Source organism: Mycolicibacterium phocaicum, from assembly GCF_010731115.1.
GTDB classification, from domain to species: Bacteria; Actinomycetota; Actinomycetes; order Mycobacteriales; family Mycobacteriaceae; genus Mycobacterium; species Mycobacterium phocaicum.
In genome coordinates, this window is the sequence record NZ_AP022616.1 from 171,762 (window position 1) to 286,042 (window position 114,281).

Consider the following 114,281-nt stretch of genomic DNA (forward strand, 5'->3'; position numbering starts at 1 on the left):
GCGCAATGCGCTGACCCGCCAGATGTGCCGGGAGATCGCCGCGGCGGCCGAAGAGCTGGGCCAGCGGTCCGACGTCACCGCCGTCATCGTGCACGGCGGTCACGAGGTGTTCTGCACCGGCGACGACGACCACGAGACCAGCACTCTCGACGCGGCGGAAGCGCGCGTCGCTGGTGCCGTCTGCCGCGCCGCCGTCGACGCCGTGGCGGCCATTCCGCGGCCCACCGTGGCGGCCGTGACGGGTTACGCGCTCGGTAGCGGCCTGACGCTGGCGCTGGCCGCCGACTGGCGGATCAGCGGCGACAACGTCAAGGTCGGGTCGACCGAGATCCTGTCGGGGCGGGCGCCGGCCGAGGGCGCGGCGGCGCGGTTGGCCGCGGCCGTCGGCGACAGCCGCGCCAAGGACCTGGTGTTCAGCGGCCGGTTCGCCGGCGCCGAGGAAGCGGTTTCCCTCGGTCTGATCGACCAACTCGTGGCGCCTGACCACGTCTACGACGAGGCGCAGAAATGGGCGCGCAGGTTTCTGGACTCGTCTCCCGAGGCGCTGGCCACAGCAAAGGCGGCGTTCGCGGTTCGCTGAACCGGTGCTCAGCGGGTGAACAGAAGTGTGGATGTGAACTCCCGGTGACCGGGCAGTTAGGCTGACCTGCATGACGAGTACCGACCAGACGTCCGAGGTCGCCGCAGCCGACGCTGCCGCCAAGGTATCCGACGTAGTTGAGCAGGCTGTTGATCAGGCGCCCAACCCGCACGCGACCGCCGAGCAGGTCGAGGCGGCCCGCCACGACACCAAGCTGGCGCAGGTCCTGTACCACGACTGGGAAGCCGAGAGCTACGACGACAAGTGGTCGATCTCGTACGACCAGCGGTGCATCGACTACGCCCGCGGTCGCTTCGACGCCATCGTCCCCGACGAGGTCCAGCGTGAGCTGCCGTATGACCGGGCGCTCGAGCTCGGCTGTGGCACCGGCTTCTTCCTGCTGAACCTGATCCAGGCCGGCGTCGCCCGCCGCGGCTCCGTCACCGACCTGTCCCCGGGCATGGTCAAGGTGGCCACCCGCAACGGCAAGGCCCTCGGTCTGGACATCGACGGCCGCGTCGCCGACGCCGAGGGAATCCCCTACGAGGACAACACCTTCGACCTGGTCGTCGGCCACGCGGTGCTGCACCACATTCCCGACGTGGAGCTGTCGCTGCGCGAGGTCGTCCGCGTACTCAAGCCGGGCGGCCGGTTCATCTTCGCCGGCGAGCCCACCACGGTCGGTAACTTCTACGCCCGTCGCCTCGCCGACCTGACCTGGAAGACCACCGTCGCGGCCATGAAGCTGCCCGGGCTGGAGTCCTGGCGCCGGCCGCAGGAGGAGCTCGACGAGAACTCCCGCGCCGCGGCGCTGGAGTGGATCGTCGACTTGCACACCTTCGATCCCGCCGACCTGGAGCGCATGGCCACCAACGCCGGTGCGGTCGAAGTCGCCACGGCCAGTGAGGAATTCACCGCAGCCATGCTGGGCTGGCCGGTGCGTACCTTCGAGTCGACGGTGCCCCCGGGCAAGCTCGGCTTCAAGTGGGCCAAGTTCGCCTTCGGTGGCTGGACCACGCTGAGCTGGTTCGACGCCAACGTGTGGCGCCGCGTCGTGCCCAAGGGCTGGTTCTACAACGTGATGATCACCGGGGTCAAGCCGTCCTGACGGTGTCCGCGATGGACCTGACGGACCAGACGCCCCTGACGCTCTGACGTGAGCGGCTATGCCTTCACGCTCGACGATGTCGCCTACCTGACCGGACCGGGTCAGGAGGCGCTCGCCGAGGTGGCCGCCCGGCCTCTGGCCGATGCCCATCGGGTGTCCGACATCGCTTGGGCGCGTTCGCGTTTCGGTGACCGCGCAGCGGTGCTGGTCGAGACTGTGCTGTTGCGTCGCCGGGCCGTCGCCAAACTGGCCGAGCTGGGCGATGTCACCGGCTGGCTGTTCACCGACGAGGCGCTGCAGCAGGCCACCGCCGGGGCCGTCGCCGTTCATCGGGCGCGGCGGTTGTCCGGCCGCGTCGTGCACGATGCGACGTGCTCTGTCGGGACAGAACTTGCCGCCCTGGGCAATTCGGGCGGCGGCGACTCGGCGCCCCTGCTCGTCGGCAGCGACCTCGACAGCGTCCGGCTGGCCATGGCGCGCCACAACGTGGGTGCCCGCGCGCTGCTGTGTCGCGCCGACGCGCTCCGCCCGATCACGCGGGACACGGTGGTGGTCGTCGACCCGGCCCGGCGCAGTTCGGGGCGCCGCAAGTTCGATCCCCGTGATTACGCCCCGCCATTGGACGAGCTGCTCGCGGTCTACCGGGACCGCGACCTGGTGGTGAAATGCGCTCCCGGCGTCGATTTCGGCCGGCTGTCGGAGCTCGGATTCCGCGGCGAGGTGCAGATCACATCGCTGGCCGGCAGCGTCCGGGAGGCCTGCCTGTGGTCACCGGGGCTGGCCCCGGCAGGGGTCACGCGCCGGGCCACGGTGCTCGACAAGACCGGCCGGGTGGCAGAGGAATTCACCGATGCCGACCCCGAGGACTGCCCCTCCGGGCCTGCGGGGCGGTGGATCGTCGACCCCGACGGTGCGGTGGTACGGGCCGGCCTGGTGCGGCACTATGCGGCGCGGTACGGCCTGTGGCAGCTGGACCCCGCGATCGCGTACCTGTCGGGTGACGAGTTGCCGAGCGGTACAAGGGGTTTCGAGGTCGTCGAGCAGATCGCCTACAACGAGAAGCGGCTCCGGCAGGCGTTGTCCGCGCACGGGGCGTCGGCCGTCGAAATTCTGGTGCGCGGGGTCGACGTCGACCCGGATGCGTTGCGCGCCAGGCTGAAGCTGCAACGCTCGGGGGCTCGGCTCTCCGTGGTGATCACGCGCATCGGCGCGGGGGCCGCCGCCCGGCCGACGGCCTTCATTTGCCGGCCGTCGCGCTGAGATCACCTGGTCGCAGTTCATGCTCGGGACCGGTAGGGCCGACAGGTACGCTGGAACCGGCGGCGATGTGCCGCCATTCATTCATCCCTGGAGGATTCACCAGATGCGCCTTCCCGCACTCGCCGCAGTGATCGCTGCAACAGGGGCGGTCGGCTGGCTCGGCATGCCTCTTGCGGCCGCGACCCCGGCGAAATGCCCCGAGCTGGGCGGTGTCGTCGACGGCTCGCGGATGTGTCAGATTCGCGACACCACCCGCGGCTACGCGCTCAACATCAGCTTCCCCATCGACTACCCGGATCAGCAGGCGGTGGTCGACTACATCACGCAGACCCGTGACGGGTACGTCAACGTCGCGAAGATGCCTGGGCCGCACGAGACCTCGTACGAGCTGGACACCAGCGCGACGCAGTACACAGCGGCGATCCCACCGCGCAACACCCAGTCGGTGGTCTTCAAGACGTTCCAGGACGTCGGTGGGGCGCATCCGCAGACCTTCTACAAGACGTTCACGTGGGACCTGGTCCAGCGCAGGCCGATCACCATCGAGAACCTGTTCGCACCTGGCGCACAACCATTTCCGGTGATCCTGCCGATGGTTCAGGGTGAACTGATCCGCCAGTCCGCGCAGCCGGTGCTGATGCCGCCCGCGGCCGGGCTGGACCCGGAGACCTACCAGAACTTCGCGATCACCAACGACTCGCTGATCTTCTTCTTCAGCCAGGGGCAGGTGCTACCGGAATCCGCCGGCGCGGTGCAGGTGACAGTGCCGCGAGCCCCGATCGAGGCGATGCTGGCCTAGCGATTCGTGCACGATTTTCCGCGCGGGCCGCGGAAAATCGTGCACAAATCCCTGATCAGGCTGGGGCGAACGCGTAGACCTGGCCGTCGCTCGTCGCGGTGACGACGCGTTTGTCGTGCCCGACGGAGACCCCGACAGGCCAGCCCGTGGCGCCCGGCAGCGGATAGCTGTTCACGGTGTGGCCGTCGGCGGGGGAGAACACCACCAATGCCTGACCGGCCTGACCGTCGCGAACCACGACGTACCCGACGTCGGTGCCGGCGCGTGTGGACGTCGTCAGCGGCTCGATGTCGGTGCGCGTCCACGCCACCTCGCCCTTGTCGCCCTTGTCATTGACCGCGGTGAGCTTGGTCTGCGGCCCACCGCCGGCGACCACCAGGCCGTCCGGCGTCACCGACGGCGGCGTCTGCGGCTGGAAGCCCAGGTTGACCGACCACTTGGCCTTGCCGTCGGCGGAGTTCACCGCCCAGAGGTGCTGGTCGCGGCCGTTGACGTAGACGGTCTTGCCGTCGGCGGACAGCACCGGGCTGGCGATGGGGCCGCCCCCGACCGCGGTGCTGCTCCATTCGCGGGTCAGCAGCGGCGTCTGGCCCTCGTGGTAGCGCAGCCCGACGAGGGTGGGGGCATCGGCGCCCGGCTGCCACAGGCCCAGCACCACCATGTTGGTGTCGGGGGAGTACGCGGGCGCCGCAGAGATGGGGCAGGCCGCCTTGGCGGGCTGGCAGTCGGCCAGGCCGCGCGCCGAGTCGGCGGGGTCGACGCCGCTGACGAGGTCCAGCGGGGCGCCGATGGTCTGGCCGCGGTGCGCGTCGAAAACCAGCACCTGGCCCAGATGCGTCACCACGAGGAGCTGACCGGGCGACAGGATGCGCGGCGTCGTCGGCATCCCGATGACGGGCTGACGCCAGCGGATCCACTGCGTCGGCGGGAACGACATGATCGCGCCGGGCTGGCCGACGTACATGTTGTCGAAGCCGTCGAACAGGGGACTGGACATGCCGCCGCCCTGCCACAGCCGGGTGCACCACCGCTGGCGGCCATGCTGGTCGCTTTCCCACACCATCAGCGAGCAACCATTGGCCGACTGCGCGTTGATGGCCAGAAAGCTGCCCGAGCCGAGGATCACCTGCGCGCCGATATTGCCCTTGGCCGAGCGGGCCCAGTCCTGCTTCAGGCTGCTCGCCCCGGCCAGCGCGGTGTAGCTGCTGTTGGCGGCGTCGCCATACTGCGCCGGCCAGCCGTCCGAGGGGTGTGCCTTGACCCAGGAGTCGGTGTTGCCGCACCCGGCGACGGTCAGGGTGACCGCGGCAACAGCAATGACGGCGAGGCGGCGGATTCGGTGTGCAGGCATCGAGTCCCGAGACTAGCCCGAGACCGGCGAATGTCCGATTTCGCCTCGCGTAGGCTTTCCGGCCATGACGACGATGTGGGGCGCACCGATTCACAAGCGATGGCGAGGTTCGCGGCTGCGCGATCCGCGGCAGGCGCGCTTCCTCACCCGTGAGTCGCTGAAGTGGGTGCTCGACAACAAGGCCTACACGCCCTGGTACCTGGTGCGGTACTTCCGGCTGCTCAAGTTCAAGCTGGCCAACCCGCACATCATCACGCGGGGCATGGTGTTCCTCGGTAAGGGCGTGGAGATCCAGTGCACGCCCGAGCTGGCGCAGATGGAGATCGGCCGCTGGGTGCACATCGGCGACAAGAACACCATCCGCTGCCACGAAGGCTCCCTGCGGTTCGGTGACAAGGTGGTGCTGGGACGCGACAACGTCATCAACACCTACCTGGACATCGAGATCGGTGAGTCGGCGCTCATGGCCGACTGGTGCTACGTCTGCGACTTCGACCACAAGATGGACAGCATGGAGCTGCCGATCAAGGACCAGGGCATCATCAAGGGCCCGGTGCGGATCGGCCCGGACACCTGGGTCGCCGCCAAGGTGACCATCCTGCGCAACACCAGCATCGGCCGCGGCTGCGTGCTCGGTGCCCACGCGGTGGTCAAGGGCGAGATTCCGGACTTCTCCATCGCGGTCGGCGCGCCGGCCAAGGTGGTCAAGAACCGCAAGCTGGACTGGGAGACCTCGGCCGCCGAGCGTGAGGAACTCGCCCGGGCGCTGGCCGACATCGAGCGGAAGAAGAGCTCCCGATAACTCAGCTCGTGTAGTCGAGCGTCGTCATCATGCCTGCCTCCTGGTGATAGGCGTTGTGGCAGTGCATCATCCAGTCGCCGGGGTTGTCGGCGACGAGAGCGACGGTCAGCTTCTGCTTGGGCAGCACGATCAGCGTGTCCTTGCGCGGGCCGCGCCGACCGTCGCTTTGCAGCACCTGGAATGTGTGCCCGTGCAGGTGCATGGGGTGCCACATGGTCGTCGAGTTCGTGAAGGTCACCGTGGCGCGCTGCCCCTCGCGCACCGTCAGGACCTGGCGGTTGTCGAACCCGCGTCCGTTGATGCCCCAGTCGTACTTCATCATCGAGCCCGTGAGTTCCGCGGCCAGCGTGACGTCCGGGGTGATGGGTCCGAGGTCGACGGCCGAGGCGGCCGTGAAGTCGGCGACGGTGCCGACGCGGCGCGTCAGTTCCGCGGGACGGAACGCGGCGTCGGGCGCGGTGCCGGCGCCGGTGGCGAGCAGGGCGCGGGCGGCGCTGTCCTTGCCTTCGGCGACCGCCACCAACGGGAAGACGCCGGCGCCCGCGGTGACGGTGACGTCATAGCGCTCGCCCATGCCCAGCAGCAGCGCGTCCACCTCCACCGGGTCGACGGGGAAGCCGTCGGTGTGCGTGACGGTCATCCGGTGCCCGGCCAGCGCCACCCGGAAGGCGGTGTCGGCGCCGGCGTTGATGATGCGCAGCCGGATGCGCTGGCCGGGTTTGGCGTCGAAAACCGTTGGTGCGGAGGAAATCCGGCCGTTGGCGAGGAAGTGGGGGTACTTGACGTCGCCGGCGTCGCCACCGAGCAGTGTGCTCGTCGCCATCCCTGACATACCGGGCATGTCGCCCATGCCGCTCATATCGTGGCCGCCGCCCATGTGCCCCATGCCGGCCATGGCGCGCAGGCCGTCGTAGATCTGCTGGGGTGACTTGCCCGCTCCCGAGGTCCAATCATCAAGGACCACAATCCATTCCGCGTCGTAGCGGCCGCGGTCCGCGGGGTCGTCGATGATGACCGGCAGGTACAGTCCGTAGTCCGCGTCGAGGCCGGTGTGCGGGTGTGCCCAGTAGGTGCCGGCGTGCGGGACGGAGAAGGCGTAGGTGAAGTCGTTGCCGGGCTTGATGTTCGGCGTCGCGGGTGCCGCGCCGTCCATGTCGTTGCGCAGGGCGATGCCGTGCCAGTGCACGGAGGTGTCGTGGTCGAGCCCATTGGACACACGGACCGACAGTTCGTCGCCCACCGAAGCGCGGATCAGCGGGCCCGGCACCTGGTCGCCGTACGCGAGCGTCTGCACGGCGACCCCGCCGAGGTCGACGGTGGCCGGCTGCGGGCGCAGCGCCACCGAGACGGTGCGCCCGCTGTGTGGACGGGCGGCCTCGGCCGCGGCGATGGCCTTCTGGTCGACGCCGCCGGCCGCGGCGGGTGGCGGCGTCTTGCCGCACGCGGCGACGCCGGCCAGCGCGGACGCGCCCGTGACGGCAGAGGCGATCAGGAAACTACGGCGAGTGAACACCCTGCCGTTTGTACCCCCGGGGGGTATCTACGTCAAGAGTCGAAAGTCTGCGAGCAGACAGAGAACTGTCCCTTTTCCAGGGAAAAGGGACAGTTCTATGGATTTTCGGTGAAGAGCCCTCAGCCGCGGTCGGGCAGCGGCCGTTCGACGATGGGACGGCGCGCGTGCGGCAGGCGCTCGCCCCGCTTGGCAGCCAGATACACGTCCGACGTCTCGGCCGCGACGGTCTGCCACGAGAAGTCGTGGTTCAACCGATCGCGCGCGGCCAGCGCGCGCTGCTGCGCGCCCGCGGGGTCGTCGAGTACCTTGCGGACCGCCGACGCCAGCGCGCCGACATTGCGCGGCGGGCAGGAGACACCCGTCTTGCCGTTGATCACCGCTTCGCCGAGCCCGCCGACATTGGAGGTCACCAGCGGCGTACCGGCCGCGGCGGCCTCCAGTGCCACGATGCCGAACGGCTCGTAGTGGCTCGGCAGGACCGCAGCATCGGCCCGGTGCAGCAGTTCCAGCAGCCCGGAATGGTCAACGCGGCCAACGAAATTCACGGCCTTGGTGACCTTGGCCTTGCGGGCCTCCTCGACCAGCCAGTCGTACTGGGTGCCGTCACCGGCGATGGTCAGCGTGGTCCCGGGGTGGGTCCGCCGGATTCGGGGCAGCGCGGCGATGACGTCGTGCACGCCCTTCTCGTACTCGAGCCGGCCGACGAACAGCAGCTCGGCCGGGCCGTCGTGCCTGCGCCGCATGGCAAACGGCCAGCCGGCGGTGTCGATGCCGTTGCAGATCACGCTCACGTCGGGCAGCTCGGGTCCGAACAGCTCGGTGATCTCCTCGCCCATGGATACCGAGCAGGTGATCAACGAGTCGGACTCGTGCACGAGCCACGATTCCAGCGAGTGGACCTGGCGGCTCACCGGGCCGGAGAGCCAGCCCGAATGCCGGCCGGCCTCGGTGGCGTGGATGGTGGAGACAAGTGGCACGTCGAAGAATTCGGCCAGGGTCACGGCGGGATGCGCGACCAGCCAGTCGTGCGCGTGCACGACGTCCGGGGTCCAGTCGCGCAGGCTCAGGCCGGCGCGAATCATCGCGTGCCCCATGGCCAGTGTCCAGGCCATCATGTCGGTGCCGAACTTGAACTCGTTCGGGTCGAGAGCCGCGGAGATCACCCACACGCCCTCGTGCACCTCGTTGGTGGTGGGGTGCGTGCTGGGATCGGTGTCGGCGGGGCGACGGCACAGCACCACGACCTCGTGGCCGAGGGCGGCCAGCTCGACGGCCAGATGGTGGACGTGGCGTCCGAGGCCACCGATCACCACGGGTGGGTACTCCCACGAGACCATGAGGATTTTCATCGGGGTAACCGCCTGGCGTCCAGGGCGCCGAACAGTCCGTCGGCGCGGTTCCAACCTTCCGCGAGCTTCTGTGCCTGATCGCGCCGTCCAGACGCGAGGGCACCGGCGATCTCCCGGGTGGCGTGCGCGTGCAGGTGCGCGCGATAGCGAGCATATTCCGCCGCGGTGTCTTTGCTCACCATGAAGGGCCAGTCGCTCGAGACGGTCAGCAGGGCTTCCCGCAGGATCTGGTCGGCCACCCGGTCGCGTGCCGGGTACGCCGAATCCTGCGCCAGGACCTTGTCCACCGTGGTCAGCGCGGTATCGACGACCTCGGCGTTGAGCGTCACGAAGTCGGCGACCTGCTCGCCGGACCAGACCTGCCAGTCCTTGCCCGAGCCCCAGGAACTTGGCGGCAATTCGACGGGCGAGCCGACGAAGCCGCCCGCGATCGCGTCCGACAGCGTGCCCACCTGGACACCGGCGGCCGGCAGCGCGCGCAGTACGCGTCCCAGCCACTCCGGTCCCTCGTGCCACCAGTGCCCGAACAGCTCGGTGTCGAATGCGGCGACGACGTGGGCCGGCCGCCCGGTGCGCTCGGACTCCGAGATCAGCCGGCGCCGAACCGTGTTCACGAAATCCGCGACGTGGGTGTCGATCGCGGCGGCGGCGCGCTCGGGCTCGTACGGGGCCTTGGACTCCGACGGGACGGTGCGGCCGGTGACCCGGGCCGGCTTGAGGCCGGTGAGGTGGTCGTAGGTGTGGAAGTCGCGGTAGGCCGGGTGCCCCGGGTAACCGGACTTGGGGGACCACACGCGGTAACTGACCTGCAGGTCGCGGCCGAAGGCCACGACGTCCGACTCGCCGACCGGACGGCCGAGCGCGGTGTCGCCGTGCAGCGACGGGCCGTCGACCATGAAGTGGGTGACGCCGGCGGCCGCGTAGCCGGTCTCCATGCCGGGGGCGTAGGCGCATTCGGGTGCCCAGATGCCGCCGGGGGTGTGCGCGAACCGGGCGCCGGCGTCGGCCAGGCCCTCGCGCAGCGCGAACTCGCGCAGCCGGGGGTTGAGCAGCGGCTGGAACGGATGCGCCAGCGGGCCGCCGAGCAATTCGATGGTGCCCGCGCCGATGAGCTGCCGCAGGACCGGGCTGCCGCCGTGCTGCCAGTGCTCGGCGAACTCAGCGAGCGCCGCGCCCGCCTGCTGGTGTTCGTGAATGCCGAAGGCGCGCAACGCTTCCGGTGAATTGAACGTTTCGGGTGCGCCCCCGCCGTCACGGACGGTCGTCGCCTCCAGCGCGCGCAACTGCCAGTTGGACAGCCACTGCTGCATGCCGGCCAGACAGTACGGATCGTCGAGCTGGGCGGTGACGACGGGCGTCATGCCCAGGGTCAGCAGGTGGCCGCGACCTTCCTCCGCCAGCTCGCGCAGGACGCGCGTCAGGGGCAGGTAGGCCGTCGCCCACGACTGGTAGAGCCACTCCTCGCCGACCGGCCAGCGGCCGTGGTGCGCCAGCCAGGGCAGGTGCGTATGCAGCACCAGGGTGAACATCCCCGGTACCGGCGTCGGCGAATCACTCACGGCCGCACCGCGATTGCCACCAGGTCGAGGCTGTCGTCGATATCGACACCGGCGGCACCGGCGTCCAGTAGATCGAAATCGTCGATGGTCACGGCGGCGACGTCGGCCAGCAGGTCCGCGGGCCAGGGCGCATCGGCCACCGCGCGGTCGATCTGCGCCTGGATGACGGAGCCGCCGTGCCGGGCGTCCAGCTCACGCAGCCCGGCGCCGTGATAGACGCCCAGCATGGCCTCCATGACGAAGCCCTGCTCGGTGAGCAGTTCGGTCATCTCGGCGGCGTTCAGTTCCCGGGTGTGGAACGGGTTGAGCGGGGTGTCGCTGCCGGGGGTGAAGGTGATGCGGTTGGGCGTCGACATCAGCAGCACGCCGCCGGGCCGCAGCACCCGCAGGCATTCGGCGACGAATTGTCCTTGATCCCAGAGGTGTTCGATGACCTGGAAGTTGACCACGACGTCGACGGACGCGTCGGGCAGCGGCAGCGCGGCCAGGTTGCCGTGCAGCATCTCGACCCTCGGGTAGCGGGCGCGGATGTGCGCCACGGAGGACTCGTCGTAGTCCAGCCCGATGACCCGGCGCGCGACATCGGCGATGAGGTCGGCGCCGTAGCCCTCGCCGGCACCGGCCTCCAGGACGTCACGGTCGCGGCAACGGTCGACCAGTCGCCGATACACCACCTCGTGACGGCGGAACCAGTAGTTCTCCTCCGCCAGGTCCGGGACCGTGCGCTCACCGGTCAGTGGCATGACTGGCACTGACCGGGCGTGGCCGTCCGGCTGGATTTCGGGAAAAGTGCTCATTAGATAGGCAGGCTAGCTCAGAGTGGTCCATGAATTCCCAGGCCCGATCGGTTGGGCCGTTCCACCTGCTGGTTCTGCCATGTTGCCGAACCCTCTCAAGTGTGGTCAAGAAAACAAAAGGCGGCATCCTCGGGCCGCGTTCGACCAGCTATGGTGTTCCTGCGCCATGCCACATAAGTTACCGAGTAGTAACATGTTGGTCGTTGCGTTAATCGTGAATGCCAGGCCGACCGCCGGCCTCATCGAGGAGGACGAACCACACCCATGACGAACATCGTGGTCCTGATCAAACAGGTCCCTGACTATGAGTCGGAGCGCAAGCTCAACGACGGCGACTTCACCCTCGACCGCGAGTCCGCGGACGCGGTGCTCGACGAGATCAACGAGCGCGCCGTCGAGGCCGCGCTGCAGATCAAGGAGAAGGAAGAGGCCGCCGGCGGCGCCGGCACCGTCACCGTGCTGACCGTCGGACCGGAGCGGGCCACCGAGGCCATCCGCAAGGCTCTGTCCATGGGCGCCGACAACGCGGTGCACGTGAAGGACGACCAGCTCAAGGGCTCGGACATCGTCCAGACCGGTTGGACCCTGGCGCGCGCGCTGGGCACCATCGAGGGCGCCGAGCTGGTCATCGGTGGCAACGAGTCCACCGACGGTGTCGGTGGCGCGGTTCCGGCCGTCATCGCCGAGCTGCTGGGCCTGCCGCAGCTGACCTCCCTGCGCAGCATCTCCGTCGAGGGCGGCAAGGTCACCGGTGAGCGTGAGACCGACGAGGGCGTCTTCGGCCTGGAGGCTTCGCTGCCCGCCGTCGTGAGCGTCAACGAGCGCATCGGCGAGGCCCGCTTCCCGTCGTTCAAGGGCATCATGGCCGCCAAGAAGAAGCCGGTCACCGTGCTGACGCTGGCCGAGATCGGTGTCGAGGCCGACGAGGTCGGTGTCGCCAACGCCAGCAGCAAGGTGCTGTCGTCGACGCCGAAGCCGGCCAAGGCCGCGGGCGAGAAGATCACCGACGAGGGCGAGGGCGGCAACAAGATCGCCGAGTACCTCGTCGGCCAGAAGCTGATCTAGCCCCCACCACACCGAAACTTCCAGAAAGACACAGAGGCAAATACGCATGGCTGAAGTACTTGTGCTCGTCGAGCACGCCGATGGTGCCCTCAAGAAGGTGAGCACCGAACTGATCACCGCTGCCCGTGTGCTCGGTGAGCCGTCGGCAGTTGTGGTGGGTGCCCCCGGCACCGCCGCGCCGCTGACCGACGCCCTCAAGGCCGCCGGTGCGGCCAAGATCTACGTCGCCGAGTCGGATGACGCGGCCAACTTCCTGGTCACCCCGACCGTCGACGTGCTGGAGGCTCTCGTCGAGTCCGCCGGTCCGGCCGCCGTTCTGACGGTCGCCAGCACCGAGGGCAAAGAGGTCGCCGGTCGTCTGGCCGCCCGCCTGGGTGCCGGTCTGCTGGTCGACGTCGTCGACGTCAAGGCCGGTGGCATCGGTGTGCACAGCATCTTCGGTGGCGCCTACACCGTCGAGGCGCAGGCCAACGACGTGCTCCCGGTGATCGCGGTCCGTCCGGGCGCTGTCGAGGCCGCCCCGGCCGACGGTGCCGGCGAGGTCGTCAACGTCGAGGTTCCGGCCCAGGCCGAGAACGCCACCAAGATCACCTCGCGCGAGCCGGCCGTCGCCGGTGACCGTCCGGAGCTCACCGAGGCCAGCGTCGTGGTCGCCGGTGGCCGTGGTGTCGGCAGCGCCGACAACTTCGCGGTCGTCGAGGCCCTGGCCGACTCGCTCGGCGGTGCCGTCGGTGCTTCGCGTGCCGCGGTCGACTCGGGCTACTACGGCGGTCAGTTCCAGGTCGGCCAGACCGGTAAGACCGTCGCCCCGCAGCTGTACATCGCCCTCGGTATCTCGGGCGCCATCCAGCACCGCGCCGGCATGCAGACGTCCAAGACCATCGTCGCGGTCAACAAGGACGAAGAGGCCCCGATCTTCGAGATCGCCGACCTCGGCATCGTGGGTGACCTGTTCCAGGTCGCTCCGCAGCTGACCGACGCCATCAAGGCTCGCAAGGGTTAGTTTCCGTTTGGCAGGAGCGCCCCGGAACTTCGGTTCCGGGGCACTTTTGCGTCCGGATGCGAGTACGGACAGCAAATGGATACGGTGATGCCGATGTCGAGCCAGGATCGTGGGCCGGTCTTGCGCGGCCGCGATAGAGAGATCACGACGCTGCGCGGCCTGTTGTCGGCCGCGCGGTCGGGCAGCAGTCAGGTGCTGGTCCTGCGCGGTGAGGCGGGGGTCGGCAAGACCGCGCTGCTGCGGCATGCGATGGACGTCGCCGACGGCTTTCGCTGTGTCCACGTGACGGGCGTCGAGTCAGACATGGAGCTGGCCTACGCCGGCCTGCAGCAACTGTGCGCGCCGCTGCTGCATCACCTCGACGAGTTGCCGACGCCGCAGCGTGAAGCACTGGACGTGGCCTTCGGTCGCGGCGCCGGGGCGGCGCCGGACCGCTTCCTGGTGGGGCTCGCGGTGCTGAGCCTGCTGGCGGCCGCCACCGACGATCAGCCGCTGTTGTGTGTGGTCGACGACGCGCAGTGGCTCGATCAGGTGTCGGTGCAGACTCTCGCCTTTGTCGCGCGGCGGTTCCTCGCCGAGCCCGTCGTGCTGCTGTTCGCGACCCGCGACGCCGGAGCGCAGGCGCTGGGGACCCTGCCGGAACTGGCGGTGACGGGTCTGTCGGATGCCGATGCCAGGGATCTACTGGACTCGGTGCTGCTGGGTCGCGTCGATCCGCGGGTGCGTGACCGTCTCGTCGCCGAGACGAGGGGCATCCCACTGGCCCTGCTGGAGGTTCCGCACAGCGTTCATGCCGCCGAACTCGCGGGCGGGTTCTGGAACATGGGCACCGGGCGCAGTGTGACGAGCCAGGTGGAGGACAGCTACCGGCGTCGTGTCGAGGCGCTGCCACCGGCCACCCGGCAATTGTTGTTCCTCGCCGCCGCCGACCCGGTGGGGGACGCCGCGCTGTTCCAGCGGGCCGCAACGATTTTGGGACTGTCCGTCAGCGCGCTGGCGCCGGCCGAGGCGGCGGGATTGATCGAGTTCGGCGCGCGGGTTCGGTTCAGCCACCCGCTGATGCGTTCGGCTGTCTACCGTGCGGCCGATGTGAACCAGCGCCGATCGGTCCACCGGGCGCTGGCCGAGGCCACGGATCCACGGCACGACCCCGACCGGCGCGTCTGGCATTTCGCCCACGCGGCAGCGGGGCCCGACGACACGGTGGCCGCGGATCTGGAGCGATCCGCCGGACGGGCCCAGCGCAAGGGCGGCGTCGCCGCGGCAGCGGCCTTCCTGGAACGCGCGACGGTGCTGACCGCGGACCCGGCCCTGCGTGCGGCCCGGGCGCTTGCGGCGGCACAGGCCAAACGCGACGCGGCGGCACCGGCGGCGGCGTACGAACTCCTGGCGATCGCCGAACTCGGTCCGCTGACGAAACTGCAACGGGCACAAGTGGATCGGTTGCGGGCCCAGATGCAGTTCGCCCGCAGTCGAGGCGGCGGGCCGGGCGTGCCTCCGCTGAGCGATGCCGTGCAGAAGCTGCTTGCCGCGGCCAGAGATCTCGAGACGCTCGATGACGGACTTGCCCGCGAGACATATCTCGAGGCGCTCGCCGCCGCCATGTACGCCGGGCGGCTGAGCCGGCCCGACACGCTGCCGGAGGTGGCCGCGGCCGCGGCCGCTGCCCTCGGCGATGCGGCGGAGTTGCACCGGCCGGTGGATCTGTTGCTGAGCGGCGTGGCGAGCCGGATCGTCACCGGTGGTGGTACCGAACAGATGCGCACCGCGCTGGAGCTCATCTGCCGGCACGCGCAGGACGCCGACGGGCAATTCCTGCGGTGGATGCCGTTGGGGCTGGCCATCGTTCAGGAATCGGCCGTCGGCGAGATTTGGGACGACGGCATCCACCGGCTGCTGGCCACCGCCGCGATCCGCCAGGCGCGCGACGCCGGTGCATTGGCCGTGCTTCCGTCCGCACTGGCCTTCGGTGCCGGAGTGCATCTGCTTGCCGGCGAATTCGACACGGCGGCAGCGCTTATCGCCGAGGCCGCCGTGATCTCGGCGGCGACCGACTACGCCCCGTTGCGGTACCACTCGCTGTCGCTGGCGGCGTTTCGTGGGGTCGCGGGTGACGCGGTGTCCATCATCGAGTCGGCAGCGGCCGACGCGGCGGCACGCGGCGAAGGCCGGGTGCTCGGCGTCACGGGGTTTCTTTCGGCTGTGCTCTACAACGGACTCGGGCGCTACGCGGAAGCCTTCGCCGCGGCCAGGAACTGTTGCGAGTACGACGATCTGGGCTTCTACAGCTGGGGTCTGGTTGAGCTCGCCGAAGCCGCATCACGCATCGGGGACAAGGAAACCGGGGGGTGGGCCGCGCAGCGGCTGGCTGCTCGTGCGGGTACCAGCGGCACCGACTGGGGGCTGGGTGCACTCGCCTACGTACGTGCCCTGGTTGCGGAGGACGAGGACGCAGATGCCCTGTACGCCGAGGCCATCGAACGGCTCGGGCGCACCGGTGTCGTCTTCCTCCTGGCCCGGGCTCATCTGTGTTACGGAGAATGGCTGCGCCGCTTGAATCGTCGCGTGGCAGCGCGGGAGCACCTCGGCACGGCATTCGAGATGTTCAACCGCATGGGGGCCGAGGCGTTCGCGGAGCGGACCCGCCGCGAGCTGATCGCGGCCGGCAAGAAGGTCCGCAAGGAGCCGGTCAGTTCCGGTGACGAGCTGACGACGCAGGAGGCCCAGATCGCCGAACTTGCCGCCGGCGGTCTGACCAACCAGGAGATCGGTGCGCAGCTGTTCATCAGCACGCACACCGTGGAATGGCATCTGCGCAAGGTCTTCGTCAAGCTCGGCATCACGTCGCGGCGACAGCTGCGCACGCTCTTCCCCTCAAGCTGAACTGGACCACGGACCACGAACTTCCAAGGGTCCGCCGCGGTGCGCGATCGGTCATGCTGAGCGCATTCCGCGAAAACCCTTGAAGGGAAAAGATTTCTGTGTCCCGCATCCTGTTGCAGACGACGATCACCGAGTGCGCCGACGATTGGGATGTCAGCCGGTTTTCGATGTTGGCGGACGAACTGAGGGCGTGTGGTCATCACGTGACCGCACGGAACCGGTCGTGCCTTGCCGACGACCCGGTGCTGAGCCGGCTGGACGCGCTCGATTTCGACCAGGTGTGGCTGCTGGCGGTCGACGTCGGTAACGGGCTGACGGCGGCCGACGCCGACGGCATCCGGCGGTTTCGCGAGCGCGGTGGTGGCGTACTCACCGCACGCGATCACCAGGACCTCGGGTGTTGCCTGAACCGCCTCGGATTCCTCGGTGTGGTCAACGAATTCCACGACCCGACCCTCGATCCCGGCGACCTGTGCGACGACCAGGACAACCCGGACATCTCCTGGCCCAACTACCACTCCGGAGCCAACGGCGATTATCAGCCGGTGCTGGTCGACGGCGAGCCGCACGAACTGCTGCGGACGAACCGCACAGCCAGCGGGCACATCGAATGGTTCCCCGCGCATCCGCACGAGGGCCTGGTGTCCGCGAAAGGTCCGCTCGTCCAGGCTATTGCGACGGGTCGCAGCACCGCGACCGGCCGGCATTTCAATCTTGCCGTCGTGATCGACGGTGAACGGTCGCCGGACGGCCGGCCGATGGGCCGCGCGATCGCCGAGTCGACCTTCCATCACTTTGCCGACTACAACTGGGATCTCGCCGCGGGTGCACCGTCGTTCGTGTCCGATGTTCCCGGCACACAGATCAAGGACGACCCGTCGCGACTGGCGGTCTTCAAGGACTACATCGCCAATATCGCTGCCTGGCTTCAGCCGCCGGCTGCAGGTACTGCGACGAAGAGTGTCAAACCGATGATCCGATCTGGATCAAGTGAGGAGCAACAATGACGGAACTGACCGGACTCACCGCGCTCGTGACCGGGGGAACCGCGGGCATCGGGTTCGAGACCGCGCGGCTGCTGGCCGTCGAAGGCGCTACGGTGATCATCACCGGACGCTCGGCCGCCCGCGGTGCCGCGGCGGCCGCCGAACTCGGGGTGCGGTTCATCGCCGCCGATCTCGCCGACCTGGAATCCGTGAAATCCCTTGCCCCGCAATGCGGTGACGTCGACATCGTCGTCAACAACGCCGCCAGCTTTCCGGGGGCGCTCACCGTGGAGCAGGACGTCGCGTCGTTCGAGTCGACGTTCGACACCAACGTGCGCGGCGCCTACTTCCTGGTGGCGGCACTGGTACCGGGCATGCTGCGCCGCGGACGCGGGAGCATCGTCAACGTCACCTCCATGGTGGCGTTCAAAGGGGTGCCGGGGGCGTCCAGTTACAGCGCCTCCAGGGCGGCGCTGGAATCGTTGACCCGCACGTGGGCAACTGAATTCGGGCCGAGCGGGGTTCGCGTCAACAGCGTCGCGCCGGGGCCGACGGCGACGCAGGGTGTGGTGGCCGAGTGGGGTGACACCAATGATGAACTCGGTCGTGCGCTGCCGCTGGGCCGCACCGCACAGCCGGCAGAGATCGCGCAGGCGGTGCTGTTCCTGGCGTCGCCGCGATCGAGTTTCATCACCGGCTCGACGTTGCACGCCGACGGCGGCGGCGCGGCGGCCTGAACGCACCGAAGCACGCCGAAAACGGCCCCCGGACAACATGTCCGGGGGCCGTTCTCGTGGTCAGCGGTCAGTAGTCCCAGGACGCAGGCACACACCGGAAGGTGTCGCCGGTCGCCGCCACGTGGCACACCGATGGGAACGGCAGGTGTGTGGCGACCAGGGCCGATCGGGTCGCCGCGACCTCCCGCAGCAGGCCGCCGCGGACGCGGGCCGCTTCCACCGGGTCGTGCTCGAAGCCGTTCTGCCACTCGGGGTTGTCGAACCCGGGAGCGAACACGGCATCGCCGGCGAACATCAGCTTCTCGCCGCGGGACTCCAGCCGGACCACACTGTGGCCGGGCGTGTGACCGCCGGTGCGGGAGATGAGCACGCCCGGTGCGATTTCGTAGTCCGCCTCGAAAGTCCGCAGTTGGCCACGGTATTCGTTCAGGAACTGCGTAGCAACCCGCTTCAGCACGTCCGGAATGGGCTGCGGCATGACCGTGCGCGAGAAGTCCGGTGCCTCCCAGAACTCGGCTTCGGCGGTGGCGGCGTGCACCCGCAGATCGGGCCGCAGCCGGTCCTTGACCCCGTCGGTGATCAGCCCACCGACATGATCCATGTGCATGTGGGTCAGCACGACGTCGGTCACGGACCCGAGGTCGACGCCGGCAGCCTCGAGGCGATGGATGGTCTGGCCGGCACGGGGGAAGTCCGGGAACTCCAGGCCCAGCCCCGCGTCGACCAGGATGGTCCGGTCCCCGCTCCGGACGACGACCACGTTCAGCGGCCAGTCGATGATCTCCGGCGGCAGGAAGTTGTCGTTCAACCAGCCCGCCAGGTCGGCCGGAGGGGTGGTGGTGGCCAGCGTCGATGCGGTGATCGGCAGGACGCCGTCGCTGATCACCAGTACCTCGATGTCGCCGACCTGCACCGCGTAGCGCGACGGCACCAATTCGTCGAGCCCTGTCTGACCGAGGTGGGAAATGTTGTCCACGCTCACGTTGTCTCCTTCTGGTCGTTCGGCAGTGGATTTGCCCCTGCGCAGGGTTGAACGCGCACCGATCAGCGAAGTCATCCATGCCGTCACACACCACGGATTCATGTTTTCGACTACGGACTTTCAAAGGTCTCCTGCGGCCGCCGTGCGACGAGGCTGGATGCGGCGGGACGAGATCACCGCCACCGGTTGAGCGAGGGGAGGCTTCGATCGTGACGGCAGCGCCGGTGCCGGACTCCGAACTTGCTGCCCGGTTCGTCATCGAGGCCGTCCCGCTGCTCGACGCTCTGGGCCGCGGTGCCCGCCGGCTGACGCGCTGTGAGGCTGACGCCGAAGATCTGTTGCAGGACACGCTGTTACACGCGTTTCAGGGCTTCGCGTCGTTCCGCCAGGGCACCAATCTGAACGCGTGGCTCTTCCGAATTCTGCACAACCGGTGGATCAGCAGGCATCGCTATCGGGAAGCTCGCCCGTCCGAGGTCTCACTCGAGATCATCACCGCCGGTGGCCATGAACCGTCGGCCGTCCGCCGTTCGGCCGAAGCGGAAGTGCTCGACTTCATGCCGGACGACGACGTCGAGGCAGCTCTCGCGGAGCTGTCGGAAGGCGCCCGGATGGCGATGTTCTACGTCGGGGTCCAGGGGTACACATTTGCCGAGACCGCCGCACTCATGGACGTGCCCATGGGCACCGTCATGTCACGGGTGTCGCGTGGGCGCAGGCAGTTGCGTGTCGCGTTGGCGCACTTGGACCATCAACCCGGTTCGGCGCGCTAGCCGGCCACCCGCAGGTGCGTGCGGGCGGCGAGTTCCGCGTCGTCGACAGGGGTGAGCATGTCCCAGATCGAGGGATACAGCTACGCCGAGACTGCCGCGATTCTGGGGATTCCGCACGGCACCGTCATGTCCCGGGTGTCCCGTGGCAGGCGACGGCTGCGCGTCGCCCTGGCTCACATCTCGTGACCCACCGACTACGGACTTCCAAGGGTCCGGCGAAGCAATGTGCAGGGCAGGCTGATTGACAGGCCGTCCGTCTGAATTCAACTGAGGAGCAACGATGTTCGCCACGTCCGACGACATAGCCAAAGCCATCACGACCATCCAGACCGTCACGCCGCCGTTCATTCCGGCCGACGCGCACGTGATGACGGTGATCATCGAATGGCCGCCGGGAGGGGTCGGAGCCCCGCCGCACAGGCACCCCGGCGGACCGGCGTTCGGCTATGTGCTGGAGGGGGAGATGCTCTTCGAGCTCGAAGGCGAGGCCCCACGAGTGGTCAAGGCCGGGGAGGCGTTCTGGGAGCCCGGGGGCGACGTCATCCACTATTCGGACGGCAACAATCGCGCGGACATCCCGGTGCGCTACCTCGTCACGATGGTCTGCAACCCGGACATGCCGATGCTCGTGGTCGTCGACGACGACGAGCTCGAAGCCCGCAAGAATCGTCGAGTCCGCTGATGGCCGAGTTCGGCGACGTCGTCCGGTCGCGGCGGTCGGCGCGGAAGTTCTTGCCGGACAAGGTCGTCCCGCATGAGCTGCTCGAGGAAGCTCTGACGCTGGCAGTACGAGCGCCGTCGAACTCCAACACCCAACCCTGGCACGTGTTCTTCGCTACGGGTGCGGCACGTGCCCGCCTGTCCGAAGCGCTGCTCGCCGCCGTCGAGTCGACGCCTCCGGCGATGGACGCCGCCGGCCTGCCGCAGAGGTTCGCGCACCTGCGCCGAGACAGTGGAGCGCTGGTCTACGGCGCGATGGGAATCACTCGTGATGATGCGGAGGGCCGCTGGGCCGCTCGGAGGCGAAACTGGGAGTTCTTCGGCGCCCCGGTTGCCGCAGTGGTGTGCATGCATCGCGATTTCGGGGACGTCGATGCACTCGGTGTGGGGATGTTCCTGCAGACCCTGCTGCTGGCGCTGGAAGAACGGGGCGTGGGCAGCTGCGTGCAGGTCTCGATTGCGTTGTACCCGGACGTGCTGCGCGCACAGTTGGACATCCCCGAGGAACTCACCATCCTGTGCGGGATATCGATCGGCTATGCCGATCCGGGATTCCCGGCGAACAACCTGGACATTCCGCGCAATCCACTCAACGAGAACTTCGTATTCCACGACCAATGACCCGCTGCGCAGCTGTCAGAGCTGCTGCAGCACAACAGAAATCAAAGATGAAAGGGCAGTCTCATGAAGATCACCGTGATAGGGGCCAGCGGCCAGATCGGCTCGAAGGTCGTCGCGCTGCTGGGCGCCGCCGGCCACGAGACCGTGGCCGCCTCCCGTGAGTCCGGTGCTGACGTGCTCACCGGAGCGGGCCTTGCCGACGCTCTTGCCGGCACCGATGTACTCGTCGACGTCGTCAACTCACCCGACTTCTCCGACGGCCCGGTGCTCGACTTCTTCACCAAGTCGGCGACGAACCTGACGACCGCCGCCAAGAACGCGGGCGTCGGCCACTACGTCGCCTTGTCCATCGTGAACTGCGACGGTCTGCCGGACAGCGGTTACATGCGGGCCAAGGTCGCCCAGGAACGCATCATCACCGGATCGGGGTTGCACTACACCATCGTGCGGGCCACGCAGTTCCATGAATTCGCCGAGGCGATCACGGCGTCGCTGGTCGTCGACGGCGTCGTGCGCGCGCCGGAAGGCCTCATCCAGCCGATGGCCGGCAAAGACGTTGCGGCCGAAGTCGCCCGCGCGGCGCAGGCCGCACCGATCGACGGGATCACCAATATCGGCGGACCCGAGAAGATGACCTTCGCCCGACTGGCCGAGCTGGCCCAGGCGCACAGTGGCAGCACCCTGCCGATCGTGGTCGACCCGGCGGCCGTCTACTTCGGCACGAAGGTCGGCGACACGGGCCTGGTCACCGGTGCTGACGCCACCATCGCCACGACCCGCCTGCAGGACTGGCTGGCGGAGCACTGATCGCTTGCCGCCGCCGCGGCGCGAAAGGTCCTTGCCAGAAACTGAAACGTGTTCCAATATGCATCGATGAGGCATGGCGGGAGTTCGGACAGCGACGGCACGACGTTCGACCCTGACGCGCTGCGGCAGCGGTACGCCGAGGAGCGCGCGCGACGGCTGCGGTCCGACGGCATCGGGCAGTACGTAGAGATCGCCGGCCGGTTCGCGGCGTTCGGTGAAGATCCTTGGGCCGAGCCGGGTTTCACCCGGGAGCCGCTCACAGACGAGGTCGACGTCGCGATCATCGGAGCCGGCTTCGGCGGGCTGCTCACCGGCGCCCGGCTGCGGGAACTGGGTGTGGCCGATATCCGGCTGATCGACAAGGCAGCCGACGTGGGCGGCACCTGGTACTGGAACCGGTATCCGGGGATCGCCTGCGACGTCGAGTCGTACGTGTACATGCCGCTGCTGGAAGAACTGGACTACGTTCCGACCGAGAAGTACGCCAAGGGTGCCGAGATTTTCGCGCACTGCCAGGCCATCGCCCGGCACTACGACCTGTACCGCAACGCCTGCCTGCAGACCGAGGTGCGGGAAATCCGTTGGGACCCGTCCGATTCGCGGTGGGTGATCGCCACCAACCACGGCGACGCCATCCGGGCCCGGTTCGTCTCGATGGCCAACGGTTACCTGCAGAAGCCCAAACTGCCCGGGATCGAGGGCATCACCGAGTTCGCAGGCCATGCGTTCCATACCAGCCGCTGGGACTACGCCTATACCGGCGCGGGCCTGGAAAATCTGGCCGACAAACGCGTCGGCATCATCGGCACCGGCGCGACGGCGATTCAGTGTGTGCCGCGGCTGGCACCGGCCGTCGGGGAGTTGTTCGTGTTCCAGCGGACACCGTCGACGGTCGACGTGCGGGCCAACGCACCGACCGACCGGCAGTGGGCGGCGGCGCTGGAACCCGGTTGGCAGCAGCGCCGCATCGAGAATTTCCAGATCCTCACCGCCGGTGGGCAGGCCGATGAGGATCTGGTCGCCGACGCCTGGACCAGCCTGGCGAAAGCCATGCCGATCGCCAGAGAGGGCACCGATCCGCAGGCGTCGACGGCGGAACTGGCCGACTTCGCCAAGATGGAGCAGATCCGGGCGCGCATCGACGCGCTGGTGACCGACCCGGCCACTGCCGAGGGCCTCAAGCCCTGGTACGGCTACTACTGCAAGCGGCCCTGTTTCCACGACGAGTATCTGCAGACCTTCAACCGGGACAACGTCACCCTGGTCGATACCCGGGGCCGCGGTGTCGAGCAGATCAGCGCACGCGGGGTCGTGGTGGACGGCACCGAATACCAATTGGACTGTCTGATTTTCGCCACCGGCTTCGAGGTCGGCACCGACTACACGCGGCGCACCGGGTTCGAGGTGATCGGCCGCGACGGAAAGACGTTGACCGACAAGTGGTCCGATGGGGTGCGCACGCTACATGGGTTGCACGTCAACGGTTTTCCGAACTGCTTCATCGCCAGCATCGCGCAGTCTGGCTTCACGGTGAACTTTCCGTACCTGATCGACACGCAGTCCCGGCACACCGCGTGGGTCATCGCGTGGTCGCTCAAGAATGACATCGCGGAAGTGGAGGCTTCGGCCGACGCCGAGGACAGCTGGGTTCGCGATGTGGTGGCGCGCTCCGTGGTGATCTCCGGCCGGCGCGAGGCCTGCACGCCCGGCTATTACAACCGTGAGGGACAGCCCAGCGACAGGCTGAACCAGGACAGCTTCTTCTTCGGCAGCCCCACCGAATATGCCGACATCCTCGCCGCCTGGCGGGAAGCGGAAACCCTTGAGGGGCTGGTGATCACATGAGCACGGCCCTGCTGATCGACGGGAAGCTGGTGCCGGGCCGGGGCGGCGAATTCGCGACGATCAACCCGGCCACCGAGGAGGTGCTTGGCCACGCCGCCCACGCGGACGGCGACGACATGGACCGGGCCATCGCCGCGGCCCGCACCGCATTCGACGACACCGACTGGTCGCGCGACACCGCATTCCGTGTGCACTGCCTGCGGCAGTTGCGCGATGCGCTGGGCGACGAGATCGAGCACCTGCGGACCATCACCGTCGCGGAGGTCGGGGCGCCGGTGTCGCTGACGTACGGCGGCCACCTGCAAGCGCCGATCGACGGTCTGGGCTATGTCGCCGATGTCGCCGAAAACTACCAGTGGACAACCGATCTCGGAGAGGCGACGCCGTTCGGTAAGCCGACGCGGCGCACCGTTGTCCGCGAGCCCTGCGGCGTCGTCGGTGCCGTCACGCCGTGGAATTTCCCGCACCAGATCAACTTCGCCAAGCTCGGCCCGGCGCTCGCCGCCGGCAACACCGTCGTGCTCAAGGCAGCGCCCGACACCCCGTGGTGCGCCGCCGAGGTCGGCCGGATCATCCACGAGCGCACCGACTTTCCCGCCGGCGTCGTCAATGTCGTCACTTCGGCCGATCATGCGCTCGGCGCGCAGCTCACCGAGGACCCCCGGGTCGATCTGGTGTCGTTCACCGGCTCGACGGCCACCGGCCGGGCCGTCATGGTGGCCGCCTCGCACACCATCAAGAAGGTGTTCCTGGAACTGGGCGGCAAGTCGGCCTACATCGTGCTCGACGACGCTGACCTGCCCGCGGCGTGTGTCGCCGCGGCCGCCGGTGTCGCGATGCACGCCGGGCAGGGCTGCGCCTTCACCACGCGGCTCCTGGTGCCCCGCGCACGATACGACGAGGCCGTCGCCGCGGCGGCAACAGCCTTGTCCGGCATCGGTTTTGGCGACCCGACCGATCCGAAGACCCTGTGCGGTCCGCTGATCTCCGCGCGCCAGCGCGACCGCGTCGAGGGCTACCTTCGGCTGGCGCTGGAGGAGGGTGGCCGGTTCGCGTGCGGCGGCGGCCGGCCGGCAGACCGAGCCAGTGGCTTTTTCATCGAGCCGACCGTCATCGCCGGACTCACCAACGATGCCCGCGTGGCCCGCGAGGAGATCTTCGGCCCGGTGCTCACCGTCATCGCCCACGACGGTGACGCCGACGCCGTGCGCATCGCCAACGACTCGCCGTACGGGCTGTCGGGCGCGGTGGTCGGCGCCGATCAGGACCGCGTCGACTGGGTGGCGTCACGGCTGCGGACCGGGACCATCAACGTCAACGGTGGGGTCTGGTACTCACCCGACGCGCCGTTCGGCGGCTACAAGCAGTCCGGGATCGGCCGGGAGATGGGCCTGGCAGGGTTCGAGGAGTACCTGGAGACCAAACTCATCGCCCGCGGTATCGCCGGAACCCGTTGACCCTGTAGCTACGGCGCATTTGTGCGAGTAGCGACCGCCCTGGTTTCAGGGTCAACGCGAGGTGGGGGCGCGAGCGCGTCGAGGCTGTACCTACGGCGAACTTTTGCGAGTGCGCCTACACGCCGTAATCGATCACCGCGCGAATCACCCGGCCGCCCAAGAGGTCATCGAACGCCTCGTTGATGTCGTCGAGTCGGTAGCGCCGGGTGATCATCTCGTCGAGCTTGAGCCGACCCTCTTGATAGAGCTGCGCCAGCGCCGGGATCTCGGTGGTCGGGTTGCACGAACCGAACAACGTTCCGCAGAGGTTCTTGTTCATCAGGATCAGGTCCTGCAGGTCGAGCTGCACGGCGCCAGCTGACCCAGCCGCCATCCCCGTCAGCACGCAGGTGCCGCCTTTTCGGGTCAGGGACAGGGCATCGGAGACGTCACCGTCACCGATGAGCGACGGCGATACGACCACGGCGTCGGCCATCACGCCGCGCGTCAGATCCCGTACCAGCTCAAGAGCTTCGGCGACGGTGGCCGCGGCGTGGGTGGCACCGAACCCGACTGCGGACTCCCGCTTGAACGCCACCGGGTCGACGGCCACAACATGAGCAGCCCCACCCAACGCGGCCCCCTGCAACGCCGCAGTACCGATCCCGCCGACCCCGATCACGACGACGGTGTCGCCGGCACGCACCCCGGCGCGCCGCACCGTCGACCCGTAGCCCGTGGGCACCGCGCAGGACAGCAGCGCGCTGGGCACCAGCGGCAATGCCGGGTCGATCTTCACCAGCGAATCCGCCGCCACCACAGTGTGTTCGGCGAACGCGCCGATCTTCGAGGTGTGTCGCAACTCTTCACCGGCGAGGCTGTGATGACGGAACGTGCCATCGGTGGGCATCCCGGGAATCAGTGTGCCGGCGCCGACGTCGCACAGGTACTCCATACCGCTTGTGCACCAACGACATTTCCCGCACACCGCGAGGAACGACGTCACCACATGGTCGCCGGGGGAGAACCGGGTGACGCCCGGACCGACTTCGAGCACCACCGCCGAGCCCTCGTGACCGCCGATGGTGGGCGGCATGCTCGGCACCGCAGCGCCTTTGGGCGCGGCCAGTTGGCCGGCGCGGATGTGATCGTCGGAGTGGCACAGCCCGGCCGCGGCCATCTGCAGCAGAACCTCACCGGCGCGCGGCGGGTCGAGCTCGAATTCCTCGACCGACCAGTCTCCGCCGACCTCACGGACAATCGCGGCGCGGCTTCTCATCGCGGCATCATAGGCCGGGTGGAGCCGCGGGTGATGAGGCGGCCGCACAGGTCGCCGTTCGGGATCGGGCGGTCCACGGCGTCAAGGCGATTGGCGAGCGTGGTGACCGCGACGCGGGCCAGGAGTTCGGGGCCCAGATCCACCGCGGTGATCGCGGGAACGGCCGAGCGGGTCTGCTCGGAATCCGAACCGGCGACGAGTTGCACATCGTCGGGCACCCGAAGGTCGTGACCGGTGAGGGCGCTAAGCATGCCGGCGGCGTGGCGGCCGGTGAGGCAGTAGACGGCGTCGGGAGTCGTTGCGGCACTGAAGAGTTCGTCAAAAGCCGCGGTTCCGCCGACCTGGCCCGCGGTCTCGGGTTGATGCACGACGAGCGGTTCCTGCCCGTGTTGCGCGGCCCAGTCGCGGTACGTCGACTCAGTGTCGAGGTTCCACGAGTTCCGATCCGTTCCTGTCACCAACGCGATACGCGTCGCGCCCGCGTCCTGAAGATGCTGCAGCACTTGCCGTGTCATCGACGCGGTGCCGGTATCGAGCCAGCTGTCATAACCGGCGTTCTCGGGATCCCGTCCGACGCTCAGGAACGGTATGTGCTCCTCGGAGAGCATGGCGACGAGCGGGTCGTTCGAAACCGGTTCGGTGATGAGGAAACCATCGCACGCCAAGGCAGCTGCGGGCGAGTCCTCCCGCGTCGGATCGGCGACGAGCATGAGCCCGTAGCCCAGCTCCATCGCGGCCAGGGCGGCTTGCCCGGCGAACCGGAGGAAATAGTCGACGCCCTCGGGAAGGAACGAATCCAGGGTCTCCAATGGCCGCAGGACGAGGGCCAGCACGCCGAGCCTGCTGTTGCGCAGGCCTTGCGCGACGACATCGGGCCGGTAGCCCAATTGCCGGGCGACCTCGCGGACATGCTGGCGGGTAGGGGCAGCGACCACGCCCTTGCCGCTGAACGTATGCGAGACGGTAGTCGCGGACACTCCGGCGCGGCGAGCCACGTCGTGGATGGTGGGACGGGTCCGTCGTTGTGTCACCACCACACGCTAGCAATGCAAAGACCTGCACCAAATCGATTTGAAGATAGTTCGTTCCACCCGTTGTCCAAATCGATTTGGTTCCGTACGGTGATCGCCATCACACGCCCTGCAAGTCCCCGGAGGAGTCATGTCTCTGATGACGCCCACAACTGACCAGCCGTCCGCCGATCGGTTGGGACAGGTCGAAACCCACGGCATCGACTACATCCCGGAAACCGAGCGGCACGGCCGGGCCCGCGAGCTGTTCGCGGTCTGGGCCGCGCCCAACGTCGGATACCTCGCACTGGTGGTCGGCGGCACGCTCATCCTGATGGGGCTGAGCCTCTGGCAGGCGCTGGCCGTCATCGTCGTCGGTAACCTGTTCTCCGTCCTCACCGGCATCGTCGCCGTCAGCGGCCCCGCGTCGGGCACCCCGAGCGAGGTCATCAGCCGGGCGATGTACGGCATCCGCGGCAACCGGGTCAACATCCTCGTGACCAGCTGGTTCATCAGCGTGTGTTACCTCGCGCTGAACTGGGCGGCCGCCTCCTACACCGCGTTCCGACTGGCCGAGCGATTCGGCGTCGAGGTGACCGTCCCCGTCAAGGTCGTGCTGATCCTGGCCGTTGCCGGAGTCACCCTCGTCATCGGTGTCTACGGGCACGCCACCATCGTCCGGCTGTACCAGCCGCTCGCACTCGTGCTCACCGCGGTCTTCGTCGTGATGGCGTTTTTCGTTCTGGGCAAGGCGGACTGGGCATATCACCCCGCCGAGCCTCTGCACGGCGTCGGGCTGTGGGCGGCCATCGCTGCCGGATTGACCATCGTCGCGTCGGCGCCGCTGTCGTACACCAACAGCGCCGACTTCGCCCGCTACCTGCCGTCGGACACGTCGCCGGTCGCCGTGGCCGGGTGGACCTCGCTCGGTGCGTTCGTCCCCAGCGTCTTGACCACCGGGCTCGGCGCCCTCGCCGGGACGGCGTTGAACATGGCCGATCCGGAGTCCGCGATCGAGGGCGTCCTGCCGTCGTGGTTCATTCCCGTCTTCCTCGTCGCGGTCATCGTGGGCACCATCGCCAATAACGCCATGACGGCCTACAGCTCCGGGCTGGCGCTGCAGTCGGTGGGCCTGAAGCTGCGCCGCTCGCGGAGCGTACTGCTGGACGGCAGCATCGGCACCGCAATGACGATGTATGCCCTGCTCGTATCGAATTTCCTTGACACCGTGAGCAATATGATGCAGCTCGTGGTCACCGTGATGGGGCCGGTGATGGCCGTGTATGTCGCCGATGTGCTGTGGCGCCGCAACACCTACGACGGGCCCGGCCTCAGCGACGAGACCAGTGCCAGCCCCTACTGGTACACCGCCGGGGTCAATTGGGCGGGCGTCGTCGCCGTGGTGGTCGGGATCGGCCTGAGCCTGATGTGCGTCGCCGCCCCGGTGTTCACCGGTCCGGTGGCCAAAGCGGTTGGTGGCGTCGATCTTTCGCTGCCGGTCGGGCTCCTGGTGCCCGCGGTGGTCTACGTCGTGCTGATGAGCCGCCGGCAGGTCACACGATGAGCACCCGGCTGATGGTCACCGTCGACGCCGCCTCGCCCGCCGAACGCGGGGTGGCCCGCGGACACGCATTGCGTGCCGAGCTACCCGCGGCCGTCGACCTGTATTTCGAGCTGTTCCACACCGTCGGAATCGCTGACGCGACAGCGCATTCCGACGCGGACCGCATCGCCGACATCATCACCGGGTGGGACGCCCGGTACACCGACGAGATCCTCGGCGTGGCCGACGGTGCGGGTCTGGAACCCTGGCGGGTCATCGCGGTCAACGCCCGCACCGAGATCCTGTCGCAGGCGCTCGGTAGCCGGCCCGGTGAATGTTCCACCATCGGGCACCTGCCGCGGGCGGGATCGCCGTTCGGCATCCAGACCTGGGACTGGCACCAGGAGATGGACCCGTTCTGGCATCTGCACACCGTGAGCGGCCCGACGTACTCGTATGTGGGCCTGACGGAGCACGGCATGCTCGGCAAGATCGGCGTCAACAGCGCGGGGCTCGGCTTGTTCTTCAACATCCTCGGCCACCGCGACGACGCTCCCACCGGGGTGCCGGTGCACGTGCTGGCCGCGGCGGTGCTCGGCAACGCGGGCAGCGTCGCCGAGGCACTGGAGTTGTTGCGTGGGGCGCCGATCAGCACCTCGGGCGCCTTCACCCTGCTCGATACCGAGACGGCCGTCTGCGCCGAGCTCAGCCCCCGCGGCGTCTGTGTACTGCCACCGTGTGACGGCTATCTGCCCCACACCAACCACTTTCTCGATGCGCGGAACACGCCGTTCGAAAAGCCAGGGCTGTACGACCCGGATTCGCAGGAACGGTTGCAGCTCATCATGTCTAAGCTCGGGAGCTACCCGACGCCGCGGCAGCCCGACGATCTCGTCCACTATCTGCGGTCCGATCCCGGTGAGCCGCAACTGTGTTGCGTACCCGCGCCGGACGCGGTGTTCGGGCAGCGTTGGGCGACCCTGGCGACCGTGCTGCTGGAACCCGAGCACCGCCGCGCCGGCATCCTGGCGGGCACACCTCTTCAGGCCCGGGACGGCGCCTGGACCACCCTGGAATGCACGGAGGTCGTCGCCCGATGACAACGCACTATCGCGGCGGACGGATCTTCACCGCTGCCGAACCGGAATGGGCCCAATCCCTCGTTGTGGACGGAACGGAACTGGTCTTCGTCGGCGACACGGCGTCCGCCGACGGATGGCCCGGCATCACGCGCACCGTCGAACTCGACGGCGCGCTGGTGTTGCCCGGCTTCATCGACGCGCACACGCATCTGGTGTCGATGGGACAGTCGCTGCAACAGGTGGACCTGTTCGACGCCGTCGACCTCGCCGACATCCAAAACCGTTTGGCTGCAGCGGCTTCCGACGATCCGTCTGCTGCGAGGATTCTGGGCCGCAGTTGGCTCTACGCGCCACTGGCCGGCCAGGCCCCCGACCGGCACATGCTCGACGCGGCCGTCGCCGACCGGCCGGTGTACCTGGCGTCCAACGACGTGCACTCGGCGTGGGTGAACACCGCGGCGCTGCGCGAGCTGGGCATCGACGCCGACACCCCGGATCCCATCGGTGGCACCATCGAGCGTGACGCCGAGGGCAATGCCACCGGGATGCTGTACGAAACGGCCGCACTGGGTTTGATGCGCACGTTCCTCGACGGCACCGTCACCGACGCCGAACGCGACACGGCGCTCGCCGCCGCCTTCACGCACTATCTGGCAGCCGGTGTGACGGGTGCCGTCGACATGGGTCTCGATGGCGCCGATCTGCCCGCCCTGGAACGTGCCCTCGCGGCAGGTGACGGCACGCTGCCATTGCGGATCGCCGGACACTGGATCATCAACCGCACGTCCTCGGCTGCCGAGAATCTGGCCCAGGTGCGCGAAGCCGTCGAGCTCAACCGGCGACTGTCCGGGCCGTGGCTGCGCATCACCGGCATCAAGATCCTGGTCGACGGCGTCATCGACAGCTGTACCGCCGCGATGAAAGAGCCGTACGCCGACGGCAGCCATCCCGGCCCCATCTGGGATCTGGAAGCACTCGCGCCGGTGGTGGCCGCCGCCGATGCCGCGGGACTGCAGGTGGCCATGCACGCCATCGGTGACGAAGCCTCTGACATCGCGCTGTCGGCGCTGGAGCACGCGATCGAGGTGAACGGGCCGCGGGACCGCAGGCATCGCATCGAGCATCTGGAGACCGTCACCGAGGCCAACGTCGCGCGGCTGGCCCGGCTCGGTGTCATCGCTTCCATGCAGCCCGTCCACGCCGACCCCGCCATCGCCGACAACTGGCGGGCCATGCTGGGTGACCACCGGGCCGATCGGGGGTTCCCGTGGCCTGAATTCACTTCTGCCGGTGCGACATTGGCGTTCGGCTCGGATGCGCCGACCGCGCCGTACCCGCCGCTGCCCAACATGTTCGTCGCGACCACGCGGCGGTCCGCGTCCGATCCGGCCCTGGCAGCGCACCTGCCGCAGTATGCGTTGCCGTTGGCCGAGGCGCTGGCACACGGAACGCGTGACGCCGCCTACTCATGCCGGTGGGAGGACGTGACGGGCCGGCTGGTCGCCGGGCATGCGGCCGATTTCGTTGTGCTGGATCGCGATCCGTTCACCGTCGGTGTCGATGCGTTATTGACGGCCCGCGTGCGGACGACGGTGATGGCGGGCCGCGAGCATCACGTGGGCTGAGGGCATTTCAGACCCCAGATCACGGTGAAAGCCAACCGTTTCGCAACCGGTCATCAACGCGTTACGTGATTGATGCCGCCGCGCTGATCGGCTCCGTCACCGTGCTGAGCATGAGCACTAGTTCTGTACTCATCGCCCCCGACGACACTGCTGCTTCGACCGACACCCCGAGGTACACCCTCCTGTTGTCGGCCGATCCCGAACACATCGACGCCGCGCAGCGGCTTCGTCACCACGTGTTCACCTCCGAGCCGGGTTACACCCTCACCGACGACAGCCCCGGATTCGAAAGCGGCCGCGACGCCGACCGATTCGACGAGTTCTGCGACCACCTGCTGGTCCGCGAGGACCACACCGGCGAGTACGTCGGCTGCTACCGCATGCTGCCGCCGCCCGGCGCCATCGCCGCCGGCGGACTGTATACCGCAACGGAATTCGACGTCACCGCGCTCGACCGCCTGCGCCCGTCGCTGGTGGAGATGGGCCGCGCCGTGGTCCGCGCCGACCACCGCAACGGCGCCGTCGTGCTGCTGATGTGGGGCGGCATCCTGGCCTACCTGGACCACAGCGGCTACGACTACGTCACCGGCTGCGTGTCGGTGCCCATCCAGGGCAGCCCCGACGAGCCACCGGCCACCCAGATTCGCGGCGTGCGCGACTTCGTCAACAAGCGGCACGCCTCCGAGTACAAGGTGCGGCCGTACCGCCCGGTGATCATCGACGGCAAGTTGCTCGACGACATCGAGCCGCCGGCCCGGGTGACCGTGCCGCCGTTGATGCGCGGCTACCTGCGCCTCGGCGCCAAGGTGTGCGGTGACCCGGCCTACGACCCGGACTTCGGTGTCGGCGACTTCCCGGCCCTGCTGGACAAGCGCGAAGCCGACGTTCGGTACCTGACCCGGCTGCGGTCGGCGGCCGCGGCGACCGACAAGGCCGCCCAGTGACAACGCCCGTGACACCGCAGGAGCACGCCTGGCTGCCGAAGGCGTCGTGCGACACCAGCTGCATCCGGGTCGATGCCGTGCACGTCAGCCGCCCGATCGTCGTGGTGCTGCGCACGACCGTCCGGCTGATCATGACGATGCTGCTGCTGCCCGCGCTGCCGCTGCTGGCGGTACCGCTGCCCGGCAAGTCCCGCATCCAGCGGATGTACTGCCGCCTGATGCTGCGGTGCCTGGGCGTGCGGATCACCGTCTCCGGTGGCCCCATCCGCAACCTGAGCGGCGTCCTGGTGGTCGCCGGGCACGTGTCGTGGGTGGACATCTTCGCCATCGGCGCGGTCATGCCCGGCTCGTTCGTGGCCCGCGCCGACCTCATCGAGTGGCCGGCCCTGGGCTTCGTGGCCCGGCTGCTGAAGGTCATCCCGATCGACCGGCACAGCCTGCGTCGCCTGCCCGACGTCGTCCGCACCGTCGGGGACCGGCTCACCGCAGGTCAGACGGTCGTCGCGTTCCCCGAGGGCACCACGTGGTGCGGGCTGGGGCACGGCACGTTCGCCCCGGCCATGTTCCAGGCCGCCATCGACACCGGTCGCCCCGTGCAGCCGCTGCAGCTGACCTACCGGCACCCGGGCGGCGCGCAGTCGACCATCCCGGCGTTCATCGGCGACGATTCGCTGCTGACGTCCATCAAGCGCGTCGTCACCGCCAAGCTGACGGTGTGCCACATGCAGGTGCAGTCGCTGCAGCTGCCCGGCACCGACCGCCGGGATCTGGCCGCCCGGTGCCAGGCTGCGGTGCACCAGGTGGGTCCGCTGCCCGTCGCCGCTGTTCACGGGCACGTGCTGGCAGCCTGACCGGTTTGGCCTGGCCGGTATCCTGGACAGGCCATGAGCCCCGCATACCTGGACCACGCCGCCACGACCCCGATGCACCCCGCTGCCATCGAGGCGATGACGGCGGTCCTGGCGGCAGGCGGCAACGCGTCCTCGTTGCACACCTCCGGCCGGGCAGCCCGGCGCCGGATGGAGGAGGCCCGCGAGTCCCTGGCCCAGCAGTTGGGTGCCCGGCCCTCCGAGGTGATCTTCACCGCGGGTGGCACCGAGAGCGACAACCTGGCCGTCAAGGGCATCTTCTGGGCCCGCCGGGGCAGCTGCCCGGGACACCGTCGGATTGTCGTGTCGCCCGTCGAACACCACGCGGTACTCGATGCCGTCGAGTGGTTGGTCGAGCACGAGGGTGCAGAGGTGACGTGGCTGCACGTGGACAGTTCGGGTGCCGCCTCCGCGGAAGCCCTGCGTGAGATTCTCGAAACCCATGACGACGTCGCGCTGATCAGCGTGATGTGGGCCAACAACGAGGTCGGCACCATCCAGCCGGTCGCCGAATTGGCAGCTGTCGCAGCTGAATTCGGTGTGCCCATCCACAGTGACGCGATCCAGGCGGTCGGTGCCGTGCCGGTCGATTTCGCGGCGAGTGGGCTGTCCGCCATGAGTGTGGCGGCACACAAGTTCGGCGGCCCGACCGGGGTCGGGGCGCTACTGCTGCGCCGGGATGTCGCCTGCGTGCCGCTGCTGCACGGTGGTGGTCAGGAACGTGACGTGCGTTCGGGCACGCCGGATGTCGCGGGGGCGGTGGCCATGGCTGCCGCAGCGCGCGTCGCGGTCGAGGGCCTGGACGCTTACCGCATCCGGATCGGCGCCCTGCGGGACCGCCTGGTCGACGGCGTGCTGTCCGGCATCGACGACGTGGTGCTCAACGGCGGCACCGGCGAGGATCGGCTCCCGGGCAACGCGCACTTCACTTTTCGCGGCTGCGAGGGCGATGCCCTGCTGATGCTGCTGGACGCCAAGGGCGTCGAGTGTTCGACGGGTTCGGCCTGCACCGCCGGCGTCGCACAGCCGTCACATGTGTTGATCGCGATGGGTGCCGATCCGGCGAGCGCCCGCGGATCACTCCGATTTTCATTGGGGCACACCAGTTCTGACGCCGACGTCGATGCCGCGCTGGCCGTGCTGCCGGCCGCGGTCGAGCGGGCCCGTCAGGCCGCACTGGCCAGTGCCGGGTTGGGAAGGTAGTCATGCGGGTTCTGGTAGCGATGAGCGGGGGAGTGGACTCCTCGGTGGCCGCGGCGCGCATGGTCGACGCGGGCCATGACGTGGTGGGCGTGCACCTGGCGCTGTCCACCGCGCCCGGCACCCTGCGCACCGGGTCACGCGGCTGCTGCTCCAAAGAGGACGCCGGGGATGCCCGCCGGGTCGCGGACATCCTCGAAATCCCTTTCTACGTATGGGATTTCGCGGACCGCTTCAAGGAAGACGTCATCGACGACTTCGTCGAGTCGTACGCCCGTGGCGAGACGCCGAACCCCTGCGTGCGCTGCAACGAGAAGATCAAGTTCTCGGCGCTGTCGGCCCGGGCGCTGGCGCTGGGATTCGACGCCGTGGCGACCGGGCACTACGCGCGACTGGAGGACGGCCGGCTGCGTCGTGCCGTCGACGCCGACAAGGACCAGTCGTATGTGCTCGGCGTGCTGACCGCCGAGCAGCTCAGCCACGCACTGTTCCCGATCGGCGACACCCCCAAGCCGCAGATTCGTCAGGAGGCCGCCGAGCGTGGGCTGGCGGTCGCCGACAAGCCGGACAGTCACGACATCTGCTTCATCCCGTCGGGTGACACCCGGGCCTTCCTCGGCGCGCGCATCGGCATCCGGCCGGGCGCGGTCGTCGATGCCGGCGGCACGAAGCTCGCCGAGCATGACGGCGTGCACGGGTTCACCATCGGTCAGCGCAAGGGGCTGGGCATCGCGGGTCCGGGGCCGGACGGCCTGCCGCGCTATGTCACGGGTATCGACGCCGAGACCGGGACCGTGCATGTCGGTGGGGTGGAGGATCTCGAGATTCACGCGCTGACGGGCGAGCGTCCGGTGTTCACCTCCGGTGTGGCGCCCGAGGGTCCGGTCGAGTGCCTGATTCAGGTGCGGGCGCACGGGGGTCTGGCGGATGCGGTCGCCGAGTTCCGGGACGGCGTGCTCGATGTGCAGCTGCGCACGCCGCTGCGCGGTGTCGCCCCAGGTCAGACCATGGTGCTGTATCGGCGTGACCCGGACGGTGACGAGGTCATCGGCAGCGCCACGATCGCGCGCTGACCCCTTCAAAAGCAACCAAAAGGTTGCGCTTGGCGCTGGTGCGTCGTAGCGTAAAAGGCAACCAGGAGGTTGCTTATGAATTCCGATCGCATCGAAAAAGAAGTCACCCTGCGTGCCCCGCTGGGCCGCGTGTGGCGCGCCATCTCCAACGCCGATGAGTTCGGTCGCTGGTTCGGCGTGCGCTTCGACGGCCCGTTCGTCGCGGGCCAGTCGGTGACCGGCGTGATCACCCCGACCGAGGTCGACGACGAGGTCGCCGCCGCGCAGGAACCGCACGCGGGGAAGTTGTCCGTCTGGCACATCGTCGCGGTGGAGCCGTCGCGCCGACTGGCATTCCGCTGGCATCCGTACGCCGTCGAACCCGGCGCCGACTACGACGCCGAGCCGACCACGCTGGTCGAGTTCACCCTGACCGAGACCGCAGACGGCGTGCTGCTGCAGATCGTCGAATCCGGGTTCGACAGCATCCCGGCCGACCGTCGCGCGGCGGCGTTCGAGGCCAACAGCGGCGGTTGGGAAGCCCAGACGAAACTGGTACGCAAGTACCTGGACGAGCTCGTGTGAGTACCGCCGTGGAGGCCCGGGCGCCGCTGTTCGACGCGCTCGGCGACGCCAACCGGCTGCGCATCGTCGTACGCCTCTGTGAGGCCGGTCCGTGCTCGACTTCGCAAGTGACACAGGTGATCCCGGTGACCCGGCAGGCGGCCACCAAACATCTGCTGTTGCTGGAGGCGGTGGGGTTGGTGACCAGCAGTCGGCACGGGCGTGAGCGCATCTGGCGGATCCAGCCGGACCCGCTCGCCGAGGCCAGCGAGTATCTGATTGCGCTGTCGAAGCGGTGGGACCGCGCCCTGGACCGGCTGCGGAGCTACGTGGAAGAGGGGTCCGGGGAAGCCATCGAATAGTGTTGGCGGCGTGACTGTTTTCGCTCAGGCAACCGGTATCGGCTCGTGGCCGGGGACGGTCGCCCGGGAAGCGGCGGCGGTCGTGGTCGGTGAGCTGCCCGCCCTGCCGCATCTGGTGGAGCTGCCGGCGCGTGGCATCGGCGCCGACATCATCGGACGGGCGGGCGCACTGCTCGTCGACATCGGCATCGATACCGTCCCCCGCGGTTACCGCATTGCACCCGGCCGCAGTGCCGTCGTGCGCCGCGCCACGGGCCTGCTCGACGAGGATGTCGACGCGCTCGAGGAGGCGTGGGAGAAGTCCGGCTTGCGCGGGACGGGACGGACCATCAAGGTGCAGGTCCCGGGTCCGCTGACGCTGGCGGCCGAACTCGAGTTGTCCGGCGGCCACCGGGCAATCACCGATCCGGGCGCCCTGCGGGACCTGACGGGTTCGCTCGCCGAGGGCGTCGCGCACCATCGCGCCGAGGTTGCGCGCCGCTGTGACGCCGAGGTGGTGGTGCAGTTCGACGAACCGGCGTTGCCCGCAGCCCTGGCCGGGCGGCTTACCGGGGTGACCCGGATGTCGCCGGTGGCGCCGGTTGACGCGCTACTGGCCGCGAGTCTGCTCGACGAGTGCATCGCGACGGTCGGCGGACCGGCGAGCATTCATGTCTGTGCCACTGAGGTGCCGTGGAAAACCCTGGCGCGCACCGCTTTCAGTGCCATTTCCGTCGACGTGACCAAGCTGATCGCGGCCGACCTGGATGGCATCGGTGAGTGGGTCGAGGCGGGCCGGACGATCATGCTGGGGGTCGTGCCGGGCGTGGCACCCGACCGCCCGGTGCCGGTCGAGACCGTGGCCGCCGCGGCCGCGAGCGTCACCGACCGGCTCGGGTTTCCCCGGACGGTGCTGCGCGAGCGCGTCGGCCTCACGCCCTCCTGCGGCCTGGCCGGCGCCACAGAGAAGTGGGCCCGTACGGCGCTGACCGTGCTCCGCAAGGCCGCCGACGGCATTGCTCAGGACCCGGATGCGGCGTGAGTTCTGCCGTGTCCAGCGAACCGCGGAAATCGTCAATCTCGGCGCGGTGACGTGCCATGATGAAGGTCCAGAGTGCGCTGCGGGGTGCCACTCAGCGGAAGTGATCGGGGGCGGACGTGCGCCGTGACGATGCGCTGCTGACGGTCGCCAGCCTTTCGGTCGCGGCGTTTCTGGCGCTGGCCGGTCCCTCGCCGGCCGTCGCGGCCGCGGACCCCGGCGGGTCTCACGGCAATGGCGGGAACGGTAAGTCGGGGAGTTCCCAAGGCGGCTCCTCCCGCGGCAATCCCGGCAACGGCAATTCCGGCAACGGCGGCTCCGCGACGCGCGGCAATCCCGCCGGCAATTCGTCGGTGTCTGGCCAGACCAACTCCGGCAGTTCGTCGAACGGCAAGGGCGGCGGCAATGGAAATGGCAATGGAAACGGCAACGGAAACGGCGCGAACGCCCAGTCGAACAGAGGTTCCGACGGCCCCGATGCCGCGCCCCTCACGCCACCCAACGCGATGGTGCCCGTCGTCGTAGCCGAACAGCACACCGGTACGACGGCAGGACGTTCGTGGTGGGCGGCGCCGGCGGCGGCCCCACTGGCCGTCGAGATGCATGCGCCGGCCGCGCCGCGCATGGAGGGCGACGCGGATCTGCTGGCGGCCGACCACACCGGTATCCCGGTATGGGCCGCCGCCGAGCCGGTCGGGTTGCGGGGCGACCTGTTCGGGCTGGCGGGCTTGGTGTTGATGCCGCTCATCGGGCTCGCGGTCGGCTATCGCCAGGCCCGGGCCGCGCGCGACATCGGCCAGACGCTGCCGGGCTAGACCTCGCGGATGTCGCGCAGTTCGCGGCGCAGAATCTTGCCCGCCGCGGACTTCGGGATCGCATCGATGAACGCGACCCGCCGGACCTTCTTGTACGGCGCCACCTGACCGGCGACGAAATCCATGATCTCGTCGCCCGTCAACGCCGACTCCGGTTGCAGCACCACGAACGCCTTGGGTACTTCCTCGCCCGATTCCGGATCGCGCACCCCGACCACTGCCGTATCGGCGATACCGGGGTGCGTCAGCAGCACGGCCTCGAGTTCGGCCGGCGGTACCTGGTAGCCCTTGTACTTGATGAGTTCCTTGAGCCGGTCGACGATGTAGATGCAGCCGCTGGCGTCGACCCGGGCCAGGTCACCGGTATGCAGGAAGCCGTCGGCGTCGATGGTCTCGCTCGTGGCGGCGTCGTTGTTGAGGTACCCGGCCATGACGTTGGGGCCCCGGAAACACAGTTCGCCGACCTCGCTGAGGCCGTGCTCGGGTCGGCCGATCTCGGCTCCCGTATCGGGGTCGACGATCTTGCTGACGGCGTTCGGCACGGTCCAGCCGCACGAGCTCAACGGTGCGACGGCGCCGACGAGTTCGCGGCCGCCGTCGAACGGCATGCAGTGGCTCACCGGGCTCAGCTCACTCATGCCGTAGCCCTGCACGATGGGACAGCCGAGGCGGTCGGAGACCGCCATCCCGAGGTCGTCATCGAGCGGCGCGGCGCCCGACATCAGGCCCTTCAGCGAATCGAGCCGGTAGGAGTCGACCATCGGATGCTTCGCCAGGGCCACCGCGACGGGCGGCGCGATGAACGCGAACGTGCACTTGTGGTCCTGGATGGTCTTGAGAAAGAGCGCCAGGTCGAAGCTCGGCATGATGACCAGCCGGGCCCGGGCGTGCAGCACCGAGTTGAGCAACACCGTCATGCCGTAGATGTGGAAGAACGGCAGCACCGCGAGCACGCGGTCCTCGGGGATCAGGCCCTGGATGGGCCGAATCTGCGCCACATTCGCCGCCAGATTCTGGTGGGTCAGCATGACGCCCTTGGGATTTCCCGTGGTACCCGAGCTGTAGGGCAGGGCCGCCAGGTGCGTGGCCGGGTCGAAGCTGACCTGCGGCGCGGGCGACGCCGCCTCCAGCAGTTCGGCGGCATTCGGATGGCCGTCGGCCGCCGTGCCGGGACCGTCGAGCACGACGACACGATCGGCGGGCAGCCCAACCTCGGCGGCGGCCTGCAGCGCCTGCGGCGCCAGCGACGTGACGGTGATCAGCATGGCCGCACGGGAGTCGGTCAGTTGTTTGGCGATGTCCTTGGCCGTGAACAGCGCGTTGATCGTGGTGGCGGTGGCGCCGGACCGCAGGATGCCGTGGAAGGCGATGGCAAACGCGGCACTGTTGGGTGCCAGCAGGCCGACCACGTCGCCGACGCCCAGACCACGGGCGGCCAGCGCGCCGGCGAAGGCCTCGATCCGGGTGATGAGCTCGCGGTAGGTGTACTCGGCACCGGTCGCGACCTCGGTGATCGCGATGCGATCGGCATCCTGTTCGGCCAGCGAACCGAAGATGTACTCGTAGACGGCCGACGTCGGGATCTGGACCTCGGGGAAAGGGCTCGCGATAGTCATGGCGTCTTAGATCGAACCATGCCGGGGTGACGTGCGTCATGCCGGTTGGTTGCCGTTGTCAGGCCGGTTGGCGGGCCGCGTTACATGTCGTCGGCCATGCGCAACGCACCCGTCGGGCACGCCGCCACGGCGCGTCCATTTCGCTGACCGGACGCCGGCCGGCGGCCAGTTCATGCTGTTCTGAACGGCCACCGCGAGAAAAACTTTGGTCACTTTGTTTGCGCTGGTCACAGTGGGTAACTGGTGTCACACGTGCCGCGGTTTCTTGTCGGTGCTTCGAACTATTGTTCGATTATGGGGTTGACCGATCCGGCTGTCATCGAGGAGGCGTACGCCGCGTACGAGGCTTCGCAGGCTCGGCTCGCGTCCCTGGATTACAGCGGGCTGCCCATCAAAACGTTGTTGGCGTTGCAGTCGCGCCGCGAAACCCTGAAGTGCGCGGCCGAGGCGGTCGATCAGCAGATTCTGGCCGCCGCCCAAACTCAGGCCACCGCTAAAGAGATCGGGGCCAAGAATTGGCCTGAGGTGTTGCATATCCGGCTCCGCGTCAGCCGCGAGGAGGCGCGTCGCCGGGTTCGGGACTGTGACCATCTGGGTCCGCGGTCGGCGATCACCGGGGAGGCGTTGGGCCCGGTGTGGGAGCTGGTGGCCGCCGCGCTGGCTGAGGGTGCGATCAACAGTGAGCACGTGCAGGTGATCACCTGGTTTTTCCAGAAGCTGCCGCTGTGGGCGGCCGACCCGATCACCGTCGCCCAGTGCGAGAAGGATTTGGTGGCCGGCGCCCGGGTCAAAACCCCTGAAGAGCTTCGGCGTGCGGCCGCGGATTTGTTGTACCGGCTGGATCAGGACGGTCCCGAACCCGATGACGCCGAACGTGACCGCAAACGGGGCATCGCCCACGGTAAGCAACGCGCCGATGGCACCAGCGAGGTGTCCGGCACGATGACCCCCGAGGCTCGGGCGTATTGGGATGCGATCTACGACAAGTACGCCGCGCCCGGGATGTGCAACCCGGCTGATGAGACGCCCTGCTACTCGGGGACACCGACGGCCGAGCAGATCGCGAACGACACCCGCACCCTGGCGCAGCGTCAGCATGATGCGCAGATGTGGGTGGCCCGCATGGCCCTGACCTCGGGCATGTTGGGCGAGCACAACGGGCTCCCCGTCGCGGTGGTTGCCACCTGCACCGTCGCCGACCTGGAAAAGCGCACCGGGATGGCTGTGACCCACACCGGGACGAAGCTGCCGGTGAAGGATTTGGTGCGGATGGCCGCACAGGGGTCGGACAACTACCTCGCGGTGTTTGATGACCACACCGGCCAGCCGCTGTATCTGGGTCGGGCGGCGCGCACCGCCAGCGCCGCGCAGCGGCTGGCCCTGTTCGCCCGGGACCTGGGTTGCACCAAACCCAACTGCACCGCCCCGGCCTCGCGCAGCCAGGCCCATCACATCACCAACTGGCGCGAGGACGGCCTGACCAATGTTGACGCCATGACCCTGGCCTGTGGCTGTGATAACCGGCTGGTCGACACCGGCGGCTGGAGCACCACCATGGGCCCCGACGGCCGCACCCACTGGACCCCACCACCACTGCTCGATGTCGGCCAACCAAGGACGAATCAGTACCACCGCCCGACGCTCTACCCGGCCGAGGGCGAAGGCGGCGGCGATGGCGAAACCGACAGTCCCGCAAGCTGATCCAGCGCCAACGGCGCCGGAACGCCACGCCGACCAACCGCGGCGGCGGTACCGCACGCCCCGCGGCACCACGCGCCGCGGGATCTGCACGCCTGGCCGTAGCCGACCGCGGATCGGCCCACTCCGCCGCCCCGAGCCGTTATCCGCAGAGCGATTGAGTGTCAGATGGTGGGAGTCGAACCGTCACCACGATCAGCAGGTCGCCGGAGAAGAACCTGAAAAGTTGACTAAGCCTCGCCGCGGTCCAGCAGCTCACTTGAGCCGAGGACACGCTCGACCCGGACCTCGATCACGACGCGACGGGGATTCACCCGCGGGGTGCGGTAGCGCTGGGCGTAGCGCAGCTCGGCGTCGCGGACGTCGTCGGCGTCGTTGCTGACGGTCGACTTGCCTTCCAGGGACAGCCAGCGGGCGCCGTCGACCTGGCTCAGCACGGCGACGCCACGCTGGGCCGCGTTGAGGGCCTTCTGGGAACCGCCGGTGGTGATGACACGCGCGATGTGGGTCTTCGGGTCGAAGGTGAATCCGACAGCCACGACGTGCGGGGAGTTGTCCGACCGCAGGGTGGTCAGCATGGCCAGATGACGCTCGGTGAGGAATGCCAGCGCGTCACTGGTGAGCCGTGTCGTTGCCTTCGCCATCGTGATCAAAAGTAGCGCAGGTGATAATCGCAGCCGTGAACGACACGGCGGAGACCAGTAGCGAGGTGGTCGTCATCTTCGGCGGCCGCAGCGAAATCGGCCTGGAACTGGCCGTCCGGCTCGCGCCGGGCAACACGGTGGTGCTCGCCGCGCGCCGGGCCGACCAGCTGACCGGCGAGGCGCAGGCTGTCCGCGCGGCAGGCGCCGCCGACGTGCGGACCTGCGAGTTCGACGCCGACGACCTGACGTCGCACGCCGCGCTGGTCAACGCGATCGAAGCCGAACACGGGCCCATCGGCACCGCGGTCCTGGCCTTCGGTGTCCTCGGGGACCAGGCGCGCGCCGAGGACGACGCGGCGCACGCGGTGGCCGTCGTACACACCGACTACGTGGCCCAGGTGAACTTGCTGACGCTGCTCGCACAGCACATGCGCGCCGCCGGCCGAGGTCGGCTGGTGGTGTTCTCGTCGATCGCCGGGGCGCGGGTCCGCCGCGCCAACTACGTGTACGGGTCGGCCAAGGCAGGGCTGGACGGCTTTGCCTGCGGGCTGGCCGACGCGCTGCACGGCACCGGCATCCAATTGCTCATCGTGCGACCCGGCTTCGTGATCGGGCGGATGACCGAGGGCATGGACCCGGCGCCGATGTCGAGCACGCCGGCGCAGGTCGCCGAGGCGGCCGGGGCAGCACTGCGAAAGGGCAAGTCCGCCGTCTGGGTGCCGTGGGGTATCCGCCCGCTGATCTTCACGACTCGTTTCGTGCCGAAGGCGATCTGGCGGAAGATGCCGCGATGAGCGCTTGCGTGAAGAGCCGAGGACGCGGATGAGCGAGAGCGAAGGGAAGATCACGGTCGTCGGTATCGGCGCCGACGGCATGGCCGGGCTCGGCCAGGCTGCTCGTGACGAACTACTCGGCGCCACAGTGATTTTCGGCGGTCCGCGGCAGCTGGACCTGCTGGACGCGGACGTCACCGCCGAGCGGAGGGCCTGGCCGTCGCCGATGCTGGCGGCCCTGCCCACGTTGTTCGACGGGTTGGGGGATGTCCACGCGGTGGCATCCGGCGACCCGATGCTGCACGGCATCGGCGCCACCCTGATCCGGCTGTTCGGTCGGGATCGCGTCACGGTGCTGCCGCACGTGTCCTCGGTGACCCTGGCGTGCGCGCGCCTGGGCTGGAGCGTCCAGGACACCGAGGTGATCAGCCTCGTCAATGCCGCACCCCACACCGCGATGCGACTGGGCGGACAAGCCATCGTGCTGTCGAAGGGAGCCGACACCCCGCGGGCGTTGGCCCGACTGCTCACCGAAACCCGACGCGGCTATTCGGCATTCACCGTCCTGGAACAACTCGGCGGGCCGGCCGAACGCGTCACCACGATGACAGCGCAGGAGTGGGACATCAGGGGCCCGCGTGTCGACGCACTCAATGTCATCGCCGTGCGGTACGCACCCGATCTCCGCATCGGGGCGGTGTTGGCAGACAACGCCTTCGACCACGACGGGCAGATCACCAAACAGCACATCCGCGCGGTGACCATGGCCACGCTGCAGCCGCGCCCAGATCAAATCCTCTGGGACGTCGGCTCGGGTTCGGGCAGTGTGGCCATCGAATGGTGCCGAGCCTCGGGCGGCCGGGCGGTCGCCTTCGAGAGCGACGACGTGCGCCGTCAGCGAATCACCACCAACGTCACCACGTTCGGCGTCCGCGTCGATGTCCGTGGCGCGGCGCCGGAGAGTTTCGCCGACGTGGCCGGCCCGGACACCATCTTCATCGGTGGCGGCCTGACCCGGCCCGGGCTGTTCGACGCCTGCTACGACGCCCTCGAACCCGGTGGCCGGCTGGTCGCCAATGCGGTGACGGCAGAGTCGGAAGCCTTTGTGGTGCAGCTTTATTCGAAGCTGGGTGGCGATCTGCGTCGGTTCCAGCACTATCACGGCGAACCGATCGGTGGCTTCACCGGTTGGCGCCCGGCATTGCCGATAACCCAGTGGACGGTGGTCAAAGAATGACGGTGTACTTCATCGGCGCGGGTCCCGGCGCCGCCGATCTCATCACGGTGCGCGGGCAGCGGCTGCTGCGGTCGTGCCAGGTCTGCCTGTACGCCGGCTCGATCATGCCCGACGATCTGCTGGCGGACTGCCCGCCGGACGCGCGGGTCGTCGACACCGGCCCGCTCAACCTGGAACAGATCATCGGTGAGTTGGTCGCCGCGCACGAGGCTGGACTCGACGTGGCGCGCCTGCACTCGGGCGATCCCTCGATCTACAGTGCGGTGGCAGAACAGTGCCGCCGGCTGGACGAGCTCGGTATCGCCTACGAAATCGTCCCTGGTGTACCGGCATTCGCCGCCGCGGCCGCGACACTCGGGCGCGAGCTGACGGTGCCCGGCGTGGCCCAGACCGTCACCTTGTCCCGGGTGGCGACGCTGTCGACCGCGATGCCCGACGGCGAGGACCTGGTGGCCCTCTCCAAGCCCGGCGCCACCCTGGTGCTGCACCTGGCGGCCGCCCAGATCGACAACATCGTCCCGCAGCTGCTCGAAGGCGGGTACCGTCCGGAAACCCCTTGTGCGGTGGTAGCTTTCGTGAGCTGGCCGACCGAGCAGGTCATCACGTGCCCCCTGGCCGAACTGGCCGAGCGGACCAAGGCAGCGGGCATCACCAAGACCGCGGTCATCTTTGTCGGAGATGCCTTGGGCGCTCAAGGGTTTGCCGAGAGCTACCTGTATTCCAGCGGCCGCCGCCGCGGGGCCACCCACTGATGAAGCTACTGCTCCTGGGCGGCACGTCCGAGGCACGGGCACTGGCCAAGCGGCTGCACCCCGGCATCGAGCTCATCAGTTCTCTGGCCGGCCGCGTCCCCGACCCGGCGCTGCCGGTCGGCCCGGTACGCATCGGCGGCTTCGGTGGCGTGGCCGGCCTGCGAACGTACCTGCAGGACAACGGCATCACCGCCGTCGTCGACGCCACGCACCCGTTCGCCGCCAACATCACCGCCAATGCCGCCCAGGCCTGCGCCGGCCTGCGCCTGCCGCACCTGGTGCTGGCCCGGCCGGCGTGGCCGTACGGTGACGCCATCGTGGTCGCCGATGACCGGCAGGCCGCACAAACCGTCAAAGACCGCGGCTCCCAACGGGTCTTCCTCACCACGGGGCGCTCGGGCACGACGGCCTTCCGCGGCTCCGACGCCTGGTTTCTGATCCGCGCCGTCACGCCGCCGGACGCCGAGACGCTGCCGCGGCATCATCACATCCTGCTGTCCCGTGGCCCGTACGACTACGACAACGAGCTGGCGCTGCTGCGTGACCATCGCATCGATGCCTTGGTCACCAAGAACAGCGGCGGCGGCATGACGCGCGCGAAAATCGATGCGGCACAAGCGCTCGGCGTTCCGGTGATCATGGTGGACCGGCCGGCGCTGCCCGACGGCGTGGCGACAGCCGCCACCGTCGACGAGGCGGAAGCGTGGGTCAGGGCGCGCCGATGAGCCGCTGGAGTTCGTCCCAGGCCGCCTGCCGGTGCGCTTCCGCGTCGTCGCGGAGCTGACGCACCTTCTGGCCCTGCTCAGTGCTGCGGTCCCGCAGCGCCTCGAGGTCCACGATGAGCCGACGCCGCAGCTCGCCTTCGGGCCCGTCGGTGCCGAGAACGTTGAGCTGCTCCGAGATTCGGCTCTGCGCCTCGTAGTCACCCGAACGCGCGGCCTCGACCTGCTCGGCGCCCGATTCCAGCCGCTCGGCGACCGCCCACTTGTCCAGGACATCGCCGAGCGCGGTGATGGTGGCCTCGTCGAGGGACCGGTCGGCGAGCCACTCCTCGAGCTGACCCGGCGCGAGGTGCTCGTAGTCGATCTCGCTCGACAGCGGCCAGCTTTCCAGCACCGTGGCTTCGACCGCCCCGTGGCCGGCCGCGGTGACGGTGATCCGGTGGTTGGTCCCGTCGTCGGCGATCGCGGTGACGTTGTCCCGCGGTTCGACGCGGTGCCCCTGCACACGGGGGACTTCGAAGATCACGTCGACCGGTTCGGCATGGTCATTCTCGACTCGCAAGGTGTGCAGCCTCTCGCGGCGCTGCTCGTGCACCAGCGCGGCACGGGCAAGGCGCACGCGGGCGGTGACGTCGCTGACGGTCGAGGTTTGCCGGCAGCGCACCGCAAGGTCTTTCGCGAACGGCAGGCGCACCTTTGCATCGCGGGCCGTGAAGGGCACCATCGCTTCACCGGCATAGGCGTCCTGCTCGTAAATCACGGCGGGACCTTCCTCGAGCACGATGCCCGCGGTATTGGTGAAGACGAGGACGATCACGGGGGAGCGGTCATGGCCGTTCCAGACCAACTCGCGCCGGACCTCGTCGACGGCCTGTACCGCCAGCGGAATCATCGACGCGCCGCCGCGCTTGAGCGACACCGGGGTACTCAGTCGGTACTCGAAATACTCACCGCGGTCGGCGGTTTCGACATCGTCGACGGCATCGGCATACGCGTCGAAGTACCCCGCTCCGGCAGGCGCGGGCATCGCCATCGCCACCGGGGCCGCAGCCGGAGATCGCGTCTTCGCCAGGGCTACCACGGGAGCCGCGCCGCGGCGGCTTTCCTCGACGACCTCCCGGCGCGCGTGCTTGCTCTCGTACAGGTCGATGTCGAAGGAGACCGGTTCACCGGTGGTCAGGGTCAGCGCGATGTCGGTGAGGTCTTCGTCGACCGGGTTGTGCACGATGCCCATCGCCGTCAAGACGAGCGTGTCACCGTCGCGGACCAGGCGGTACGACAGCCGCCACAACGGGGCCGGCACCACATACGACACTTGGACGGTCCCGCTGCCCTGCACCTGTACGCCCAGTTGGCAATGCTGGCCCGCGGTCAGCGCGCGGGACCGGTCCAGTAGGTACTCGAGGTTCTCGCGCGACGGCCCTTCCGTCAGCGTCACGGCGCCGACGTCGGCGAGCTCTATCAGGCTGACCGCCCCGGCGTCGGTGCGCAGGACCAGCACCTGCCGATACTTCGCGGATTCGTCGACACCGATGACCTCGCCCCGATGCCGGGTGTCGCCGCAGTCGACTTCGACCGTCCGGCCCCGCAACCCGTCGAACAGTCCGCGCAGCGCGTTGCCCGACTCGATCTGCACCCCGCGGCCACCCAGTTGGGTATGCGGATCGGTCGGGGTGTCGAACGAGACCGCCCCGACGGCCAGCTCGCCGCCGCCGACGCTGGTCACCGAAAGCGACTTCAGCACGTCCTTCATCTGGGCGTGGCGGAACGTCAGGGCGAAATCGCCGTCGACCGGGCCACTGCGTTCGACCAGCGCCATGCCGTGCTTGTACATGACCAGGCGCGTGACTCGAGGGCTTTCGCTCATTCCGGAAACCCTAGTGGCCCAAGCGAATCAGTGTGGGTAATACCGCGGGGTGAACACCCGGTCGCCCTCGGGGGTGGAGTGCCACACCGTCTGCGACGATCCGATGATCAGCAGGCAGCGCATGTCGATCTCGGTGGGCTTGAGGTCGGCCAGGCGCACCACGCGCACCGTTTCGTTCGGCCCTGCCACGTCGCGACCGATGATCACGGGGGTGTTCGGGTCCCGGTACTCCAGCAATAGGTCCTGCATCGCGGCCACCTGCCAGGTGCGGGTCTTCGATGCCGGGTTGTAGATCGCGAGCACGAAGTCGGCGCGGGCGGCGGCGGTGACGCGCTGGGCGATGATGTCCCACGGCTTGAGCCGGTCGGACAGCGAGATCACCGCATAGTCGTGGCCGAGGGGCGCACCGACCCGGCTGGCCACGGCCTGTGCGGCGGTCATCGCCGGGATCACCCGGACGTCGACACCCGGCCACTGCCGCGCCTCCTCGAGTACCGCGGTCGCCATCGCGAACACGCCGGGGTCACCCGAGGACACCACGGCGACGGTCCGGCCCTCCTGGGCCAGCTTGCAGGCCAGCTCGGCGCGGGCGCGTTCGTCGGTGTTGTCGCTCGGATGCCGCTGCTGACCGGGACGCTCGGGCACCCGGTCCAAGTACGGCCCGTAGCCGATCAGGTCGGTGGCGGCGGCAAGTTCCCGACGGGTCTGGGTCGTCGTCCACTCCGGATCGCCCGGCCCCAGCCCGACCACGACCACGCTGCCGGCTGTGGCCTGATCCTGCCGGCCGCCCGGCAGGATCGCGATCGAGAAGTACGGCACCGTCGTCTCGTCGACGTCGGCGGCCGGCAGCACCCGCTGCGCCTCGGTGCTCGCGCGCTCCACGTAGAACGCCTCGTCCAGCCGTCCGGCCGACGAGAGTGCCTGCCGCACAGCCGGGTACGAGCGGCCCAGCTTCATCACGACGGCGGCGTCGGTGTCGGCCAGACGGCGCTGCAGCTCGCCGGCCGGCAGCGTGCCGGGCAGGATGGTGAGTACCTGTTCGCCCTGCACCAACGGCGTCGAGATCGCCGCCGACGCGGCGCTCACGGACGTCACGCCCGGCACGATGACGGCGTGGAACCGCTCGGTGAGCCGGGTGTGCATGTGCATGTACGAGCTGTAGAACAGCGGGTCGCCCTCGGCCAGCAGCGCGACGTTGCGGCCCGCGGCCAGGTGGCTCGCGATGCGTTCGGCGGCCTCGGTGTAGAAGTCCTCGATCGCGCCGTCGTAGCCGCCGGGATGCGACGTGGTCTCGGTCGTGACGGGGTAGACGAGGTGCTCCTCGATCTGGCCGGCGCGCAGATACGGTTCGGCGATGCGGCGCGCGATGCTGTGGCCGTGGCGCGCACTGTGGTACGCCACCACGTCGGCCTCACCGATCACGCGCGCGGCCTTGACGGTCACCAGTTCCGGGTCACCCGGACCCAGGCCGACACCGAAGAGAGTTCCCGTTGTCATCGTCCACCTTCTGCTCGTTCGGCGAACCTCACTCGCGTTCACTCGCAATCGCGTTCACCGCGGCGGCAGCCATGGCGCTACCGCCACGCCGCCCCGTCACCACCAGATAGTCCATGCCGCGCGGTCGCGCGATCAGTTCGTCCTTCGACTGCGCCGAGCCGACGAAGCCCACGGGGCCGCCCAATACCGCGGCAGGCACCGGCGCGCCCTCGTCCAGTAGCTCCAGCAGCCGGAACAGTGCGGTCGGCGCGTTGCCGACGGCCAGCACGGCACCGCCGAGCCGGTCCGCCCACAGATCGACCGCGGCCGCCGACCGCGTGCTGCCCAGCTTGGCCGCCATCGCGGGTGCACCCGGGTCGGCGACCAGCGACACCACTTCGTTGTCCGCGGGCAGCCGTGAGCGCGTGATGCCCGCCGCCACCATCGACGAGTCGCACAAGATCGGGGCTCCGGCGGCCAGCGCGGCGTGCGTGCGGGTCACCACGTCGTCGGTGAACGCGACGTGCTCGGTGACATCGACCTGGCCGCAGGTGTGGATCAGACGGACGACGACGCGTGAGACGTCGTCGGGAAATCGCGCCAGATCCGCCTCGGCGCGGATCGTGGCGAACGACTGCCGGTAGATCTCCGCAGCGTCGCGGACGTAGTCGAGCACGCGATAACCCTACGGGTGGCGCGGTTCGTACCCCGAGTTGGTCGCCACCAGCACCTCGCCGACGGCCGGACTGCCGCATGCGCGCTCACAGCCGACGAAATGCCGGCGGCCGCCGGGCTCGCCCGACTCCGCGGCTGCGGCGGCGTCACTGCGCACGTCGGACAGTGACTTGGCGCACCCCGGGCTGCCGGTGCACGAACTGATCGACAGCCAGGGCGAGTGCTCGTCGAAGATGAGGCCCATGGGGGCCAGCACCCGCAGCGAGGTGTCGGCGATGCCCTCTTCGAGGTCACAGATCAGTAACGAGCGCCATGGTGTGACCACCACGGGAGCGGTGATCGCCGCCACAAACTCGGCGGTACGGGCCTGCAGCACACCCAGCGGGACAGCGGCGCCCAAGGTGATCCGGCCGTCGTCCTGGGGTATCCAGCCGACCGGTGGAACGTCGATTGGTGACCAGGTCGCGCCGGCGGGTTCGGTGGGATTCAGCCCGGCGCCGGCCAAGAGCTCACCGGTGCTGTCCAGTTCGCTTGTCCGCCAGCGGTTCCCGCGAATGGCCTGAAAGGCGCCGGCCAGGTTCAGCAGCGTGTCGGCGGCCTGCGCAGCGGGTATGTGGACCCCGGTATCGCGGCCTGCGATCAGCACGGCGGCGGTGTCGGAAGACACCAGGTGGGTGCTCACGTCGGGCGCGAGACCCGAGATGTCACCGCGGCCGTCGTCGACCCCGAACCAGAACCTGCCAGGTAATTCGGCCAGGTCAGGACGGTTTTGCAGGCCGGTGTCGAGGTCTCGCACGGCGGCCCGGACGTCGCCCAGTCCGCCGCTGCGGCCCGACAGCGGGGATGCCACGATGTTGCGGACGCGCTCATGGGTTGCCGAGGGCAGCAGACCCGCGGCCCGGACCGCCGCGGCCAGGCCCGCGGCATCGTGGATCCCACGCACCTGGATGTTGCCGCGCGAGGTCAGTTCCATTGCCGGCGAACCGAATTCGGGTGCGGCGTGGGCCAGCGCCTCAAGTTGCGCAGCGGTGATCATGCCGCCGGCCAGGCGGATGCGGGCCAGGTCCCCGTCGGCCGCCTGGTGCACCTGAAGGGCGCCGGGGCAGGCGTCGTCGTCACGGCTGCGAATCACCTTGTCCACGTTACGTTGTGCCACCGGAAGTGAAGTAGGTCACTGCCGTTTCCGGCCTGTTCCGTGCCTTACAAGTCCCTTGTTTTCGACCTGTCGACCCGTACCGTGGAACGCGAACTTCCGCTTGCTACACCGCATTCGGATGACATAAGGAGGGACGCAATGTCCGATTTCGCTCTGTACGTTGGTGGCGTCTTCGCCCTCATCGTCGCTGCGGGCCTGCCCTACCAGGGCAAGACGTGGTACCAGCGCTGGGAGACCAACCAGCGCTGATGTCAGCGACGTAGAAAAGACCGCCGGCGGGCGGGTTGCACAGCAACCCGCCCGCCGTTGCTTTTTGCGCCTCAGTGAAGGGCCGGGACCGCGCGACCCTGCCCGTGCGGTACGAATAGTCGGTGCCGACCGTACTGCTGCTCTCGACGTCCGACACCGATCTGATCACCGCCCGCGCCAGCGGCGCCGAGTACCGGTGGGCCAATCCGTCGCGGTTGATCGACGGCGAACTGGCGGACCTCCTGGCCGGTGTGGACCTGGCCGTGGTTCGAGTGTTGGGCGGTTATCGCACCTGGCAGGACGATATCGACGCCGTCGTCGCGACCGGTGTTCCGACCGTGGTGCTGTCGGGGGAGCAGACACCCGATGCCGACCTGATGAGTCACTCGACCGTCCCCGCCGGCGTCGCGCTGCAAGCGCACATCTACCTGGCGCAGGGCGGCGTGACCAACCTGCGTCATCTGCACGCCTTCCTCTCCGACACCGTCCTGATGACCGGCTTCGGCTTCGGTGAACCCGAATCGACCCCGAGCTGGGGGCTGCTCGAGCGCTCGTCGGACGCTGATGGTCCCACCGTCGCGGTGCTCTACTACCGCGCCCAGCAGCTGGCCGGCAACACCGCCTACATCGACGCGCTGTGCCGGGCCATCGAGGCGGCCGGCGGGCGTCCGCTGCCGATCTTCTGCGCCTCGCTCCGCACCGCCGAACCCGAGCTCATCGAACTGCTGGGGACCGCCGACGCCCTCATCACCACGGTGCTGGCGGCCGGCGGTGCGACGCCGGCCCTGGCCAGCGCCGGCGGCGACGACGACAACTGGAACGTCGCGCACCTGGCTGCCCTCGACATCCCGATCCTGCAGGGCCTGTGCCTCGCCAGCTCGCGTGCCCAATGGGACGACAACGACGACGGTCTGACGCCGCTGGATGTCGCGTCGCAGGTGGCGGTGCCGGAGTTCGACGGCCGCATCATCACCGTCCCGTTCTCGTTCAAGGAGATCGACAGCGAGGGCCTGATCTCGTACGTTGCCGACCCCGAGCGCTGCGAGCGCGTCGCGCGGCTGGCCGTCCGCCACGCTCGACTGAAGCACATCTCGCCGGCGGAAAAGCGCGTCGCGCTGGTGTTCTCGGCGTACCCGACCAAGCACGCCCGCATCGGCAACGCCGTCGGCCTCGACACCCCGGCCAGCGCCGTCGCGCTGCTGCGCGCCATGCGCGACGCCGGCTACCGCATCGGCGACATCCCCGGCGTCGACGCCGAAGATGGCGACGCGCTGATCCACGCCATGATCGAAAAGGGCGGCCAGGACCCCGACTGGCTCAGCACCGAGGCGCTCGAGGCCAACCCCGTCCGCGTGTCGGCCAAGGACTACCGGGCGTGGTTCGCGACCCTGCCCGCCGAACTCACCGACGCGGTCACCGAACATTGGGGCGAGGCGCCCGGTGAACTTTTCGTCGACCGCTCGCAGGACCCCGACGGCGAAATCGTCATCGCGGCAATGGTTTCCGACAACATCGTGCTCATCGTCCAGCCGCCCCGCGGCTTCGGCGAGAACCCCGTCGCGATCTACCACGACCCCGACCTGCCGCCGAGCCATCACTATCTGGCGGCCTACCACTGGATCAACAAGCACTTCGGCGCCGACGTGATGATCCACCTGGGCAAGCACGGCAACCTCGAATGGCTGCCCGGTAAGACGCTCGGCATGTCCGCGGCCTGCGGCACCGACGCCGCGCTCGGCGACCTGCCGCTGGTGTACCCGTTCCTCGTCAACGACCCCGGCGAGGGCACGCAGGCCAAGCGCCGCGCGCACGCCGTCCTGGTCGACCACCTGATCCCGCCGATGGCCCGCGCCGAGACCTACGGCGACATCGCCCGGCTGGAACAACTGCTCGACGAGCACTCGACCATCTCGGCGCTGGACCCCGGCAAGCTCCCGGCGATCCGGCAGCAGATCTGGACGCTGATGCGCGCCGCCAAGATGGACCACGATCTGGGGCTGGAGGACCGGCCCGACGAGGACGTCTTCGACGACATGCTGCTGCACGTCGACGGCTGGCTGTGCGAGATCAAGGACGTCCAGATCCGCGACGGGCTGCACATCCTGGGCCAGGCGCCGGACGGCGAGGCCGAACTGGACCTGGTGCTGGCCATCCTGCGGGCGCGGCAGCTGTTCGGTGGCGAGCAGTCGGTGCCGGGCCTGCGCGAGGCCCTGGGGCTGGCCGAAGACGGATCTGCCGAACGTGAGGCCGTCGACGCGGCCGAGGGCCAGGCCCGGGATCTGGTTGCGGCACTGCAGAAGTCCGGCTGGGACGCTGCCACCGTCGACAGCATCACCGACAACGCGGAGGTCGCCAAGGTGCTGCGGTTCGCCGCCACCGAGGTCGTGCCGCGGCTGCGCGCGACCAGCCGCGAGATCGACCAGATTCTGCACGCCCTCGGCGGCGGCTTCATCGCGGCCGGACCGTCGGGCTCACCGTTGCGTGGTCTCGTGAACGTGCTGCCCACCGGGCGCAACTTCTATTCCGTCGACCCCAAGGCCGTCCCGTCGAAGCTGGCGTGGGAAACCGGTGCGGCGATGGCGGATTCGCTGCTGGAGCGCTACCGCACCGACTACGGCCGCTGGCCCGAGTCGGTGGGGCTCTCGGTCTGGGGCACGTCGGCCATGCGCACCGCGGGCGACGACATCGCCGAAGTGCTTGCGCTGCTCGGTGTTCGGCCCATCTGGGATGACGCGTCGCGCCGCGTGGTCGGGCTGGAGCCCATCGCGCTGGCCGAGCTGGGCCGCCCGCGCGTCGACGTCACCGTCCGCATCTCCGGTTTCTTCCGCGACGCCTTCCCGCATGTGGTGACCATGCTCGACGACGCCGTCCAGCTGGTGGCCGGACTCGACGAATCGGCCGAGGACAACTACGTCCGCGCCCATTCGCAGGTCGACATCGCTGACCACGGCGACCAGCGGCGTGCCACCACAAGGATTTTCGGTTCCAAGCCGGGAACCTACGGCGCCGGTCTGCTGCAGCTCATCGACAGCCGCAACTGGCGTGACGACGCCGACCTGGCCGAGGTGTACACCGCGTGGGGTGGCTTCGCGTACGGCCGCGGCCTCGACGGCGCCCCGGCGACCGACGACATGAACCGGGCGTACCGGCGAATCTCGGTGGCGGCCAAGAACACCGACACCCGCGAGCACGACATCGCCGACTCCGACGACTACTTCCAGTACCACGGCGGCATGGTCGCGACGGTCCGGGCACTGACCGGCAAGGACCCCGCCGCGTACATCGGCGACAACACCCGGCCCGACGCCGTCCGCACCCGCACGCTTTCCGAAGAGACCACGCGGGTGTTCCGGGCGCGCGTCGTCAACCCGCGCTGGATGACCGCCATGCGCCGGCACGGCTACAAGGGCGCCTTCGAGATGGCGGCCACCGTCGACTACCTGTTCGGGTACGACGCCACCGCGGGCGTGATGGCCGACTGGATGTACGAGCAGCTGACGCAGAGCTACGTCCTGGACCCGGAGAACCGCAAGTTCATGAGCGAGTCCAATCCGTGGGCGCTGCACGGCATGGCCGAGCGGCTGCTGGAGGCCGCCGGCCGCGGTATGTGGGCCGAACCGGAATCCGCCACGCTCGACGGACTCAAGCAGGTGCTGCTGGAGACCGAAGGGGAGTTGGAGGGCTAGGCGGCGTTTCGTGGCCAGAACTCCTCGAGTCGACGTTCGATCACTGTCCCGGTCTCGAATGCTGCAGCCATGGCGAGGTTCTCGTCGGCGATCTCTTCAGCCCACTCGGGTGGCCATCCGCCGTCTGTGAGGCTGGTCCGCATTGCGAGCACCAGCTCTTGCCGGGTCATCTCCGCATCAATGACCTGAGCAGTGGTGGTGGCGCGATGCGATGCCAGACCGGCAAAACCCCGGCCGCATCCGCATCCGCCTTCGGGATCGAGACGGTCGCGGTCGCATGCATCCTGAACCCACACGAGTTCCCCCGGGACGCAGTAGTTGTAGTCGTTTCCGCGAGCACCCTGAGTAAGCGCCGTCGCCACAAGGATTTTCATCGTCTGTCCTCCTGATCGGTTTGTCCGGGACGCTACGACTGGCCACTGACAAGAGGGCCGGTTGACACTGCCGCGGTGACCGAACGCAACTGGGTGGCGGCAGAACCGCCGAACTACCGCCGTCCAGTTGCGTTCGGCGACGTCTACGACGCGGTGACGCGGTACGGTTTCGCGGCCGGCGAACCAGTTCGGAGCGCTGGCCTGACAGCGGCCGACTAACCTCATCGCCATGGCTCTCACCTTCGCCGATGTCGCCACCGCGAACTACGTCCTGCTGACCACGTTCACCAAGGACGGCCGGCCCAAGCCGACCGCCGTCTGGGCGGTCCCGGACGGTGACCGGCTGCTGGTCATCTCCGAGGCCAAGGCTTGGAAGGTCAAGCGGATCCGGAACACCCCGCGCGTGACGGTCGCCAAGTGCGACATGCGCGGCAACCCGAAGAGCGAGGCCGTCGAGGCGACGGCGGCGATCCTGGACAAGTCGCAGCTGGGCACGGTCTACGACGGCATCGGCAAGCGCTACGGATTGCTCGGCAAGGCCTTCAACTTCTTCTCCAAGCTGCGCGGCGGTATGGAGAACAACGTCGCGCTGGAGCTGCGGGCGGCGTGAGTCAATTCCCTGCCGGCGCGCCAAAGCTGCCGCGCCACAAGGACATCGGGCGGCTACTGCTGAACTGCCCGGATCGTCGTGGTGTCATCGCCGCGGTGTCGACGTTCCTGACCCGCTCCGGCGCCAACATCATCTCGCTGGACCAGCACTCGACGGCTCCGGAAGACGGTGTCTTCCTGCAGCGCACCGTCTTCCATCTGCCGGGGCTGGCCGCGGCGCAGCCCGACCTGGAGCGCGAATTCCAGGCCGTGGCAGACGAATTCGACATGGACTACCGGTTCGCCGACGCGTCCAAGCCGAAGCGGGTGGCGATCATGGCGTCGACCGCCGACCACTGCCTCCTCGACCTGCTGTGGCGCAACCGTCGCGGCGAACTCGACATGACCGTGGTGATGGTGATCTCCAACCACGCTGACCTCGCCGAGCAGGTCCGGGCGTTCGGGGTGCCGTTCGTGCACATCCCGGCCAGCCGCGACATCCGGGAGCAGGCCGAACAGCGCCAGCTCGAGCTGCTCAAGGGCAACGTCGATCTGGTCGTGCTGGCCCGCTACATGCAGATCATCACGCCCGAGTTCCTCGGGGCCATCGGGTGTCCGCTGATCAACATCCACCATTCGTTCCTGCCGGCGTTCGTCGGCGCCACGCCGTACCGGCGGGCCAAGGAGCGCGGCGTGAAACTGGTCGGTGCCACTGCGCACTACGTGACCGAGGACCTTGACGAGGGCCCGATCATCGAGCAGGACGTGGTCCGCGTCGACCACACCCACAGCGTCGAGGAACTCGTCCGCCTCGGCGCCGATGTGGAACGCGCCGTGCTGTCGCGGGCCGTGCTGTGGCACTGTCAGGACCGCATTCTGCGCCACGGCAACGAAACCGTGGTCTTCTAGAGCCATGGCTCCGACATTCGAAGACGTGTACCGCGAGAAGTACCTGTTGCTGACCACCTTCACGAAGGACGGCCGGCCCAAGCCGACGCCGGTGTGGGGCGTGCCGCACGAGGGCAAGCTGCTGATCAGCACCGACGACGGCTCGTGGAAGACCAAGCGGATCAAGAACACGCCGCGGGTCACCATCCAGAAATGCGGCGCGCTCGGAAAGGTCAAGGGTGAACCGGTCGAGGCCATCGCCCGCAATCTGCCGAAGTCCGAGACCAAGCGCGTTTTCGACATGGTGACCAGGCGCTACTGGTGGCACGCCTGGTGGTGGATTCCGCAGGCCATCATCCGCGGCGGTGTCGACAAGGTGCACGCCGCCATCGAGGTCGAGCCGCTTCCCGGCGGCTAGGAACCAATTCCGGCGTTTCCGCGTTGTCCAGTGCATGGCGATGCGACTATTTCTGGTTTATGCCCTGGTCGAGGTCGCGGTGCTGGCAGCCCTGGCCTCGACCATCGGTGTGGCTTGGACGTTGCTGGCGCTGCTGGCCACTTTTGCCGTCGGCCTGGCCATCGCGGGCACGCAGATCACCCGGCATTTCAGCAGGTTGTCCGACGCGCTGAGCGCTCGATCCGCCGACCCGACACTGGCCACCGACAGCCTGTTGGTGGCGCTCGGCACGGTCCTGGTCGTGGTGCCGGGGCTGGCCAGCTCCGTACTCGGCGCGCTCATGCTGGTGCCGTTCACCCGGCGCGCGGTGCGCCCGGCGGCCAACGCCCTGTTCGGCCGTCGGCTCACCCCGATGGACTTCCCGACCCAGGTGATCTACATCAATCACGACGAGCGCTACCGCGGCCGCGGCGAGTACATCGACGGCGAAGTGATCGAGGTCATCGACAGTTCACCGGTCGCCGTGCACCGGCACGCCGGCTGAACGGACTAACCTGTCACCTTCGTGACCACCTTTGCGACGACGCTGCTGCTGGGCGGTCGTATTCACAGCCCTGCGGCGCCCGACGCCACCGCGATCGCGATCCGCGACGGCGTGGTGGCCTGGCTCGGTTCCGATGACGTCGGCCGGGCGCTGCACCCCGACGCCACCGTCGTCGACCTCGAGGGCGCGTTCGTGGCGCCGGCGTTCGTCGACAGCCATGTGCATCTGACCGCCACCGGGCTCACCGTGGTCGGGCTCGACCTGCGTACCGCGACATCGCTGCCGCACCTGCTGACCTTGCTGGCCGAACACGCCGCACAGCATCCGGACGGCATCATCTGGGGCCACGGCTGGGACGAATCCGGCTGGCCAGAGCGCGTCGTTCCGACCACCGCCGACCTCGACGGTGTCCTCGGCGGCCGGCCTGCGTACCTGGCCCGGGTCGACGTGCACTCGGCCGTCGCCACGACCGGCCTGCGGCAGCTGGTGCCGGGGCTCGCCGACGCCGCGGGCTTCTCCGCACAGGGACCGCTGACCGCCGACGCCCACCACCGCGTGCGCGCCGCGGCCCGCAATCTGCTCAGCGCGGCGCAGCGCCGCGACGCCCAGCGCGCCGCGCTCGACCTGGCCGCCCGCAACGGCATCGTCGCGGTGCACGAGTGCGCCGGCCCCGAGATCGGCGGCCTCGACGACTGGGCCGACCTGCGCGCCACCGAACACGGCGTCGACATCGTCGGCTACTGGGGCGAGGCCGTCGACGACGCGGCCGCGGCCCGCGACCTGATGGCCCGGACCGGCGCCCAGGGCCTGGCCGGCGACCTCTTCATCGACGGTGCGCTGGGCTCCCGCACCGCCTGGCTGCAGCAGCCCTACACCGATGCGCCCGACTGCTGTGGCAACACCTACCTGGACACCGACGCCGTCACCGCACACCTGCTGGCCTGCACCGAGGCCGGCATCACCGCGGGCTTCCACGTCATCGGCGACGCCGCCGTCGCGACCGTCGTCGAAGCCCTGGACCGGACCGTGGCCGTGTTCGGGGCACCCGCGGTGGCGCGCTGTGGGCACCGGCTGGAGCACCTCGAGATGGTCGACGCGGAGCAGGCGCGCAAGCTCGGCGCGTGGGGCGTGGTCGCCAGCATGCAGCCGAATTTCGACGCGCTCTGGGGCGGTGCCGACGGCATGTACGCGCAGCGTCTCGGTGTCGATCGAGCGCGGGGTTTGAACCCGTTTGCGCTGTTAGCATCGCAAGGCGTGCCCCTCGCCTTCGGTTCGGACAGTCCTGTCACCAGCATCAATCCATGGGAATCGGTGCGCGCGGCCATCAGTCACCGCACGGCCGGCAGTGCCATCTCGGCGCGGTCGGCATTCCTGGCGGCCAGCCGCGGCGCCTGGCGGGCCGGCGGTGTCCGTGACGGCATGACGGGGACGCTGGTGCCCGGTGCCGTCGCGTCGTACGCCGTGTGGCAGGTTCCAGGCGGTGCCGAGGCATTGGACGTCACCGCACCGGCCGACGCCGTGCAGCGCTGGTCGACCGATCCGCGGTCGCGGGTACCGGCGCTGCCGCCCCTGGGGCCCGATGACGAGCTGCCGACCTGCCTGCAGACCGTGCACCGCGGTGAGCTGATCCATGGCTGAGGGCACCGAAGAGGTACAGGAAGAAGTACCGGAAGCGGCCCCGGCCGAGCCGCAGCCGGAAACTCCCGACGCACCCGAAGAGCCACTGGGGCCCGGCCGCGGTGCGCGCATCGTCGCCGGCCTGCGCCGGTTCTTCGAGCCCCGGTTGATCCGGCTGGCCGCCGCCGTCGTCGCCGGTCTGCTGCTGTGCGCGAGCTTCCCGCCGTTCGACCTCTGGTACCTGTCGTTCGTCGCGCTGGCGCTGCTGGCTTGGGTACTGATCGACGAACGCACCACGCCCGCAGGCGGTTTCGGCTACAGCATGCTGGCCGGGATGGTGTTCTACGCGCTGCTGCTGCCGTGGATCAGCAACTTCGTCGGCCCCGTGCCATGGCTGATGCTGGCGGCGTTGGAGGCGTTCTTCACCGGGGTGTTCGGCGTGACCGCGGTGCTGGTGCGGCGCCTGCCGGCTTGGCCGCTGTGGTTCGCCGCGCTGTGGGTATTTGCCGAATGGCTCAAGTCGACGGTGCCGTTCGGCGGCTTCCCGTGGGGCGTCGTCGCCTTCAGCCAGACCGACAGCCCACTGCTGCCGCTCGCGCAGCTCGGCGGCGCGCCGCTGGTGTCGTTCGCGGTGGCGCTCATCGGTTTCAGCGCAACGGCCATCGTGCTCGAGGCGGTCAGGCACTGGCGGCACGATCACCGCACGGGTGCCGCGGCTCCGCCGGAGGTGTTCATCCCGGGCATCTGCATCGCCGTGGTGCTGCTGCTCACCGTGCTGGCGTGGCCGCACGTCCGCAAGGCCGGTGCCGGTGCGGGTGACGACCCCGCGATCAACGTCGCCGCGGTCCAGGGCAACGTGCCGCGTCTCGGCTTGGACTTCAACGCCCAGCGGCGCGCAGTGCTCGACAACCACGTCCATGAAACCAAGCTGCTGGCCGAGGACGTCCGCGCCGGGCGCGCACCGCAACCGACGGTGGTGATCTGGCCGGAGAACTCGTCGGACATCGACCCGCTGGTCAATGCCGACGCCGCGGAACTGATCTCGGCCGCATCCTCCGCGATCCACGCGCCGATCCTGGTGGGCACCGTGCTGGCCGCACCGGAGTACACGCCGGAGCATCCGGTGACCACCAACTCGGTGATCGTCTGGAACGGGACGGACGGGCCGGGGGAGCGCCACGACAAGGCCATCGTCCAGCCGTTCGGGGAGTACCTGCCCTGGCGCAGCTTCTTCCGGATGTTGTCGCCGTACGCCGATCGGGCCGGCTACTTCGTACCGGGCAACGGCACCGGCGTCGTCACCGCCGCGGGGGTGCCGATCGGGGTGACGACCTGCTGGGAGGTCATCTTCGACCGCGCCGCCCGGCAGTCGGTACTCAATGGCGCGCAGCTGCTGGCGGTGCCCGCGAACAACGCGACGTTCGACGAACCGATGAGCGTGCAGCAGCTGGCGTTCGCCCGGTTGCGTGCCGTCGAACACGACCGGTACGTCGTCGTCGCGGGTACCACCGGCATCAGCGCCGTGGTCGCGCCGAACGGCCAGGTCCTCGAGCGCACCGAGTTCTTCCAGCCCGGTTATCTGGATCGCCAGGTGCGGTTGAAGACCGATCTGACCTTCGCCACGCGGTGGGGACCGGTCATCAACAGTGTGCTCATCGGGGTCGGCGTTTCGGCTCTTCTGGCAGCCATGTTGCACAATAGGAAGCTCGTGCGCCGCCGCCAGGCGGCTGCGGAGCGTCAGGACGGCAGTACAGCCGGGCCTGACACCGACACCGACACCGAGAACGAACAGGGGTAATGACCATGGGCGAGGACCGTCCGAGTCAGCGCACGCTGGTCATCATTCCGACCTACAACGAGCGCGAGAACCTGCCGTTGATCGTCGGCCGGGTGCACGCCGCCCGTCCGGACGTCCACGTGCTCGTCGTCGACGACGACAGCCCCGACGGCACCGGCCAGCTGGCCGACGAGCTGGCACTGGCCGATCCCGACCGCGTGCACGTCATGCACCGCGCCGGCAAGGGCGGTCTGGGCGCCGCGTACCTCGCCGGGTTCGCCTGGGGCCTGGGCCGCGGCTACAGCGTGCTGGTCGAGATGGACGCCGACGGCAGCCACGCGCCCGAGGAGCTGTACCGCCTGCTGGACGCCGTCGACGCCGGCGCCGACCTGGCCATCGGGTCGCGGTACGTCCCGGGCGGCGCCATCCGCAACTGGCCGCGTCGCCGGCTCGTCCTGTCGCGCACCGCGAACACCTACGCCCGCGTGCTGCTGGGCGTCAAGATTCACGACATCACGGCCGGCTACCGCGCCTACCGGCACGACGTGCTGGAGAAGATCGGCCTCGATGACGTCGATTCGAAGGGCTACTGCTTCCAGATCGACCTGACGTGGCGCGCCATCAACGCGGGCTTCACCGTCGTCGAGGTGCCCATCACGTTCACCGAGCGCGAACTGGGCGTCTCGAAGATGAGCGGGTCCAACATCCGCGAGGCCATGTCGCAGGTGGCGAAGTGGGGCATCCGCGGCCGGCTGGACCGGGCCCGCGGCGTCGTCCGCTAGCGACACCGGCCACAAGCACGAAAAAGCCCCGCCTCGCGGCGGGGCTTTTTGTTTGACCAGGCGATCAGCCGCGGCGGCGGGTCTTGATCAGCTCCAGGCGCTCCTTGAGCAGCTCTTCGAGCTCTTCGACGGAACGACGCTCGAGCAGCATGTCCCAGTGGGTACGCGGCGGCTTGACCTTCTTGGGCTCGGGCACGTCACCCTCGAGCAGGGTGCCTTCCATGCCGTTCTTGCACGCCCAGGTGCCGGGGATTTCCGCGTCGTCGGCGAAGGGAACTTCGAATTCCTCGCCGTTGTCGGTGCGGTAGCGGGCCACCTGCCGCGGTGCCAGGTCATGGTTGCGGTCGGTCTCGTAGCTCACAGCTCCGAGGCGACTACCTCGCAGAACACGATCAGCCATCGTCAATCACTCCCTTGGTATAGCGACAGGGAATCAACGCAGTCCAGCGCCGTGAAGTTCCCGACTCGATTGTCCATGATACCGGCGTTCGGCCGCCCGGCGGATACAGTCACGACCGTGAGGCGGACATGAAGCGCTCGAAGGCCCAGCCATGCCGGTGGTGTGGCCGGGAGGTGGCCGACGCGGGCATGGGCCGTCGGCGCCAGTACTGCCGCCAGTCGTGCCGCCAGCGGGCCTATGAACAGCGGGCCATGGTCAAGGGGACCAACCTGGCCGAGGATTCGGTGGTACTCAGCGCCGAGGAAGCGGCGGCGCTCTCGGACCGCGTTTATCAGGTACGGTGTGCGGCCGAGGACGTCGCGACGGCTGTTGCCGAAGGCGCCGGACCCACCGAATTGAAAGAACTGTGTGAGGTGCTGCTGCAGGCCGCCAAAGACGCCGACGGTTGGCGTTAGGGGCGAGCGCGGCGGCGGGAAAGAACTGGTGCATGACTGACGACCGTCGGCGGATACACAAGCCGACCAAGTTCCTGGGCCGCGGCTTCGAGGCGTTCCACGATGTCGAGGATCCCGTGCAGGACAGTCGCGTTGCCCACGAGACCGCGGCGGCGCTGCTGGAACGTGTGCGCAGCTATCCGGACCCCGACGTGGTCTCCCGGCTGGTGGCGTACACCGACGAGCACGGCATCGAGACCATCGCCGAGTTGTGGGCCGGGGCCGGGCCGCGCAGTCTGCCCGGTGCGCTGTGGCGCGTCTATCTGCTGCGGCTGTCGATCCGCACCGACCCCTATGCGGCGAGTCTGATGTTCGGCCGCGGCACGGAGGTGCTGCATTCGATCTACCCGGTGGTCGCCGGTGCGGAGACGCCCGTCGGGCCGACGGAGATCCGTGAGCTCGCCGACCGGATTCTGCGCGGCGTCTTCGAGGGCGATTTCGCCGTGGCGCTGGAACGCGCGGCGGCGTACTGCCGCGTGAGTGCGGCCGGCTGCACCAGCCTGGCCGAGGATGCGACGAACACGGCGCCCGAGCGCGCCGCGGAACTCACCGACCGTGCCGTGACGTTCACCCGCATCGCCAACGAACTGCACGCCGCGGCCGGGTTGTGGCGCAGCGATTCGCTGGATTGACGCTGTCACCGCCGATGTCGGCGGGAAACAGCTGAGAAGTTAAAGCCAGACCGCAGAACGCCTCTCGGCGGTAGGCCGCTCGTGGCGGCGAAATTTGGGGCCCGGGGTTACTGCGGCCTGGCGGTCTTCACTCTAGCCGAAGTTCCGGTGAGGTGAGCAATTCAGTGACGGGTGGCACTGGGCGTCGAGGCCGTCTGCGGGGCGCGCGCGACGACAGATCTTCGCGAGCATGAAGCAGGGTGCGCGATTCGGGCCCGGCGGGGCTTAGTGTGTCGACGTGGGAGACGTCAGTGGTGACCTGCAGCAGTGCCTACCAGAGGAACTGAAGGCACTGTTCCTGTTCGAGTCGCTGACGCCCGAGCAGCTGGCGCAGCTGTGTCACGCCGGTCACATCGAGGTCTTCGGCCCGGGTCCGGTCATCACCGAGGGTGATCCCGTGACGCCGCTCCGGGTTCTCATCGATGGCGAGTTGGTGCTCTCGAAGCGTGCCGGTGGCCGGGAACTCGAGATCGATCGAACGTCGCAGCCCGGTGTCTACTTCGGTGCCCGGTCGGCGTTCAGTCCCGTCGGGCATGACCGGAACCGGTTCTCGGTGCGGGCCACCCGGCCGAGCCGGTTTTTCGTCATGCCTGCCGACGAATTCGGTGCCTTCGTCAAGACCCAGTTCCCGATGGCGGTCCATCTCATCGACGGGCTGGCGGAGACCGCGGAGAAGCAGCACCGCGTCGCCGACGAACGGGACCGGATGCTGGCACTCGGACAGCTCTCGGCCGGATTGACACACGAACTCAACAACCCGGTGGCAGCCGTCGCCCGCGCCGCGACCGACCTGCGCGGCCGCTTGGATGCTCTGACGGTGCCGCTCATGGACGGCGAATTCGACAGCGCGGCGCTGACTTTCCTCGCCGCGGCGCAGGCCGACGTGGTCGCGAAGGTGGCCGCGACGTCCGGACGGCGACTGTCGGCGATGCGGGCGAGCGACCTCGAGGACGAGGTCTGTGAATGGTTGTCGAGCCAAGGTGTAGCCGACGCCTGGGACATGGCGCCGACGTTCGTCGAGGTCGGACTGGATTGTGACTGGCGCGAGCAGTTGCTGCCGGGTGACGACCGGCCGGACTGGCTGCCCCGCGCCATGACGTGGTTGCGGCACCGGGCCGAGGCCGAACTGCTGACGCATCAGCTCAATGATGCGGCGCACCGGATTTCGGGCCTGGTCGCCGACGTCAAGCAGTACACCCAGCTGAACAGCGCGCCGTTCCAGTTCGCGGAGGTCGGCGCCCTGCTGACCAGTACCCTGCGGATGTTCGCCGGACGGATCGGCGCGGGTACGCCCGTGGAAGTGATCACGGACTTCGATCCGTCGGTACCCGAATTACTCTGTTACCCAGCCGAACTCAATCAGGTGTGGACGCGCATCATCGAGAACGCGATCGCCGCGATGCGACCGTTCGGCTCGGGGACGCTCACGGTGCGGAGCCGATTCGAGGACGATGCGGTCCGGATCGAGATCAGTGACACCGGCAGCGGGATTCCCGCCGATGTCCGCGGGCGCATCTTCGACCCGTTCTTCACCACCAGACCGCTCGGCGAAGGTACCGGCCTGGGCCTGCATCTGGCCAGGCAGATCGTCGTCAACCGGCACGGCGGAGATTTGTTCGCGGTCTCACAACCGTGGCACACCACCTTCGTCGTCCGGCTTCCGTTACGGCCCGCGCCGGAGGGCGAAGGATCATGACGACGGCGTTCGTGCTGTCCGGCGGCGGCAGCCTGGGGTCCGTCCAGGTGGGCATGCTGCTGGGGCTGGCCGAGGCGGGAATCAAGCCGGACCTCATCGTCGGCACCTCTGTCGGGGCCCTCAACGGCGCGTGGATCGCCGGGCGGTCCGACCACGACGGGGCCCTGGCGCTCGCCGACCTGTGGCGGACCCTGTCGCGCCGGAAAGTGTTCCCCACCAGCCCGAGCATGGGGTTGCTCGGCGTTCTCGGGCGTCGGCCGCACCTGGTGTCCGACATCGGGATCCGCACGATCCTGAAGCAGCACCTGAGGTTCGGGCGCCTGCAGGACGCGCCCACGCCGCTGCACGTGGTGGCCACCGACGTGCTGTCCGGACAGGACGTCCTGCTGTCGTCGGGTGACGCCGTCGACGCCATCGTCGCCAGCGCGGCCATCCCGGCTGTCCTGCCGCCGGTCCGGATCGGCGGACGCGATCTGGTCGACGGCGGCGTGGTGAACAACACACCGCTGTCGCACGCGGTTGCGCTCGGCGCAACCGAGGTGTGGGTGTTGCCCACCGGCTACTCGTGCGCCATGCCCCAATCACCCACGGGCGCACTCGCGATGGCCATGCACGCCTTCACGCTGGCGATCAATCGGCGGCTGGCCACCGACGTCGAACGGTTCGAGGGGCTGGTCGAGCTGCACGTGGTGCCGCCGTTGTGCCCGGTGCGGGTGTCGCCGGTGGACTTCTCGCGGTCGGCCGAACTCATCGACCGGTCGCTCAACTCGACGCGACACTGGTTGCCGACCGACCGCACGGGAACGCGGCAGTCCGAGGTGCTCGAGTTCCACCGGGATTGACGCCTACTTCAGCACGTTGACGGCACGCGCGATGACCAGCGCGGTCGTCGAGATCGACACCAGCGACTGCAGCGTCATCATCATCTTCGCCCATCGGGACAGCGGCATGGTGTCGGTGGGGGAGAACGCCACGACGTTGGTGTAGCTGACGTACAGGTAGTCGACGAACGTTGGGCGCCAACCGGGTTCGGCGTTCTGCGGATCGCTCATCTGGGGGAACTGGAAGTCGGGGTACGGGTCGTCGCCGGCCCGGCGGGCGAACGGACCACCGCGGTCCAGTTCCCAGAACCAGATGCCGAACACGATGACGTTGGTGATGAAGATCGCTGCCCCGCTGCCGAGCAACAGCCCGGCGTTGTTGGAGACCTGACCGGACAGGATGTGGACGTCGAGGACGATCGCCGAGGTGGTGTTGTCGGCGGTGATGGCCGCGGTCAACACCCACATCGCCCACTTGCCGACGGTGGTCTCGCGGGACATCCGCACCGGGTTGATGATCAGCAGCACGACCACGAGCAGCAGCTCCAGGCCGATCAGCGGCCACCGGGGGACCACGGTGTACTGCTCGGGCACGGCCCATTGCAGTAGGACCGCGCCGAGGATGGCGGCGATCACCGGCAGCCGGTTCTCCGGTGCGCCGGGCCGCAGCCACGACGGCACGTGGTGTTCGGCGCTGCTCGTCAGGCGGTGCGTGCGCTCGACGAACGTCCTGACCGCCGGCGGCACCGGTTCTGGGGTGGGGTCCATGCGCTCAGTTTTGCACCGAGATGACACCATTAGACGGTGTCTGCCGAGCTGAGCCAGGGAACCCACAGGACGTCGCCGCTTGCCGCGGCCGACATCGATGCGGCTGCCCGGCGAATTTCCTCGGTCGTGACCCGCACCCCGCTGCAGTACAGCGACCGGCTGTCGGCGCTGACCGGTGCCCAGGTGTACCTCAAGCGCGAGGACCTGCAGGCGGTGCGCTCGTACAAGCTGCGCGGTGCCTACAACCTGCTGATGCAGCTCTCCGATGAGGAGAAGGCCGCCGGCGTGGTGTGCTCGTCGGCCGGTAACCACGCCCAGGGCTTCGCGCTGGCCTGCCGCTCGATGGGTGTGCACGGCCGCGTGTACGTGCCGGCCAAGACGCCGAAGCAGAAGCGCGACCGCATCCGCTATCACGGCGGCGACTTCATCGAGCTGATCGTCGGCGGCGCCACCTACGACCTGGCCGCGGAGGCGGCACTCGAGGACGTCGCCCGGACCGGTGCCACGTTGGTGCCGCCGTACGACGACCTGCGCACCATGGCCGGCCAGGGCACCATCGCCGTCGAGATCCTCGAGCAGCTGGACGGCGAACCCGACCTGGTGATCGTGCCGGTGGGTGGCGGCGGGTGCATCAGCGGCATCACCACCTACCTGACCGCGCACACCAAGGCGACCGCCGTGCTCGGGGCCGAGCCCGCCGGCGCGGCGTCGATGATCGCGGCGCTGGCCAAGGGCGAGCCCGTCACGCTGGAGCACGTCGACCAGTTCGTCGACGGCGCGGCGGTGGCCCGGGCCGGGGAGCTGACCTACGCGGCGCTCGCCGCCGCCGGTGACATGGTGTCGGTGACGACGGTCGACGAGGGCGCGGTGTGCACCGCGATGCTCGACCTGTACCAGAACGAGGGCATCATCGCCGAGCCCGCGGGCGCGCTGTCCGTTGCGGCGTTGATGGAGAACGGTGTCGAGGCCGGGTCGACGGTGGTCTGCCTGATCTCCGGCGGCAACAACGACGTCTCGCGCTACGGCGAGGTGCTCGAGCGGTCGCTGGTGCACCTGGGTCTCAAGCACTACTTCCTGGTGGACTTCCCGCAGGAGCCCGGCGCGCTGCGGCGATTCCTCGACGAGGTGCTCGGGCCGAACGACGACATCACCCTGTTCGAATACGTCAAGCGCAACAACCGAGAGACCGGCGCGGCGCTGGTCGGCATCGAACTCGGTTCGGCCGCGGGCTTCGACGGGCTGCTGGAGCGGATGCACGATTCGGGCATCCACGTGGAGCCCTTGGAGCCGGGGTCGCCGGCGTACCGGTACCTGACCTAGTCGTCTCGGCGCAGCACCGCGAAGCTGTGGCCGGGCAGTGTCGTGGCGCCGGCACCGCATTCGGGGGTCTGTGAGCTCAGCACCACCTCGCCGGTGACGGGTACGGCGACGGGCCGTTCGCCGAGGTTGCACGCCACGGCGAACGCGCCGCGGTGCATGACGATCCAGCGGTCGGCTTCGTCGAACTCGACGCGCAGGTGGTCCAGCCACGGGTCGGCGAAGTCGGGTTCGGTGCGCCGCAACGTGATCAGGTCGCGGTAGAGCTGCAGCAACCGGGCGTGCTCACCCGTGCCCATCTCGTCCCAGTCGAGTTTGGAGCGCCGGAACGTGGCGGGGTCCTGCGGATCGGGAATGTCGTCGGCGGCCCAGCCGTGATCGGCGAACTCGGCCTTGCGGCCCTCGGCCGTCGCGCGCGCGAGTTCTGGTTCGGGATGTGAACTGAAGAACTGGAACGGTGTCGACGCGCCCCACTCTTCGCCCATGAAAAGCATTGCCGTATACGGTGATCCGAGGACCAGCGCGGCCTTGACCGCCAGCTGCCCGAAGTCGAGGTACTGCGACGGGCGGTCACCGATCGCCCGGTTGCCCACCTGGTCGTGTGTGCAGGTGTAGGCCAGCAGCCGGGTCGCCGGAATCTGCGCGGTATCGAGCGCGCGGCCATGCCGGCGGCGCCGGAACGACGAGTAGGTGCCGGCGTGGAAGAAGCTGCGGGCGAGAGTGGTCGCAAGGGTCTGCATCGACCCGAAATCGGCGTAGTAGCCCTGTCGTTCGCCGGACACCGCGGTGTGGATGGCGTGGTGGATGTCGTCGTCCCATTGGGCGGCGAGGCCGTAGCCGCCGTGGTCGCGCGGGGTGACCAGCCGCGGGTCGTTGAGATCGCTCTCGGCGATCAGGGACAACGGGCGGCCCAATTCCCGTGCCAGCGCGTCGGTTTCGCCGGCCAGCTCCTCCAGCAGATGCACGGCCGTGGTGTCGACCAGAGCATGCACCGCGTCCAGTCGCAGGCCGTCGATACCGAAATCCCGCATCCAGCGCAGCGCGCAGTCGATGATGTACCGGCGCACCGGGTCGGAGTCGGCGGCGGCGATGTTGATCGCTTCACCCCACGGAGTCCGGCCCACCGTCAGGTACGGACCGAACTTGGGCAGGTAATTCCCGGACGGGCCAAGGTGATTGAACACCGCGTCGAGCAACACACCCAGACCGCGGCGGTGGCAGGCGTCGACGAAGCGCACCAGACCTGACGGGCCACCGTAGGGCTCGTGCACGGCGTACCACAGCACGCCGTCGTAGCCCCAGCCGTGGTTGCCGCTGAAGGCGTTGACCGGCATCAGTTCGACGAAGTCGACACCGAGGCCGATCAGGTGGTCCAGCCGCTCGATGGCGGCGTCGAACGTCCCGGCCTCGGTGAACGTGCCGACATGCAGTTCGTAGATCACCGCGCCGTCGATGGTGCGGCCGGGCCAGGGCGCGGGCGGCTCGGACGTCCACAGCTGCGAAAGTCCGTGCACGCCATCGGGTTGTCGCGGCGAACGGGGGTCGGGCAACGGATCGGAATCATCCAGGACGAATCCGTAGCGGGTATCGGCCGGCACGTCGACGGTGACGCGCCACCAGCCGTCGTCGGAGCGGGTCATCGGGTGTCGGGCCCCGTCGACGTCGAGTGCGACGTCGTCCGGCGCGGGCGCCCAGACCGAGAATTCGTGGTCAGGCACGGGATTGCTCCAGAAGTACGCCGGGCAGTTCGGCGAAGAGCGCGTCGACGGCGACGACGCCGGACCACACGCGCCCGGTCAGCCGGTCGGTCCACTCACCAGCCGGCAGCTCGACAGCCGTGTCGGCGCAAGCTGATTCGTCGAGCTTCAGCGTCCAGCGGGGCACGACCACCAGCACATCGGTGCCGCGCCGGAACGCGACGATGTGGTCGGCGGCAGGTCCCTCGGCGACGACGGGTGTGTAGTCACCCGACAGGTACGTGTCCGGCCGTTCCCGGCGTGACCGCAGCGCTGCCGCGACCACCCGGATCTTGGGGTGGCTCAAGGTGTTCAGTTCGGTCCGCCGGAGAGCGAAATCCACCGGGCGGCGATTGTCGGGGTCCACCAGGCTGTCGTCGAACAGCTCGGTGCCCTGATAGACGTCGGGGATCCCCGGCACGGTGAGCGCCAGCAGCTTCTGTGCGACGGCATCGCAACGTGCGGCCTCGTCGAGCTGCTGGACCAATGCGGTGACCTCTCCCGCGACCGGCCCGTCGATCAGCGCATCGATCCAGTCGCGGACCGCATCTTCGAACTCCCGGTTCGGCTGCTCCCAATTGGTGTGGAGCTCCGCTTCGCGGATCGCCTTCTCGGCATAGGCGTGCAGGCGCGCGCGGACGGCGTCGTCGACCTCGCCGGCGGCCGGCCATACGCCGATGATGTTCTGCCACAAGAACAATCCGGTGCCTTCGTCCGGCGGTACGCACACGGCGTTCCAGCGGCGGACGCGCTCGGCCCAGCGCTCGGCGCACTGGGACAGCACCGTGATGCGGGCGCGCACATCCTCGCCGCGCTTGGTGTCGTGGGTGGACAGCGTCACCATGGTGGCCGGCCAGTCGCGTGCGCGGGCCGCGGTGCGCTGGTGGAACTCGGCCGTGCTCATGCCGAAACGTTCGGGGGTGCCGCCGACCTCGTTCAGCGACACCAGCCGAGCATCGCGGTAGAACATGGTGTCCTCGATCGCCTTGGCCGTCATCGCACCGCACAACTGCTGCAACCGGGACGCCGGTTCGGGCTGCTCGAGGGCGGTGACGACCAGCTGCAGAGCCGATGCCAGTTCTGGTGCCGCGCCGAGGGTTTCGTTGATGGCTTCGGGCAGCACCGCGGACAGTACCGGGTAGTCGGTGCGATACATGCCGACCCGGCTGAGCAGTTGGGTGACGGCGGTCGGGAGGGCAGGATCGTCGCTCCCGGCGGCCCGCAAGATCACACGGCACAGCCGGGCCAGCTCGCTGGCCAGTGTCTCGGTGACGGTCCTGATCTTGAGTTCGCGGGCATCGCATCGGGTTTCGCGGGCCAGCTCCGTCAGCGCGTCGGCTCCCTCGGGGTCGACGAAGAGCCCGCCGATCTCGCGCAGCACGTCGTAACCGGTGGTGCCCGCAATGGGGAGGACGGGGTCCAGCGGCTCGTCGGCGGCCAGGATCTTCTCGGCGACGATCCAGGCGTCGGGCCCGGCCAACTCGCGCAGCCGGGTGACATAGCCTGCCGGATCGGTCAACCCGTCGATGTGGTCGACCCGCAATCCGTCCACCAAGCCCTCACGGAACCAGCGCCCGATCTCGGCGTGGCTGGCGTCGAACACGTAGGGATCCTCCTGGCGCACGGCCGCCAGTGACGTGATGGAGAAGAACCGCCGGTAGCCGCAGGAACCGGACTGCCAGCCCGTCAGGCGGTAGGCCTGCCGGGCGTAGACCTCGGCGGCCGTGCCCGTGCCGGTGCCGGGCCGGATCGGCCACGTTCGGTCGCCGAGCCGGAGCACGTCACCGTCGACGGTGAGGTCGTCGACGTCGGAGTCGGAACCCAGGACCGGCAACACGATTCGGCCGTCGGGGTCCAGGTCCCAGTCGATGTCGAAGTAGCTCGCGTACCGCGACGATCGGCCGTACGTCAGGAGGTCCCACCACCACGGATTCTGCTCGGGGTGTTCGACGCCGACGTGGTTCGGCACGATGTCGACGACGAGCCCCAGGCCGCGCGCCCGCGCCGCGGCGGACAGCCGGGAAAAGCCTTCCGGCCCGCCGAGCTCCGCCGAGACGGCCGTGGGGTCGGTGACGTCGTAGCCGTGCGTCGACCCGGAGGCCGCCGTCAGCACCGGCGACAGGTAGAGGTGCGAGACACCCAGCTCGTCGAGGTAGGGCAGCAGGGCCAGCGCGTCGTCGAAGGTCATTCCGTCGCTGCGCATCTGCAGTCTGTACGTGGAGACAACGGGCATGACCGGCATCGTGTTCACGCCGTCTTACGCAGCACCAGCAGGGAGCGGGCCTGTAGCGAGATCGTCGCGCCGGCCTCGGCCACGAGTTCGGTGTGACCGTGTGGGTCGGCGGTGTCCAGTGCCGCCGCCCAGCTCGCGCCGTAGTCCTCGCCGGGGATCACGAAATCGAGGGCCTCGTCGTGGGCGTTGAAGCACAACAGGAACGAGTCGTCGGTGACCCGCTCACCGCGGGCGTTGGGCTCGGGTATCGCATCGCCGTTGAGGAACACCGAGATGCTCTTGCCGAAACCGGAATCCCAGTCCTCGAGCGTCATCTCCTCGCCGGCCGGGGTCAGCCACGCGATGTCGCGGACCTGCCCGGTGCTGCGCACCGGTTGACCGGCCAGGAACCGGCGGCGCCGGAAGACGGGATGTTTGCGCCGGAACGCCACCACGGTGCGGGTGAATTCCAGGAGGGCGGCGTTGGTCTCGCACATGGTCCAGTCCATCCAGGACAGCGGGTTGTCCTGGCAGTAGACGTTGTTGTTGCCCTGCTGGGTGCGGCCGATCTCGTCACCGTGGCTGATCATCGGGGTGCCCTGCGACAGCATCAGTGTCGCGAAGATGTTGCGGCGCTGCCGTTCCCGGAGCTCGAGGATTTCGGGGTCGTCGGTGGGGCCTTCGACGCCGCAGTTCCACGACCGGTTGTGGCTCTCGCCGTCGCGGTTGTCCTCGCCGTTGGCCTCGTTGTGCTTCTCGTTGTAGGACACCAGATCGGTCAGCGTGAAGCCGTCGTGACACGTGACGAAGTTGATGCTCGCGCTCGGCCGCCGGCCCGTCGCCTCGTACAGATCCGAGGAACCGGTCAGCCGCGAGGCGAACTCGCCCAGGGTCGCGGGCTCGCCCCGCCAGTAGTCGCGCACAGTGTCGCGGTATTTCCCGTTCCACTCGGTCCACAAACCTGGGAAGTTGCCGACCTGGTAGCCGCCCTCGCCGACATCCCACGGCTCGGCGATGAGCTTCACCTGGCTGATCACCGGATCCTGTTGCACCAGATCGAAAAACGCCGACAGCCGGTCCACGTCGTAGAACTCCCGGGCCAGGGTAGAGGCGAGGTCGAAGCGGAAGCCGTCGACGTGCATCTCCAGCACCCAGTACCGCAGCGAATCCATGATCAGCTGCAGCGTGTGGGGATGGCGGGCGTTGAGGCTGTTGCCGGTCCCGGTGAAATCCTTGTAGAGCGACGGGTCGTCGTCGTCGAGCCGGTAGTACGCGGCGTTGTCGATACCGCGGAAGTTGAGCGTCGGGCCGAGGTGATTGCCCTCGGCGGTGTGGTTGTAGACCACGTCCAGGATGACCTCGATGCCCGCTTCGTGGAACGACTTCACCATGGTCTTGAACTCGGCGACCGCGCTGCCGGCATGCTGGTTCCACGAGTACTGGTAGTGCGGCGCGAAGAAGCCGAACGTGTTGTAGCCCCAGTAGTTTCGCAGGCCCAGGTCCAGCAGCCGGTGATCGTGCAGGAACTGGTGCACCGGCATCAGCTCGATCGCGGTGACGCCGAGGGACTTCAGGTGCTCGATGATCGCCGGGTGGGCGAGTCCGGCGTAGGTGCCGCGCAGTTCTTCGGGGATCGCCGGGTGCGTCTGCGTCATGCCCTTGACATGGGCCTCGTAGATCACCGTCTCGTGATACGGCGTCCGCGGTAGGCGGTCGTTGTCCCAGTTGAAGAACGGGTTGATGACCACGCTCGTCATGGTGTGCCCCAGCGAATCGATGCCGGGCGGCTCCCCGGTGGCCGACGGCGCGGCCATGTCGTAGGAGTACAGCGCCTGGGTGAAGTCGAAGTCGCCGTGGAACGACTTGCCGTAGGGGTCGAGCAGGAGCTTGCTCGGATCGCAGCGATGTCCGTTGGCCGGATCCCACGGCCCGTACACCCGGAATCCGTAGCGCTGCCCCGGCGTCACGGCCGGCAGATAGCAATGCCACACGTAACTGTCGACCTCATCGAGGTTGACGCGTTCCTCGCTGCCGTCCTTGGCGATCAGGCACAGCTCGACGCGCTCGGCGACCTCGGAGAACAGTGAGAAATTCGTGCCGGACCCGTCGTAGGTGGCACCGAGGGGATAGGCGCTACCCGGCCAGACGCCAACAACCATGAAGGCAGCTCACCACCAGCCGGTGGCAGCCCCGACCTGGCGGCCGAGTTCGGCGGTCATGGTGCGCATGTAGGTGGCGGACAGGTGATGAGAGTCGTGATACAGCAACACATTTCCCTCCACAGCGCGGCAGATGTCAGGGCGGCACACCGCGTCACTCATGTCGAGCGGTTTCAGCAGTGGGAACTGCGCGACGAAATCGAGGGTCGGGTTGTGGTCGGACAGTACCTCGGAGCGGGCGATACCGCATGACGTCGAATTGCCGCCGCTGGCAAGGCAGTCCGCCGGGAAGAACGGCTTACCGTCCCGCACCAGCCACGGGGTGTCGCGCATGGCCAGGATCGGGATGTTCGCATCCGACAAGCGCTGCCAGATGCCGATGTACGTGCCCGGCATGACGTCACCGGACTTGATGTTCCAGGGACGCGTGGAGGTGGTGAAGACGAAACTCGGATGGTCGGCCACCAGCTTCGGCATGACCAGCTCGTTCCACTCGTAGCACTTCGGGTACGGCCGGTTGTCGCCCATCACGAGCGGGTTCTGCTCGGTCGACAGTGGGCAACCCATCTTCAGATAGGTGACCACCTTGAAGTGGTAGCGCTTGCCGAGCAGGTCCAGCGCGGTGATCCAGTGCTCGGCGTGCGAGCCGCCGGCGAGCGCCACAGTACGGGTCGCGGCGATGTCACCGTAGGAGCAGTTGCGGATGGACAGGTCGTCGAAGTCCGCGATACAGCTGTCGGCCGTCGTGGCCGGTACGTCGTCCTTGGCTTCGAGCACCGTCGGGCGGAAGGGCAGCTTCGGCACCTTGAGGTGCCGCAACAGCGAGCGCGCGCCCGGGTAGTCGACCGGGTTGAGCGTGGCGAGCTCCTTGCCGTTGGCCCGCTCGATGTTCATGTGCTCGCGCCAGGTGAACGCGGTGGCGGTGAGCGACACGCCCAACACGGCGACGAGCGTCCCCAGCACGGCGGTGGGCCGCCGCAGCCCGGCCAGCCCGGCGGAACCCGTCGTCGACGGCCGGCGCAGCGGGTTCTCCACGTAGCGGGTGGTCAGCCAGGCCAGCACCCCGGAGACGAGCAGCACGATGGTGCCGTCGACGAAATGGGCCCGGCTGTGGCCGCTGTACGCCAGCCAGAAGATCAGCAGCGGCCAGTGCCAGAGGTACAGCGAGTAGGCCATGGTGCCGAGCGACAGGAACGGGCCGGTGGCCAGGAGCCGGTTCGGCGCGGGCAGTCGCTCGGTGTGATTTGCGGCACTGAGGATGAACAGCATGGTCGCGCCGACCGGGACCAGCGCCCAGGGGCCGGGGAATTCGCGGACACCGTCGAGCAGCGCGCCGCACGACAGGATGGCCGCCAGTGCGACCACCGACACCACGTTGCGCAGCCACATGGGCCACCGGACCGACGGCACCAGCGCGCCGACGAGCGCGCCCAGCAGCAACTCCCAGGTGCGGGCGAAGCTGTCGTAGTAGGCGCTGACCTGGTCGGCCTGGTGCGCGAAGATCGCGTAGACGAACGACGCGACGGTCAGCACGCTGAGCAGCGCGATGAACGCCGGGCGTAGTCGGTCGCCGAGCCGGCGCCGGAACAGATACGCGAAGCCGAAGATCAGCGCGAGGAACGCGACGTAGAACTGGCCCTGCACCGACATCGACCAGAGGTGCTGCAGGGGGCTGACGGATTCGCCGGCCCGCAGGTAGTTCGAGGCGGTCTCGGCCAGCTCCCAGTTCTGGTAGTAGCCGAGGCTGGCCAGGCTCTGGTCCGCGAACGTCTCCCAGCGCGTTTCCGGCTGGATCACGATGGTCAGCACGGCGCCGGCGGCCAGGACGACGATCAGGGCGGGCAGCAGGCGACGGACCAGCCGGCGCAGTTGCGGCCCGGGGGACAGCGGCGCGCCGGGCGTCAGCGCAATGCGCAACAGTTTGCCGCCGAAGAAGAATCCGGACAGCGCGAGGAAGACGTCGACACCACCGGAAACGCGGCCGAACCAGACGTGAAAGGCGGCGACCATGGCGATGGCGATGCCGCGCAGACCGTCCAGGTCGTGGCGGTAGAACCCGCTCGGCGCGTTGCCCGCAGCAGAGTCCGCACCGCTGTCGGTGACGTGCACGGCGTTGCCCGACCCGGGCTGCGACGCCGGCCGCGGTGCTGCAAGAGTCGTCATGGTCGGATGTCAATCTACCCAAGATCCAGGTCTGGTTCATGTAACGGCGAGTCGCCCGCCCGCTGAGTAGGCCGGTTTCGACGTGCCTGCGGGGCGATTAGGCTCGGTCCTCGTGCCAGCGCTGAACCCTGCCGAAATCTCGGCGATCGACACCGCCCACATCTGGCACCCGTACAGCACCATCGGCGACGAGGCTTTGCCGGCGGTGGTTGCCACCGAGGCGCACGGCATCATGCTGACCCTCATCCACGAGGGCCGCCCGGTGCAGGTCATCGACGCGATGAGCTCGTGGTGGACGGCGGTGCACGGACACGGGCACCCGGTGCTCGACGCCGCGATCACGCAGCAGCTGAGCCGGATGAACCACGTCATGTTCGGCGGCCTCACGCATGAGCCGGCGGCACGACTGGCGCAGCTGCTCGTCGAGATCACCCCGGCCGGTCTGGACACGGTGTTCTTCTCGGACTCGGGCTCGGTGTCCGTCGAGGTCGCCGCGAAGATGGCGCTGCAGTACCAGCGCAGCCTCGGCCGTCCCGGCCGGCACAAGCTGATGACGTGGCGCGGCGGGTACCACGGCGACACCTTCACCCCGATGAGCGTCTGCGACCCCGACGGTGGCATGCACTCCATCTGGACCGATGTCCTGATGCCCCAGATCTTCGCGCCGCGGGTACCCGCCGAATTCGACCTCGCCTACGTCGAGGCCTTCGAGGCCCAACTGGCCGCGCATGTCGATGAACTCGCCGCCGTCATCGTCGAGCCGGTGGTCCAGGGCGCCGGCGGCATGAGGTTCCACGACCCGCGGTACCTGACGGCGCTGCGCGACATCTGCACGCGGCACGGCGTGCTGCTGATCTTCGACGAGATCGCGACCGGTTTCGGGCGCACCGGGGAGTTGTTCGCCGCGGACCACGCCGGCGTCAGCCCCGACATCATGTGCGTCGGCAAGGCGCTGACCGGTGGCTATGTCACGCTGGCGGCGACGCTGTGCACCGGGGAGATCGCGCGGGTGATCAGCTCCGGCGAGCCGGGCGCACTGATGCACGGGCCGACGTTCATGGCCAACGCGCTGGCGTGCGCGGTATCGGTGGCAGCCGTCGAGCTGCTGCTGAGTCAGGACTGGAAGGCGCGGGTCGCGGAGATCGCGGAGGGGCTGCGGCGTGGTCTGGCGCCGGCCGCCGACCTGGCGTCGGTCGCCGATGTGCGCGTGCTGGGCGCCATCGGCGTCGTCGAGATGCGTGAACCGGTGAACATGGCGCTCGCCACGGTCACCGCGATCGAGCATGGGCTGTGGCTACGGCCCTTCGGCAAGCTGGTGTACGTGATGCCGCCCTTCATCTGCACGCCGGAGGAGATCGACCAGATCACCTCCGGTGTGGTCGCCGTTGCCCGTGCGTTAACCTGAACACCGTTCAATAGCCCTTGAGTCAGGAGCGCGCCGATGACCGAGCACTCGCCGCTGGCCTGGCTCGCTGATGTCGAACGCAAGCGCCGAGCCGCGGGCCTGCGCCGGTCGCTGCGGGTCCGGCCCGCGGTGGCCACCGAACTGGACCTGGCGTCCAACGACTATCTCGGCCTGACGCAGCATCCCGCCGTCATCGAGGGCGGCGTGACGGCGCTGCACACCTGGGGTGCGGGCTCCGGCGGATCGCGTCTGGTGACCGGCAACACCGAATTGCACGAGGACTTCGAGGCCGAGCTGGCCGCATTCATGGGCGCCGAGTCGGCGCTGGTGTTCTCGTCCGGCTATACCGCCAACATCGCCGCGGTGGCGGCGCTGTCGGGCCCCGGCTCTCTGGTCGTGTCCGACGCCTACAGCCACGCGTCGCTGGTGGACGCCTGTCGGCTGTCCCGGGCGCGGGTGGTGGTATCCCCGCACAACGATGTCGGCGCCGTCGAGACCGCGCTGGTCAGCCGGTCCGAGGAGCGCGCCGTCGTGATCACCGATTCGGTGTTCTCCACCGACGGTGCCCTGGCCCCGCTGCGCGCCCTGCACGAGGTGTGTCGCCGGCACGGCGCGCTGCTGATCGTCGACGAGGCCCACGGCCTCGGCGTGCGCGGCACCGGCGGCCGCGGACTGGTGCACGAGGTCGGTCTGGCCGGCGAGCCCGACATCGTGGTGACGACGACGCTGTCCAAGTCGCTCGGCAGCCAGGGCGGCGCGGTGCTCGGCCCGGCGGCGGTGCGGGCACACCTGATCGACGCCGCGCGCACGTTCATCTTCGACACCGGTCTGGCCCCGGCGGCTGTCGGCGCCGCGCAAGCCGCGCTGCAGGTCCTCATCGCCGAGCCGTGGCGGGCGCAGGCCGTGCTGACCCACGCCGCGACCCTGGCCCGGTTCGGCGGCGCCGTCCACACGCCTGATTCCGCCGTCGTCTCGGTGATCCTGGGCGACCCCGAGGTCGCGCTGGCCGCCGCCTCGGCGTGCCTGGACCGCGGGGTCCGGGTCGGCTGCTTCCGCCCGCCGTCGGTGCCGGCCGGCACCTCGCGGCTGCGCCTGACCGCGCGCGCGTCGCTCGATGATGCCGAGCTCGACCTGGCCGGGCGGGTGCTCGGCGAGGTGCTCGCGCTGGTGCAGTCGTGACGCTGCTGCTGGTCGCCGGGACCGATACCGGCGTCGGGAAGACCATTGCCACCGCGGCGCTGGCCAGTGCCGCCCGTCAAGCGGGTCTGGACGTCGCGGTCTGCAAGGCGGTGCAGACCGGAATCTCGCCGGCCGCCGGCCACGGTGACGACGATCTGGCCGAGGTGGGACGCCTCGCGGAGGTCACGTCGCTCGTGCCGGGTTGGCGGTACCCCGAACCGCTCGCGCCCGTCGCGGCGGCCCAACTGGCCGGGATGACGCTGCCGTCGCGCGACGAACTGGTCGCGCTGGTCCGGAACGTGGACCGGCCCCGGCAGCTGACCCTCGTCGAGGGCGCCGGGGGACTCCTCGTGCAACTCGGCGCCGACGGCACGACGCTGCGCGACCTGGCCGTCGAACTCGGGGCCGCGGTGCTGGTCGTCGTCGCACCGGGGCTGGGCACCCTCAACCACACCGGACTCACCGTGGAATCGCTGGCCGCGCACAGCATCGCGTGCGCCGGACTGGTGATCGGCAGTTGGCCGCAGGAGCCGGGGCTCGCGGAAGCATCCAACCGGGGTGCGCTCGCGGACATCGCTCCGGTGCGCGCGGTGCTGCCCGACGGCGCGGGCCGGTTGTCGCCCGGGGAGTTCGCCGCGGTGAGCGCGAAAGCGTTTGATCCACAATGGGTTTCGAGCCTGGTCGGCTGACATGGTGCACTCGGTCGAGCTGCTGTTCGACCTCGACACCGAGGCCGTGATCAGGCGCGCCTGGGACGACCTGCGCGCGGCGGGGATCGTCGCGCAGCCGCCCGCAGCTCGTCCGCACGCCACCCTGTGTGTCGCGCAGCAGATCGATGAGGCGGTCCTGCCGGCGCTGGCCGGCATCGGCGACAGGTTCCCGTTCCCGGTTCGCCTCGGTGCCACGTTGGTATTCGGTCGCTCCGCCGGAATCCTTGCGCGACTCGTGGTGCCCAGCGTCGAGCTACTCGCGTTGCACGCCGAGGTCTGCCGGCTCAGCGCACCGCACCTGCGGCCGGGCCCCATGCCGCATACCGAACCGGGCGACTGGACGCCGCACGTCACCCTGGCGCGCCGGGTCCCGCCGGACCGGCTTGCCCGCGCCCTCGGTATCGCCGGCCGGCCTGCCGAGATCAACGCCACTGCCGGCGGGCTGCGGCTGTGGAACGGCAACGAGCGCACGGAGATTCAGATCGGTGTGAGCTGAGGCTGGTCCGTCTCGGGCTGTGGTCCTGGCCGACCCACGCGCAGGAGTCGCCGCAATACCTGGCTTCATTTGCGAGGCTGTCGAACCGCTCGTGATTGCAGCCAGGTACTTCTCGAGACCACCGGACGTCCCTCAGTGCAATAACCGCAGGCAAATCCCAACGTGATTGCACGCATGGACATTTCGATTCCCGGTGACGATTTCTACTGGTACTCGAATCCTGACTGCGCCGGGTGGCCTTGACGGTTTACCGCGCACGCAGGGCGTCAACCGACGGCGTCCGGTCATCACTGTGCGCCGCGAGGCCGTCGACAAGCAGGTCCAGGCCGAAAGTGAAACGGCCACCGGCATTTTCGGACCACACCGCGTCGCTGTCGGCCACGGTGGCGCCGGCGGCGTCCCATTGGATGCGGGACTGCTCGTCGGCGGTGAAGCCAAGCACGTAGTAGACGATGGTGCGGGCCGCGAGGTCGGCGTCATGGGCCGTCAGCCCCGATTCGGCACATGCGTCGGTGAGGGCCGCCACGATGCGGCTCAGCTCGGCGGATCGGCCGGCGGAGAAACTGGCCGAGACCAGCTCGGCGCCGTCGGTCGCGGACAACAGCGCGTCGCGCAGCGCCGAGCACAGCGTCACGATGCGCTCAGGCCACTCGCCGGCCACCGCCACCGCGGCAGCCGATGCCAGCAGGCGGTCGGCCACCGCGCCGAGGAGCTCCTGTTTGTCGGCGAAATGCCAGTACAGAGCGCCGGGGCTGACGCTCAGTTCCCGCGCCAGCCTGCGCATGGTCAGGTCGGCGATCCCGTAGTTGTCCAGGATTTCGGCGGCCTTGGCCACCACGTCGCTTCGGTGCAGTTGCACGTCTGTATCCTAAACACCGTTCAAGTTGTAGGCCGCAGTCGGCCTGAAGTAAGGAGTGCCGATGACTCAGGCCGCGACCGATGTACTGGGTGTAGCCCGCGAGCAGGTGCTCGAGCGTGGCGAAGGCCTGAGCCAAGAGCAGGTGCTCGAGGTTCTGCAGCTGCCCGACGACCGGCTGGAGGACCTGCTGGCCCTCGCGCACGAGGTGCGCATGAAGTGGTGCGGTCCCGAGGTCGAGGTCGAGGGCATCATCAGCCTCAAGACCGGCGGTTGCCCCGAGGACTGCCACTTCTGTTCGCAGTCGGGTCTGTTCGCGTCTCCGGTGCGCAGCGCGTGGCTGGACGTTCCGAGCCTCGTCGAGGCCGCGAAGCAGACCGCCAAGACCGGTGCCACCGAGTTCTGCATCGTCGCCGCCGTGCGCGGGCCCGACGAGCGCCTGCTGGCCCAGGTGGCCGCCGGTATCGAGGCCATCCGCAACGAGGTCGACATCCAGATCGCGTGCTCGCTGGGCATGCTCGATCAGGAGCAGGTCGACCGGCTCAAGGCCATGGGTGTGCACCGCTACAACCACAACCTGGAGACCTCGAAGTCGTACTTCCCGAACGTCGTGACGACCCACACCTGGGAAGAGCGCTGGAAGACGCTGGAGATGGTCCGCGAGGCCGGCATGGAGGTCTGCTGCGGCGGCATCCTCGGCATGGGCGAGACCCTGGAGCAGCGTGCGGAGTTCGCCGCCAACCTCGCCGAGCTCAACCCGCACGAGGTTCCGCTGAACTTCCTCAACCCGCGCCCGGGCACCCCGTTCGGTGACCTCGAGGTGTTGCCGGCCGCCGACGCGCTGCGCGCCGTCGCCGCGTTCCGCCTGGCCATGCCGCGCACCATGCTGCGTTTCGCCGGTGGCCGCGAGATCACCCTCGGCGACCTGGGCGCCAAGCAGGGCATCCTGGGCGGCATCAACGCCGTCATCGTCGGCAACTACCTGACGACGCTGGGTCGCCCGGCCGAATCCGACCTGGAGCTGCTGGACGATCTGCAGATGCCGATCAAGGCTCTGAACGCCACCCTGTAGAACTAGACGTGATGACCAGAGAATTGCCCGCACCCGTCAGTGCCGGCAAGTTCAACGTGTACACCGGTGTCGCGGCGGATGCCGTCGACGGCGCCGTCATGCCGACCACGGCCCAGCTCGGGCTGGAGGCGCCCCGATGGTGTGCCGAATGCGGCCGCCGGATGGTGGTGCAGGTGCGCCCCGACGGTTGGTGGGCCAAGTGCTCGCGGCACGGGGTGGTGGACTCGAAGGACCTGGAAACCCAACGGTGACTCAGCCTGCTGAAACCGCTGCGGCGCCGAAGCTTTCGCATCGCGCCGCAGCGCTGCGGGTCGTCGTCGGTCTGACGCTGACCGGCGCGCTCGGTGGCGTGCTGTGGGCGTTTCTCGCCCCGCCGGTCGACGCCGTCGTCGCGCTGACCAAGAAGGGCCAGCGCATTCACGGGTACTTCGGTGACGAATCGGACCGGGTGTTTCTCGGCGGCGCGCTGGCCGTCGGTTTCCTGACGGTGATAGCCGTCGTGGCGGCGACGCTGGTGTGGCAGTGGCGCGCGCATCGCGGGCCGCTCCTGGCCGGCGCGCTGGCGCTCGGCAATGTGGCGGCCGCGGGCGCACTCACCGGTGTCGGTGCCGTCGTCGCGCATTTTCGTTACGGGACACCGGATCTCGCGGGCGCTCCGTTGTCTCCCGAGCATCGGGTGGGCTACCTCGTCGAGGCGCCGCCGGTGTTCTTCGGCCACTCGCCGTGGGTCATTGCGACGACGCTGATCTTCCCGGCCGGCATTGCCGCGTTGGTCTATCTGTTCTGCACGCTGGCGACCAAGCGCGACGATCTGGGCGGCTGGCCGCCGGTCGAGCCGGTCCGGCTACCGGCTGCCGCCGCTCCCGCGGCTACCGACGCCCAATCGGAAGTCCCAGCAGAACCTTCGTGCTGACGACGCCGAGCTTGAGCAGGCCGAGGTAGGTCGCCGGGTTCAGCAGGGCCGGCCACGAGGTTCGCACCGTGGGGCCCAGCGGCTTGCCGTCGAATCGTTCGGCCAGCCAATTCAGCGTCATCGGCGCGGCCAGCGGGTGCAGGGCGATGTGCTCGCTGAGGATGTCGCGGTGGTAGGTCACGTGCGAGCCGCCCATGACGTAGGTGTCGGTCAGCTCGTCGATGTTGCCGACGGAGATGACCTGGTCGTACACGGCCTGCATGATGAGCAGCGGCGGCGTCGGCGCCGTCTTGCCGAGCTTGATGCTCTCGAAGACGTGCTGGACCTCGGGAGTGTCGAGCACCTCCTGCAGCGGCGACTTCAGCAGGCTGTCGAAGTCGAGTCCGGCGTGCCGGAGAACCGCCTCTGCGGTGGTCATGCCCTCGATGTTGCGCAGCATGGCCTTGCCGGCTTCGGTCGCGTGCTCGTGGATGATGCGGTTGAGGCCGGGGTAGATGTGCATCAGGGCCGCGATCACCGTGGCGGGCAGGCCGGCTTTCGAGGTGCCGTTGAGCCGGCGGAACACCTCAGCCAGGTCGCCGACCGGCGAGCCGAGGGCGGCGCCGACGACGTTGAGTTCGGGTGCGTAGTTGGCGTACTCCTCCGCGGCCCAGGCACTGGCGAGGCCGCCACCCGAGTAGCCCCACAGGCCGATGGGCGCGTCGGCGTACAGGCCGAGCGATTCGGTGTTGATGGCGGCGCGCAGGCCGTCGAGGATGTGGTACCCGGGCTCGTGCGGGGCGCCCCAGATGCCGTCGGTGCCCTCGTGATCAGGGATGGACACCGCCCAGCCCTGCGCGAGGACCGCGGCAACGAGCATGTATTCGAGCTGCGCGACCGAGCCCAGGGCCCGCGAGCCGCGGCGCAGGGCGTAGGACGGGAAGCAGGCGTCGGAGACGGCGTCGATGGCGCACTGGTAGGACACGATGGGGCAGCGGGTGTCCGGGTTGTGGCCGACGGGCAGCAGGACGGTGGTCACCGCGGCCTGTGCGCTGCCGCCCAGATCGGTGCTGCGGTACAGCAGCTGCGTGGCGGTGACGCCTTGCGGGATGAGGCCCATGAAGCCGAGTTCGACGTCGCGGGACCGCAGGACGGTGCCGGGGACGGTGAGCTCGAAGCCGACGGGCGGCACGTAGAACGTGTCCTCGCTGGGCCGCAGTGGGCGGATGCCGGGTCGAAGTTCCTCGTGGTACGGCTGGCCGATCCACTCGGCGTCGAACGCCCTGGCTGCGTTGCCCATGGTCATCGGGAAATCATGTCTTAAGGAACCCTTAAAAACCAATTCTGGCGCGCAAAATGTGGCCTGAAAGTGACCTACGTCACGGTACGTAGGTTAACTAGGTGGGCGTAGCGCGGCGAACTCGTCCGTAACCCGGTATGTCGAGTCGGTGAACCGGTACAGCGCGGCGGGTCGGCCGCCGCTGCGGCCGGAGCGCGCCGTCGTGCCGGTCGGGGTGATGACGCCGCGCCGTGCCAGCACGCGCTGCAGATTGGTCGGGTCCACTGGGTGGCCCAGCGTGGCGGCGTAGATGTCCCGCAGCGTACTGAGGGTGAATTCCTTTGGCGCCAAAGCGAATCCGATGTTGGTGTAGGACATCTTGGCCACCAGCCGGGCGTGGGCGTGGGTGATCATCGGACCGTGGTCGAAGGCCATGCCCGGTAGCGCCGACACCGGATGCCAGCGCGTGTCGCTCGGCAGCTCGGGTGTTGCGGGGGAGGGCACCAGGCCCAGGAAGGTCGAGGCGATGGTGCGCGGCCCGGGCACCCGCTTGGGTTCGGAGAAGACGGCGAGCTGCTCGAGGTGGGTCAACTGGCGCAGGTCGACCTTCTCGGCGAGTTGACGCCGGACCGAACTGACCATGTCTTCGTCGTGCCGCAACTGACCGCCGGGCAGGGACCACGCGCCGCGTTGCGGCTCCATGGCGCGCTCCCACAGCAGCACGCTGAGCTGGGGCCTCTTGCTGTCGAGGTGGCGCACCTGGAACACGACGGCGAGCACTTCATGCGCAGTACCCACATCCGTCACGTTTTCGATTTTAAGTCGAAAACGTGAGATAGCAAAAGTTGACGTCGGCGACCGCGGTCATCGACGGTGCGCGTTGCTGTCAGTCGAACGGATGAAACTGCAGCAAACTATCGCAAGTGTCAACGACGCGAAAACAATACTGTTATATTGCCGAGGATTACCTGAAACACCTGATGGATAGGCGTATGTCGTCGTTGCGGAGCAGTGTTGCGGCGATTGCCGTCTCTTTCGGTTGATGGGTAGCAACGCAAATATATTTTCGGGGGTAAGAACTGGAATGGCGCTCAAGTATAGAAAGACGCCGGCTTGGCTGGTGCCCGCTCGCCGCTGGATGATTGACATGATTCCGAAGCGTCTGATGCGCCGCGTGTTGTATCGGACGGTGATGGGGGCTACCGGCAACTTCGCTGATCCGCAGACCTTCAACGAGAAGGTGAACTGGCGCATCCTGCACGACAGGCGGGATCGAATCGTCAAGGCCTGCGACAAGATGTGGATGAAGGAGATGGCACGGGAGGCGTACCCGGGCGCGGATTTACGCATCGCGAAAACCTTGTGGTCGGGCACCGAGCTTCGGCACGCCCCCGATCTGGCGACGCTGCCGCCGTGGGTCCTCAAACCCAACCACAGCAGCGGGCATGCGATTTTCGGTCCGGATTCGGCCGTGAATCTGCCTGAGCTCCTTAGGAACACGGAAACTTGGCTGCACGACACGCCGATGGAGCTGGGGGAGTGGGGCTACAGCCAAGCCCGTCCATTGCTGCTCATTGAGGAGCGCATTCCGACACCGGACGGCAAGCCGCCGACCGACTACAAGTTTTTCGTCTTCGACGGCCGGATTGAGCTGATTCAGGTCAATCGAGGCCGATTCGGCAAGAATCTCACCGCCACCTTCCTGGACGCAGAGTGGCGACAGTTTCCGGTGCGCCAAGGTGACCGACTGGTCGTCGATGAGCCGCGACCCCAGGAGCTGGACAAGATGTCCGATATCGCCCGTGTCCTGGGCGCGGGCTGGGATTTCATTCGCATTGACCTCTACGCGGTCGATGGCGATGTGTGGTTCGGGGAATACACGCCGTATCCCGGCAGTGGACTGTTGCCCTACAAGCCCATGAGTTTCGATCTTGAGCAGGGCATGCTCTGGAAATTGCCGACGCTGGACGAAGTTCGGCCCGGTCGCCCGTAGGCGTCGACAGGAAGAATGTCCGCCGCGCCGTTAGACTCATGCGCGAATACAGCAAATTTTCGTATTCGTCCCGCGGGGGAAAGGCCGGTGGGGGCCGTGCGCAATATCGGCATTCAGCCAACGGATCCGCTCGGGTGGATGTTCACCTTCGCGGAGCTGGGCACACTCGGTCCACGCCTGCTCGTGCGAAACCGCAGGTCTGTTGACCCGATCGTCGGCACCGGTGCCGCCAACGTGTCGTTGACGAGTTATGGCAAGCGGATTTCCACCGTGTGGCAAACGATCGAGACCATCGGTGCCGGCACCGTCAAGCCGCACCGACTGATCCTGTGGCTGGATGACCGCGACGCGTACCTCGATCCGCCGGCAACGCTGAAGCGATTGCAGGCACGTGGGCTGGAAATTCGCCATTGCCGCGACTACGGGCCGCACAAGAAGTACTTCCCGTATCTCAACGAGATACTGCCGGCCGAACCCGACTGCACGCTCGTCACCGCGGACGACGACGTCTACTACCCGCCCGGCTGGCTCGCGGAGCTGCTGGCCGCGCATCGGCCCGGCGAGGTCACCGCTTTCCGTGCGCGTATCCGCAGTGACGGCCCCTACCGCACCTGGCCGATGTGCACCACGACCGAAGCCTCCGAATCGGTCTTCGCGACAGGCGTATCCGGTGTCGCCTACCCGCCGGAACTGCTTGGGGCACTGCGGGATCGGGGCGAAGCGTTCGCCGAGGTGTGCCCCCGCGCGGACGATTACTGGTTGCACTACGCCGCCGTGTCCACGGGAATTCCGATCCGCCAGGTGCGTGATGTCGCGGCGTACTTCTGGCCCATCGTGCTGGTGGCCAGTCGGGGACTGTGGGACGGCAGCGGAACCGCCAACGACGCCATCGCCGCCCGGACGCGGCAGACCTGGCAGAACTTCCGGAACCGTCCCGGCGCCGAGTGAGGTTCGGCGGGCCGGCCGTGGCCGTCTTTGCTGTTCAAGCTGGGTGAGGTTCAGGCCGGCTGTCGTCGCACGCGGTACACGAAGGTGAACATTTCGTGTGCAGTGCTAGTATGTGGCATGTTTTCGATCATAAGTCGAAAACCTGGCCAGGTTCAAAGGAGACGGCCATGACGGTTCTGGACCGTGCGGCGGAGTTCGAAGGTTTCGGTGACGTGGTCGCCGACGGGCAGTGGGCGGACGAGGTGCGTCGCCTCGCCAAGGAGCGCAACGCCACAATCCTCGCGCACAATTACCAGCTGCCCGAGATTCAGGACATTGCCGACCACGTGGGTGACTCGCTGGCGCTGTCCCGCATCGCCGCGGACGCCGCCGAGGACACCATCGTGTTCTGCGGGGTGCACTTCATGGCCGAGACCGCCAAAATCCTCTCGCCCGCCAAGACTGTGCTGATCCCGGACCAGCGGGCGGGCTGCTCGCTGGCCGATTCGATCACCGCTGACGACCTGCGGGCCTGGAAGGCCGACTACCCGGACGCCGTTGTGGTGTCCTACGTGAACACCACCGCGGCCGTCAAGGCCCTCACCGACATCTGCTGCACGTCGTCGAACGCCGTCGAGGTCGTCGCCTCGATTCCCGCGGACAAGACCGTGCTGTTCTGCCCGGACCAGTTCCTCGGCGCGCACGTGCGCCGGATGACCGGGCGCGACAACCTGCACATCTGGGCCGGGGAATGCCACGTGCACGCCGGCATCAACGGTGACGAACTCGCCGACCAGGCCCGCTCGCACCCCGATGCCGAACTCTTCGTGCACCCCGAATGTGGTTGTGCCACCTCGGCTCTGTACCTCGCGGGCGAGGGCGCCGTGCCCGACGACCGGGTCAAGATCCTGTCGACCGGCGGCATGCTCGATGCCGCGCGCGAGACGCACGCCAAGCAGGTCCTCGTCGCCACCGAGATCGGCATGCTGCACCAGTTGCGCCGTGCCGCACCGGAAACCGAGTTCCTCGCCGTCAACGATCGGGCGTCCTGCCCGTACATGAAGATGATCACGCCGGCCGCGCTGCTGCGCTGCCTGCGCGACGGCGCCGACGAAGTTCACGTCGATGAAGATGTCGCAGCCGCAGCTCGGTTGAGCGTGCAGCGCATGATCGCGATCGGGCAGCCCGGCGGCGGGGAATAGCGTGAGCGCCCACGTGGGCCGTCGGCCGGCTGCTTGCGGCGGACGTGGCTACTGGCGTCAGCGGGCCGACGTCATCGTCGTCGGCACCGGGGTGGCCGGCCTGGCGGCGGCGCGCGCCGCGCAGCTGGCCGGTAGCCGGGTCGTGGTCGTCGGCAAGTCCGGCGAGACGGCGACCGCCTACGCCCAGGGCGGTATCGCGGTCGTCATCCCCGACACCGATGACTCGGTGCAGGCGCACGTCGCCGACACCGTCGCCGCCGGGGCCGGCTTGTGCGACGTCGACGCCGTCACCTCGATCGTCGCCGACGGCTATGCCGCCGTGCGGGAATTGGTCGGTGCCGGCGCGATTTTCGACGAAGTCCGGCCGGGGGACTGGTCCCTGACCCGCGAGGGTGGGCACAGCCGGCGCCGCATCATCCACGCCGGCGGTGACGCCACCGGCGCCGAGGTCCAGCGTGCCCTGGCCGCCGCGACCCGGACGCTCGACATCCGACCCAATCATGTTGCGCTGCAGGTGCTGCACCACGACGGAGCAGTCAGCGGCCTGCTGGTCCTGAGTCCCGAAGGACCCGGCGTGCTGACGGCGCCTTCGGTCATCCTGGCGACCGGTGGACTGGGGCAGCTGTACACCGCGACGACCAACCCGGACGGTTCGACGGGCGATGGCATCGCCCTGGCGCTGCGGGCCGGATTGCCGGTGCGTGACATCGAATTCATCCAGTTCCACCCGACCATGCTGTACACCGGCGCCGCCGGGGGCCGGTGCCCGCTGATCACCGAAGCGCTGCGCGGAGAAGGCGCCATCCTGCGTGACCGCCGCGGCGATTCGGTGACCGACGGCGTGCACTCGATGGGTGACCTGGCCCCGCGCGACGTCGTGGCCGCCGCCATCGACGCCCGCCTCGCGGCAACCGGCGACGACCACGTCTACCTCGACGCCCGCGGCGTCCCCGACGTCGCCGCCCGGTTCCCGACGGTCACGGCCGCGTGCCTGGCCGCGGGTATCGACCCTGCGCGCCAACCGATTCCGGTGGTGCCCGGTGCGCATTACAGCTGCGGTGGGGTGGTCACCGACGTGTACGGCCGCACCGAGATGGCTGGCCTGTACGCCGCCGGTGAGGTCGGGCGCACCGGTATGCACGGCGGTAACCGGCTGGCCTCCAACAGCCTGCTGGAAGGGCTGGTGGTCGGTGCCCGGGCCGGTCGTGCGGCGGCCGAGCAGGCCCGCGAGGCCGGCGGAAACCGGGTGCCGGAGCCGGATCTGGGCAAGCGGCCCGCGTTGGATCGCGATGCGTTGCAACGTGACATGACGAAGTACGCATCGGTGGTGCGCGACGCCGCCGGACTGGGGCAGTTGAGCGAGTTGCTCGCCGGCGCCCGCGGTGCGGCCATGTCGGACCGGGCTGCCGTCGAGGATGCGGCCCTGACCGTGACGGCGTCGGCGGTGGCCGCAGCTGCGGCCGCGCGCGCGGAATCCCGTGGCTGCCACCACCGCAGTGACCATCCGGATCGCGATCCGGCGTTCGGGATGTCGATCGATGTGCGGCTGGACGCCGCCGGGCGTGCGGTGGCCGCCCTGCCGATAGGAGCGTGTAACTGATGGCATTGACCGCAGCGGAATTGGCAGACGCGCACGCGATCATCGATCGAGCGCTCGATGAGGATCTGCGCTACGGACCGGACGTCACGTCGGCGGCGACGGTGCCTGCCGACGCCACCACGGTCGCGTCCATGGTGTCGCGGCAGCAGGGCGTCATCGCGGGCCTGGACATCGCGGTTCTGGTGCTGGACAAGGTGATCGGCGAGGGTGCCTACCGGATCCTGGACCGCGCCGAGGACGGTGCCGAGGTCAAACCCGGCGACGCCGTGCTGACCGTCGAAGCCCCGACGCGGGATCTCCTCACGGCCGAACGCACCATGCTCAACATCGTGTGTCACCTGTCGGGGATCGCCTCGGAGACGGCCCGCTGGGTGCAGGAGGTGGCGGGGACCGAAGCCGCGATCCGCGACACCCGAAAGACCTTGCCAGGATTGCGGTTACTGCAGAAATACGCGGTGCGCGTCGGCGGCGGGGTCAACCACCGGCTGGGGCTCGGCGATGCCGCGCTGATCAAGGACAACCACGTCGCAGCCGCCGGGTCGGTGCTCGCGGCACTGCAGGCGGTCCGTGCGGCGGCGCCCGGGCTGCCGTGCGAGGTCGAGGTGGATTCGCTCGAGCAGCTCGACGAAATCCTCGGTGAGAATGTCGAATTGGTGCTGCTCGACAACTTCCCGGTCTGGCAGACGCAGATCGCGGTGCAGCGCCGTGACGCCCGCGCGCCCGGCACCAAGCTGGAATCGTCGGGCGGGCTGAGCCTGGACTCTGCCGCGGCCTACGCCGCGACCGGCGTGGATTTCCTCGCCATCGGCGCTTTGACGCATTCGGTGCGGGTGCTCGACGTCGGCCTCGATACCTGACTCGGCCGCTACTATCACGAGCATGGCGGAAGACGAGAAGACCGAAGACAAGACCACCACGCTGAGCAAAGCCGCAAAAGACACCGATGAGACGCCGGGTTCGACGTCGGTCACGCAGATCATCGCGATCGCGGCCGTGGTCATCGGCCTGATCGCCATCGCCGTCGGCGGCTACGCGCTGTACGCGGTGAAGAACCAAGACAAGAAGTACACCGAGGCCGAGCAGGACACGGCCAAGATCGCGCTCTGTGACGCCATGAAGACCGTCAGCAAGGGCATCGCGATCAACACCAACCTGGCGGTCCCCGGCGGCCCGGACGACACGACGGGCGCGCTGGCCGTGGCGGCCAACGCTCGCCTGGCGCTGATCACCGGTGGCCAGTACCTGTTGAACCGGATCGATCCGGCCGCCCCCGCCGACCTGGCGACGGCGGCGCGCAAGTACGCCAACACCCTGTTGGACATCGGGGCCGCCGCGACGGCCGGCTCACAGACCGACGACCCGCAGCAGAAGGTGCGCCTGGACGACGCCGGCGCCGACAGCAAGCAGATCAGCGACATCTGCAAGTAGCCGCTGAACCATCCGGGGGCCACGCTGAGATTCAGCGTGGCCCCCGGTGTGTCAGTGGGCGATGTCGGCGACGAAAACGCCGCTGCGCTTGGCGACCAGCTGCGCGATCCGCGGCAGTGACGGGTCGACGGTGCCGGCAGGCAAGACGCGAGGGTTGACGACATGCAGATCGGTGCCCGAGACGCACATGTCCGCTTCACCTGCGGCCAGCACGTTCTTGACCCAGTTGGTCTTGCCGTGGAGCAGCCCGATCGCCAGCACGTCACCCTTGCGGAACGAGTTGACCGTGGTCTCGAACTGCTTGCCCGACTTGCGGCCGCGGTGCTTGACCACGGTGAAGCCCGGCAGCTTCTTGGCCAGCGGCGACATCACCGGGTTGATGTACTTGATCTGGAAGTTCTCCAGCCATACCGGGAAGATCATCGGCACGCCGGCGGCGTTGTTGGGGTGGTCCTGACGGCTTGACATTGACGCCTCCGTATTCGATTTGGCTTGCTCTGGGAGAATAGTGGGGTGAACACTGCAGTGAAGCTCGCGCGTATCGATTTGCGAGGTCAGCAGCTGTCCGCGGCGCAGTTGCGAGCGGTGCTGCCCCGAGGCGGTGTCGACGTGGATTCGGTGCTGCCCAAGGTACGCCCGATCGTCGACGCCGTGGTCGAGCGCGGTGCCGTGGCGGCACTGGAGTACGGCGAGTCGTTCGACGGGGTGCGGCCGGCGGCCGTGCGCGTCCCCAAGGCGGAGCTGGACGCCGCGCTGACCCGACTGCCCGCCGACGTGCGGGTGGCGCTCGAGGTCGCTATCGAGCGGACCCGCGCCGTGCACGCCGACCAGCGCCGCACCGACACCACCACGACCCTGGCGCCGGGCGCGACCGTCACCGAACGCTGGGTACCCGTAGAGCGGGTCGGGCTGTACGTGCCGGGCGGCAACGCCGTCTACCCGTCGAGCGTCGTGATGAACGTCGTGCCGGCCCAGACCGCCGGCGTCGACTCGCTGGTGATCGCCAGCCCGCCGCAGAAGGACCACGGCGGTCTGCCGCACCCGACCATTCTGGCCGCGGCCGCTCTGCTCGGGGTCGACGAGGTGTGGGCCGTCGGCGGTGCCCAGGGCATCGCGCTGCTGGCCTACGGCGGCGTGGACACCACCGGCGAAGAGCTGGCGCCGGTCGACATGATCACCGGCCCGGGCAACATCTTCGTCACGGCCGCCAAGCGCATCTGTCGCTCGCAGGTCGGCATCGACGCCGAGGCCGGGCCGACGGAGATCGCCATCCTGGCCGACCACTCGGCCGACGCGGTGCACATCGCCGCCGACCTGATCAGCCAGGCCGAGCACGACGAGATGGCGGCCAGCGTGCTGGTGACCACCAGCGAGAAGCTGGCCGACGCCACCGATGTCGAGGTGGCCGCGCAGGTCGCCACGACGCTGCACCGCGAGCGGGTGACGGTTGCGCTGAACGGCAAGCAGTCCGCCATCGTGCTGGTCGACGATCTCGACACCGGGGTACGGGTGGTGAACGCCTACGCCGCCGAGCACCTGGAGATCCAGACCGTCGACGCGGCCGAGGTCGCGGGCCGAATCCGTTCTGCGGGTGCGATTTTCGTCGGCGCCTGGTCGCCGGTGAGCCTCGGTGACTACTGCGCCGGGTCCAACCACGTGCTGCCCACCGCCGGTTGTGCGCGGCACTCCAGTGGGCTGTCCGTCCAGACGTTCCTGCGCGGCATCCACGTCGTCGACTACACCGAGGCGGCCCTGAAAGACGTTGCGGGTCACGTGATCACGTTGGCCACGGCAGAGAACCTGCCGGCGCACGGTGAGGCTGTGCGCCGGAGGTTCGAAAGCTGATGAGCCGCAAGATATCTCTGGCCGATCTGCCGCTGCGGGAGAACCTGCGCGGCAAGTCGCCGTACGGCGCACCCCAGCTCGTGGTTCCCGTGCGGCTCAACACCAACGAGAACCCGCACCCGCCGACCCAGGCGTTGGTCGACGACGTCGCCGCCTCGGTCGCCGCGGCGGCCGCAGAGTTGCACCGGTACCCGGACCGCGACGCGATGGCGCTGCGTACCGATCTGGCCGCCTACATGCAGGCGCAGACGGGTGTCGCGCTGACGGCGGAAAACCTCTGGGCGGCAAACGGTTCCAACGAAATCCTGCAGCAGCTGTTGCAGGCGTTCGGCGGGCCGGGCCGCAGCGCCCTCGGTTTCGTGCCGTCGTACTCGATGCACCCGATCATCTCCGACGGCACCCAGACCGAGTGGCTGTCGGCGACCCGGGCGTCTGATTTCGGGCTCGACGTCGACGTCGCCGTGGCCGCGATCAGGGCACAGCAGCCCGACGTGGTGTTCGCGACCAGCCCCAACAACCCGACCGGGCAGAGCGTGCCGCTCGACGACCTGCGCCGGCTGCTCGACGTCACGCCGGGTGTCCTGATCCTGGACGAGGCGTACGGCGAATTCTCGTCGCAGCCCAGCGGAGTCGCGCTGCTGGCCGAATACCCGGCCAAGCTCATCGTCAGCCGCACCATGAGCAAGGCGTTCGCCTTCGCCGGCGGGCGGTTGGGCTACCTGGTGGCCGACCCCGCGGTGATCGAGGCGATGCTGCTGGTGCGGTTGCCCTATCACCTGTCGGTGCTGACGCAGGCGGCCGCGCGCGCGGCGCTGCGGCATGCCGATGAGACGCTGAGCAGCGTCGCCACGTTGGCCGCGGAGCGGGACCGGGTGGCAGCGGCGTTGTCCGACATGGGTTTCCGGGTCATCCCCAGCGACGCCAATTTCATCCTGTTCGGCGAGTTCGCCGACGCCGCGGCGACCTGGCAGCGCTACCTCGACGCGGGCGTGCTGATCCGCGACGTCGGGATCCCCGGATTCCTGCGCACCACCGTCGGTTTGGCCTCGGAGAACGACGCCCTGCTGGAAGTCAGCGCCAAGCTCGCCGCATCGGAACCAGCCCCACAAGGAGTTTCATGACCCGCCGCGCCCGCGTCGAACGCACCACCAAGGAGTCCAGCATCGTCGTCGAGATCGATCTCGACGGCACCGGCCAGGTCGATATCAGCACCGGGGTGCCGTTCTTCGACCACATGCTGACCTCTTTGGGCACGCACGCCAGCTTCGATCTGACGGTGCACGCCAAGGGTGATGTCGAGATCGAGGGTCACCACACGGTCGAGGACACCGCCATCGTCCTCGGTCAGGCGCTCGGCCAGGCCCTGGGCGACAAGAAGGGCATCCGCCGGTTCGGCGATGCGTTCATTCCGATGGACGAGACGCTCGCCCATGCGGCCGTTGATGTTTCGGGCCGTCCGTACTTCGTGCACACCGGTGAGCCCGAGTCCATGGTGTCCTTCACCATCGCCGGGTCGTCGGTGCCGTACCACACCGTGATCAACCGGCACGTTTTCGAGTCACTGGCCTTCAACGCCAAGATCGCGCTGCACGTGCGCACGCTGTACGGCCGCGACCCGCACCACATCACCGAGGCGCAGTACAAGGCCGTGGCCCGCGCGCTGCGTCAGGCCGTCGAACCCGACCCGCGCGTGGCCGGCGTGCCGTCGACCAAGGGCACTCTGTGACACCGGGGCCTTCTGTCCGGCTCCGCCGGAAGCAGCTGGTTGTTCTGGATTACGGCTCGGGCAATCTCCGGTCCGCGCAGCGTGCACTCGAGCGGGTGGGCGCTGATGTCGAGGTGACCTCGGACGCCGCTGCCGCGGCTGCCGCCGACGGTCTCGTGGTGCCCGGCGTCGGTGCCTACGAGGCCTGTATGACGGGTCTGCGGTCGATCGGCGGCGAGAAGATCATCGCCGACCGGCTGGCGGCGGAGCACCCCGTGCTGGGGGTATGCGTCGGCATGCAGATTCTGTTCTCGAAGGGCGTCGAGTTCGGCGTGCAGACCGAGGGCTGCGGGCAGTGGCCCGGCGAGGTCACCCGGCTGGATGCGCCGGTGATCCCGCACATGGGCTGGAACACCGTCGATGCCGCAGCTGACAGCGTCCTGTTCAAGGGCCTCGACGCGGACACGCGGTTCTATTTCGTGCATTCCTACGCCGCCCAGCAGTGGGGTGGCCATGCCGACGCGAAGGTCACCTGGGCCACGCATCACGTGCCGTTCATCGCGGCCGTCGAGGACGGCGCGTTGTCGGCGACACAGTTTCATCCGGAGAAGAGCGGCGACGCAGGTGCGACGCTGTTGGCGAATTGGGTTGAGGGGCTATGAGTTTGATTTTGTTGCCGGCCGTCGACGTGGTCGACGGCAAGGCGGTGCGGCTGGTGCAGGGCAAGGCCGGCAGCGAGACCGATTACGGTTCGGCGCTGGAGGCGGCGCAGACCTGGCAGCGCGACGGCGCCGAGTGGGTGCACCTGGTGGACCTGGACGCCGCGTTCGGCCGGGGCAGTAACCGGGAACTGTTGGCCGAGGTGGTCGGCAAACTCGATGTGGCGGTGGAGCTTTCCGGCGGCATCCGCGATGACGCCTCGCTCAAGGCGGCCATGGACACCGGCTGCGCCCGCGTCAACATCGGTACCGCCGCACTGGAGAGCCCGGAGTGGTGCAAGCGCGCCATCGGCGAGTACGGCGACCGCGTGGCCGTCGGCCTGGACGTGCAGTTCGAGAACGGCAGCTGGCGCCTGCGCGGCCGCGGCTGGGAGACCGACGGCGGCGATCTCTGGGACGTGCTGGAACGCCTTGATGGCGAAGGCTGCTCGCGCTACGTCGTCACCGACGTCACCAAGGACGGCACCCTGACGGGCCCCAACCTGGACCTGCTGAGCACCGTCGCCGGCCGCACCAAGGCGCCGATCATCGCGTCGGGCGGCGTGTCGAGCCTGGACGACCTGCGGGCCATCGCCACCCTGACGGGGCAGGGCGTCGAGGGCGCCATCGTCGGAAAGGCCTTGTACGCCGAGCGGTTCACGCTGCCCGAGGCCCTGGCCGCGGTGAAGTGATCGAACCGGCGAGGTTGGCAGAGCTGGTCGCGGCCGCGACCAGCATCCTCGACGATGCCGTCGCCCCGTTCATCGCCGGCCACCAGGCCGACGCGGCAGTTCGCAAGAAGGGCAACGACTTCGCCACCGAGATCGACCTCGCCATCGAGCGCCAGGTCGTCGCGGCACTGACGGCCGCGACCGGGATCGGTGTGCACGGCGAGGAATTCGGTGGCGAGCCCATCGATTCCGAACTGGTGTGGGTGCTCGACCCCATCGACGGCACGTTCAATTACGCAGCCGGTTCGCCCATGGCGGCGATCCTGCTCGGCCTGCTGTGGCGGGGCACTCCCGTCGCGGGGCTGACGTGGCTGCCGTTCATGGGTCAGCGGTACGTCGCGACACTGGACGGCCCGGTCCGGGACGGGGATACGGTGTTGCCGCCGTTGGCGCAGACCACCCTGGCCGACTCGATTGTCGGCATCCAGACCTTCAACATCGATTCGAAGGGCCGGTTCCCCGGGCGGTGGCGCAACGCGGTGCTGTCGAGTCTGACCCGGGAATGCTCACGGGTGCGGATGCACGGTGCGACCGGTCTGGACCTGGCCTATGTCGGCGCCGGCATTCTCGGCGGCGCAATCAGTTTCGGCCACCACATCTGGGACCACGCCGCGGGCGTGGCTCTGGTGCGGGCCGCCGGCGGCATCGTCACCGACCTGGCCGGGGAGCCGTGGACCGCCGATTCGAAGTCTGCGTTGGCCGCCGCGCCCGGTGTGCACGAGAGGATGCTGGAGATCGTGAAATCCGTTGGGGTTCCGGAGGATTACCTGTGAGTCTCGCAACGCGCGTCATCCCGTGCCTGGACGTCGACGGCGGCCGGGTGGTCAAGGGCGTCAACTTCGAAAATCTCAGGGACGCCGGTGATCCCGTCGAGCTGGCCGCCGCGTACGACGCCGAGGGTGCCGACGAGCTGACGTTCCTGGACGTCACCGCGTCGTCGTCGGGCCGCTCGACCATGCTCGAGGTCGTGCGCCGTACCGCCGAGCAGGTGTTCATTCCGCTGACCGTCGGTGGCGGCGTGCGCTCGGTCGAAGACGTCGACACCCTGTTGCGCGCCGGTGCCGACAAGGTCTCGGTCAACACCGCCGCCATCGCCCGGCCCGAGCTGCTGTCGGAGTTGTCGCGCCAGTTCGGTTCGCAGTGCATCGTGCTGTCGGTGGATGCCCGGACGGTGCCGGAAGGCGCTGAAGGATCTGTGCCGACCCCGTCCGGCTGGGAGGTGACGACCCACGGTGGTCGTCGCGGTACCGGCATCGACGCCGTCGAATGGGCCACGCGCGGAGCCGAACTCGGGGTCGGGGAGATCCTGCTGAACTCCATGGACGCCGACGGCACCAAGGCCGGGTTCGACCTGGCGATGCTGCGGGCGGTGCGCGCCGCGGTGAGCGTGCCGGTGATCGCGAGTGGGGGCGCCGGCGCCGTCGATCACTTCGCCCCCGCGGTGCAGGCCGGTGCCGATGCGGTCCTGGCGGCCAGCGTCTTCCACTTCCGCGAGCTGACCATCGGTCAGGTGAAGGAAGCGATGGCGGCCGAAGGGATCACGGTGCGATGAACGTTCTGGACCCCGGGATCGCCGCCCGCATCAAGCGCAACGAGGCAGGGCTGTTCACCGCGGTGGTGCAGCAGCGCGGCACCGGCGACGTGCTGATGGTCGCCTGGATGGACGACGACGCGCTGGCCCGCACCCTGGAAACCCGTGAGGCGACGTACTTTTCGCGTTCGCGCGGTGAGCAGTGGGTCAAGGGCCTGACGTCGGGCCACACGCAGTACGTGCACTCGGTGCGGCTGGACTGTGACGGCGATGCCGTGCTGCTCGAGGTCGACCAGGTCGGCGGAGCTTGTCACACCGGCGATCACAGTTGCTTCGACGCCGACCAGTTGCTCGCCCCCGAGTGATTTGTGCACGAAAATCCGCGGCCGGCGCGGAAAATCGTGCACAAATCACTCAGACGAGGGCAAATGTTGCTCGACCAGCGCCCGGCCCTCGGCTCGTAGGGCGTCATCGACGTCGACTCCAAGTACCCGCAGCGCCGCATCGGCGATGGCCTCGGCCACGTCGTCACCGGTGATGTCCGGGTCGTCGACACGCTGCGCGATGACCGTCTCGGTCAGCCGCACCGGCAGGCCGCAGCGGAACTCGTCACGGCCACCCACGGCGTCGACCGCCAGCTCGCGGTACACGGCGTGCAACTCACGGCGCCGGCGGTGGAAGCCCTCGATGCCGTCGACCTCCGGCAGCAGATAGAGCCGGCCCAGGTTCCACGGCACGGACAGCAGGTTGGCCGCGTCACCGGCTGCCACCGCCCACAGGGCGGCCTTGGGATCGTCCACCGACCGCGTCACGCGCCGCGCGAACTCCAGCGACGGCACCACCGTCGCATCGAGCAGCGCTTCGAGGATGGCTTCCTTGTTGGGGAAGTGGTGGTACAGCGAAGCTTGACGGATGCCGACGGCCTCGGCGATGGACCGGGTCGAGGTCACCGTGAAGCCCTGTGTCACGAACAGTTCTCCGGCGGCATCGAGGATCTGCTCGACGGCGGTGCTGCCGGGGCGTAGGGCGTCGCGATGGCGGGGGCGGCCGGGGCGGCTCATGCCACCACTGTGCCACCTGCGCTCTTCCGCGCAGCGCCGGCTCGCACGAAACCCAACTGTTACATCGCGACCCACGGCGGAAACGTCGGTGACCCCTCTGCGTCACGCTTCCCATTAATTCTGTCAGTTGACAGGTATTAGGTTTCGCAGAATCGGGATCGGATGACATTGACCAACACGTCGCCGGCAGATCACGACGATCTCGCCGAGTTCGGCTACGACCAACAGCTGCACCGCTCGCTGGGCAAGTTCGCCTCGTTCGCGGCAGGCTTCTCGTTCGTCTCGATCCTGACCACGATCTTCCAATTGTTCGGCCTCGGATACAGTTTCGGCGGTCCGGCGTTCTTCTGGACGTGGCCGGTGGTGTTCATCGGGCAGTTCGCGGTGGCGCTGTGCTTCGCCGAACTCGCGGCGCGCTACCCGATCTCGGGGGCCATCTACCAGTGGGCCCGTCGCCTCGGCGGTGAGGTCGTCGGCTGGTTCGGCGGGTGGTTCATGATCCTCGCCCAGATCATCACGGCGTCTGCCGCAGCCATCGCGCTGCAGGTGGTGCTGCCGGCGGTGTGGTCGGGCTTCCAGATCATCGGCACCGACACCGCCCTCACGTCGGCGGACGGCGCCGCCAACGCCGTCCTGCTGGGTACGGCGCTGTTGGTCATCACCACCACGATCAACTGCATCGGGGTGCGCTGGATGTCGCGGGTCGCGACCATCGGCGTGTGCTGCGAGATCATCGGTGTGATCGCGGTCGTCGGGGTGTTCTTCACGCACGCACAGCGTGGCCCGCAGGTCGTCTTCGACACCGGTGCAACGGGTTCCGGTTACGGCTGGGCCTGGATCGCCTCGGGGCTGATGGCCGCCTACGTCATGGTCGGCTTCGGCTCGGCCGGTGAACTCGCCGAGGAGACCCGCGACGCGCGTCGGGTCGCCCCGCGCACCATCCGGTCGGCGCTCACCGTCTCGGCGCTCGGCGGCGGTCTCATGATCATCGGCGCGTTGATGGCCGCGCCCAGCCTGACCGACGGGCGTCTCGCGACCGAAGGCCTGCCCTACGTGCTGGGTGCGGTGCTGTCCTCGCCGTGGGGCACGTTGCTCCTCGTCGACGTGGCCATCGCGATCTTCATCTGCACCTTGGCAATTCAGACCGCTGCCACGCGCCTGATGTTCTCCATGGCACGCGATCACCGGCTGCCGTTCTCGTCGCTGCTGTCCCGCGTCAACCCGGCCACCGGGACGCCCATCCCGCCGGCGATCGTGGTCGGTGTCGCGTGTGTCGGTGTGCTGCTGGTGAACGTCGGCAACTCCGCGATCTTCGCGACCCTGGCGAGTGTCTGCATCATCGCGATCTACATCGCCTACCTGCTGGTGACGGCGCCGCTCCTGGCACACCGACTGCGCGGAATGCGTTGGGACACCACGGCTACCGACGCCGGCGGCCGGCCGCTGTTCTCGCTGGGCCGCTGGGGTCTGCCGGTCAACGTGTTCGCCGTGATGTACGGCGTGGCGATGGTGATCAACCTGGCCTGGCCACGGCCGGAAATCTACGACCCGACGGGCACCATGCCGCTGCTGGTGTGGGCGGGGCCGTTCACCATCGTCGCCATCGTGGCGCTCGGCGCCCTGTGCTTCCCGTACCGCCGGACCCATCCGCGCCCCGTCGGGTCGCTCTGACCTCTGCCAATCCGCTACTGCCGAAGGGATTCTCATGAGTTCTTCGTCCACTTCCACCACCTCGACCACCGCGGCGGCCCGCGCGCACGCCCGGGCACAGGCCGGCACGCACACCGCAGCCATGCCCGTCGTCCCGGCATCACTGTGGCCGACACCGCCCGCCGGCGTCGAAGCCGACCGCCTGACCTGGGCCGAGACGGTCCCCGGCGGCCGCTACACCAGCAAGGTGCTGGACCGGGGAACCCGGTTGCGGCTCACCGACATCGAGGGCCGCGCCTGCGCGCATCTGTTGCTGTGGCGCGCCGACGCCCCCTGGGAACGGCTCAACACCGCCGACACCGTCAAGGTGCCGTGGCAGGCGTACCTCGGCACCGGGCATCCGCTGCTCGATGACCAGGGACGGGTCCTGGCGACCATCGTCGCCGATACCTCGGGCCACCACGATGCCCTGTGCGGCACCACGACCCGAGCCCAGAACGAGGCGCGCTACGGCGCCGGCACCGCGCACTCGGACAGTCCGGCCGGGCGCGAGCTGCTGGTGCTCGCCGCGCTCAAACACGGCCTCGGCCCGCGCGACGTCGGCCCCGGCGTGTCGTTCTTCCACGGCGTCCGGGCCGACGATGCGGGCCAGCTGGTGTCGACGGGCTCGGCCGGAGCAGGCACGGCGGTCGAACTGCTCGTGCACCTGCCGGTGATCGTGGCGATCGCCAACACCGCGCACCCGCTCGATGAATCGCCGACCTTCGATACGTCCGATCTGGAGGTGCTGGCCTGGTCGGCCCCCGCCGACCTCGCCGACCTGGCCGCCCGCGCCGAAACGATCGGACCCGAATACGAACGCGCGCACCGCAACACCGAAGACGTCTGGACCGCACTGCATCTCACCGAAGGAGTTCCCGCATGAGCACCGCCATCGATTCGGTCCCCGCGCTGGTGTCCGGCACGACCATCCTCGACGAGATCGTCGAGGCCCGCGGCCCCTGGTCGGCGATCGTCGCAGCAGGCGATGTGCTGACCATCGTCGACCTGCACGGCAACCAGGCCGTGGACACGCTGATCTACGGGGCGCACGACACGTCCCGCCGGTACAGCGCCCAGACCACCATCACGGCGCAGAAGTCGCTGTTTGTCAGCACCGGAACGGTGTTGCGCGACAGCGACGGTGGGGCACTGATGACCGTCGTGGCCGACGAAGTGGGCAATCACGACACCGTCGGCGGCGCCTGCTCGCAGGAGTCCAACACCCTGCGCTACGGCAACCACACCCGGCACCAGCACGCCTGCGTGGAGAACTTCCTAATCGAAGGCGCGCGGTACGGCCTCGGAAAGCGTGACCTGGCACCGAATCTCAACTTCTTCATGAACGTGCCGGTGGAGGCCGACGGCACCCTCGGCATCGTCGACGGGCTGTCGGCGCCGGGACTGCGGGTGGCGCTGCGCGCCGACACCGACGTCCTCGTACTGGTGTCCAACTGCCCGCAGATCAACAACCCGTGCAACGGCTTCGATCCGACACCGGTGCGGATGATCGTCACCCGCCCGTCCTGATCCACGTTCTCTCGCACCGCGTTCTGCATTCGAAGGAGTACCCGAATGGCGCCATCCGCCCTCACCGTGCTGCGGCCCGGGCCGAGCACCACCGTCCAGGACTGGCCAGGCCGCATCGGCTACTGGCAGGTCGGCGTACCGCCGTCAGGCCCGATGGACGATCTGTCTCTGCGGCTGGCCAATCTCGCGGTCGGTAATGCCGAGGGGGCACCGGGCCTCGAGGCCACGATGGCCGGTCCCACACTGGGATTCGACGAGGCGACGGTCGTCTGCGTCACCGGCGCGCCGGTACCGGTCACGCTCGACGGGGTGCCGGCGCGGCAGTGGGCGCCCATCGCGGTCCCCGAGGGCGGCGTGCTCGAAATCGGTGCGGTGCAGGGCGTCGGCATGCGGATCTACATCGCGGTGGCCGGCGGCATCGAGGCCGAGGCGTACCTCGGCTCGCGCTCGACGTTCACGCTCGGGAAGTTCGGCGCCGGCGGGCGGGCGCTCGCGGCCGGTGACCGTCTCGATCTGGGTGTTCCAGGCGGACGACCGCGCCGCCTCACCGATGAGGAGATCCCATCGATCGGTCACGAATGGCGGCTGGCGGTGACCGAGGGACCCCACGGCGCGCCGGAGTTCTTCACCCGCGCTGACATCGAGAGCCTCTATGAGGCCACGTATCTGGTGGACCACAACCTCGACCGCACCGGCGTGCGCCTGGTCGGGCCGAAACCGCAGTGGGCGCGGCCCGACGGCGGTGAGGCCGGACTGCACCCGTCGAACATCCACGACACCCCGTATTCGGTTGGCGCACTGGACTTCACCGGCGACACCCCAATCCTGCTCGGCCCGGACGGACCCAGCCTCGGCGGTTTCGTCTGCCCGGTGACGGTGACGTCGGCGGACCGCTGGAAGCTCGGACAGCTCACGCCCGGCGACCGGGTGCGCTTCGTTCCGGTGCGGGCCAGTGCCGCGGCACCGCTGGCGGCGCTGGGGACATCCCGGCGCGCGGCGTCGCCTGTGGTGCGCAGCCCGCGCGGTGACGGCGATGACGGCGTGTTGCACCGCGGGGTCACCGGCGACGGTACGACGTCGATGACATTGCGCCGCAGCGGCGACGACAACCTGCTGGTCGAATACGGCACGATGACACTGGATCTGGTGTTGCGGGCGCGGGTGCACGCCCTGCACACCGCGATCGAGGCACACCGGCCGCGCGGGATCATCGACCTGACGCCTGGAATCCGTTCGCTGCAGGTCAAGTTCGACGCCGCGCTCACCGATCACCAGGCGATGACGGCCTTCGTACTCGATCTCGAGTCCGCGCTCGGGCCCGTCGACCAGCTGGTGTTGCCGAGCCGTTCGGTTCGGCTGCCGCTGAGTTGGGACGATCCGACCATCCGGCTGGCCATCGACCGGTACCGCAACGGTGTGCGCGACGACGCGCCGTGGTGCCCGAGCAACATCGAGTTCATCCGCCGGATGAACGGCCTGGAGTCGCAGCAGGAGGTGTTCGACATCGTCCATGCGGCAAGCTATCTCGTGCTCGGCTTGGGTGATGTGTACCTCGGCGCGCCCGTCGCCACGCCGGTCGATCCACGCCATCGCGTGGTCACCACCAAGTACAACCCGGCACGGACCTGGACGCCGGAGAACGCGGTCGGCATCGGCGGCGCTTACCTCTGCATCTACGGCATGGAAGGCCCGGGCGGCTACCAGCTGATGGGCCGTACCACCCAGGTGTGGAACCACCGATTCCCGCTGTCCGCACCCGGTTTCGAGCCCGAGCAGCCGTGGCTGCTGCGGTTCTTCGACCAGGTGTCGTGGTATCCGGTGTCCTCCGATGAGCTCACCGACCTGCGGGCCGACGTCGCCGCCGGCCGCGGCACCGTCGACATCACCGACGGTGAGTTCCGGATCGCCGACCATCTGGCCTTCCTCGCGCGGGAGGCCGACGACATCGCCGCGGTGCGACAGCGGATGACCGCCGCCCGCAACGAGGAACGCGCCCGCTGGGAGGCCAGCGGCGAGATCGGCGCACGCAAGAAGCCCGGGAGCGCGACGATCGAGCGGCGAGGAACGAGCCGCGATGAGGAGTGCGACCAATCAGACTCAGCCGCCACAACAGGACAGGAAGTCGCATGACGGACCGGATCAGCGCCGCCTACGCGGCCATCGCACAGCGACCGGAAGCCTTCATCACCGTGCGCGACGAGGACACGGTACGTCAGGAGTTCGCACAGGCGCAGGGCCCGCTGGCCGGCCAGCTGCTGGCCGTCAAGGACAACGTCGACGTCGCTGGCCTCCCCACCACCGCGGCGTGCCCGGGCTACGCGTACACCCCCGATGCCGACGCGCCCGCGGTGGCGGCGCTGCGGGCGGCCGGCGCGGTGGTGATCGGCAAGACCAATCTGGACCAGTTCGCCACCGGGCTCGTCGGCACTCGAAGCCCCTACGGCGCCGTGCGTGACGCGCGGCGGCCGGACCGGATATCGGGCGGCTCGTCGTCGGGCTCGGCCGTCGCGGTGGCCATCGGTGCGGCCGACCTCGGAATCGGCACGGACACCGCGGGATCCGGCCGGGTGCCGGCGGCGTACCAGGGCCTGGTCGGCATCAAGGGCACCATCGGGCTGGTGTCGACGACCGGCGTCGTCCCGGCCTGCCCGAGCTACGACTGCGTGACGATCCTGGCGCGGGATCTGGCCACGGCGGAGAGTGCCATGGCCGTGATGGTGACCACCACGGAGCGGCCGTGGCCCGCGTCGACGCGCTTCGCCGCCCCGGCCGACCCGGTCCTGGCCGTCCCGGCCGAGCTACCGGCCATGGCGCCCGGCTGGGACGTCGCGTTCCAGCGCGCGGTCGATGCCGCGCGGGACGCCGGGATGCGCATCGTCCCCATCGATCTCACGGACTTCCTGGCCGCCGCGCGGCTGCTGTACGACGGGGCGCTGGTCGCCGAACGTACGGAAGCGGTGGGGGACTTCATCACCCGTGCCGGTGACGATGCCGGCTTGGACCCGACAGTCGCGGCCATCATCAGCGCCGGTGGCGCCCGCACCGCGACCGGACTGCTGCGCGACCGTCGTGAATTGGATCGCCTGCGGGAGCGGGCATTCCGGGCCCTGGGGGAGTGCGACGCGCTGCTCGTCCCCACTGCGCCGCTGCAGCCGACGCTCGCCGAGGTGGCCGCCGACCCCGTCGCGGTCAACGCCCGGATCGGCACGTATACCAATTTCTGCAATCTCTTCGACATGTGCGGCGTCGCGGTTCCCGCGGGTGAGGTTGTCGAATCCGACGGCACCACAGCGCAATTCGGGGTCACGGTACTGGGACGGGCCTTCGATGACGCCGTGGTGGCCGACATTGCGGCCCGGCTGGGCGGTGGTGACCGCGGCACGGTGGCGTCCTGGCCGGAACGCGCGGGCGCCGGGGCGCTGACGCTGGTGGTGGCCGGCGCGCATCTGCGTGATCAGCCGCTGGCCGGTCAGCTCCACGATCTCGGAGCGCGGTGGGACGGGCCGGCCCGCACGGCGGAGCGCTATCGGATGACGGCGCTGCCGTCCGGTAAGCCGGCCCTGGTGCGGGTCCCCGACGATGGGCGGTCCTTCGAAGTCGAGCGCTGGTCGCTCTCGCCGGCGGCGCTGGGAACGTTCCTGGCCGCCCTCCCGACGCCCATGGGACTGGCGGCGGTGGAACTCGACGACGGGTCCTGGGAGACCGGGTTCGTCTGCGCCGACGAGGGGGCCATCGCCGCACCCGACATCTCGGAGTTCGGCGGCTGGCGGGCCTACCTCCAGGCCAGGGAGTTCGCCACCCCGTAACCCAGGGATTTGTGCACGATTTTCCGCGGCGTGCGCGGAAAATCGTGCACAAATCACTAGTCTGCAGGGAGTATGACGAGCGCACCGTGGACCCTGGCCGACGCAAGCCGTCAGGACGGACGCGTCGCGCTGGTCACCGGCGCCGGCAGCGGGATCGGTGTCGAGATCGCCAGGGGGCTGGCCGGGCTCGGAGCGACGGTGGTGCTGGCCTGCCGCAATGCCGACGCCGCTCGGCGGGTGCAGGCCGCACTGCCGGATGCGACAACCGAATTCGCGGAACTGGACCTGGCGGATTTGGCGTCGGTGCGGCGCTGTGCCGAGAGTCTGCGTGCGCGGCACCGCAGGATCGACCTGCTGATCAACAACGCCGGCGTCATGCATCGGGTGCGCACCGAGACGAAGGACGGTTTCGAGGGCGATTTCGGGGTGAACTTCCTCGGGCACTTCGCCCTCACGGGCCTGCTGCACGACCGCGCCGAGCGCATCGTGATGGTCAGCAGCGTGACGCACCGCCGCGGCGTCATCGACTTCGAGGATCTGCACAGCCGCAAGAAGTTCCGCAGCGCGAAGGCGTACGCGAATTCGAAACTCGCGCAACTGCTGTTCATGTCCGAGTACAACCGGCGGCACCAGGCCATGTGCGTGGCCGCGCACCCCGGCAGCGCCAGGACGGCGATCCTGCGTGACCAGGGTTGGCAGCAGCTGGCGTATCACCCGCGGCTGCGGTTCTCCACGTCGTGGTTCGTGCAGGACGCCGACGGCGGGGCACTGCCGATCCTGCGCGCGGCCACCGATCCCGACGCCGTTGCCGGTGACTTCTACGGTCCGGGTGGGCGTCTGCAGATGACGGGCGCGCCGGTGAAGGTCGAACTCGCCCCTGCCGCGCGCGATCCGCTTGTCGCGCAGCGCCTGTGGGAGACGGCGGAATCCCTCACCGGCGTCCGGTTCTAGCGCGGTACGGCGGGCATGACCTCGTCGACGACGCGGTGCAGGTAGGGCCAGGCGAGCTCGGGCGGTAGACCACCGCAGAGCGGGTGCAGGGACAGCACCCCGTCCCGGGCGATGGCCTCGATCGCCTGGTCCACCGAATAGATGCGGTGGCTGCCGTTTTCGGCACGCAGCGCATCGATGGTCTGCGCGGTGGACAGGCTGACGATGTGCGGGTCGTGATGGCCGTCGGCGTACGTCATCGCATCGTGGAGCAGGTACGGCCCGATCTCGTGCCAGGCCCGGTCCACGTCGTCGGCGACGAAGACCGTCGTCGGGAACCCGGGCCGAGGTTGCTGCATCCGGCCGGGAACGCGGCCCTGCCTGGCACATTCGTCGTAGTAGGCATCGGCCAGCTCCGGCAGGTTGTTCTGGGCGTTGAACCCCAGCCCGAAGCGGGCCGCGCGGCGTGCGGCCCGCGGCGTGCCGCCGCCATAGGACAGTCGCACCTTGCGCTCGGGTGCGGGCCGGACCAGCACACCGCGTTCGTCGTCGTAAAAGGGCGCTCCGTCAAGGGCTTTGAGTAACACCGTCAGGTGCGCTTCGGCCAATTCGCCGCGGCGGTGATAGTCGACGCCGAGCGACTCGAACTCCTCGGGCCGGTAGCCGACACCCAAGGTGTAGGAGATCCGTCCGCCGCTGAGATGGTCCAGTACGCCGATGTCCTCGGCCAGCCGCACCGGGTTGTACAACGGCAGGATGAGGGCGCTCACGGCGATGGGCACCGATGTGGTGCGGGCGGCCAGTGCCGCGGCCATCGGCAACGGGCTGGGCAGGTACCCGTCTTCGGCGGCGTGGTGCTCGGACACCACCAGCAGGATCAGGCCGCGGGATTCGGCCCACGCGGCCATGTCGAGCGCAGCGGGGTACAGCGACGACGCCGGCGCGCCACCGGCGGGGGCCCGCATGTCGAACCGCAGGGTGAACACGAAACCCTAACGCGCCGCGGCCAGTAGGGTCGCGAGCTCCGACTCGATGCCCTCGGTGATGGCGGCGGCGTCGGAGACGTGCCGGGAGTCCGCCGTCACCGAGAGGCACAAGTTGTTGTTCCAGGACATGGCGATGACGCTGGGACCCATGCCGTGGTACAGCGGCCCGGCCGGATGGAAGCGCAGGGCCGGCAGGTTGAGGAACACCGGATCGTCGACCGCGATGCCGCTGGCGTTGGACACGATGACGTTGCAGGGCCACGAGATCCGTTCGGCCAGACCGAACCGCTCGATGGTGCGGAACAGCAGATTGACGGCGCGGCCCGGAGCGTATTCGTTCCACTGCCGAAACAGGTTGACGCCCCGTTGTTCCTGCACTGTTTTGACCGCCCGTGCGTGTTCGGCGACGGCGAGCAGGCGCCGCACCGGATCGGCCACCGTGGTGTTCAGGTTGACGCGCAGCACAGTCGTGGTGCCGATGCCGTCGGTGACGTAGTCGGACGTGTCGGCGGCGCGCATCGCATAGGGCACGGCCGCCACCAGCGGCTGCTGCGGACGCCGGCCCTGCCGGTGCAGTACACCGTCCAGGGCGGCGCCCACGCAGCTGAGCAGGATGTGGTTGATGGTGACCGAAAACCGTTGGGCCACCGTCTGGAGATCCGCGAGCGGCAGGACGGCGACGGCCGCGGTGGAGGTACCCGACAGCGAACAGTTCAGCGCCGTCCGTGGTGCTTTCACGTCGAGGTGGCGGGCGGCCCACTTGCCACGCAGGACCCGCGCCGAGGTGGCCACGAGCCGGGGGAGTCGCCGGAGGCGACGCGCCTTGCGTGCGGCGGCATCGCGCGCGATGGCCGCCGGCCGCGCCGGAAACGTCGACGATTCGGGAACGGCCATGGCGGGCCGGGTACTCAGATCGCCCGGGGTCATCAGACAACCGGTGACCTCGATTGCCGAGTCACCGTCGACGAGGAGGTGATGCACCACCGAGATCAGATACGCGTGGTCGGTGTCGTTGTCTTCCAGAACGTACATGTGCCACAAGGGTTCCCGTCGGTCCAGGTGCATCGCACGGACCGCGGCCAGTGCCTTGGCCGCACCGACCGCGCCTCCGGGCGCGGGCATGGGCAGGGCTGTCACATGCGCCGACACGTCGATCTGCGGCCGGGCCACCAGCATCGGCCGGTCCAGGTTGAACCACGGGTCGTACAGCACCTTGCGGTACGCGGGCATCAGGTGCATGCGGTTGTCCAGGGCCGACACCACGTAGTCCCGCAGATTTCCGATCACCGAACTGCGATCGACGAGGATCAGCGACATGCCGTTGCCGACCTGCAGCCCGGTCTCCTGATAGAGCTGCCAGGCGTCCATCCCGCTGACCCGCTCGGCGCGGGGCATGGCAGTGCTCATGCCGCCGGCGTGTAGAACTGCCGTACCCAGTGGCGGTACTTGCCGATCGGCCCGTCGCCGGGCGTCAGCTTGGGATGCTCGAGGTACACCTTGTCGTCTCAGATCAGCTGATCACGCTGTACCTCGTAGGCGACGACCTGCAGCACGATCCAGCCCGCCAGGCGTTCGACCGGTGCCAGCAGCGCGCGCACAAGCCGGTTGCGCACATGCCTTTTCGCGGCGATGCCGATGTAGATGTCGACGTTGCGTTCGGCGACCGGCGTGGGCAGCACCATCTGGCGGACCGTCAGGCCGCCCTGGATGGCGATCTCAACCAGGGAGAATCCGAGGCCGACCAGGACCGACTTGAAGTGGAAGCTGACACCGCCGATCACCGGAATGGGCTTGGTGCCACCGTATTCGGTATAGATGCGCGGACCGTCGATCTCCATCGGTTTGGGTACGACGAAGTCGCGAAACTTGTGGATGGTCGCGAAATGCGCGTGGTCCAAACCATTTTCGTTGACTTCCTGCGGATGCGTCTTGAAATGCAGCTTCTTGGTGGCGATCGGATGCCAGTCCGCATCGGCGGCGGGCAGGTCGAGTTCGAATGCCGGCTGCTGTCCGGGTGGACCGTGGTACACCATGATCATGCCCAGGTGGTTGCGGACCGCAGCGTCTTGAGTGCCGCGCCGCGCGGCGGCTCTCCTGTCGGGGTCGAGACGCAGGTGCCCGACGGAGCGAATCTGAACTCGTGGAACGGGCAGACCACGGCTTCGCCGTCGACCCAGCCACGTTTCCCGATGTGGGCGCCGAGGTGAGGGCAGTAGGGCTCGGCGGCGGACAGCTCGCCGGATGCAGTCTGGAAGACGATGATCTCGCCGTCGAGGAAGCGCCGCGTCAGCACCGTCCCGGGCCCCAGCTCGTGGGCGAACGCCACCGCGTACCAGCTGTATGGGTACGGCGGGAACGCGTCCCCGGCCCGGCTGAGGTTCGTCACTTCCGTCGTTGAGGTCATCGAAGCCCTTTCGCTGTCCGCGCGGTGGAGTCGAATCCGAAACAGGTGACGCGTGGACAGCGCCGGCGACGGGCATGCGGCAATCCTGCACGTGTCCGTAGATTTCCCCGACTACGTTCCCGCGTCCACGTCGTTGTGGGTGGCTAGTAGAACATGTTCTAGTTCGCAGTAGACCACTAGTTCGACGACCGTCGCAAGAGAACCGAAAGACTCTGTCGCGCACGTAAATTACCGATATTCGGCAAGGTACTGGCCAGTAATACTGCCAATAGCCGGACAGGGCCCGGCTTGTGTGTTAGGCGATGACCCGGCCGGCTTTTGCCCGCGCCGACCACCGGCCGTGGTCGTAGCCGACCTCGACCGGATGCGAAAAGGCCTCCGACACATGATCGGTCGTCACGGTCTCGACCGCTGGTCCCACCGCGACCGTGCGGCCGCCGGAGATCAACAGTGCGTGGGACGTCGACGTGGGCAGCTCCTCGAGGTGATGCGTCACCAGGATCGACGCCATTTCGGGATGTGAATGCTCCAGCGTGTCAAGGGTTTCCAGCAGCTGCTCGCGCGCTGCGACGTCCAGGCCGGTGGTCGGTTCGTCGAGGAGCAGCAGCCGCGGCTCGGCGATCAGGGCGCGGGCGATCAGGGTCCGGCCCCGCTCGCCCTGCGAGAGTGTCGGCCACACCGCATCGGCGCGGTGGGGCAGTCCCACCGTGCCGATCAGCTCGTCGGCCCGTGCGATGTCGTCGGCGGTGGGTGTCCAGCGGGCCGCGGTGTCGATGGTGCCGGTGATCCCGGTCAGGACCACCTCGCGCACCGTCAGGGGGTACTGCAGCCGGTGCCGGGGATTCACGTGGCCGATCGACCGGCGCAGCGGTGCCAGGTCGGTGCGGCCCATCTGCGCACCCAGGACCCGAACGACACCGGTCGTCGGGAACGTCACGGCACCGCAGAAGCCGAGCAGCGTGCTCTTGCCCGCGCCGTTGGGGCCGAGCAGCGCCCAGTGCTCGCCCTCCTGCACCGTCAGCGAGATGCCGTCGATGATCTGCTTGCCCTCGCGGCGGAAGGTGACGTTGTCGATTTCGAGGACCGGGGTCATGTGAACGACTCCTTCAAAGCGCTCAGGTGGGTGCGGCTCGCGGCGGCCGCGGCGGCGGGATCGCGCGCGACGATGGCGTCGGCGAGTTGCTGATGCAGTGCGTGGTCGCACGGCTCTGATGCGATCGGGCGGATCTTCAGCATGTCGATCATGGCCAGCCGCAGCCGGGGCAGGAATGCGTCGAACAGTTGGGTCAGCACGTCGTTGTGTGCCGCGGCGATCACGGCCCGGTGAAAGGCCATGTCGGCGTCCACATGTTCGGGGACCGACTGGCCGGTGACGCCGCGGGCGGCGAGGGTGCGACGGATGGTGCGCAGATCGGCCGGTGTGCGCCGGGTTGCGGCGAGCGCGGCGCCCTCGGCCTCGATGGCGATGCGAGCCTCGATCACCGAGGCGATGTTCGCGCTGCGCAGCACGGTGTCCCAGTCATCGGTGACATCGAGGGCGATGACGAAGACGCCGGCGCCCTGGCGGCTGTCGAGGACGCCCTTTCCGGCCAGTTCGCGGATGGCCTCACGCAGGGTGGAACGGCCGACGCCGAGCTGGGCGGCCAGCGTGGTTTCGCCCGGAAGTCGTTGTCCCAGGGCCCATTCACCATCTTTGATGCGCGTCAGCAGCAGCTGGGCGGCCTGCGCCGCCAAGGGCTGACGCGATACCTGCGAGACCATGAAACCTCTCTACTTGTCTGAGGAGTTGTGTATAGTCTAACCATCATGACGCGCGTGCTTCTCCTTGGCTGCCGCGGCGGGGTCTGAAACGACCGGCCCCCTGCCGTGGGGCTCTGTCGCGACCGGTCACCCCAAACCTGACCGAGAGCAGACCACTCATGAACACCTCCTGGAACCGTCAACAACCGTCAACCATGCCGTGGCACCGTTACGCCGATGTCTTCGACCGCGTGGAAATCCCTCCCGTCAAACGGGATTGGCCCAGCAACCGAATCACCGCCGCTCCGCTGTGGGTGCCCGTCGACCTCCGCGACGGCAACCAGGCCCTGGCCGAACCGATGGACCCCGATCGCAAACGCCGATTCTTCGAACAGCTCGTCGCCATGGGCTACAAGGAGATCGAGGTCGGTTATCCCTCGGCGTCCCAGACCGATTTCGACTTCGTGCGCCTGTTGGCCGAAACCGACATCGCGCCACCAGATGTCACCATCGCGGTGTTCACCCCGGCCCGTCGCGACCTGATCGAGCGCACCGTCGACTCGGTGCGGGGCATGCGCAACGACGTCGTCATCCACATGTACACCGCGACCGCTCCCACGTGGCGAAACACCGTGCTGGGCAAGGACCGTGACGAGCTGCGCAGTCTGATCCTGCACGGCGCGCTCGACGTGCTGACCTTGACCGAGGGCATGCCGAACATCCGGTTCCAGTTCTCGCCCGAGGTGTTCAACCTCACCGAACCCGATTATGTGCTGGAGATCTGCGACGCCGTGACGCAGCTGTGGGACGCCACCGAGAGCCGGCCGGTGATCCTGAATCTGCCTGCCACCGTTGAGGTTGCGACGCCCAATGTGTATGCCGACCAGATCGAGTACATGCACCGGAACCTGGCCCGGCGCGACGCGGTGATCTTGTCGGTGCACCCGCACAATGACCGGGGGACCGGCGTGGCCTGCGCGGAATTGGCCGTGCTGGCCGGAGCGCAACGCGTCGAGGGCTGTGTGTTCGGCAATGGTGAGCGCACCGGCAACGTCGACATCGCGACCCTGGCCCTGAATCTGTATGCGCAGGGCGTCGACCCGATGATCGACTTCTCCGATATCGACGCGATCGCCCGCACGGTGGCGCACTGCACCCGGATGCCGATCCACGAACGCCATCCCTACGTGGGCGACCTGGTGCACACCGCGTTCTCGGGAACCCATCAGGACGCCATCAAGAAGGGGCTGGCCGAACACCGGGCCCGGGCGGCGGCCGAGAACCGCGACGAACGCGAAATCGATTGGCGCGTACCGTATCTGCCCATCGATCCGGCCGACATCGGCCGCAGTTACGACGCGGTCATCCGGGTGAATTCACAATCGGGCAAGGGCGGCATCGCCTATCTGCTGCACACCGGGTACGGGCTGGACCTGCCGCGCCGGCTGCAGATCGACTTCGCCAGGCACGTGCAGGCCCATACCGACGGCAGCGGCACCGAGGTGACCGCCGCCGAGCTGTACGACCTGTTCGAGGCGACCTACCTGGGCTGCGGCGGCCCGGTAGAGCTGAAGGACTGGCACGTCAGCAGCGACGACACCACCGAGATCACGGTGACGGTCAACGGCATCGCCCGCACCAGCACCCATCGCGGCGTCGGCCCCGTCGAGGCGCTGACGCAGGCGCTGGCCGATGTGGACCGGCCGGTCGAGATTCTGGGCCTCACCCAGCAGTCGATCGGCGCCACGGCGGTCACCTACCTCGAACACCGCGGCGGCTGGTCGTGCGGCCGCAGTGACTCGGTGCTCACCGCGTCGCTGGCGGCGGTCATCCGGGCGGCTAACGCGCCCTGAGCACCTCGAGCGCCTTGTCGGCGTGGGAGTCCATCGAGATCTCGCTGGCGATGACCTCGAGGACCCTGCGATCGGTGTCGATGACGAACGTCGTCCGCTTGACGGGCATCAGCTTGCCGAGCAGGCCACGTTTCACCCCGAACGCCTCGGCCACCGCGCCGGAGGTGTCCGACAGCAGCGGGTAGTCGAAGCTGTGCTTCTCGGCGAATTTGTCCTGCTTCTCGACCGCGTCCATGCTGATCCCGACGCGGGAGGCACCGACCGCGGCGAACTCGGCCGCCAGGTCGCGGAAGTGGCAGGCCTCCATGGTGCAGCCCGGCGTCATGGCCGCGGGATAGAAGAACAGCACGATCGGCCCGTCGGCCAGCAGTTCGGAGAGGCTGCGGTTCGTCCCGGTCTGGTCGGGGAGATTGAACTCTGCGACGAGGTCACCACGTTT

General features: G+C 68.7%; 107 protein-coding genes and 1 pseudogene (2 of these 108 cut by a window edge). 75 read left to right on the forward strand and 33 right to left on the reverse strand.

Annotation, left to right across the window (positions count from 1 at the left end):
• The 4 genes from G6N46_RS00850 to G6N46_RS00865 form a co-directional block, all read left to right on the forward strand.
• A protein-coding gene (locus G6N46_RS00850) for an enoyl-CoA hydratase (RefSeq protein ID WP_138249800.1) crosses the window boundary here: on the forward strand, positions 1-580 show its 3' portion. The gene continues 71 nt to the left of window position 1, outside the view; 580 of the gene's 651 nt are visible here — the last part of the coding sequence; its start codon lies off the left edge, out of view; its stop codon occupies positions 578-580.
• 70 nt (positions 581-650) lie between these two features.
• The gene (locus G6N46_RS00855) at positions 651-1,688 is read left to right on the forward strand and encodes a class I SAM-dependent methyltransferase (protein WP_061001295.1); all 1,038 of its coding nucleotides are present in this window, start codon (positions 651-653) and stop codon (positions 1,686-1,688) included.
• 48 nt (positions 1,689-1,736) lie between these two features.
• The gene (locus G6N46_RS00860; protein ID WP_138249799.1) at positions 1,737-2,948 is read left to right on the forward strand and encodes a THUMP-like domain-containing protein; all 1,212 of its coding nucleotides are present in this window, start codon (positions 1,737-1,739) and stop codon (positions 2,946-2,948) included.
• A 103-nt stretch (positions 2,949-3,051) separates the two neighbouring features.
• Positions 3,052-3,747: an esterase gene (locus G6N46_RS00865; protein WP_138249798.1), complete on the forward strand. Its 696-nt coding sequence runs from the start codon at positions 3,052-3,054 to the stop codon at positions 3,745-3,747.
• 55 nt (positions 3,748-3,802) lie between these two features.
• On the opposite strand, the gene G6N46_RS00870 is transcribed toward G6N46_RS00865, so the two are convergent.
• A complete protein-coding gene (locus tag G6N46_RS00870; RefSeq protein WP_138249797.1) occupies positions 3,803-5,098 on the reverse strand; it encodes an outer membrane protein assembly factor BamB in 1,296 nt (431 codons plus the stop codon).
• 64 nt (positions 5,099-5,162) lie between these two features.
• Between G6N46_RS00870 and G6N46_RS00875 the strand changes: the two genes are divergently transcribed.
• The gene (locus G6N46_RS00875; protein WP_061007020.1) at positions 5,163-5,900 is read left to right on the forward strand and encodes an acyltransferase; all 738 of its coding nucleotides are present in this window, start codon (positions 5,163-5,165) and stop codon (positions 5,898-5,900) included.
• 1 nt (position 5,901) lies between these two features.
• Here G6N46_RS00875 and G6N46_RS00880 read toward each other — a convergent pair whose 3' ends face one another.
• The 4 genes from G6N46_RS00880 to G6N46_RS00895 form a co-directional block, all read right to left on the reverse strand.
• Positions 5,902-7,413: a multicopper oxidase family protein gene (locus tag G6N46_RS00880; RefSeq protein WP_138249796.1), complete on the reverse strand. Its 1,512-nt coding sequence runs from the start codon at positions 7,411-7,413 to the stop codon at positions 5,902-5,904.
• A gap of 119 nt (positions 7,414-7,532) precedes the next feature.
• Positions 7,533-8,762 (reverse strand): glycosyltransferase family 4 protein, encoded by a 1,230-nt coding sequence (locus G6N46_RS00885; protein WP_138249795.1) that lies wholly within the window; start codon positions 8,760-8,762, stop codon positions 7,533-7,535.
• The gene (locus G6N46_RS00890) at positions 8,759-10,291 is read right to left on the reverse strand and encodes a 1,4-alpha-glucan branching protein domain-containing protein (RefSeq protein ID WP_138249822.1); all 1,533 of its coding nucleotides are present in this window, start codon (positions 10,289-10,291) and stop codon (positions 8,759-8,761) included. Before G6N46_RS00890 ends, G6N46_RS00885 begins: the two co-directional genes overlap by 4 nt.
• Positions 10,292-10,317: 26 nt before the next feature.
• Positions 10,318-11,064, reverse strand: a complete 747-nt coding sequence (locus G6N46_RS00895) for a class I SAM-dependent methyltransferase (RefSeq protein WP_138249821.1) — start codon at positions 11,062-11,064, stop codon at positions 10,318-10,320.
• Positions 11,065-11,382: 318 nt separating this feature from the next.
• Here G6N46_RS00895 and G6N46_RS00900 point away from each other — a divergent pair, with 318 nt between their 5' ends.
• The 5 genes from G6N46_RS00900 to G6N46_RS00920 all read left to right on the forward strand — a co-directional run bounded on the left by G6N46_RS00900 (position 11,383) and on the right by G6N46_RS00920 (position 17,792).
• Positions 11,383-12,183, forward strand: a complete 801-nt coding sequence (locus G6N46_RS00900; protein ID WP_135356586.1) for an electron transfer flavoprotein subunit beta/FixA family protein — start codon at positions 11,383-11,385, stop codon at positions 12,181-12,183.
• A gap of 46 nt (positions 12,184-12,229) precedes the next feature.
• Positions 12,230-13,186: an electron transfer flavoprotein subunit alpha/FixB family protein gene (locus G6N46_RS00905; RefSeq protein WP_138249794.1), complete on the forward strand. Its 957-nt coding sequence runs from the start codon at positions 12,230-12,232 to the stop codon at positions 13,184-13,186.
• 93 nt (positions 13,187-13,279) lie between these two features.
• Positions 13,280-16,069 (forward strand): helix-turn-helix transcriptional regulator, encoded by a 2,790-nt coding sequence (locus tag G6N46_RS00910; RefSeq protein ID WP_138249793.1) that lies wholly within the window; start codon positions 13,280-13,282, stop codon positions 16,067-16,069.
• A 98-nt stretch (positions 16,070-16,167) separates the two neighbouring features.
• Positions 16,168-17,076 carry a hypothetical protein gene (locus G6N46_RS00915; protein WP_234880705.1) on the forward strand — a complete coding sequence of 303 codons (909 nt, stop codon included), beginning with the start codon at positions 16,168-16,170 and terminating at the stop codon, positions 17,074-17,076.
• Positions 17,073-17,792, forward strand: coding sequence for an SDR family NAD(P)-dependent oxidoreductase (locus G6N46_RS00920; protein WP_138249792.1), 720 nt, complete (start codon positions 17,073-17,075; stop codon positions 17,790-17,792). The genes G6N46_RS00915 and G6N46_RS00920 overlap by 4 nt, the downstream gene beginning before the upstream one ends.
• Positions 17,793-17,859: 67 nt before the next feature.
• Here the strand turns inward: G6N46_RS00920 and G6N46_RS00925 are convergent, their stop codons facing one another.
• Positions 17,860-18,774, reverse strand: coding sequence for an MBL fold metallo-hydrolase (locus G6N46_RS00925; RefSeq protein WP_073694278.1), 915 nt, complete (start codon positions 18,772-18,774; stop codon positions 17,860-17,862).
• Positions 18,775-18,983: 209 nt separating this feature from the next.
• On the opposite strand from G6N46_RS00925, the gene G6N46_RS00930 reads away from it, so the two are divergent.
• From G6N46_RS00930 to G6N46_RS00960, 7 genes are all read left to right on the forward strand, one after another.
• On the forward strand, positions 18,984-19,547 hold the full coding sequence (locus G6N46_RS00930; protein ID WP_138249791.1) for a sigma-70 family RNA polymerase sigma factor: 564 nt from the start codon (positions 18,984-18,986) through the stop codon (positions 19,545-19,547).
• 57 nt (positions 19,548-19,604) lie between these two features.
• Entirely contained in the window at positions 19,605-19,733 is a 129-nt protein-coding gene (locus G6N46_RS00935) for a sigma factor-like helix-turn-helix DNA-binding protein (RefSeq protein ID WP_083611967.1), read from the forward strand.
• A 94-nt stretch (positions 19,734-19,827) separates the two neighbouring features.
• On the forward strand, positions 19,828-20,229 hold the full coding sequence (locus G6N46_RS00940) for a cupin domain-containing protein (RefSeq protein ID WP_073694149.1): 402 nt from the start codon (positions 19,828-19,830) through the stop codon (positions 20,227-20,229).
• Positions 20,229-20,888, forward strand: a complete 660-nt coding sequence (locus G6N46_RS00945; RefSeq protein WP_073694150.1) for a nitroreductase — start codon at positions 20,229-20,231, stop codon at positions 20,886-20,888. The genes G6N46_RS00940 and G6N46_RS00945 overlap by 1 nt, the downstream gene beginning before the upstream one ends.
• A 63-nt stretch (positions 20,889-20,951) precedes the next feature.
• Entirely contained in the window at positions 20,952-21,695 is a 744-nt protein-coding gene (locus G6N46_RS00950) for an SDR family oxidoreductase (RefSeq protein ID WP_073694151.1), read from the forward strand.
• Positions 21,696-21,761: 66 nt separating this feature from the next.
• Entirely contained in the window at positions 21,762-23,540 is a 1,779-nt protein-coding gene (locus G6N46_RS00955; RefSeq protein WP_138249790.1) for a flavin-containing monooxygenase, read from the forward strand.
• On the forward strand, positions 23,537-24,997 hold the full coding sequence (locus G6N46_RS00960; protein ID WP_138249789.1) for an aldehyde dehydrogenase: 1,461 nt from the start codon (positions 23,537-23,539) through the stop codon (positions 24,995-24,997). Before G6N46_RS00955 ends, G6N46_RS00960 begins: the two co-directional genes overlap by 4 nt.
• A 115-nt stretch (positions 24,998-25,112) precedes the next feature.
• Here the strand turns inward: G6N46_RS00960 and G6N46_RS00965 are convergent, their stop codons facing one another.
• Together G6N46_RS00965 and G6N46_RS00970 are read right to left on the reverse strand one after the other, a co-directional pair.
• Positions 25,113-26,255, reverse strand: coding sequence for an NDMA-dependent alcohol dehydrogenase (locus G6N46_RS00965; RefSeq protein ID WP_138249788.1), 1,143 nt, complete (start codon positions 26,253-26,255; stop codon positions 25,113-25,115).
• Positions 26,252-27,286 carry a LacI family DNA-binding transcriptional regulator gene (locus tag G6N46_RS00970; RefSeq protein ID WP_138249787.1) on the reverse strand — a complete coding sequence of 345 codons (1,035 nt, stop codon included), beginning with the start codon at positions 27,284-27,286 and terminating at the stop codon, positions 26,252-26,254. The genes G6N46_RS00965 and G6N46_RS00970 overlap by 4 nt, the downstream gene beginning before the upstream one ends.
• Before the next feature lie 139 nt (positions 27,287-27,425).
• Between G6N46_RS00970 and G6N46_RS00975 the strand changes: the two genes are divergently transcribed.
• From G6N46_RS00975 to G6N46_RS01025, 11 genes are all read left to right on the forward strand, one after another.
• Positions 27,426-28,829 (forward strand): purine-cytosine permease family protein, encoded by a 1,404-nt coding sequence (locus tag G6N46_RS00975; protein ID WP_073694281.1) that lies wholly within the window; start codon positions 27,426-27,428, stop codon positions 28,827-28,829.
• A complete protein-coding gene (locus G6N46_RS00980; RefSeq protein ID WP_073694155.1) occupies positions 28,826-29,908 on the forward strand; it encodes a C45 family autoproteolytic acyltransferase/hydrolase in 1,083 nt (360 codons plus the stop codon). The genes G6N46_RS00975 and G6N46_RS00980 overlap by 4 nt, the downstream gene beginning before the upstream one ends.
• Positions 29,905-31,515, forward strand: coding sequence for an amidohydrolase (locus tag G6N46_RS00985; RefSeq protein ID WP_138249785.1), 1,611 nt, complete (start codon positions 29,905-29,907; stop codon positions 31,513-31,515). Before G6N46_RS00980 ends, G6N46_RS00985 begins: the two co-directional genes overlap by 4 nt.
• A 110-nt stretch (positions 31,516-31,625) precedes the next feature.
• The gene (locus G6N46_RS00990) at positions 31,626-32,459 is read left to right on the forward strand and encodes a GNAT family N-acetyltransferase (RefSeq protein ID WP_138249784.1); all 834 of its coding nucleotides are present in this window, start codon (positions 31,626-31,628) and stop codon (positions 32,457-32,459) included.
• Positions 32,456-33,310, forward strand: a complete 855-nt coding sequence (locus tag G6N46_RS00995) for a lysophospholipid acyltransferase family protein (RefSeq protein WP_138249783.1) — start codon at positions 32,456-32,458, stop codon at positions 33,308-33,310. Before G6N46_RS00990 ends, G6N46_RS00995 begins: the two co-directional genes overlap by 4 nt.
• A gap of 33 nt (positions 33,311-33,343) precedes the next feature.
• Positions 33,344-34,531, forward strand: a complete 1,188-nt coding sequence (locus G6N46_RS01000) for a cysteine desulfurase family protein (protein WP_138249782.1) — start codon at positions 33,344-33,346, stop codon at positions 34,529-34,531.
• A 2-nt stretch (positions 34,532-34,533) separates the two neighbouring features.
• On the forward strand, positions 34,534-35,601 hold the full coding sequence (gene mnmA, locus G6N46_RS01005; protein ID WP_064859084.1) for a tRNA 2-thiouridine(34) synthase MnmA: 1,068 nt from the start codon (positions 34,534-34,536) through the stop codon (positions 35,599-35,601).
• A gap of 75 nt (positions 35,602-35,676) precedes the next feature.
• Positions 35,677-36,165 carry an SRPBCC family protein gene (locus G6N46_RS01010; protein ID WP_138249781.1) on the forward strand — a complete coding sequence of 163 codons (489 nt, stop codon included), beginning with the start codon at positions 35,677-35,679 and terminating at the stop codon, positions 36,163-36,165.
• Positions 36,162-36,506 carry an ArsR/SmtB family transcription factor gene (locus tag G6N46_RS01015; protein ID WP_138249780.1) on the forward strand — a complete coding sequence of 115 codons (345 nt, stop codon included), beginning with the start codon at positions 36,162-36,164 and terminating at the stop codon, positions 36,504-36,506. Before G6N46_RS01010 ends, G6N46_RS01015 begins: the two co-directional genes overlap by 4 nt.
• A 10-nt stretch (positions 36,507-36,516) precedes the next feature.
• Positions 36,517-37,527, forward strand: a complete 1,011-nt coding sequence (locus tag G6N46_RS01020; RefSeq protein WP_138249779.1) for a methionine synthase — start codon at positions 36,517-36,519, stop codon at positions 37,525-37,527.
• 116 nt (positions 37,528-37,643) lie between these two features.
• Entirely contained in the window at positions 37,644-38,339 is a 696-nt protein-coding gene (locus G6N46_RS01025; RefSeq protein WP_138249778.1) for a hypothetical protein, read from the forward strand.
• Here G6N46_RS01025 and G6N46_RS01030 read toward each other — a convergent pair.
• Positions 38,336-39,955 (reverse strand): 4-coumarate--CoA ligase family protein, encoded by a 1,620-nt coding sequence (locus G6N46_RS01030; RefSeq protein ID WP_138249777.1) that lies wholly within the window; start codon positions 39,953-39,955, stop codon positions 38,336-38,338. The two genes, G6N46_RS01025 and G6N46_RS01030, sit on opposite strands and share 4 nt — an antisense overlap.
• Positions 39,956-40,249: 294 nt before the next feature.
• Between G6N46_RS01030 and G6N46_RS01035 the strand changes: the two genes are divergently transcribed.
• Entirely contained in the window at positions 40,250-41,656 is a 1,407-nt protein-coding gene (locus G6N46_RS01035) for an HNH endonuclease signature motif containing protein (protein ID WP_138249776.1), read from the forward strand.
• Positions 41,657-41,883: 227 nt separating this feature from the next.
• Here G6N46_RS01035 and G6N46_RS01040 read toward each other — a convergent pair whose 3' ends face one another.
• Complete coding sequence (locus G6N46_RS01040) at positions 41,884-42,297, reverse strand: F420-dependent biliverdin reductase (RefSeq protein ID WP_061002402.1); 414 nt, start codon at positions 42,295-42,297, stop codon at positions 41,884-41,886.
• 35 nt (positions 42,298-42,332) lie between these two features.
• Here G6N46_RS01040 and G6N46_RS01045 point away from each other — a divergent pair, with 35 nt between their 5' ends.
• From G6N46_RS01045 to G6N46_RS01060, 4 genes are read left to right on the forward strand one after another with little or no spacing between them, the layout of a single operon-like run.
• Positions 42,333-43,091, forward strand: coding sequence for a decaprenylphospho-beta-D-erythro-pentofuranosid-2-ulose 2-reductase (locus tag G6N46_RS01045; RefSeq protein ID WP_138249775.1), 759 nt, complete (start codon positions 42,333-42,335; stop codon positions 43,089-43,091).
• A gap of 28 nt (positions 43,092-43,119) precedes the next feature.
• The gene (gene cbiE / locus G6N46_RS01050) at positions 43,120-44,307 is read left to right on the forward strand and encodes a precorrin-6y C5,15-methyltransferase (decarboxylating) subunit CbiE (protein WP_138249774.1); all 1,188 of its coding nucleotides are present in this window, start codon (positions 43,120-43,122) and stop codon (positions 44,305-44,307) included.
• Complete coding sequence (cobM, locus tag G6N46_RS01055; protein WP_138249773.1) at positions 44,304-45,059, forward strand: precorrin-4 C(11)-methyltransferase; 756 nt, start codon at positions 44,304-44,306, stop codon at positions 45,057-45,059. The genes cbiE and cobM overlap by 4 nt, the downstream gene beginning before the upstream one ends.
• Entirely contained in the window at positions 45,059-45,784 is a 726-nt protein-coding gene (locus tag G6N46_RS01060; RefSeq protein ID WP_138249772.1) for a cobalt-precorrin-6A reductase, read from the forward strand. Before cobM ends, G6N46_RS01060 begins: the two co-directional genes overlap by 1 nt.
• Here the strand turns inward: G6N46_RS01060 and G6N46_RS01065 are convergent.
• Genes G6N46_RS01065 through cobG form a run of 4 tightly spaced genes read right to left on the reverse strand, consistent with a single transcriptional unit; the run spans position 45,768 to position 50,931 of the window.
• Positions 45,768-47,648: a DUF4139 domain-containing protein gene (locus G6N46_RS01065; protein WP_138249771.1), complete on the reverse strand. Its 1,881-nt coding sequence runs from the start codon at positions 47,646-47,648 to the stop codon at positions 45,768-45,770. The two genes, G6N46_RS01060 and G6N46_RS01065, sit on opposite strands and share 17 nt — an antisense overlap.
• Positions 47,649-47,675: 27 nt before the next feature.
• Positions 47,676-49,145 carry a precorrin-2 C(20)-methyltransferase gene (locus tag G6N46_RS01070; protein ID WP_138249770.1) on the reverse strand — a complete coding sequence of 490 codons (1,470 nt, stop codon included), beginning with the start codon at positions 49,143-49,145 and terminating at the stop codon, positions 47,676-47,678.
• Between the two features lie 28 nt (positions 49,146-49,173).
• Positions 49,174-49,800: a precorrin-8X methylmutase gene (locus G6N46_RS01075; protein WP_138249769.1), complete on the reverse strand. Its 627-nt coding sequence runs from the start codon at positions 49,798-49,800 to the stop codon at positions 49,174-49,176.
• 9 nt (positions 49,801-49,809) lie between these two features.
• Complete coding sequence (cobG, locus tag G6N46_RS01080) at positions 49,810-50,931, reverse strand: precorrin-3B synthase (RefSeq protein ID WP_163692527.1); 1,122 nt, start codon at positions 50,929-50,931, stop codon at positions 49,810-49,812.
• Between the two features lie 395 nt (positions 50,932-51,326).
• On the opposite strand from cobG, the gene cobN reads away from it, so the two are divergent.
• Complete coding sequence (cobN, locus tag G6N46_RS01085) at positions 51,327-54,890, forward strand: cobaltochelatase subunit CobN (RefSeq protein ID WP_138249768.1); 3,564 nt, start codon at positions 51,327-51,329, stop codon at positions 54,888-54,890.
• On the opposite strand, the gene G6N46_RS01090 is transcribed toward cobN, so the two are convergent.
• Entirely contained in the window at positions 54,887-55,264 is a 378-nt protein-coding gene (locus G6N46_RS01090) for a DUF7715 family protein (protein WP_061002380.1), read from the reverse strand. The two genes, cobN and G6N46_RS01090, sit on opposite strands and share 4 nt — an antisense overlap.
• 75 nt (positions 55,265-55,339) lie before the next feature.
• On the opposite strand from G6N46_RS01090, the gene G6N46_RS01095 reads away from it, so the two are divergent.
• From G6N46_RS01095 to G6N46_RS01130, 8 genes are read left to right on the forward strand one after another with little or no spacing between them, the layout of a single operon-like run.
• The gene (locus G6N46_RS01095; RefSeq protein WP_163692529.1) at positions 55,340-55,483 is read left to right on the forward strand and encodes a hypothetical protein; all 144 of its coding nucleotides are present in this window, start codon (positions 55,340-55,342) and stop codon (positions 55,481-55,483) included.
• 10 nt (positions 55,484-55,493) lie between these two features.
• On the forward strand, positions 55,494-55,874 hold the full coding sequence (locus G6N46_RS01100) for a PPOX class F420-dependent oxidoreductase (RefSeq protein ID WP_133427185.1): 381 nt from the start codon (positions 55,494-55,496) through the stop codon (positions 55,872-55,874).
• Positions 55,871-56,761: a formyltetrahydrofolate deformylase gene (purU, locus tag G6N46_RS01105; RefSeq protein ID WP_174814006.1), complete on the forward strand. Its 891-nt coding sequence runs from the start codon at positions 55,871-55,873 to the stop codon at positions 56,759-56,761. The genes G6N46_RS01100 and purU overlap by 4 nt, the downstream gene beginning before the upstream one ends.
• Before the next feature lie 4 nt (positions 56,762-56,765).
• The gene (locus G6N46_RS01110; protein WP_138249767.1) at positions 56,766-57,158 is read left to right on the forward strand and encodes a PPOX class F420-dependent oxidoreductase; all 393 of its coding nucleotides are present in this window, start codon (positions 56,766-56,768) and stop codon (positions 57,156-57,158) included.
• A gap of 34 nt (positions 57,159-57,192) precedes the next feature.
• Positions 57,193-57,681 (forward strand): FxsA family protein, encoded by a 489-nt coding sequence (locus tag G6N46_RS01115; protein ID WP_138249766.1) that lies wholly within the window; start codon positions 57,193-57,195, stop codon positions 57,679-57,681.
• A 21-nt stretch (positions 57,682-57,702) separates the two neighbouring features.
• On the forward strand, positions 57,703-59,319 hold the full coding sequence (locus G6N46_RS01120) for an amidohydrolase (protein ID WP_163692531.1): 1,617 nt from the start codon (positions 57,703-57,705) through the stop codon (positions 59,317-59,319).
• Positions 59,312-61,096 carry an apolipoprotein N-acyltransferase gene (gene lnt, locus G6N46_RS01125; RefSeq protein WP_234880702.1) on the forward strand — a complete coding sequence of 595 codons (1,785 nt, stop codon included), beginning with the start codon at positions 59,312-59,314 and terminating at the stop codon, positions 61,094-61,096. The genes G6N46_RS01120 and lnt overlap by 8 nt, the downstream gene beginning before the upstream one ends.
• Positions 61,096-61,857, forward strand: coding sequence for a polyprenol monophosphomannose synthase (locus G6N46_RS01130; RefSeq protein ID WP_061002365.1), 762 nt, complete (start codon positions 61,096-61,098; stop codon positions 61,855-61,857). Before lnt ends, G6N46_RS01130 begins: the two co-directional genes overlap by 1 nt.
• 64 nt (positions 61,858-61,921) lie before the next feature.
• Here G6N46_RS01130 and G6N46_RS01135 read toward each other — a convergent pair whose 3' ends face one another.
• A complete protein-coding gene (locus G6N46_RS01135; protein WP_043400890.1) occupies positions 61,922-62,257 on the reverse strand; it encodes an RNA polymerase-binding protein RbpA in 336 nt (111 codons plus the stop codon).
• Positions 62,258-62,385: 128 nt separating this feature from the next.
• Here G6N46_RS01135 and G6N46_RS01140 point away from each other — a divergent pair, with 128 nt between their 5' ends.
• The 4 genes from G6N46_RS01140 (at position 62,386) to G6N46_RS01155 (ending at position 65,960) form a co-directional block, all read left to right on the forward strand.
• A complete protein-coding gene (locus G6N46_RS01140) occupies positions 62,386-62,712 on the forward strand; it encodes a hypothetical protein (protein ID WP_029119937.1) in 327 nt (108 codons plus the stop codon).
• A gap of 32 nt (positions 62,713-62,744) precedes the next feature.
• Positions 62,745-63,383 (forward strand): hypothetical protein, encoded by a 639-nt coding sequence (locus tag G6N46_RS01145; protein WP_061002361.1) that lies wholly within the window; start codon positions 62,745-62,747, stop codon positions 63,381-63,383.
• Between the two features lie 277 nt (positions 63,384-63,660).
• On the forward strand, positions 63,661-65,118 hold the full coding sequence (locus G6N46_RS01150; protein WP_234880701.1) for an ATP-binding protein: 1,458 nt from the start codon (positions 63,661-63,663) through the stop codon (positions 65,116-65,118).
• On the forward strand, positions 65,115-65,960 hold the full coding sequence (locus G6N46_RS01155) for a patatin-like phospholipase family protein (protein ID WP_061002357.1): 846 nt from the start codon (positions 65,115-65,117) through the stop codon (positions 65,958-65,960). The genes G6N46_RS01150 and G6N46_RS01155 overlap by 4 nt, the downstream gene beginning before the upstream one ends.
• A 3-nt stretch (positions 65,961-65,963) precedes the next feature.
• Here G6N46_RS01155 and G6N46_RS01160 read toward each other — a convergent pair whose 3' ends face one another.
• Positions 65,964-66,707 (reverse strand): hypothetical protein, encoded by a 744-nt coding sequence (locus tag G6N46_RS01160; protein ID WP_234789574.1) that lies wholly within the window; start codon positions 66,705-66,707, stop codon positions 65,964-65,966.
• Positions 66,708-66,743: 36 nt separating this feature from the next.
• Here G6N46_RS01160 and ilvA point away from each other — a divergent pair, with 36 nt between their 5' ends.
• A complete protein-coding gene (ilvA, locus tag G6N46_RS01165) occupies positions 66,744-68,027 on the forward strand; it encodes a threonine ammonia-lyase IlvA (RefSeq protein WP_138249757.1) in 1,284 nt (427 codons plus the stop codon).
• On the opposite strand, the gene treZ is transcribed toward ilvA, so the two are convergent.
• From treZ to G6N46_RS01185, 4 genes are read right to left on the reverse strand one after another with little or no spacing between them, the layout of a single operon-like run.
• Positions 68,024-69,742 carry a malto-oligosyltrehalose trehalohydrolase gene (treZ, locus tag G6N46_RS01170; RefSeq protein ID WP_138249756.1) on the reverse strand — a complete coding sequence of 573 codons (1,719 nt, stop codon included), beginning with the start codon at positions 69,740-69,742 and terminating at the stop codon, positions 68,024-68,026. The genes ilvA and treZ overlap by 4 nt on opposite strands.
• Positions 69,735-71,993 (reverse strand): malto-oligosyltrehalose synthase, encoded by a 2,259-nt coding sequence (treY, locus tag G6N46_RS01175; protein WP_138249755.1) that lies wholly within the window; start codon positions 71,991-71,993, stop codon positions 69,735-69,737. Before treY ends, treZ begins: the two co-directional genes overlap by 8 nt.
• Positions 71,994-72,007: 14 nt before the next feature.
• Positions 72,008-74,131: a glycogen debranching protein GlgX gene (gene glgX / locus G6N46_RS01180; RefSeq protein WP_138249754.1), complete on the reverse strand. Its 2,124-nt coding sequence runs from the start codon at positions 74,129-74,131 to the stop codon at positions 72,008-72,010.
• Between the two features lie 9 nt (positions 74,132-74,140).
• Positions 74,141-76,294, reverse strand: a complete 2,154-nt coding sequence (locus G6N46_RS01185) for an acetyltransferase SucT (protein ID WP_138249753.1) — start codon at positions 76,292-76,294, stop codon at positions 74,141-74,143.
• Positions 76,295-76,406: 112 nt separating this feature from the next.
• Here G6N46_RS01185 and G6N46_RS01190 point away from each other — a divergent pair, with 112 nt between their 5' ends.
• The 4 genes from G6N46_RS01190 to G6N46_RS01205 are packed head-to-tail and all read left to right on the forward strand — an operon-like array spanning position 76,407 to position 80,084.
• Positions 76,407-77,699: an adenosylmethionine--8-amino-7-oxononanoate transaminase gene (locus tag G6N46_RS01190; protein WP_138249752.1), complete on the forward strand. Its 1,293-nt coding sequence runs from the start codon at positions 76,407-76,409 to the stop codon at positions 77,697-77,699.
• A 36-nt stretch (positions 77,700-77,735) separates the two neighbouring features.
• Positions 77,736-78,878: an 8-amino-7-oxononanoate synthase gene (locus G6N46_RS01195; RefSeq protein ID WP_138249751.1), complete on the forward strand. Its 1,143-nt coding sequence runs from the start codon at positions 77,736-77,738 to the stop codon at positions 78,876-78,878.
• Positions 78,875-79,567, forward strand: a complete 693-nt coding sequence (gene bioD / locus G6N46_RS01200; RefSeq protein ID WP_138249750.1) for a dethiobiotin synthase — start codon at positions 78,875-78,877, stop codon at positions 79,565-79,567. The genes G6N46_RS01195 and bioD overlap by 4 nt, the downstream gene beginning before the upstream one ends.
• A gap of 1 nt (position 79,568) precedes the next feature.
• Positions 79,569-80,084, forward strand: coding sequence for a 2'-5' RNA ligase family protein (locus G6N46_RS01205; RefSeq protein WP_138249749.1), 516 nt, complete (start codon positions 79,569-79,571; stop codon positions 80,082-80,084).
• A 247-nt stretch (positions 80,085-80,331) separates the two neighbouring features.
• On the opposite strand, the gene G6N46_RS01210 is transcribed toward G6N46_RS01205, so the two are convergent.
• On the reverse strand, positions 80,332-80,943 hold the full coding sequence (locus G6N46_RS01210; protein WP_138249748.1) for a TetR family transcriptional regulator: 612 nt from the start codon (positions 80,941-80,943) through the stop codon (positions 80,332-80,334).
• A gap of 61 nt (positions 80,944-81,004) precedes the next feature.
• Here G6N46_RS01210 and bioB point away from each other — a divergent pair, with 61 nt between their 5' ends.
• From bioB to G6N46_RS01225, 3 genes are read left to right on the forward strand one after another with little or no spacing between them, the layout of a single operon-like run.
• Positions 81,005-82,012, forward strand: coding sequence for a biotin synthase BioB (bioB, locus tag G6N46_RS01215; RefSeq protein ID WP_020103207.1), 1,008 nt, complete (start codon positions 81,005-81,007; stop codon positions 82,010-82,012).
• A gap of 11 nt (positions 82,013-82,023) precedes the next feature.
• The gene (bsaP, locus tag G6N46_RS01220; protein WP_020103208.1) at positions 82,024-82,263 is read left to right on the forward strand and encodes a biotin synthase auxiliary protein BsaP; all 240 of its coding nucleotides are present in this window, start codon (positions 82,024-82,026) and stop codon (positions 82,261-82,263) included.
• Positions 82,260-82,925: a DUF2567 domain-containing protein gene (locus G6N46_RS01225; RefSeq protein WP_138249747.1), complete on the forward strand. Its 666-nt coding sequence runs from the start codon at positions 82,260-82,262 to the stop codon at positions 82,923-82,925. The genes bsaP and G6N46_RS01225 overlap by 4 nt, the downstream gene beginning before the upstream one ends.
• Here G6N46_RS01225 and G6N46_RS01230 read toward each other — a convergent pair.
• Together G6N46_RS01230 and G6N46_RS01235 are read right to left on the reverse strand one after the other, a co-directional pair.
• Positions 82,882-84,210, reverse strand: a complete 1,329-nt coding sequence (locus G6N46_RS01230) for a lipase family protein (protein ID WP_138249746.1) — start codon at positions 84,208-84,210, stop codon at positions 82,882-82,884. The genes G6N46_RS01225 and G6N46_RS01230 overlap by 44 nt on opposite strands.
• 87 nt (positions 84,211-84,297) lie before the next feature.
• A complete protein-coding gene (locus G6N46_RS01235; protein WP_138249745.1) occupies positions 84,298-84,990 on the reverse strand; it encodes an NUDIX hydrolase in 693 nt (230 codons plus the stop codon).
• Between the two features lie 277 nt (positions 84,991-85,267).
• On the opposite strand from G6N46_RS01235, the gene G6N46_RS01240 reads away from it, so the two are divergent.
• The 6 genes from G6N46_RS01240 to G6N46_RS01265 all read left to right on the forward strand — a co-directional run bounded on the left by G6N46_RS01240 (position 85,268) and on the right by G6N46_RS01265 (position 91,333).
• On the forward strand, positions 85,268-86,176 hold the full coding sequence (locus tag G6N46_RS01240) for an ATP-grasp fold amidoligase family protein (RefSeq protein ID WP_138249744.1): 909 nt from the start codon (positions 85,268-85,270) through the stop codon (positions 86,174-86,176).
• A gap of 138 nt (positions 86,177-86,314) precedes the next feature.
• A complete protein-coding gene (locus G6N46_RS01245) occupies positions 86,315-87,124 on the forward strand; it encodes a hypothetical protein (RefSeq protein ID WP_234880700.1) in 810 nt (269 codons plus the stop codon).
• A 167-nt stretch (positions 87,125-87,291) separates the two neighbouring features.
• Positions 87,292-88,305, forward strand: a complete 1,014-nt coding sequence (gene nadA, locus G6N46_RS01250) for a quinolinate synthase NadA (RefSeq protein ID WP_138249742.1) — start codon at positions 87,292-87,294, stop codon at positions 88,303-88,305.
• 1 nt (position 88,306) lies between these two features.
• Complete coding sequence (locus G6N46_RS01255; RefSeq protein WP_138249741.1) at positions 88,307-89,905, forward strand: L-aspartate oxidase; 1,599 nt, start codon at positions 88,307-88,309, stop codon at positions 89,903-89,905.
• Positions 89,905-90,762: a carboxylating nicotinate-nucleotide diphosphorylase gene (nadC, locus tag G6N46_RS01260; protein WP_061002324.1), complete on the forward strand. Its 858-nt coding sequence runs from the start codon at positions 89,905-89,907 to the stop codon at positions 90,760-90,762. The genes G6N46_RS01255 and nadC overlap by 1 nt, the downstream gene beginning before the upstream one ends.
• 22 nt (positions 90,763-90,784) lie before the next feature.
• The gene (locus tag G6N46_RS01265) at positions 90,785-91,333 is read left to right on the forward strand and encodes a hypothetical protein (RefSeq protein ID WP_082761896.1); all 549 of its coding nucleotides are present in this window, start codon (positions 90,785-90,787) and stop codon (positions 91,331-91,333) included.
• A gap of 51 nt (positions 91,334-91,384) precedes the next feature.
• Here the strand turns inward: G6N46_RS01265 and G6N46_RS01270 are convergent, their stop codons facing one another.
• Positions 91,385-91,801 (reverse strand): nitroreductase family deazaflavin-dependent oxidoreductase, encoded by a 417-nt coding sequence (locus tag G6N46_RS01270; protein WP_110783783.1) that lies wholly within the window; start codon positions 91,799-91,801, stop codon positions 91,385-91,387.
• Positions 91,802-91,846: 45 nt separating this feature from the next.
• On the opposite strand from G6N46_RS01270, the gene hisD reads away from it, so the two are divergent.
• The 8 genes from hisD to hisI are packed head-to-tail and all read left to right on the forward strand — an operon-like array spanning position 91,847 to position 98,208.
• Positions 91,847-93,178, forward strand: a complete 1,332-nt coding sequence (hisD, locus tag G6N46_RS01275) for a histidinol dehydrogenase (RefSeq protein ID WP_133427742.1) — start codon at positions 91,847-91,849, stop codon at positions 93,176-93,178.
• Positions 93,178-94,299 carry a histidinol-phosphate transaminase gene (locus G6N46_RS01280; RefSeq protein WP_163692533.1) on the forward strand — a complete coding sequence of 374 codons (1,122 nt, stop codon included), beginning with the start codon at positions 93,178-93,180 and terminating at the stop codon, positions 94,297-94,299. Before hisD ends, G6N46_RS01280 begins: the two co-directional genes overlap by 1 nt.
• Positions 94,296-94,904 carry an imidazoleglycerol-phosphate dehydratase HisB gene (gene hisB, locus G6N46_RS01285; protein WP_020103224.1) on the forward strand — a complete coding sequence of 203 codons (609 nt, stop codon included), beginning with the start codon at positions 94,296-94,298 and terminating at the stop codon, positions 94,902-94,904. Before G6N46_RS01280 ends, hisB begins: the two co-directional genes overlap by 4 nt.
• Positions 94,901-95,545 carry an imidazole glycerol phosphate synthase subunit HisH gene (hisH, locus tag G6N46_RS01290; protein ID WP_138249739.1) on the forward strand — a complete coding sequence of 215 codons (645 nt, stop codon included), beginning with the start codon at positions 94,901-94,903 and terminating at the stop codon, positions 95,543-95,545. The genes hisB and hisH overlap by 4 nt, the downstream gene beginning before the upstream one ends.
• Entirely contained in the window at positions 95,542-96,273 is a 732-nt protein-coding gene (gene priA, locus G6N46_RS01295; protein WP_061002314.1) for a bifunctional 1-(5-phosphoribosyl)-5-((5-phosphoribosylamino)methylideneamino)imidazole-4-carboxamide isomerase/phosphoribosylanthranilate isomerase PriA, read from the forward strand. The genes hisH and priA overlap by 4 nt, the downstream gene beginning before the upstream one ends.
• A complete protein-coding gene (locus G6N46_RS01300; protein ID WP_061002403.1) occupies positions 96,273-97,085 on the forward strand; it encodes an inositol monophosphatase family protein in 813 nt (270 codons plus the stop codon). The genes priA and G6N46_RS01300 overlap by 1 nt, the downstream gene beginning before the upstream one ends.
• Entirely contained in the window at positions 97,082-97,864 is a 783-nt protein-coding gene (gene hisF, locus G6N46_RS01305) for an imidazole glycerol phosphate synthase subunit HisF (protein WP_138249738.1), read from the forward strand. The genes G6N46_RS01300 and hisF overlap by 4 nt, the downstream gene beginning before the upstream one ends.
• A complete protein-coding gene (gene hisI, locus G6N46_RS01310; RefSeq protein ID WP_061002308.1) occupies positions 97,861-98,208 on the forward strand; it encodes a phosphoribosyl-AMP cyclohydrolase in 348 nt (115 codons plus the stop codon). The genes hisF and hisI overlap by 4 nt, the downstream gene beginning before the upstream one ends.
• Before the next feature lie 45 nt (positions 98,209-98,253).
• On the opposite strand, the gene G6N46_RS01315 is transcribed toward hisI, so the two are convergent.
• Complete coding sequence (locus G6N46_RS01315; RefSeq protein WP_138249737.1) at positions 98,254-98,904, reverse strand: TetR/AcrR family transcriptional regulator; 651 nt, start codon at positions 98,902-98,904, stop codon at positions 98,254-98,256.
• A 162-nt stretch (positions 98,905-99,066) separates the two neighbouring features.
• On the opposite strand from G6N46_RS01315, the gene G6N46_RS01320 reads away from it, so the two are divergent.
• The 6 genes from G6N46_RS01320 to G6N46_RS01345 all read left to right on the forward strand — a co-directional run bounded on the left by G6N46_RS01320 (position 99,067) and on the right by G6N46_RS01345 (position 106,880).
• Positions 99,067-100,575 (forward strand): amino acid permease, encoded by a 1,509-nt coding sequence (locus G6N46_RS01320; protein ID WP_138249736.1) that lies wholly within the window; start codon positions 99,067-99,069, stop codon positions 100,573-100,575.
• Between the two features lie 34 nt (positions 100,576-100,609).
• Positions 100,610-101,479: an urea amidolyase associated protein UAAP1 gene (locus G6N46_RS01325; RefSeq protein WP_138249735.1), complete on the forward strand. Its 870-nt coding sequence runs from the start codon at positions 100,610-100,612 to the stop codon at positions 101,477-101,479.
• Complete coding sequence (locus tag G6N46_RS01330; RefSeq protein ID WP_138249734.1) at positions 101,476-102,123, forward strand: urea amidolyase associated protein UAAP2; 648 nt, start codon at positions 101,476-101,478, stop codon at positions 102,121-102,123. Before G6N46_RS01325 ends, G6N46_RS01330 begins: the two co-directional genes overlap by 4 nt.
• A 45-nt stretch (positions 102,124-102,168) precedes the next feature.
• Positions 102,169-104,253: a 5-oxoprolinase/urea amidolyase family protein gene (locus G6N46_RS01335; RefSeq protein ID WP_226518701.1), complete on the forward strand. Its 2,085-nt coding sequence runs from the start codon at positions 102,169-102,171 to the stop codon at positions 104,251-104,253.
• Positions 104,250-105,929, forward strand: coding sequence for an allophanate hydrolase (gene atzF, locus G6N46_RS01340; protein ID WP_138249733.1), 1,680 nt, complete (start codon positions 104,250-104,252; stop codon positions 105,927-105,929). Before G6N46_RS01335 ends, atzF begins: the two co-directional genes overlap by 4 nt.
• A gap of 72 nt (positions 105,930-106,001) precedes the next feature.
• Positions 106,002-106,880, forward strand: a complete 879-nt coding sequence (locus G6N46_RS01345; RefSeq protein ID WP_138249732.1) for an oxidoreductase — start codon at positions 106,002-106,004, stop codon at positions 106,878-106,880.
• Here the strand turns inward: G6N46_RS01345 and G6N46_RS01350 are convergent.
• The 6 genes and pseudogenes from G6N46_RS01350 to G6N46_RS01375 form a co-directional block, all read right to left on the reverse strand.
• Positions 106,877-107,845 carry an LLM class flavin-dependent oxidoreductase gene (locus tag G6N46_RS01350; protein ID WP_138249731.1) on the reverse strand — a complete coding sequence of 323 codons (969 nt, stop codon included), beginning with the start codon at positions 107,843-107,845 and terminating at the stop codon, positions 106,877-106,879. The two genes, G6N46_RS01345 and G6N46_RS01350, sit on opposite strands and share 4 nt — an antisense overlap.
• A gap of 6 nt (positions 107,846-107,851) precedes the next feature.
• Positions 107,852-109,252, reverse strand: coding sequence for a wax ester/triacylglycerol synthase domain-containing protein (locus tag G6N46_RS01355; protein ID WP_138249730.1), 1,401 nt, complete (start codon positions 109,250-109,252; stop codon positions 107,852-107,854).
• A pseudogene (locus G6N46_RS01360) lies at positions 109,249-109,884 on the reverse strand (hypothetical protein). Before G6N46_RS01360 ends, G6N46_RS01355 begins: the two are co-directional and overlap by 4 nt.
• Positions 109,881-110,249, reverse strand: coding sequence for a Rieske 2Fe-2S domain-containing protein (locus G6N46_RS01365; RefSeq protein WP_138249728.1), 369 nt, complete (start codon positions 110,247-110,249; stop codon positions 109,881-109,883). The pseudogene G6N46_RS01360 and the gene G6N46_RS01365 overlap by 4 nt, the downstream one beginning before the upstream one ends.
• A 295-nt stretch (positions 110,250-110,544) precedes the next feature.
• Positions 110,545-111,342, reverse strand: coding sequence for an ABC transporter ATP-binding protein (locus tag G6N46_RS01370; protein ID WP_138249727.1), 798 nt, complete (start codon positions 111,340-111,342; stop codon positions 110,545-110,547).
• Complete coding sequence (locus G6N46_RS01375; protein WP_138249726.1) at positions 111,339-112,010, reverse strand: FadR/GntR family transcriptional regulator; 672 nt, start codon at positions 112,008-112,010, stop codon at positions 111,339-111,341. Before G6N46_RS01375 ends, G6N46_RS01370 begins: the two co-directional genes overlap by 4 nt.
• A gap of 194 nt (positions 112,011-112,204) precedes the next feature.
• Here G6N46_RS01375 and G6N46_RS01380 point away from each other — a divergent pair, with 194 nt between their 5' ends.
• Positions 112,205-113,842 (forward strand): 2-isopropylmalate synthase, encoded by a 1,638-nt coding sequence (locus tag G6N46_RS01380; RefSeq protein ID WP_138249763.1) that lies wholly within the window; start codon positions 112,205-112,207, stop codon positions 113,840-113,842.
• On the opposite strand, the gene G6N46_RS01385 is transcribed toward G6N46_RS01380, so the two are convergent.
• Positions 113,829-114,281 carry the 3' portion of a peroxiredoxin gene (locus G6N46_RS01385; protein ID WP_064859553.1) on the reverse strand. The gene runs 3 nt beyond the window's last position, so only the last 453 of its 456 coding nucleotides appear in the window; its start codon lies beyond the right edge, outside the window — the gene reads right to left on this strand; its stop codon occupies positions 113,829-113,831. The genes G6N46_RS01380 and G6N46_RS01385 overlap by 14 nt on opposite strands.

Excerpts from the sequence above, each read along its gene's own strand:
- G6N46_RS00855 (WP_061001295.1), top strand. The coding sequence starts at position 651 with ATGACGAGTACCGACCAGACGTCCGAGGTCGCCGCAGCCGACGCTGCC.
- G6N46_RS00865 (WP_138249798.1), top strand. The coding sequence starts at position 3,052 with ATGCGCCTTCCCGCACTCGCCGCAGTGATCGCTGCAACAGGGGCGGTC.
- G6N46_RS00870 (WP_138249797.1), bottom strand. The coding sequence starts at position 5,098 with ATGCCTGCACACCGAATCCGCCGCCTCGCCGTCATTGCTGTTGCCGCG.
- G6N46_RS00875 (WP_061007020.1), top strand. The coding sequence starts at position 5,163 with ATGACGACGATGTGGGGCGCACCGATTCACAAGCGATGGCGAGGTTCG.
- G6N46_RS00885 (WP_138249795.1), bottom strand. The coding sequence starts at position 8,762 with ATGAAAATCCTCATGGTCTCGTGGGAGTACCCACCCGTGGTGATCGGT.
- G6N46_RS00890 (WP_138249822.1), bottom strand. The coding sequence starts at position 10,291 with ATGTTCACCCTGGTGCTGCATACGCACCTGCCCTGGCTGGCGCACCAC.
- G6N46_RS00895 (WP_138249821.1), bottom strand. The coding sequence starts at position 11,064 with ATGCCACTGACCGGTGAGCGCACGGTCCCGGACCTGGCGGAGGAGAAC.
- G6N46_RS00900 (WP_135356586.1), top strand. The coding sequence starts at position 11,383 with ATGACGAACATCGTGGTCCTGATCAAACAGGTCCCTGACTATGAGTCG.
- G6N46_RS00905 (WP_138249794.1), top strand. The coding sequence starts at position 12,230 with ATGGCTGAAGTACTTGTGCTCGTCGAGCACGCCGATGGTGCCCTCAAG.
- G6N46_RS00910 (WP_138249793.1), top strand. The coding sequence starts at position 13,280 with ATGTCGAGCCAGGATCGTGGGCCGGTCTTGCGCGGCCGCGATAGAGAG.
- G6N46_RS00920 (WP_138249792.1), top strand. The coding sequence starts at position 17,073 with ATGACGGAACTGACCGGACTCACCGCGCTCGTGACCGGGGGAACCGCG.
- G6N46_RS00935 (WP_083611967.1), top strand. The coding sequence starts at position 19,605 with ATGTCCCAGATCGAGGGATACAGCTACGCCGAGACTGCCGCGATTCTG.
- G6N46_RS00940 (WP_073694149.1), top strand. The coding sequence starts at position 19,828 with ATGTTCGCCACGTCCGACGACATAGCCAAAGCCATCACGACCATCCAG.
- G6N46_RS00945 (WP_073694150.1), top strand. The coding sequence starts at position 20,229 with ATGGCCGAGTTCGGCGACGTCGTCCGGTCGCGGCGGTCGGCGCGGAAG.
- G6N46_RS00950 (WP_073694151.1), top strand. The coding sequence starts at position 20,952 with ATGAAGATCACCGTGATAGGGGCCAGCGGCCAGATCGGCTCGAAGGTC.
- G6N46_RS00955 (WP_138249790.1), top strand. The coding sequence starts at position 21,762 with ATGAGGCATGGCGGGAGTTCGGACAGCGACGGCACGACGTTCGACCCT.
- G6N46_RS00960 (WP_138249789.1), top strand. The coding sequence starts at position 23,537 with ATGAGCACGGCCCTGCTGATCGACGGGAAGCTGGTGCCGGGCCGGGGC.
- G6N46_RS00965 (WP_138249788.1), bottom strand. The coding sequence starts at position 26,255 with ATGAGAAGCCGCGCCGCGATTGTCCGTGAGGTCGGCGGAGACTGGTCG.
- G6N46_RS00975 (WP_073694281.1), top strand. The coding sequence starts at position 27,426 with ATGACGCCCACAACTGACCAGCCGTCCGCCGATCGGTTGGGACAGGTC.
- G6N46_RS00980 (WP_073694155.1), top strand. The coding sequence starts at position 28,826 with ATGAGCACCCGGCTGATGGTCACCGTCGACGCCGCCTCGCCCGCCGAA.
- G6N46_RS00985 (WP_138249785.1), top strand. The coding sequence starts at position 29,905 with ATGACAACGCACTATCGCGGCGGACGGATCTTCACCGCTGCCGAACCG.
- G6N46_RS00990 (WP_138249784.1), top strand. The coding sequence starts at position 31,626 with ATGAGCACTAGTTCTGTACTCATCGCCCCCGACGACACTGCTGCTTCG.
- G6N46_RS01000 (WP_138249782.1), top strand. The coding sequence starts at position 33,344 with ATGAGCCCCGCATACCTGGACCACGCCGCCACGACCCCGATGCACCCC.
- mnmA (WP_064859084.1), top strand. The coding sequence starts at position 34,534 with ATGCGGGTTCTGGTAGCGATGAGCGGGGGAGTGGACTCCTCGGTGGCC.
- G6N46_RS01010 (WP_138249781.1), top strand. The coding sequence starts at position 35,677 with ATGAATTCCGATCGCATCGAAAAAGAAGTCACCCTGCGTGCCCCGCTG.
- G6N46_RS01030 (WP_138249777.1), bottom strand. The coding sequence starts at position 39,955 with ATGACTATCGCGAGCCCTTTCCCCGAGGTCCAGATCCCGACGTCGGCC.
- G6N46_RS01035 (WP_138249776.1), top strand. The coding sequence starts at position 40,250 with ATGGGGTTGACCGATCCGGCTGTCATCGAGGAGGCGTACGCCGCGTAC.
- G6N46_RS01040 (WP_061002402.1), bottom strand. The coding sequence starts at position 42,297 with ATGGCGAAGGCAACGACACGGCTCACCAGTGACGCGCTGGCATTCCTC.
- cbiE (WP_138249774.1), top strand. The coding sequence starts at position 43,120 with ATGAGCGAGAGCGAAGGGAAGATCACGGTCGTCGGTATCGGCGCCGAC.
- cobM (WP_138249773.1), top strand. The coding sequence starts at position 44,304 with ATGACGGTGTACTTCATCGGCGCGGGTCCCGGCGCCGCCGATCTCATC.
- G6N46_RS01060 (WP_138249772.1), top strand. The coding sequence starts at position 45,059 with ATGAAGCTACTGCTCCTGGGCGGCACGTCCGAGGCACGGGCACTGGCC.
- G6N46_RS01065 (WP_138249771.1), bottom strand. The coding sequence starts at position 47,648 with ATGAGCGAAAGCCCTCGAGTCACGCGCCTGGTCATGTACAAGCACGGC.
- G6N46_RS01070 (WP_138249770.1), bottom strand. The coding sequence starts at position 49,145 with ATGACAACGGGAACTCTCTTCGGTGTCGGCCTGGGTCCGGGTGACCCG.
- G6N46_RS01090 (WP_061002380.1), bottom strand. The coding sequence starts at position 55,264 with ATGAAAATCCTTGTGGCGACGGCGCTTACTCAGGGTGCTCGCGGAAAC.
- G6N46_RS01100 (WP_133427185.1), top strand. The coding sequence starts at position 55,494 with ATGGCTCTCACCTTCGCCGATGTCGCCACCGCGAACTACGTCCTGCTG.
- G6N46_RS01110 (WP_138249767.1), top strand. The coding sequence starts at position 56,766 with ATGGCTCCGACATTCGAAGACGTGTACCGCGAGAAGTACCTGTTGCTG.
- G6N46_RS01115 (WP_138249766.1), top strand. The coding sequence starts at position 57,193 with ATGGCGATGCGACTATTTCTGGTTTATGCCCTGGTCGAGGTCGCGGTG.
- lnt (WP_234880702.1), top strand. The coding sequence starts at position 59,312 with ATGGCTGAGGGCACCGAAGAGGTACAGGAAGAAGTACCGGAAGCGGCC.
- G6N46_RS01130 (WP_061002365.1), top strand. The coding sequence starts at position 61,096 with ATGACCATGGGCGAGGACCGTCCGAGTCAGCGCACGCTGGTCATCATT.
- G6N46_RS01135 (WP_043400890.1), bottom strand. The coding sequence starts at position 62,257 with ATGGCTGATCGTGTTCTGCGAGGTAGTCGCCTCGGAGCTGTGAGCTAC.
- G6N46_RS01140 (WP_029119937.1), top strand. The coding sequence starts at position 62,386 with ATGAAGCGCTCGAAGGCCCAGCCATGCCGGTGGTGTGGCCGGGAGGTG.
- G6N46_RS01145 (WP_061002361.1), top strand. The coding sequence starts at position 62,745 with ATGACTGACGACCGTCGGCGGATACACAAGCCGACCAAGTTCCTGGGC.
- G6N46_RS01155 (WP_061002357.1), top strand. The coding sequence starts at position 65,115 with ATGACGACGGCGTTCGTGCTGTCCGGCGGCGGCAGCCTGGGGTCCGTC.
- G6N46_RS01160 (WP_234789574.1), bottom strand. The coding sequence starts at position 66,707 with ATGGACCCCACCCCAGAACCGGTGCCGCCGGCGGTCAGGACGTTCGTC.
- treY (WP_138249755.1), bottom strand. The coding sequence starts at position 71,993 with ATGCCCGTTGTCTCCACGTACAGACTGCAGATGCGCAGCGACGGAATG.
- glgX (WP_138249754.1), bottom strand. The coding sequence starts at position 74,131 with ATGGTTGTTGGCGTCTGGCCGGGTAGCGCCTATCCCCTCGGTGCCACC.
- G6N46_RS01185 (WP_138249753.1), bottom strand. The coding sequence starts at position 76,294 with ATGACGACTCTTGCAGCACCGCGGCCGGCGTCGCAGCCCGGGTCGGGC.
- G6N46_RS01195 (WP_138249751.1), top strand. The coding sequence starts at position 77,736 with ATGACCGAGCACTCGCCGCTGGCCTGGCTCGCTGATGTCGAACGCAAG.
- G6N46_RS01205 (WP_138249749.1), top strand. The coding sequence starts at position 79,569 with ATGGTGCACTCGGTCGAGCTGCTGTTCGACCTCGACACCGAGGCCGTG.
- bioB (WP_020103207.1), top strand. The coding sequence starts at position 81,005 with ATGACTCAGGCCGCGACCGATGTACTGGGTGTAGCCCGCGAGCAGGTG.
- bsaP (WP_020103208.1), top strand. The coding sequence starts at position 82,024 with ATGACCAGAGAATTGCCCGCACCCGTCAGTGCCGGCAAGTTCAACGTG.
- G6N46_RS01230 (WP_138249746.1), bottom strand. The coding sequence starts at position 84,210 with ATGACCATGGGCAACGCAGCCAGGGCGTTCGACGCCGAGTGGATCGGC.
- G6N46_RS01240 (WP_138249744.1), top strand. The coding sequence starts at position 85,268 with ATGGCGCTCAAGTATAGAAAGACGCCGGCTTGGCTGGTGCCCGCTCGC.
- G6N46_RS01245 (WP_234880700.1), top strand. The coding sequence starts at position 86,315 with ATGTTCACCTTCGCGGAGCTGGGCACACTCGGTCCACGCCTGCTCGTG.
- nadA (WP_138249742.1), top strand. The coding sequence starts at position 87,292 with ATGACGGTTCTGGACCGTGCGGCGGAGTTCGAAGGTTTCGGTGACGTG.
- nadC (WP_061002324.1), top strand. The coding sequence starts at position 89,905 with ATGGCATTGACCGCAGCGGAATTGGCAGACGCGCACGCGATCATCGAT.
- G6N46_RS01265 (WP_082761896.1), top strand. The coding sequence starts at position 90,785 with ATGGCGGAAGACGAGAAGACCGAAGACAAGACCACCACGCTGAGCAAA.
- G6N46_RS01270 (WP_110783783.1), bottom strand. The coding sequence starts at position 91,801 with ATGTCAAGCCGTCAGGACCACCCCAACAACGCCGCCGGCGTGCCGATG.
- G6N46_RS01280 (WP_163692533.1), top strand. The coding sequence starts at position 93,178 with ATGAGCCGCAAGATATCTCTGGCCGATCTGCCGCTGCGGGAGAACCTG.
- hisB (WP_020103224.1), top strand. The coding sequence starts at position 94,296 with ATGACCCGCCGCGCCCGCGTCGAACGCACCACCAAGGAGTCCAGCATC.
- priA (WP_061002314.1), top strand. The coding sequence starts at position 95,542 with ATGAGTTTGATTTTGTTGCCGGCCGTCGACGTGGTCGACGGCAAGGCG.
- hisI (WP_061002308.1), top strand. The coding sequence starts at position 97,861 with ATGAACGTTCTGGACCCCGGGATCGCCGCCCGCATCAAGCGCAACGAG.
- G6N46_RS01315 (WP_138249737.1), bottom strand. The coding sequence starts at position 98,904 with ATGAGCCGCCCCGGCCGCCCCCGCCATCGCGACGCCCTACGCCCCGGC.
- G6N46_RS01320 (WP_138249736.1), top strand. The coding sequence starts at position 99,067 with ATGACATTGACCAACACGTCGCCGGCAGATCACGACGATCTCGCCGAG.
- G6N46_RS01325 (WP_138249735.1), top strand. The coding sequence starts at position 100,610 with ATGAGTTCTTCGTCCACTTCCACCACCTCGACCACCGCGGCGGCCCGC.
- G6N46_RS01330 (WP_138249734.1), top strand. The coding sequence starts at position 101,476 with ATGAGCACCGCCATCGATTCGGTCCCCGCGCTGGTGTCCGGCACGACC.
- G6N46_RS01335 (WP_226518701.1), top strand. The coding sequence starts at position 102,169 with ATGGCGCCATCCGCCCTCACCGTGCTGCGGCCCGGGCCGAGCACCACC.
- atzF (WP_138249733.1), top strand. The coding sequence starts at position 104,250 with ATGACGGACCGGATCAGCGCCGCCTACGCGGCCATCGCACAGCGACCG.
- G6N46_RS01345 (WP_138249732.1), top strand. The coding sequence starts at position 106,002 with ATGACGAGCGCACCGTGGACCCTGGCCGACGCAAGCCGTCAGGACGGA.
- G6N46_RS01355 (WP_138249730.1), bottom strand. The coding sequence starts at position 109,252 with ATGAGCACTGCCATGCCCCGCGCCGAGCGGGTCAGCGGGATGGACGCC.
- G6N46_RS01365 (WP_138249728.1), bottom strand. The coding sequence starts at position 110,249 with ATGACCTCAACGACGGAAGTGACGAACCTCAGCCGGGCCGGGGACGCG.
- G6N46_RS01370 (WP_138249727.1), bottom strand. The coding sequence starts at position 111,342 with ATGACCCCGGTCCTCGAAATCGACAACGTCACCTTCCGCCGCGAGGGC.
- G6N46_RS01375 (WP_138249726.1), bottom strand. The coding sequence starts at position 112,010 with ATGGTCTCGCAGGTATCGCGTCAGCCCTTGGCGGCGCAGGCCGCCCAG.
- G6N46_RS01380 (WP_138249763.1), top strand. The coding sequence starts at position 112,205 with ATGCCGTGGCACCGTTACGCCGATGTCTTCGACCGCGTGGAAATCCCT.